The sequence below is a fragment of the Compostimonas suwonensis genome (assembly GCF_002797855.1).
Lineage (GTDB): Bacteria > Actinomycetota > Actinomycetes > Actinomycetales > Microbacteriaceae > Compostimonas > Compostimonas suwonensis.
The window spans coordinates 227,166-340,725 of record NZ_PGFB01000001.1; the positions used below are offsets into that span (position 1 = coordinate 227,166).

The 113,560-nt window shown below is 69.3% G+C and carries 104 protein-coding genes, 1 tRNA gene and 2 CRISPR repeat arrays (1 of these 107 running past the window's edge); of the genes, 46 read left to right on the forward strand and 59 right to left on the reverse strand.

The features are described 5' to 3' along the window. Window positions 1-364 carry the end of a DUF72 domain-containing protein gene (locus CLV54_RS01000; protein WP_100343096.1) on the forward strand. It extends 491 nt beyond the left edge of the window, so 364 of the gene's 855 nt are visible here — the last part of the coding sequence; the start codon falls outside the window, past its left edge; the stop codon is at window positions 362-364. A 172-nt stretch (window positions 365-536) separates the two neighbouring features. On the opposite strand, the gene CLV54_RS01005 is transcribed toward CLV54_RS01000, so the two are convergent. The 9 genes from CLV54_RS01005 to ddaH form a co-directional block, all read right to left on the reverse strand. After that, on the reverse strand, window positions 537-1,763 hold the full coding sequence (locus CLV54_RS01005) for a kynureninase (protein ID WP_100343097.1): 1,227 nt from the start codon (window positions 1,761-1,763) through the stop codon (window positions 537-539). 146 nt (window positions 1,764-1,909) lie between these two features. Beyond that, on the reverse strand, window positions 1,910-2,905 hold the full coding sequence (locus CLV54_RS01010) for an acetylxylan esterase (protein ID WP_100343098.1): 996 nt from the start codon (window positions 2,903-2,905) through the stop codon (window positions 1,910-1,912). Window positions 2,906-2,951: 46 nt separating this feature from the next. Next, window positions 2,952-3,134: a hypothetical protein gene (locus tag CLV54_RS01015; RefSeq protein ID WP_100343099.1), complete on the reverse strand. Its 183-nt coding sequence runs from the start codon at window positions 3,132-3,134 to the stop codon at window positions 2,952-2,954. Window positions 3,135-3,296: 162 nt separating this feature from the next. Beyond that, the gene (locus CLV54_RS01020; protein WP_100343100.1) at window positions 3,297-4,772 is read right to left on the reverse strand and encodes a peptide MFS transporter; all 1,476 of its coding nucleotides are present in this window, start codon (window positions 4,770-4,772) and stop codon (window positions 3,297-3,299) included. Between the two features lie 115 nt (window positions 4,773-4,887). Further along, window positions 4,888-5,598, reverse strand: coding sequence for an alpha/beta fold hydrolase (locus CLV54_RS01025; protein ID WP_211294400.1), 711 nt, complete (start codon window positions 5,596-5,598; stop codon window positions 4,888-4,890). A 221-nt stretch (window positions 5,599-5,819) separates the two neighbouring features. Beyond that, window positions 5,820-7,034, reverse strand: coding sequence for a hypothetical protein (locus tag CLV54_RS01030; RefSeq protein ID WP_100343102.1), 1,215 nt, complete (start codon window positions 7,032-7,034; stop codon window positions 5,820-5,822). A gap of 33 nt (window positions 7,035-7,067) precedes the next feature. Beyond that, a complete protein-coding gene (locus tag CLV54_RS01035) occupies window positions 7,068-7,676 on the reverse strand; it encodes a septum formation family protein (RefSeq protein ID WP_170061934.1) in 609 nt (202 codons plus the stop codon). A 161-nt stretch (window positions 7,677-7,837) separates the two neighbouring features. Next, a complete protein-coding gene (gene rocD, locus CLV54_RS01040) occupies window positions 7,838-9,064 on the reverse strand; it encodes an ornithine--oxo-acid transaminase (protein ID WP_100343606.1) in 1,227 nt (408 codons plus the stop codon). A gap of 26 nt (window positions 9,065-9,090) precedes the next feature. Continuing rightward, the gene (gene ddaH / locus CLV54_RS01045) at window positions 9,091-9,951 is read right to left on the reverse strand and encodes a dimethylargininase (RefSeq protein WP_100343104.1); all 861 of its coding nucleotides are present in this window, start codon (window positions 9,949-9,951) and stop codon (window positions 9,091-9,093) included. Between the two features lie 158 nt (window positions 9,952-10,109). On the opposite strand from ddaH, the gene CLV54_RS01050 reads away from it, so the two are divergent. From CLV54_RS01050 to cas2e, 9 genes are all read left to right on the forward strand, one after another. Then, window positions 10,110-10,547 carry an Lrp/AsnC family transcriptional regulator gene (locus CLV54_RS01050; RefSeq protein ID WP_100343105.1) on the forward strand — a complete coding sequence of 146 codons (438 nt, stop codon included), beginning with the start codon at window positions 10,110-10,112 and terminating at the stop codon, window positions 10,545-10,547. Window positions 10,548-10,746: 199 nt separating this feature from the next. Then, a CRISPR array of direct repeats spans window positions 10,747-12,244; the repeat unit is 29 nt; unit sequence GTGCTCCCCGCCTGCGCGGGGATGATCCG. Window positions 12,245-12,379: 135 nt separating this feature from the next. Beyond that, window positions 12,380-15,490: a CRISPR-associated helicase/endonuclease Cas3 gene (locus tag CLV54_RS01055; protein WP_100343106.1), complete on the forward strand. Its 3,111-nt coding sequence runs from the start codon at window positions 12,380-12,382 to the stop codon at window positions 15,488-15,490. Continuing rightward, window positions 15,483-17,162 carry a type I-E CRISPR-associated protein Cse1/CasA gene (casA, locus tag CLV54_RS01060; protein ID WP_100343107.1) on the forward strand — a complete coding sequence of 560 codons (1,680 nt, stop codon included), beginning with the start codon at window positions 15,483-15,485 and terminating at the stop codon, window positions 17,160-17,162. The genes CLV54_RS01055 and casA overlap by 8 nt, the downstream gene beginning before the upstream one ends. Continuing rightward, window positions 17,159-17,860 (forward strand): type I-E CRISPR-associated protein Cse2/CasB, encoded by a 702-nt coding sequence (casB, locus tag CLV54_RS01065; protein WP_100343108.1) that lies wholly within the window; start codon window positions 17,159-17,161, stop codon window positions 17,858-17,860. Before casA ends, casB begins: the two co-directional genes overlap by 4 nt. Continuing rightward, entirely contained in the window at window positions 17,857-18,984 is a 1,128-nt protein-coding gene (cas7e, locus tag CLV54_RS01070) for a type I-E CRISPR-associated protein Cas7/Cse4/CasC (RefSeq protein ID WP_100343109.1), read from the forward strand. Before casB ends, cas7e begins: the two co-directional genes overlap by 4 nt. Next, entirely contained in the window at window positions 18,981-19,730 is a 750-nt protein-coding gene (gene cas5e / locus CLV54_RS01075; RefSeq protein WP_100343110.1) for a type I-E CRISPR-associated protein Cas5/CasD, read from the forward strand. Before cas7e ends, cas5e begins: the two co-directional genes overlap by 4 nt. After that, a complete protein-coding gene (gene cas6e / locus CLV54_RS01080; protein WP_100343111.1) occupies window positions 19,731-20,384 on the forward strand; it encodes a type I-E CRISPR-associated protein Cas6/Cse3/CasE in 654 nt (217 codons plus the stop codon). It abuts the gene before it with no gap. A gap of 1 nt (window position 20,385) precedes the next feature. Continuing rightward, on the forward strand, window positions 20,386-21,354 hold the full coding sequence (gene cas1e / locus CLV54_RS01085) for a type I-E CRISPR-associated endonuclease Cas1e (RefSeq protein ID WP_100343112.1): 969 nt from the start codon (window positions 20,386-20,388) through the stop codon (window positions 21,352-21,354). After that, window positions 21,348-21,707, forward strand: coding sequence for a type I-E CRISPR-associated endoribonuclease Cas2e (gene cas2e, locus CLV54_RS01090; RefSeq protein WP_100343113.1), 360 nt, complete (start codon window positions 21,348-21,350; stop codon window positions 21,705-21,707). Before cas1e ends, cas2e begins: the two co-directional genes overlap by 7 nt. Window positions 21,708-22,050: 343 nt before the next feature. After that, window positions 22,051-24,158: direct repeats of the CRISPR family, unit length 29 nt; unit sequence CGGATCATCCCCGCGTGGGCGGGGAGCAC. Window positions 24,159-24,470: 312 nt separating this feature from the next. Here cas2e and CLV54_RS01095 read toward each other — a convergent pair. Further along, entirely contained in the window at window positions 24,471-27,059 is a 2,589-nt protein-coding gene (locus CLV54_RS01095; RefSeq protein ID WP_211294401.1) for a CocE/NonD family hydrolase, read from the reverse strand. A 214-nt stretch (window positions 27,060-27,273) separates the two neighbouring features. On the opposite strand from CLV54_RS01095, the gene CLV54_RS01100 reads away from it, so the two are divergent. Both CLV54_RS01100 and CLV54_RS01105 read left to right on the forward strand, forming a co-directional pair. Then, on the forward strand, window positions 27,274-28,716 hold the full coding sequence (locus CLV54_RS01100) for an AAA family ATPase (RefSeq protein ID WP_100343115.1): 1,443 nt from the start codon (window positions 27,274-27,276) through the stop codon (window positions 28,714-28,716). Between the two features lie 321 nt (window positions 28,717-29,037). Beyond that, entirely contained in the window at window positions 29,038-29,403 is a 366-nt protein-coding gene (locus CLV54_RS01105; protein WP_245861206.1) for a GntR family transcriptional regulator, read from the forward strand. Between the two features lie 334 nt (window positions 29,404-29,737). On the opposite strand, the gene CLV54_RS01110 is transcribed toward CLV54_RS01105, so the two are convergent. After that, the gene (locus CLV54_RS01110) at window positions 29,738-33,355 is read right to left on the reverse strand and encodes a bifunctional proline dehydrogenase/L-glutamate gamma-semialdehyde dehydrogenase (RefSeq protein ID WP_100343116.1); all 3,618 of its coding nucleotides are present in this window, start codon (window positions 33,353-33,355) and stop codon (window positions 29,738-29,740) included. A gap of 164 nt (window positions 33,356-33,519) precedes the next feature. Here CLV54_RS01110 and CLV54_RS01115 point away from each other — a divergent pair, with 164 nt between their 5' ends. The 3 genes from CLV54_RS01115 (at window position 33,520) to CLV54_RS01125 (ending at window position 36,920) form a co-directional block, all read left to right on the forward strand. Continuing rightward, window positions 33,520-34,422, forward strand: a complete 903-nt coding sequence (locus CLV54_RS01115) for a LysR substrate-binding domain-containing protein (protein ID WP_100343117.1) — start codon at window positions 33,520-33,522, stop codon at window positions 34,420-34,422. Between the two features lie 201 nt (window positions 34,423-34,623). Beyond that, window positions 34,624-35,241, forward strand: coding sequence for a hypothetical protein (locus CLV54_RS01120; RefSeq protein ID WP_100343118.1), 618 nt, complete (start codon window positions 34,624-34,626; stop codon window positions 35,239-35,241). Then, the gene (locus CLV54_RS01125) at window positions 35,238-36,920 is read left to right on the forward strand and encodes a phytoene desaturase family protein (protein ID WP_100343119.1); all 1,683 of its coding nucleotides are present in this window, start codon (window positions 35,238-35,240) and stop codon (window positions 36,918-36,920) included. The genes CLV54_RS01120 and CLV54_RS01125 overlap by 4 nt, the downstream gene beginning before the upstream one ends. Window positions 36,921-37,074: 154 nt before the next feature. Here CLV54_RS01125 and CLV54_RS17330 read toward each other — a convergent pair whose 3' ends face one another. Next, a complete protein-coding gene (locus CLV54_RS17330) occupies window positions 37,075-37,236 on the reverse strand; it encodes a hypothetical protein (RefSeq protein WP_157802752.1) in 162 nt (53 codons plus the stop codon). On the opposite strand from CLV54_RS17330, the gene CLV54_RS01130 reads away from it, so the two are divergent. The 4 genes from CLV54_RS01130 (at window position 37,231) to CLV54_RS01145 (ending at window position 39,253) form a co-directional block, all read left to right on the forward strand. Continuing rightward, window positions 37,231-37,638 carry an SDR family oxidoreductase gene (locus tag CLV54_RS01130; protein WP_100343120.1) on the forward strand — a complete coding sequence of 136 codons (408 nt, stop codon included), beginning with the start codon at window positions 37,231-37,233 and terminating at the stop codon, window positions 37,636-37,638. The genes CLV54_RS17330 and CLV54_RS01130 overlap by 6 nt on opposite strands. Before the next feature lie 88 nt (window positions 37,639-37,726). Continuing rightward, the gene (locus CLV54_RS01135) at window positions 37,727-38,047 is read left to right on the forward strand and encodes a nuclear transport factor 2 family protein (protein WP_100343121.1); all 321 of its coding nucleotides are present in this window, start codon (window positions 37,727-37,729) and stop codon (window positions 38,045-38,047) included. A gap of 201 nt (window positions 38,048-38,248) precedes the next feature. Then, window positions 38,249-38,620, forward strand: a complete 372-nt coding sequence (locus CLV54_RS01140; protein WP_211294402.1) for an RNA-binding S4 domain-containing protein — start codon at window positions 38,249-38,251, stop codon at window positions 38,618-38,620. Window positions 38,621-38,752: 132 nt separating this feature from the next. Next, window positions 38,753-39,253: an SRPBCC domain-containing protein gene (locus tag CLV54_RS01145; protein WP_100343123.1), complete on the forward strand. Its 501-nt coding sequence runs from the start codon at window positions 38,753-38,755 to the stop codon at window positions 39,251-39,253. A 138-nt stretch (window positions 39,254-39,391) separates the two neighbouring features. Here CLV54_RS01145 and CLV54_RS01150 read toward each other — a convergent pair whose 3' ends face one another. Further along, complete coding sequence (locus CLV54_RS01150) at window positions 39,392-39,760, reverse strand: hypothetical protein (RefSeq protein WP_100343124.1); 369 nt, start codon at window positions 39,758-39,760, stop codon at window positions 39,392-39,394. 91 nt (window positions 39,761-39,851) lie between these two features. Continuing rightward, entirely contained in the window at window positions 39,852-40,799 is a 948-nt protein-coding gene (locus CLV54_RS01155; protein ID WP_100343608.1) for a DNA-3-methyladenine glycosylase family protein, read from the reverse strand. Window positions 40,800-41,070: 271 nt separating this feature from the next. Here CLV54_RS01155 and CLV54_RS01160 point away from each other — a divergent pair, with 271 nt between their 5' ends. Beyond that, window positions 41,071-41,301: a hypothetical protein gene (locus CLV54_RS01160; RefSeq protein WP_157802753.1), complete on the forward strand. Its 231-nt coding sequence runs from the start codon at window positions 41,071-41,073 to the stop codon at window positions 41,299-41,301. Window positions 41,302-41,338: 37 nt separating this feature from the next. On the opposite strand, the gene CLV54_RS01165 is transcribed toward CLV54_RS01160, so the two are convergent. Next, complete coding sequence (locus tag CLV54_RS01165; protein WP_100343126.1) at window positions 41,339-44,023, reverse strand: ATP-dependent DNA ligase; 2,685 nt, start codon at window positions 44,021-44,023, stop codon at window positions 41,339-41,341. Between the two features lie 68 nt (window positions 44,024-44,091). On the opposite strand from CLV54_RS01165, the gene ku reads away from it, so the two are divergent. Beyond that, a complete protein-coding gene (gene ku / locus CLV54_RS01170; protein WP_100343127.1) occupies window positions 44,092-44,931 on the forward strand; it encodes a non-homologous end joining protein Ku in 840 nt (279 codons plus the stop codon). Window positions 44,932-44,973: 42 nt separating this feature from the next. Beyond that, window positions 44,974-46,362, forward strand: a complete 1,389-nt coding sequence (locus CLV54_RS01175) for an FAD-binding oxidoreductase (RefSeq protein WP_100343128.1) — start codon at window positions 44,974-44,976, stop codon at window positions 46,360-46,362. 109 nt (window positions 46,363-46,471) lie between these two features. On the opposite strand, the gene CLV54_RS01180 is transcribed toward CLV54_RS01175, so the two are convergent. The 5 genes from CLV54_RS01180 to CLV54_RS01200 form a co-directional block, all read right to left on the reverse strand. Continuing rightward, window positions 46,472-47,020, reverse strand: coding sequence for an acyl-CoA thioesterase (locus tag CLV54_RS01180; RefSeq protein WP_245861208.1), 549 nt, complete (start codon window positions 47,018-47,020; stop codon window positions 46,472-46,474). Window positions 47,021-47,267: 247 nt separating this feature from the next. Beyond that, window positions 47,268-48,257 (reverse strand): LLM class F420-dependent oxidoreductase, encoded by a 990-nt coding sequence (locus tag CLV54_RS01185; RefSeq protein WP_100343129.1) that lies wholly within the window; start codon window positions 48,255-48,257, stop codon window positions 47,268-47,270. Between the two features lie 221 nt (window positions 48,258-48,478). Then, complete coding sequence (locus CLV54_RS01190; protein ID WP_100343130.1) at window positions 48,479-49,597, reverse strand: bifunctional 2-methylcitrate synthase/citrate synthase; 1,119 nt, start codon at window positions 49,595-49,597, stop codon at window positions 48,479-48,481. Window positions 49,598-49,670: 73 nt separating this feature from the next. Continuing rightward, a complete protein-coding gene (gene prpB / locus CLV54_RS01195) occupies window positions 49,671-50,576 on the reverse strand; it encodes a methylisocitrate lyase (protein ID WP_100343131.1) in 906 nt (301 codons plus the stop codon). Window positions 50,577-50,742: 166 nt separating this feature from the next. Further along, window positions 50,743-52,281, reverse strand: coding sequence for an MmgE/PrpD family protein (locus CLV54_RS01200; RefSeq protein ID WP_100343132.1), 1,539 nt, complete (start codon window positions 52,279-52,281; stop codon window positions 50,743-50,745). 158 nt (window positions 52,282-52,439) lie between these two features. Here CLV54_RS01200 and CLV54_RS01205 point away from each other — a divergent pair, with 158 nt between their 5' ends. Beyond that, window positions 52,440-53,078: a LysE family translocator gene (locus CLV54_RS01205; protein WP_100343133.1), complete on the forward strand. Its 639-nt coding sequence runs from the start codon at window positions 52,440-52,442 to the stop codon at window positions 53,076-53,078. A 147-nt stretch (window positions 53,079-53,225) separates the two neighbouring features. Here CLV54_RS01205 and CLV54_RS01210 read toward each other — a convergent pair whose 3' ends face one another. Continuing rightward, window positions 53,226-53,765 (reverse strand): YbhB/YbcL family Raf kinase inhibitor-like protein, encoded by a 540-nt coding sequence (locus CLV54_RS01210; RefSeq protein ID WP_100343134.1) that lies wholly within the window; start codon window positions 53,763-53,765, stop codon window positions 53,226-53,228. Window positions 53,766-54,080: 315 nt separating this feature from the next. Between CLV54_RS01210 and trhO the strand changes: the two genes are divergently transcribed. Next, the gene (gene trhO / locus CLV54_RS01215) at window positions 54,081-54,980 is read left to right on the forward strand and encodes an oxygen-dependent tRNA uridine(34) hydroxylase TrhO (RefSeq protein WP_100343135.1); all 900 of its coding nucleotides are present in this window, start codon (window positions 54,081-54,083) and stop codon (window positions 54,978-54,980) included. 93 nt (window positions 54,981-55,073) lie between these two features. Here trhO and CLV54_RS01220 read toward each other — a convergent pair whose 3' ends face one another. From CLV54_RS01220 to CLV54_RS01255, 8 genes are all read right to left on the reverse strand, one after another. Next, window positions 55,074-55,958 carry a ribokinase gene (locus tag CLV54_RS01220; protein WP_100343136.1) on the reverse strand — a complete coding sequence of 295 codons (885 nt, stop codon included), beginning with the start codon at window positions 55,956-55,958 and terminating at the stop codon, window positions 55,074-55,076. A gap of 76 nt (window positions 55,959-56,034) precedes the next feature. Then, on the reverse strand, window positions 56,035-56,778 hold the full coding sequence (locus CLV54_RS01225) for a glutamine amidotransferase (protein ID WP_100343610.1): 744 nt from the start codon (window positions 56,776-56,778) through the stop codon (window positions 56,035-56,037). 14 nt (window positions 56,779-56,792) lie between these two features. Beyond that, window positions 56,793-57,617 carry an N-acyl homoserine lactonase family protein gene (locus CLV54_RS01230; RefSeq protein ID WP_100343137.1) on the reverse strand — a complete coding sequence of 275 codons (825 nt, stop codon included), beginning with the start codon at window positions 57,615-57,617 and terminating at the stop codon, window positions 56,793-56,795. A 56-nt stretch (window positions 57,618-57,673) separates the two neighbouring features. Further along, a complete protein-coding gene (locus tag CLV54_RS01235; RefSeq protein ID WP_100343138.1) occupies window positions 57,674-58,786 on the reverse strand; it encodes an ABC transporter substrate-binding protein in 1,113 nt (370 codons plus the stop codon). An 81-nt stretch (window positions 58,787-58,867) separates the two neighbouring features. After that, window positions 58,868-59,665, reverse strand: a complete 798-nt coding sequence (locus CLV54_RS01240; RefSeq protein ID WP_157802754.1) for an ABC transporter permease — start codon at window positions 59,663-59,665, stop codon at window positions 58,868-58,870. A gap of 10 nt (window positions 59,666-59,675) precedes the next feature. Next, window positions 59,676-60,446: an ABC transporter ATP-binding protein gene (locus CLV54_RS01245; protein ID WP_100343140.1), complete on the reverse strand. Its 771-nt coding sequence runs from the start codon at window positions 60,444-60,446 to the stop codon at window positions 59,676-59,678. Beyond that, window positions 60,446-61,474 carry a LacI family DNA-binding transcriptional regulator gene (locus CLV54_RS01250; RefSeq protein ID WP_100343141.1) on the reverse strand — a complete coding sequence of 343 codons (1,029 nt, stop codon included), beginning with the start codon at window positions 61,472-61,474 and terminating at the stop codon, window positions 60,446-60,448. Before CLV54_RS01250 ends, CLV54_RS01245 begins: the two co-directional genes overlap by 1 nt. A gap of 165 nt (window positions 61,475-61,639) precedes the next feature. After that, window positions 61,640-63,064, reverse strand: coding sequence for an LssY C-terminal domain-containing protein (locus CLV54_RS01255; RefSeq protein WP_100343142.1), 1,425 nt, complete (start codon window positions 63,062-63,064; stop codon window positions 61,640-61,642). A 263-nt stretch (window positions 63,065-63,327) separates the two neighbouring features. Between CLV54_RS01255 and panD the strand changes: the two genes are divergently transcribed. The 5 genes from panD to CLV54_RS01280 all read left to right on the forward strand — a co-directional run bounded on the left by panD (window position 63,328) and on the right by CLV54_RS01280 (window position 67,410). After that, window positions 63,328-63,738, forward strand: a complete 411-nt coding sequence (gene panD / locus CLV54_RS01260) for an aspartate 1-decarboxylase (protein ID WP_100343143.1) — start codon at window positions 63,328-63,330, stop codon at window positions 63,736-63,738. 176 nt (window positions 63,739-63,914) lie between these two features. Beyond that, window positions 63,915-64,817, forward strand: a complete 903-nt coding sequence (locus CLV54_RS01265; protein ID WP_100343144.1) for an ABC transporter ATP-binding protein — start codon at window positions 63,915-63,917, stop codon at window positions 64,815-64,817. After that, window positions 64,814-65,617: an ABC transporter permease gene (locus tag CLV54_RS01270; protein ID WP_100343145.1), complete on the forward strand. Its 804-nt coding sequence runs from the start codon at window positions 64,814-64,816 to the stop codon at window positions 65,615-65,617. The genes CLV54_RS01265 and CLV54_RS01270 overlap by 4 nt, the downstream gene beginning before the upstream one ends. Window positions 65,618-65,905: 288 nt before the next feature. Next, the gene (locus tag CLV54_RS01275) at window positions 65,906-66,916 is read left to right on the forward strand and encodes an MDR family oxidoreductase (protein ID WP_100343146.1); all 1,011 of its coding nucleotides are present in this window, start codon (window positions 65,906-65,908) and stop codon (window positions 66,914-66,916) included. Window positions 66,917-67,020: 104 nt separating this feature from the next. Then, entirely contained in the window at window positions 67,021-67,410 is a 390-nt protein-coding gene (locus CLV54_RS01280) for a DUF1304 domain-containing protein (protein ID WP_100343147.1), read from the forward strand. 150 nt (window positions 67,411-67,560) lie between these two features. On the opposite strand, the gene CLV54_RS01285 is transcribed toward CLV54_RS01280, so the two are convergent. The 14 genes from CLV54_RS01285 to hemE form a co-directional block, all read right to left on the reverse strand. After that, window positions 67,561-67,929 carry a DUF4190 domain-containing protein gene (locus CLV54_RS01285; protein ID WP_157802755.1) on the reverse strand — a complete coding sequence of 123 codons (369 nt, stop codon included), beginning with the start codon at window positions 67,927-67,929 and terminating at the stop codon, window positions 67,561-67,563. Between the two features lie 33 nt (window positions 67,930-67,962). Continuing rightward, window positions 67,963-68,337, reverse strand: coding sequence for a hypothetical protein (locus CLV54_RS01290; RefSeq protein WP_100343149.1), 375 nt, complete (start codon window positions 68,335-68,337; stop codon window positions 67,963-67,965). Between the two features lie 73 nt (window positions 68,338-68,410). Next, the gene (gene hemL / locus CLV54_RS01295; RefSeq protein ID WP_100343611.1) at window positions 68,411-69,847 is read right to left on the reverse strand and encodes a glutamate-1-semialdehyde 2,1-aminomutase; all 1,437 of its coding nucleotides are present in this window, start codon (window positions 69,845-69,847) and stop codon (window positions 68,411-68,413) included. Continuing rightward, complete coding sequence (gene hemB / locus CLV54_RS01300; protein ID WP_100343150.1) at window positions 69,844-70,827, reverse strand: porphobilinogen synthase; 984 nt, start codon at window positions 70,825-70,827, stop codon at window positions 69,844-69,846. The genes hemL and hemB overlap by 4 nt, the downstream gene beginning before the upstream one ends. 247 nt (window positions 70,828-71,074) lie before the next feature. Then, complete coding sequence (locus tag CLV54_RS01305) at window positions 71,075-71,476, reverse strand: DUF7144 family membrane protein (RefSeq protein ID WP_100343151.1); 402 nt, start codon at window positions 71,474-71,476, stop codon at window positions 71,075-71,077. A gap of 4 nt (window positions 71,477-71,480) precedes the next feature. Beyond that, the gene (locus CLV54_RS01310; protein WP_100343152.1) at window positions 71,481-72,278 is read right to left on the reverse strand and encodes a uroporphyrinogen-III synthase; all 798 of its coding nucleotides are present in this window, start codon (window positions 72,276-72,278) and stop codon (window positions 71,481-71,483) included. Continuing rightward, window positions 72,275-73,228: a hydroxymethylbilane synthase gene (hemC, locus tag CLV54_RS01315; RefSeq protein WP_100343153.1), complete on the reverse strand. Its 954-nt coding sequence runs from the start codon at window positions 73,226-73,228 to the stop codon at window positions 72,275-72,277. The genes CLV54_RS01310 and hemC overlap by 4 nt, the downstream gene beginning before the upstream one ends. A gap of 22 nt (window positions 73,229-73,250) precedes the next feature. Then, window positions 73,251-74,450: a ferrochelatase gene (locus CLV54_RS01320; RefSeq protein ID WP_100343154.1), complete on the reverse strand. Its 1,200-nt coding sequence runs from the start codon at window positions 74,448-74,450 to the stop codon at window positions 73,251-73,253. After that, entirely contained in the window at window positions 74,447-75,184 is a 738-nt protein-coding gene (hemQ, locus tag CLV54_RS01325) for a hydrogen peroxide-dependent heme synthase (RefSeq protein WP_100343155.1), read from the reverse strand. Before hemQ ends, CLV54_RS01320 begins: the two co-directional genes overlap by 4 nt. Window positions 75,185-75,429: 245 nt before the next feature. Next, window positions 75,430-75,726 carry a DUF3618 domain-containing protein gene (locus CLV54_RS01330; protein WP_100343156.1) on the reverse strand — a complete coding sequence of 99 codons (297 nt, stop codon included), beginning with the start codon at window positions 75,724-75,726 and terminating at the stop codon, window positions 75,430-75,432. After that, complete coding sequence (locus tag CLV54_RS01335) at window positions 75,716-76,132, reverse strand: phage holin family protein (protein WP_100343157.1); 417 nt, start codon at window positions 76,130-76,132, stop codon at window positions 75,716-75,718. The genes CLV54_RS01330 and CLV54_RS01335 overlap by 11 nt, the downstream gene beginning before the upstream one ends. A 29-nt stretch (window positions 76,133-76,161) precedes the next feature. Beyond that, window positions 76,162-76,656, reverse strand: coding sequence for a hypothetical protein (locus tag CLV54_RS17855; protein WP_100343158.1), 495 nt, complete (start codon window positions 76,654-76,656; stop codon window positions 76,162-76,164). Window positions 76,657-76,784: 128 nt separating this feature from the next. Beyond that, window positions 76,785-78,467 (reverse strand): protoporphyrinogen/coproporphyrinogen oxidase, encoded by a 1,683-nt coding sequence (locus CLV54_RS01345; protein ID WP_245861213.1) that lies wholly within the window; start codon window positions 78,465-78,467, stop codon window positions 76,785-76,787. Continuing rightward, complete coding sequence (gene hemE, locus CLV54_RS01350) at window positions 78,464-79,627, reverse strand: uroporphyrinogen decarboxylase (protein WP_100343159.1); 1,164 nt, start codon at window positions 79,625-79,627, stop codon at window positions 78,464-78,466. The genes CLV54_RS01345 and hemE overlap by 4 nt, the downstream gene beginning before the upstream one ends. 245 nt (window positions 79,628-79,872) lie before the next feature. Here hemE and CLV54_RS01355 point away from each other — a divergent pair, with 245 nt between their 5' ends. Then, a complete protein-coding gene (locus tag CLV54_RS01355) occupies window positions 79,873-81,303 on the forward strand; it encodes a glutamyl-tRNA reductase (protein WP_100343160.1) in 1,431 nt (476 codons plus the stop codon). Window position 81,304: 1 nt separating this feature from the next. Further along, a complete protein-coding gene (locus CLV54_RS01360; protein ID WP_100343161.1) occupies window positions 81,305-81,955 on the forward strand; it encodes a GNAT family N-acetyltransferase in 651 nt (216 codons plus the stop codon). Window positions 81,956-82,010: 55 nt separating this feature from the next. Here the strand turns inward: CLV54_RS01360 and CLV54_RS01365 are convergent, their stop codons facing one another. The 5 genes from CLV54_RS01365 to CLV54_RS01385 all read right to left on the reverse strand — a co-directional run bounded on the left by CLV54_RS01365 (window position 82,011) and on the right by CLV54_RS01385 (window position 88,210). Continuing rightward, window positions 82,011-83,399 carry a glycine--tRNA ligase gene (locus CLV54_RS01365; protein WP_100343162.1) on the reverse strand — a complete coding sequence of 463 codons (1,389 nt, stop codon included), beginning with the start codon at window positions 83,397-83,399 and terminating at the stop codon, window positions 82,011-82,013. Between the two features lie 112 nt (window positions 83,400-83,511). Beyond that, window positions 83,512-83,991 carry an aromatic ring-opening dioxygenase LigA gene (locus CLV54_RS01370; RefSeq protein ID WP_245861215.1) on the reverse strand — a complete coding sequence of 160 codons (480 nt, stop codon included), beginning with the start codon at window positions 83,989-83,991 and terminating at the stop codon, window positions 83,512-83,514. A 194-nt stretch (window positions 83,992-84,185) separates the two neighbouring features. Then, window positions 84,186-84,968 carry a pyruvate formate-lyase-activating protein gene (gene pflA / locus CLV54_RS01375; protein WP_245861217.1) on the reverse strand — a complete coding sequence of 261 codons (783 nt, stop codon included), beginning with the start codon at window positions 84,966-84,968 and terminating at the stop codon, window positions 84,186-84,188. Beyond that, window positions 84,961-87,222 (reverse strand): formate C-acetyltransferase, encoded by a 2,262-nt coding sequence (pflB, locus tag CLV54_RS01380; RefSeq protein WP_100343613.1) that lies wholly within the window; start codon window positions 87,220-87,222, stop codon window positions 84,961-84,963. The genes pflA and pflB overlap by 8 nt, the downstream gene beginning before the upstream one ends. A gap of 76 nt (window positions 87,223-87,298) precedes the next feature. After that, complete coding sequence (locus tag CLV54_RS01385) at window positions 87,299-88,210, reverse strand: universal stress protein (protein ID WP_170061936.1); 912 nt, start codon at window positions 88,208-88,210, stop codon at window positions 87,299-87,301. 212 nt (window positions 88,211-88,422) lie between these two features. Here CLV54_RS01385 and CLV54_RS01390 point away from each other — a divergent pair, with 212 nt between their 5' ends. Both CLV54_RS01390 and CLV54_RS01395 read left to right on the forward strand, forming a co-directional pair. Next, window positions 88,423-90,123, forward strand: coding sequence for a sensor histidine kinase (locus tag CLV54_RS01390; protein WP_100343166.1), 1,701 nt, complete (start codon window positions 88,423-88,425; stop codon window positions 90,121-90,123). Continuing rightward, entirely contained in the window at window positions 90,120-90,746 is a 627-nt protein-coding gene (locus tag CLV54_RS01395; protein WP_100343167.1) for a response regulator, read from the forward strand. The genes CLV54_RS01390 and CLV54_RS01395 overlap by 4 nt, the downstream gene beginning before the upstream one ends. A gap of 57 nt (window positions 90,747-90,803) precedes the next feature. On the opposite strand, the gene CLV54_RS01400 is transcribed toward CLV54_RS01395, so the two are convergent. After that, on the reverse strand, window positions 90,804-90,977 hold the full coding sequence (locus tag CLV54_RS01400; RefSeq protein ID WP_157802756.1) for a hypothetical protein: 174 nt from the start codon (window positions 90,975-90,977) through the stop codon (window positions 90,804-90,806). A gap of 211 nt (window positions 90,978-91,188) precedes the next feature. Between CLV54_RS01400 and CLV54_RS18085 the strand changes: the two genes are divergently transcribed. Continuing rightward, entirely contained in the window at window positions 91,189-91,314 is a 126-nt protein-coding gene (locus tag CLV54_RS18085; RefSeq protein ID WP_281258140.1) for a hypothetical protein, read from the forward strand. A 29-nt stretch (window positions 91,315-91,343) separates the two neighbouring features. Here CLV54_RS18085 and CLV54_RS01405 read toward each other — a convergent pair whose 3' ends face one another. Next, entirely contained in the window at window positions 91,344-91,640 is a 297-nt protein-coding gene (locus CLV54_RS01405) for a DUF4190 domain-containing protein (protein WP_100343169.1), read from the reverse strand. Between the two features lie 135 nt (window positions 91,641-91,775). On the opposite strand from CLV54_RS01405, the gene CLV54_RS01410 reads away from it, so the two are divergent. Together CLV54_RS01410 and CLV54_RS01415 are read left to right on the forward strand one after the other, a co-directional pair. After that, window positions 91,776-92,255 (forward strand): NUDIX hydrolase, encoded by a 480-nt coding sequence (locus tag CLV54_RS01410; protein ID WP_245861219.1) that lies wholly within the window; start codon window positions 91,776-91,778, stop codon window positions 92,253-92,255. Window positions 92,256-92,355: 100 nt separating this feature from the next. After that, window positions 92,356-92,967, forward strand: a complete 612-nt coding sequence (locus tag CLV54_RS01415; protein WP_100343170.1) for an SGNH/GDSL hydrolase family protein — start codon at window positions 92,356-92,358, stop codon at window positions 92,965-92,967. 106 nt (window positions 92,968-93,073) lie between these two features. On the opposite strand, the gene CLV54_RS01420 is transcribed toward CLV54_RS01415, so the two are convergent. Both CLV54_RS01420 and CLV54_RS01425 read right to left on the reverse strand, forming a co-directional pair. Beyond that, entirely contained in the window at window positions 93,074-93,982 is a 909-nt protein-coding gene (locus CLV54_RS01420; protein ID WP_100343171.1) for a serine hydrolase, read from the reverse strand. 88 nt (window positions 93,983-94,070) lie between these two features. Then, window positions 94,071-96,062: a M13 family metallopeptidase gene (locus tag CLV54_RS01425; RefSeq protein WP_100343172.1), complete on the reverse strand. Its 1,992-nt coding sequence runs from the start codon at window positions 96,060-96,062 to the stop codon at window positions 94,071-94,073. Between the two features lie 183 nt (window positions 96,063-96,245). Here CLV54_RS01425 and CLV54_RS01430 point away from each other — a divergent pair, with 183 nt between their 5' ends. Next, window positions 96,246-97,604, forward strand: a complete 1,359-nt coding sequence (locus CLV54_RS01430; RefSeq protein WP_100343173.1) for an MATE family efflux transporter — start codon at window positions 96,246-96,248, stop codon at window positions 97,602-97,604. 186 nt (window positions 97,605-97,790) lie between these two features. Here the strand turns inward: CLV54_RS01430 and CLV54_RS01435 are convergent, their stop codons facing one another. Next, the gene (locus tag CLV54_RS01435) at window positions 97,791-98,849 is read right to left on the reverse strand and encodes a LacI family DNA-binding transcriptional regulator (RefSeq protein ID WP_100343174.1); all 1,059 of its coding nucleotides are present in this window, start codon (window positions 98,847-98,849) and stop codon (window positions 97,791-97,793) included. A gap of 249 nt (window positions 98,850-99,098) precedes the next feature. Here CLV54_RS01435 and CLV54_RS01440 point away from each other — a divergent pair, with 249 nt between their 5' ends. From CLV54_RS01440 to CLV54_RS01455, 4 genes are all read left to right on the forward strand, one after another. Continuing rightward, complete coding sequence (locus CLV54_RS01440) at window positions 99,099-100,340, forward strand: MFS transporter (protein ID WP_100343175.1); 1,242 nt, start codon at window positions 99,099-99,101, stop codon at window positions 100,338-100,340. Between the two features lie 65 nt (window positions 100,341-100,405). After that, window positions 100,406-101,101 (forward strand): endonuclease NucS, encoded by a 696-nt coding sequence (nucS, locus tag CLV54_RS01445; RefSeq protein WP_100343176.1) that lies wholly within the window; start codon window positions 100,406-100,408, stop codon window positions 101,099-101,101. A gap of 55 nt (window positions 101,102-101,156) precedes the next feature. Next, a complete protein-coding gene (locus tag CLV54_RS01450) occupies window positions 101,157-101,573 on the forward strand; it encodes an SseB family protein (protein WP_100343177.1) in 417 nt (138 codons plus the stop codon). 68 nt (window positions 101,574-101,641) lie between these two features. Then, window positions 101,642-102,340 (forward strand): HAD hydrolase-like protein, encoded by a 699-nt coding sequence (locus tag CLV54_RS01455; RefSeq protein ID WP_100343178.1) that lies wholly within the window; start codon window positions 101,642-101,644, stop codon window positions 102,338-102,340. A gap of 159 nt (window positions 102,341-102,499) precedes the next feature. Here the strand turns inward: CLV54_RS01455 and CLV54_RS17650 are convergent, their stop codons facing one another. After that, entirely contained in the window at window positions 102,500-102,664 is a 165-nt protein-coding gene (locus tag CLV54_RS17650; RefSeq protein WP_170061938.1) for a hypothetical protein, read from the reverse strand. Window positions 102,665-102,854: 190 nt separating this feature from the next. Here CLV54_RS17650 and CLV54_RS01460 point away from each other — a divergent pair, with 190 nt between their 5' ends. The 3 genes from CLV54_RS01460 to CLV54_RS01470 all read left to right on the forward strand — a co-directional run bounded on the left by CLV54_RS01460 (window position 102,855) and on the right by CLV54_RS01470 (window position 105,742). Further along, a complete protein-coding gene (locus tag CLV54_RS01460) occupies window positions 102,855-104,129 on the forward strand; it encodes a coiled-coil domain-containing protein (protein WP_100343179.1) in 1,275 nt (424 codons plus the stop codon). A 150-nt stretch (window positions 104,130-104,279) separates the two neighbouring features. Continuing rightward, window positions 104,280-105,269: an NAD-dependent epimerase/dehydratase family protein gene (locus CLV54_RS01465; RefSeq protein ID WP_100343180.1), complete on the forward strand. Its 990-nt coding sequence runs from the start codon at window positions 104,280-104,282 to the stop codon at window positions 105,267-105,269. Window positions 105,270-105,331: 62 nt separating this feature from the next. Then, entirely contained in the window at window positions 105,332-105,742 is a 411-nt protein-coding gene (locus CLV54_RS01470; protein ID WP_245861221.1) for a ribosomal maturation YjgA family protein, read from the forward strand. Window positions 105,743-105,767: 25 nt separating this feature from the next. On the opposite strand, the gene CLV54_RS01475 is transcribed toward CLV54_RS01470, so the two are convergent. After that, complete coding sequence (locus CLV54_RS01475; protein ID WP_157802757.1) at window positions 105,768-106,136, reverse strand: hypothetical protein; 369 nt, start codon at window positions 106,134-106,136, stop codon at window positions 105,768-105,770. A gap of 814 nt (window positions 106,137-106,950) precedes the next feature. Between CLV54_RS01475 and CLV54_RS01480 the strand changes: the two genes are divergently transcribed. After that, on the forward strand, window positions 106,951-107,472 hold the full coding sequence (locus CLV54_RS01480) for a hypothetical protein (RefSeq protein WP_157802758.1): 522 nt from the start codon (window positions 106,951-106,953) through the stop codon (window positions 107,470-107,472). A gap of 5 nt (window positions 107,473-107,477) precedes the next feature. Here the strand turns inward: CLV54_RS01480 and CLV54_RS01485 are convergent, their stop codons facing one another. The 3 genes from CLV54_RS01485 to CLV54_RS01495 form a co-directional block, all read right to left on the reverse strand. Then, window positions 107,478-108,773 carry a WxL protein peptidoglycan domain-containing protein gene (locus CLV54_RS01485; RefSeq protein ID WP_211294404.1) on the reverse strand — a complete coding sequence of 432 codons (1,296 nt, stop codon included), beginning with the start codon at window positions 108,771-108,773 and terminating at the stop codon, window positions 107,478-107,480. Window positions 108,774-108,910: 137 nt separating this feature from the next. After that, entirely contained in the window at window positions 108,911-110,746 is a 1,836-nt protein-coding gene (locus CLV54_RS01490; RefSeq protein ID WP_100343184.1) for a fibronectin type III domain-containing protein, read from the reverse strand. 123 nt (window positions 110,747-110,869) lie between these two features. Then, window positions 110,870-112,096: a HupE/UreJ family protein gene (locus CLV54_RS01495; RefSeq protein ID WP_100343185.1), complete on the reverse strand. Its 1,227-nt coding sequence runs from the start codon at window positions 112,094-112,096 to the stop codon at window positions 110,870-110,872. Window positions 112,097-112,415: 319 nt separating this feature from the next. On the opposite strand from CLV54_RS01495, the gene CLV54_RS01500 reads away from it, so the two are divergent. Further along, window positions 112,416-113,171, forward strand: a complete 756-nt coding sequence (locus CLV54_RS01500) for a type 1 periplasmic-binding domain-containing protein (RefSeq protein ID WP_245861223.1) — start codon at window positions 112,416-112,418, stop codon at window positions 113,169-113,171. Window positions 113,172-113,358: 187 nt separating this feature from the next. On the opposite strand, the gene CLV54_RS01505 is transcribed toward CLV54_RS01500, so the two are convergent. After that, window positions 113,359-113,442 (reverse strand) — tRNA-Leu (locus CLV54_RS01505). Between the last annotated feature and the right edge of the window lie 118 nt (window positions 113,443-113,560).

Consider the following 113,560-nt stretch of genomic DNA (forward strand, 5'->3'; position numbering starts at 1 on the left):
CCACGCCCTCGAGGTGCGCAACCTCGGTTTCGACGTGCCGCAGTTCTTCGACATCCTGAGCGAGAACGGTGTGAGCGCCGTGATGGCCGACACGGCGGGACGCTGGCCGTCATTCACGACGACGACCGCCGACTTCGTCTACGTTCGGCTGCACGGCTCGACGGAGCTGTACGCGAGCGGCTACGGCGACGACGAGCTCGACCACTGGGCACGGCGCATCCGGGGCTGGCTCTCGACGGGCAAAGACGTCTACGTGTACTTCGACAACGACATGAAGGTTCGGTCGCCCGTCGACGCGATGGCCCTGCGCGAACGCCTCGGCGCGGCCACCGCGCGCAGCCCCGCACCGGCCGCCGAGTCGTGACGTCGCCCCTTCGATGCGCGCCGTCGCACCTCCCGACTTGCGCCAAATGGCCGTTCTGGGCCCTCGATGCCGGCCATATGGCGCGAGTCGAGAGGCATCTGCCGCAAGTCGGGCCCGCCACGACCGGGTGTCAGGCCCACCGCGACCGGGCCCCGGTCCCACCGCATCCGGCTCAGAGCGCGAGCAGCTCCTCGCGGATCGCCTCGACGCCGAGGCGCAGCTCCGCGAAACTCGTCGAGAGCGGCGACAGGCCCAGGCGGATGCCGCGGGGCGCCCGGAAGTCGGGAACCACCCCGCGCCGCCACAGCCGCTCCACGACCTGCCGGAAGTCCGGGTGGTCGATGGACACGTGTCCGCCGCGCATCCCCACGGTGCGAGGTGAGGCGAGCTCGACCCCGAGCGGCACGAGCAGCTCGTCGGCGAGAGCGACCGCGTGCTCGGTGAGCGCCACCGACTTCTGCCGGATCGACTCCACCCCGACCGTGCCGAGAAGCGCGATCATGTCGCGCATCGCGAGCATCCCGACGATGGGCGGCGTGCCGCTCGTGAAGCGCCGGATGCCGTCGGCCGGCTCGTAGCCCGGGCCCATCTCGAAAGGCTGCCGCGAGCCGAGCCAGCCCTGGATGGGCTGCCGCAGCTCGTCCTGCAGCGACGAGCGCACGTAGGCGAAAGCCGGCGAGCCCGGCCCGCCGTTCAGGTACTTGTAGCTGCACCCGACGGCGAGGTCGACTCCCCAGGCGTCCAGCTCGGTCGGAACGACGCCGACCGAGTGGCAGAGATCCCAGAGCACGAGGGCTCCGGCGCGATGCACGAGCTCGGTCGTGGTCGCGACATCCGCCAGGAAGCCGGAGCGATAGGCGACATTGCTCAGCAGCACGAGCGCCGTGTCGCCGCCCACGGCCGCGGCGACCTGCTGCGCGCTCACGCCGCCCCGCACATCCGACTCGATCCAGCGGATCGTGCAGCCCGTCTCGGCCGCGATCCCCTCGATCACGTAGCGATCGGTGGGGAAGTTGTCGGTGTCGACCACGAGCTCCTGCCGGCCCGGTCGCGCCGTCACCGCCGCCCGGGCGAGCTTGTAGAGCAGAACGGTGGTCGAGTCGCCCACGAAGGTCTGGCCGGATGCCGCGCCCAGGGCCACCCGTGCGAGCTCGTCTCCCACGGCGAACGGCAGCTCGAGCCAGCCCTCGTCCCAGCCGCGGATGAGCCGACCGCCCCACTCCTCGAGTGCGAAGTCGCGCAGCCGGTCGGCGCTCGCGATCAGCGGGCGCCCGAGCGAGTTGCCGTCGAGATACGAGACGACGTCGGCCGAGCGCACGAAGAGCTCGCGATACCCGGCGAGCGCGTCGGTCTCGTCGAGCTGCGCGGTGCGATCGGCCGCGAATCGTGCTTCCACCATGCTTCAGCCTATGGCCGCGGGGCGCTTCCCCGCCCGAGATGCGCCATATGGCCGAACCGGCTCACCGACATCGACCATTTGGCGTATGTGGATGGGCATTTCGCCGGGACTCGAACCCCTCGAACCCCTTCACCGACTCGAACGCCTCAGCCGACGACGGATGCCGCGGCCGCCGGCTGCTCGGCGAAGATCCCGCGCAGCACGGCCAGGCTCTGCTCGTCGGAGTCGATGCCGCCGCCCTCGTGGTCGTTGTACGGCCACACGGTCATCTGCTTCGGGCCGGCGTAGTTGTTGTAGGCGCCGAAGACGGTCGACGGCGGGCAGGTGCTGTCCATGAGCGCCGCCGAGATCCAGGCCGGCGCCACGGCGCGCGCGGCGAAGTTGACGCCGTCGAAGTAGGCGAGCGTGGTGCGCACCGCCGCCGCCTCGGATCGGCGGACGGCCAGGTAGCGGCCGATCTCGCGATACGGGTCGTTGTCGGTGAAGGTCGTCGCGCGCGGGAAGTCGCACAGGAACGGCACGTACGACACGACCGCCGAGAGGTCGGGCACGAGCCCGGCGACCGCGAGCGCGAGCCCGCCGCCCTGGCTCTGGCCGAGTACCGCGACACGGCTCGGGTCGACGAGGTCGAGGGAGCGCGCGGCATCCACCGCCCGCACCGCGTCGGTGATGAGCCGGCGGTAGTAGTAGCTCTCGCGATCGGCGATGCCGCGCGTCATGAAGCCCGGGAACTGCGGCCCGGTGCCCGCCTCATCGGGGGTGTCGCCGACGGACCAGCTCGAGCCCTGGCCGCGGGTGTCCATGTGGAAGTGCGCGAAGCCGGCCGAGGCCCAGATCAGCTTCTCGATGGCGTGGCCGCGGCCTCCGCCGTAGCCGACGAACTCCACGATCGTGGGAAGCGGACCGGTCGCCCCGGCGGGCACGCGCAGCCAGGCCTTGATCGGCTGGCCGCCGAAGCCCGGGAAGGTCACGTCGTAGACGTCGACCGTGACGAGTCCCGTGTCGACGAGGGCGACCGTGACGGGCGCCTCGACGGAGCGGCTCTCGGCGAGGGTGCGAGCCCAGAACTCGTCGAAATCGGCCGGATCGGTCTGAGCGCTGCGGTACTCGCGCAGCTGGTCTTCGGGGAGGTCGACGAACATGCCTTCAGCGTAGTGGCCGGGTCGCGGCATCCACCAACCGTCGGGGTCAGAGCCGGCCGAGCTCGCCGTCGACGGGGTCGAGCCCCACCTCTTCGCCCTCGTCGAACTCGTCGCTCGGGTCTTCGACCAGACGCTCGGCGTCGGGGATGCCCGGGGATTCGTCGTCGCGCCAGTCCGCCGGCTCCTCGGGAAAGTCGTCGTGGATGATCTCGTCGGTGCTTCGGTCCATCGCGCCCGCCCCTTCGCTCACCGCCCGACGCCCTCGAGCGTGCTCCCACGGTAGATCGCGCGCCGGGCACGCGCAACCGCCCGGGGTAGGCATCCGGGCCCAGACGCCGAGCTCGCGACATCCGGCCGACGGATCGGATCGCCCGCCTCGCCCGCCCTCGGCTCAGCGCACCCCGCGCATGAGCCTCAGGACAGGCTTGACGATGAGCAGCAGCAGCACGGCCAGCACGATCGCGATGCCGCCGAGCACACCGAAGTACGCGACCTCGGGCAGCACCGTGTAGAGGCCGGCGAGCCATCCCGAGATCGCCGTGCCGAGCGCGACCGAGAGGAAGAAGAGGGCGACCATCTGGGTGCGGAACATCTCGGGCGCGAGCTTGGTCGACGCCGAGAGGCCCACCGGCGAGATCAGCAGCTCGGCGACCGTGAAGACGAAGAGGATGCCGACGAGCCCGAGCAGGGGCGCGCTGTGGTCCGCGCTTCCGGCCATCAGGATGAACAGCAGGAAGGCGACGCCCATAAAGCCGGTTCCGAGAGCGAACTTGACCGGGGTGGACGGCTGGCGGCTGCCGAGCTTCGTCCAGATCGCCGCGAAGACCCCCGAGAGGATGATGATGAAGATCGGGTTGATCGACTGCACCCAGGTGACGGGCATGTCCCAGCCGAAGAGGCTGAGGTCGAGCCGCTGCTCGGCGTAGAGGGTCACGACCGTGAACTGCTGCTGGTAGAGCGACCAGAAAGCGACGCTCGCGATGAAGAGCGGGATGAAGGCGTAGACCCGCGAGCGCTCGACCCCGGTGACCCGCTTGCTCGAGAGGATGACCACGAAGTAGGCGACGGCCGCGACCACCGTCACGACGATGACGACGAGCGGCAGGGTGTTCTCGGTGATGACCCGCGCGAGCACGAGCACCACGATCACGACGATCGCGACCGACGCGACGACGATCATGAGCATCCTGCGGTTCGCGGGCAGCGGGTTCGGCACGACTCGCGCGCTGGCGGGCAGCGCCTTGCGCCCGATCGCGTACTGCGTGAGCCCGATCGCCATGCCGAGGGCCGCGACCCCGAAGGCGTAGTGGAAGCCGAGGGTCGTCTGCACGAGCCCGGTGAGCAGCGGGCCGAGGAAGGCGCCGAGGTTGATGCCGAGGTAGAAGACCGAGAAGCCGGCGTCGCGTCGCGGATCGCCCTGCTCGTAGAGCTGGCCCACGACCGAGGTCGCGTTGGCTTTGAGCCCGCCGCTGCCGATGGCGACGCAGAGCAGGCCGACGACGACGCCGGCACCACCCGGGATCACCGCGAGGGCGATATGGCCGACCATGATGAGGATGGCGCTGGAGAAGAGCACCCGCTCGGAGCCGAGCAGGCGGTCCGCGATCCAGGCGCCGAGGATCGTGGAGAGGTAGACCGCCCCGCCGTAGGCGCCGACGATGCCGACGGCCGTGGCCTGCGGGATGCCGAGCCCGCCGTCCGCCACCGAGTAGTAGAGGTAGAGCACGAGCGCGGCCTGCATGCCGTAGAAGGAGAAGCGCTCCCACATCTCGACGCCGAAGACCGTGGCGAGCTGCCGCGGCTGCCCGAAGAAGCCTCTGGACTGTTCGACGGGTGGCGGCGGCGTGCTCTCGGCGACATTGCTCACAGCTGCACGATAGCGGATGCCGCGCCGCCGTCGATATGGCCGGTCACGCCTGTCGCGAACCGGCCGCAGCCGACCGGGCGGGCCCGATCGGCTGCGAGAACCTGGTGCGCGCGGGTCAGGACAGCGAGCGCACCGCGCTTACGATGACCTCGGCGACCTCGGCCGAGTGCGACACCGCGATCGAGTGCGAGCCGCCCTCGATCTCTGTCACGGTCGCGCCGAGACGGGCGACGGCCGCGCGCTGCGAGTCGGGGTTGATGGCGTTGTCGGCGCCGGAGAGCACCCACCAGCTGGGCACGCGCTTCCAGGCGGGCTCGACGGCGAGCGGCTCGCCGAAGGCCACGGCCGCGACCGGGCGCTGGTTGACGGCGCCGACGGCCGCCTCCTCGTCGGTCACGTCGGCCGCGAACGCCTCGCGGTACTGCTCCTCGTCGATCGTGAACTCGGGGAGGTCGCTTCCCGGGTAGGCGTGCGGCCGGAGGGCGGCACCGAGCTTGGAGTCGGGGAAGCCGGCCGTCGACTCCTGCACGGTCATGCCCTTGTCGAGCCCGAAGGAGGCCACGTAGACGAGGCCCTTCACGTTCTCGGCCGTGCTTCCCGCATAGGTGATGACGGGGCCGCCATAGCTGTGGCCGACGAGCACGACGTCGCCCTCGGTCTGTGCGACGACGCTCGCGACGTATTCGCCGTCGAAGGTCACGCCGCGCAGCGGGTTGACGACGGTGCGCACGGGGATGCCCGCCGCCTGGAGGTGCGTGATGACCTTGGACCAGCTCGATCCATCGGCGAACGCTCCGTGAACGAGCAGGACTGTGGGAGTAGCCATGATGATCTTTTCCTTTCGGCGCGAGCGCGGCGCCCGCTGTCTAGTGAGGAAGAACGACCGTTCTACTACTTCTATTCCGAAAAAGCTCGGAGTTCACCCGACTGCAGTGTCGCGGCATCCTGTGCGGCCCACTTTATGCCGCCTCCGGCCCGGGTGAAAGGGTGTTCCCGCGTTGTTCATCACGCGCCTCGCAGGAACGAGCTCGGCGGCGAGCGCGGGTGTCAGCCCAGGTCGAAGGTGAGGAGCCCCGGCCGGTGCGAGGTCGCCGCGGCGAGGGTCTCGACGAAGAGCGGATAGGCGGGGAAGACGTCGCCCCGCGCGCCCGGAGCCACGTTGCGGCCGAGCGGCACCCGCGTGCGCGCGCCCGAGCTCTCGACGAGCAGCAGGGCGCGCTGCCCCGTGGTGTAGCTGGGCGGCGTCGCCACCACGCTCGAGAGCTGGTGCACGAGGAACATCCGGCCGTCCACCTGGATCGAGCTGGGCGTCACCGCGATCCGCGACGGCACCCGGCCGCGGCCGCGCTGGGAGAACAGGCCGATGAGGCCCACGATCACGGCGGCCAGCACCAGGGCGCCGACGATCACGAGCACATCGGTCTCCCCGTCCATCAGGGCGAAGACGCCCACGGCGATCGCGATGAGCACACCCACGACGAGCACGATCGACAGCGCCGTTCGCGAACGACGCAGGGGGGTGTGATCGAGCACGAAGTCGCCGGATGCCGCGGGGGCACGCCGGCTCGCGGCATCCACCCGGGACTCGGCCCCAGCCGCACCTGCCGAACCTGTCACGCCCGCAGCGGACGCACCCGGCGCCCACCCCTCGGGCGCGCCCCCGCCGTACGGCGTCGCGCCCACGATCCCCGGTGTGACGGCCGGGCCGACCGGGGCTGCGACACCTGCCAAACCCACCGCACCCACCGCACCCGCCGCACCCGTGACCGGGCTCACATCCGCGAGCAGGGCGTTGAACGTGGCCGGAGAGAACCAGGTGCAGACGATCTCGACGCGCTCCGTCTTGGTCGTCACGATGAGCTTGCGCGTCGAGGCCGTGCGCACACCGTTCGTCGACTCGCGGATGACGAACGACGAGAACCGCGCCTCCGAGCGCGTCCAGCGGTCGCGGCTGCGCCCGGCACGGTAGACGGTGACCTCGGTCGGCGTCGTCACGATGCGCACCGGCCCGGTGACGAACACGCGCACGATCGCCCAGACGACGCCGATCGTGAGGATGGCGAAGCAGATGACGACGAGCGTGCGCTGGTCACGGACGCGGAGGATCTCGCCGATGAAGAACTTCGGGATGACGATCGACAGGATGGCGGTGATCAGCAGGAAGCCCAGCAGGCTGCCCAACCGTCGGCCCACACCGGAGGAGTAGTTGCCCGTAGCCGCAGCCGTGATCGTCATGACCGTTCCCGCTTCATCCGTGCTCATCCTGTTCGATTTCGAGATCCGCTCGACCGCTCGCTAGATCGCGGCGCCCTTGAGGCTGCCCGTGGTCTGCGTGTCCGAGTAGACGATGCAGACGACCTCGCGGTCGCCGTCCTTCCAGCTGCCCTCGGACGGGTAGAGGTAGGAGTACTCGATCGACGAGTCGGCGTAGGCCATGCCGATGAAGTTGGGGAACTCGCCCTCGCAGCCGGCGTCGGCCTGGGTGAGGATCGAGTCCTCACCCGGGTACGTCGCGTCCGGGATGTCGAAGGTGTAGTAGACCTCGTTGTCGTGCGGCTCGGCGCACGGCACAGCGGGAACCTCGGAGACCTCGGTCGCGTCGAGGTTCTCGTCGTTGTAGCAGTCGCCCACGAGGAGGGTGAAGGCGTCGGCCTGGCCGGCCTCGGACACCTCGGCCGTGTCGGAGTCGCGCTGGGCCTGCGCGGGGAAGATCGAGTCGAGCACACTGCACGCAGAGAGCGAGAAGACGACGGCGGCTGCGGCTGCGAGGGAGGCGACGAGCCGAACCCGCGGGTGGGAGATGCGCAGGGACATGGAGGAGGACCTTTCGGGATTTCTCACGACGCCCTTCGGGATGCGGTGATGCGGCGAGCGGGCGTCGTCGACGGCGACAACGATGCGCACTCCGACAGGCCCCTCGGGCGAGGAGCCCGTGCCCCCGAACAGGGCACAGTCACAGTGCGCGATCCGAGCATAGCGGCTCGGCGGTGAACACGGGTTAACAAACGGGCCGACAACCCGGATGTCGCGGCGAATCCGTGCCCGCCTCGTTCCCCGATCCTGGATCAGCGCCCGCGCAACTCCTCCAGCACGCCCTCGAGCTGCTCCACGGCCCAGTCGAGATCCTCGGGCTCCACAACGAGCGGCGGCGCGAGGCGGATCGTCGAGCCATGGGTGTCCTTCGCGAGCACACCGCGCGCCATGAGCAGCTCGCACACCTCGCGTCCGGTGCCGAGGGCCGGGTCGATGTCGATGCCCGCCCAGAGCCCGGCGCCGCGCAGTGCCACGACGCCGCTGCCGACGAGGCCCTCGAGCCGGGAGTGCAGCCGGGCCCCGAGCACACGTGCACGCTCCTGGTATTCGCCGGTGGCGAGCATCCGCACCACTTCGATGCCGACGGCCGCCGCGAGCGGATTGCCGCCGAAGGTCGAGCCGTGCTGGCCAGGGCGCAGCACGCCCAGGATGTCGCTGTCGCCGACGACCGCGGAGACGGGCACGATGCCGCCGCCGAGCGCCTTGCCCAGAAGGTAGAGATCGGGAACCACGTCGACGAGGTCGCACGCGAACGTCGCACCCGTGCGGCCGAGGCCGGACTGGATCTCGTCGGCGATGAACAGCACGTTCTCGCGCGTGCAGATCTCGCGCACCCGCGGCAGGAAGTCGGCGGGCGGGACGACGATGCCGGCCTCGCCCTGGATGGGCTCCACGAGCACGGCCACGGTGTTCTCGTCGATCGCCGCTTCGATGGCCGCCGCATCCCCGTACGGCACGGTGCGAAAGCCCGGCGTGAACGGCCCGAAGTCGTCGCGGGCGTCGGGATCGTCTGAGAAGCTCACGATCGTCGTCGTGCGCCCGTGGAAGTTGCCCGCCATGACGATGATGTTCGCCTGGTCCGCCGCGACGCCCTTGACCCGGTAGCCCCAGGCCCGGGCGACCTTGATTCCCGACTCGACGGCCTCGGCGCCCGTGTTCATGGGCAGCACCATGTCTTTTCCGGCGAGCGCGGCGAGCTCGGTCACAAAGGCGCCGAGCTGGTCGTTGTGGAACGCGCGGCTCGTGAGCGTGATGCGATCGAGCTGGGCTTTCGCCGCCTCGATGAGCACCGGGTTCGAGTGGCCGAAGTTCACGGCGGAGTACGCGGCGAGGCAGTCGAGGTAGCGCCGGCCGTCGACATCCGTCACCCAGGCGCCGTCGCCGGATGTCACGACCACGCGCAGCGGGTGGTAGTTGTGTGCCGCGTGCTCTTCTTCGGCACCGATGTAGGCGTCAGCCTGCGAGATCGTCGTCACCATGCTCTTCTCCTTCTGATCCACGGCCTCTACGACCGCAGCTCGAGCGTGCAGCACTTGACCCCGCCGCCGCCGCGGAGGAGCTCGGACAGGTCCACGCCGATCGGGTTGTAGCCGCGCTCGCGCAGCTGCCGCTCGAAATCGGTGGCGCGGGAGGCGATGACCACGTTGTAGCCGTCGCTGAACGAGTTGAGGCCGAGCACCGCGGCATCCTCTTCTGTGACGATGATCGCGTTCGGGTAGCGCTCGCGCAGGATGCGGAGGCTCGGCTCGTCGAAGGCGCTCGGCAGGTAGGCGATGTTGGCATGGCCGTCGACCGCGACAGGGTCGAGCACCGCGATCGCCGTGTCGAGGTGGTAGAAGCTCGGGTTGACGAGGTTCAGTGTGACGACCTCGCGGCCGACGATCTCGGCCAGCTCGGTGTGGCTCTGCGAGTCGCTGCGGAAGCCGGTGCCGGCGAGGATGACGTCGCCGACCAGGAGGAAGTCGCCTTCGCCCTCGTTGACGTTGGCGGGCTCGACGACGCGGAAGCCGCTCTCGCGGAACCAGTCCATGTAGGCGGGGCCCTCCGGCTGGCGCTCCGGGTACTGGAAGCTCGCGCCGTAGGCGATGCCGTCGAGCACGAAACCGCCGTTGGCCGCGTAGACCATGTCGGGCAGGCCCTCGATGGGGTCGATGAGGCGCACGTCGAAGTCGAGACCGAGGTAGGTGTTGTAGAGCGTCTCCCACTGGGCGACGGCGAGCGCGGTGTCGGTGGGAACCTGCGGGTGCATCCACGGGTTGATGCGGTAGCTGACCGTGAAATGGTCGGGGCGGCACATCAGCACGGTGCGGTGCACGGGGGTGCGCCGGGTGGGAACCGCGGCGGGTTCGAGGATCGTCGTCGACATAGGGTGGGGCTCCTGAATCCTTGAGTGACGGGATGGGCGGACCAGGTCGACGCCATCTCCAGTGTCGCACGCAGCTATCCGGTAATACCCTCCATGTGACGCGAAATTCGTGCGTACTTCATTGGTTGAACGCAATAAACGAGCGTACACTCAACGGCATGGACAATCTCGACCGCAGTATCCTCGACGAGCTCCGCCGCAACTCCCGGGCAGGCTACGGCGACATCGGCCAGATCATCGGCCTGTCGGCCTCCGCCGTCAAACGCCGCGTCGACCGCCTCGTGGCCGACGGCGTCATCCGGGCTTTCACGATCCAGGTCGACCCGACCGTCGACGGCATGAACACGGAGGCCTACGTCGAGCTCTTCTGCCGGGGAACCGTAGCGCCCGAAGAGCTGCTGCGCATCCTCTCGGCCGTGCCCGAAGTGGTGGATGCCGGCACCGTGACGGGCAGCGCCGACGCCATCGTGCACATGCGCTCCCGCGACATCCCCAGCCTCGAAGCCGCCCTCGAACGTGTGCGCATCGCCCCCAACGTCGACCACACCCGCTCGGCCATCGTGCTGTCGCGCCTCATCCACCGCTCGAACGACTGAGGCCTGGGCGGGCCGGCTGGCTGGTTGAGCGGTCTGAGCGGCCGTGGAACAGGACGGATGTCGCGGCACACCGCCATCGGGCGTCACTGCGGTGGCGTGGCGCGACATCCATCCTGTTTTCGAGACGCGGTTCCCCGGCGAATGCGACAAAGTGACTCGATTCCCGAGGTTCGGTGACATAAAGTCCTGATTAGCAAGTGTGCTCCCCGCCTGCGCGGGGATGATCCGAACAGCAGCACGGCGGTGAGGTTCGTGAGAGCGTGCTCCCCGCCTGCGCGGGGATGATCCGTCCACTGATTCCCTGCCACGAGCACGCGCCCGGTGCTCCCCGCCTGCGCGGGGATGATCCGGGCACGAATATGTCGATCGAGAGGTCTTGCGTGTGCTCCCCGCCTGCGCGGGGATGATCCGTTCGCGGCCTCGATCGTCAAGCTGATCACCGTGTGCTCCCCGCCTGCGCGGGGATGATCCGGCGGGAGCGCCCTGTGAGCCCTTCTCCCGAGAGTGCTCCCCGCCTGCGCGGGGATGATCCTCAGGTTCCTCTAAGACGTTGCTGTCCAGGTATGTGCTCCCCGCCTGCGCGGGGATGATCCCGGCCCTGCGTCGGAACTGCCTTGAGGTCGAGCGTGCTCCCCGCCTGCGCGGGGATGATCCGCCCCGGAGTGACCGGGGCTTGAATGGTGTGCGGGTGCTCCCCGCCTGCGCGGGGATGATCCGTGCATGAACACGGATTTGTACCCGTTTGGTAGCGTGCTCCCCGCCTGCGCGGGGATGATCCGCCGCTAACCAAGGCGCAGATCGCAGACGGCGTGTGCTCCCCGCCTGCGCGGGGATGATCCGACGCGCCGGGTCATCAGTGTCGATCCGGGCTCGTGCTCCCCGCCTGCGCGGGGATGATCCGCCAGAACTCGTGATCATGGGCAGCAGCTTGCGGTGCTCCCCGCCTGCGCGGGGATGATCCGACTCACAACAAACTGCCAGTGGCTGAATCTGGTGTGCTCCCCGCCTGCGCGGGGATGATCCGCGATCGGCAACAAGCCGCCGTCGGTCTCGAATGTGCTCCCCGCCTGCGCGGGGATGATCCGAAGGGCGGGATGCTCGCCAACCTCAAGCCACAGGTGCTCCCCGCCTGCGCGGGGATGATCCGACTTACCACAAACTGTCAGTGGCTGAATCTGGGTGCTCCCCGCCTGCGCGGGGATGATCCGGCAGGCGGCACCGTGAGTACGGCCGATCACATGTGCTCCCCGCCTGCGCGGGGATGATCCGTCGAGATCATCCACGGTCATTCGAGGTAGTCCGTGCTCCCCGCCTGCGCGGGGATGATCCGTTGAAGACTTCATTGACTATCACGGAGTCACGGTGCTCCCCGCCTGCGCGGGGATGATCCGGATGGCGACTACACGGAGATGGGCGCCGCGATGTGCTCCCCGCCTGCGCGGGGATGATCCGCCGACCGGGCGAGAAGAGCGAACCACGGTGCGAGTGCTCCCCGCCTGCGCGGGGATGATCCGTCCTCCACAACACGATCCATGCGGATCGGACCGTGCTCCCCGCCTGCGCGGGGATGATCCGCCGCAGGATAGCTCCCATAACGCGGTGTGGCGGTGCTCCCCGCCTGCGCGGGGATGATCCGCTGCGGGTGCCGCGTGAATGAGTGGGCGTGGAGTGCTCCCCGCCTGCGCGGGGATGATCCGTAGTCCTGTGCAGGCGTCGGGAAGCCTGCCTGATTACTCCCCGGCCTCGCCGGGGCACTAGGCCAAAAACAATTTTTCTTGCCCGTCACGGCAAGGTGATCTCGGGGAACACGTGCTCCTGGCTATTACCGGGACATGCAGGGAATACACAAACGGAAGGGCGAATTTCAGAGAGACCTGAAAGGGGGGTACCTGATTTTTAGCACAGTGCATACGCTTGCATCAGATCTGCGGTCGACGCGTCACGCCCACCACTCCAATTGCCGGAGCCGAACAACACATACTTTCCTCGGGCCCCGGCAGCAAAGCAAGACACAGATTCGGGGGGTAACGATCGTGGCGTTGAGCACAGTCGCTCGCACCCCCTGGGCGAAATCGAGCGAGGATGAGACATCCTGGCTCCCTCTGCACGTGCACATGGCGGACTCAGCGGCGGTCGCCGACATCCTGTGGGACGAGTGGATCCCACGTAGCGTACGAGAACTCCTCTCGCGCGATCTCAACGACGATCTCGAATTCACCCGCCGGGTTTTCGTTTTCCTCGCCGCGCAGCATGACTGTGGCAAGTGCACACCCGCGTTCGCAGTGCAGGTGGAATCCCTCACAGGCAGGATGCGAGATGCAGGGCTTCGATTCAGGATCGGGGCGAACTCCACTGAACGCAGCCGACTGCCTCACTCGGCTGCGAGCTTCCACCTGCTCACTCACTGGCTCACGGAGAACCAGCATTGGTCGAAGCCGGTCGCACAGAGTTACGCGGCCGTAGTGGGCAGTCATCACGGTGTCACACCAACATCCGAACAGGCGCGCGTGGTCGGTCAATTACCCGAGCTGGTCGGAGAAGGCGAACTCTGGAAGAACACGCAGCACGAGTTGATCGACTACGCAGCCCGACTCGCTCTCCACGATGGCGATCTGGGCGCCATGGCCAACAGGCCGCTTTCGCCCCGCTCTCAAGTTCTCCTTACAGGGCTCGTCATCGTAGCCGACTGGATCGCAAGCGACGAGACACGCTTCTCCTACGATTTCACAGGGCTGAACTCGACTGAGCGAGCGCGTCGAGCCCTTGGCGATCTCAGGCTGACCCCTCCATGGCAGCCAGGAGAAACACGCGATGACGTCGAAGGGACTTTCCGCGAACGATTCGGCCTCGGGAACAAAGCGACTCTCCGGCCAGTGCAGAGGGCAGCATCCGAACTCGCACGCACACTGCCTCACCCGGGTCTCATGATCATCGAAAGCGAAATGGGCAGCGGCAAGACCGAGGCTGCCCTTCTCGCCACCGAGATCCTGGCGACCCGTTTCGGGCAGGGCGGATGCTTCGTCGCTCTGCCCACCATGGCGACGAGCGACGCGATGTTCTCCCGAGTGCGTCGTTGGGTCGAACATCTGCCCGTCGATCCGGACGCCATCGATGTGCGGAGGAGCATGTATCTCGCTCACGGGAAGGCCTCCCTAAACGAGGAGACGCTGGACCTGCTCGCAAACTTCCGAGCGGTCGGAGACCACCAGGGCAAGGGGGAATCTGCCGAGGAATGGCTGATCATCCACGAGTGGCTGAACGGCCGCAAGAAGGGGCCTCTCGCGAACTTCGTGGTCGGCACGATCGATCAGGTGCTCTTCGCCGGCCTCAAAAGCAGACACCTCATGCTGCGACACCTCGCACTCGCGAACAAAGTGGTCGTCATCGACGAGGTCCACTCCTACGACGCCTATATGAACGTCTATCTCGAACGGGTTCTCGAGTGGCTCGGGCACTACGAAGTACCCGTCATCATGCTCTCAGCGACGTTGCCGACGGGAGTGCGGAAAAAGCTCCTGCGCGCATACGCGGGTGAGCGTCGGCCTTCCGCCCACCCGAAACCTGACAACGAGACATCGGAGGAGAAGGCCGAACGAAAGCAACGCCTCCGCGCAGCGTTCAAGGCCGGCGTCGTGGAGGAAACAGATCCTTTCGCTGCTCTCGACGACATTCGAAGTTACCCTCTCATCACCGCTGTCTCCGACGGAGAGCTGTTCATCACCCCTGTCGAAGCCCCCGGCGAGAGCCGCCAGGTCGAGCTCATCCGTGCAGCGGATGACGATGAAACCCTTCTTCGCATCCTCGATGAGTCGCTCGCCGATGGGGGCTGCGCGGTCATTGTGCGGAACACCGTCGCACGGGCACAGGACACCATGCGGCTGGTGAAGGAGCATCTGGGCTCCGATACCATCGTCAAACTCGCTCATTCGCGTTTTGCCGCGAACGATCGCGTGGAGATAGACACCTGGCTGCGAACCACCTTCGGGTCTCCGGACAGCCCCGGACGACCGCCGAAAGCGATAGTCGTGGGCACCCAGGTTCTCGAACAATCCCTCGATATCGACTTCGACGTCATGGTTACAGACCTCGCCCCCACCGACCTCCTGCTCCAACGCATTGGGCGGCTCCATCGCCATGAACGCGGTGGCCGACCATCGGCGGTGGCCGAAGCCCGGTGCCACATCGTCGGAGTGGAGGACTGGTCGACGACCCCACCGACGATCGGTTCCAGTACAAGCACCATCTATAGCGACTACCCGCTCCTGCGCACTCTCATGGCCCTGGATTCGATAGTGGGATCGAACCGCTTGAGTCTCCCCCGCGACATCCCTGCCCTGGTTCGCGCTACATACGACGTAGTCCGGGATGCTCCACCGGGGTGGGACGAACCGTTGGAGATCGCACGGAGAACATGGGACGCGGAGATCGAAAGCAAACATCTCCGAGCTCAGACCTTCCTCCTCGGCTCACCGGGTAGGGATGGCTCATCGCTCGTGGGGTGGATCGATCGAGGTGTCGGAGAAGTCGATGGCGATTCCCCCGAAGGCCAGGCACAAGTACGGGACACCGAGGACACGCTCGAGGTTCTGCTCGTGCAACGGGTGGGTTCCGATATCCGCACTCTTCCGACCCTCGCGCATGGCGGCGGTCTTGTCATCAAGACGATGTGGCCGCCGGATGACTCTCGAGTCGAGCGCACCGTAGCCAATTCGAGCGTCAGGCTGCCTCCGTCGCTAACTGCGCCCTGGCGCTTCAATCGGGTGCTCGGCGCCCTGGAAGAGAACGCCTTCGAGGGATGGCAGAAATCGTATTGGCTACGCGGTCAATTGGCACTCGTGCTCGACGAGAACATGCACGCCGAGCTCGCGGGCGCCGACGTGAGATACGACAAGGAGTTGGGGTTGATCGTGACCATCATCAAGAAAGGTGACAGCAATGGATGACGAACGACCATCCTTTTCGCTCATCGACGATCCGTGGATCCTCGCGGAGTTTCGCGACAGCCACGTCGAGGAAGTCTCGATCGCACGACTCTTCCGTGAGGCCGGTGACCTTCGGGGGATCGTCGGCGAGGTTCCCACGCAGACCTTCGCGATCACCCGGTTGCTCATCGCGATTCTGCACGGTTCTCTCCGACCCCTTGATGACGACCCCGTCGAGGAATGGCGTGAGCTCTGGAACTCGGAGGGCTCGCTCCTCGACATCGTCACGTTGTCGAAATATCTCGACGAAGTACACGACCGTTTCGAGCTGTTCCATGGCGCCGAACCGTTCTACCAGGTGGCCTCGCTCATGACGACGAGCGGCGACGTCTCGTCCCTCGACAAACTCATCGCAGACGTGCCCAACGGCGCTCCCTTCTTCACGACACGACTGAAACGCGGCACGGCCTCCATCTCCTACGCGGAAGCCGCCCGCTGGCTCATTCACTGTCAGGCTTTCGACCCCTCCGGAATCAAGTCGGGAGCAGTCGACGACCCGCGGGTCAAAGGAGGAAAAGGCTACCCGATCGGCGCCGCCTGGGCGGGCTCGCTCGGAGGAATCGTTCTGGAGGGGCGAAATCTCCGCGAGACTCTGCTGCTCAACCTCGTCCTCGGCGACGGCGACGGCCAGCCCTTCGCGACCGACGACTGGCCCACCTGGGAACGAGAGCAGCTCACGGCCCGGGAGGAGGTCGCGGGAGGCCGGCAGCCCCGTGGGCCCGTCGACCTGCTCACGTGGCAGAGCCGGCGCATCCGTCTCGTCCCATCCGGCGGTGCCGTCACGGGAGTCATCATTGCCAACGGCGACCCGCTCAAACCGCAAACCGCACCCAACGTGCACAATCTCGAGACGATGACGGCGTGGCGTCGCAGTGAGACCCAGGAGAAAGCCCTCCGTCAGCCGCGGGTATACATGCCGAACGAGCACAGACCCGAGCGAGCGCTCTGGCGAGGTCTCGGCGGGATACTTCCGCAGAGCATCAGAGAAGAACAGTACAAGGAAGGATCTCGATTCCTCCCGCCACCATCGCTCGAATGGTTCCGCAAGCTCCAAGACACGGGAGTTCTGAGCGAGGACTTCACGATCCGAACCCATGCCATCGGCATGGAGTACGGCAGTCAAAGCGCAACCGTCGCCGAGATCATCGACGACGTCGTGAGTTTCGACAGTGTTTTGATTTCGGAACGCGGCGCTTCTCTCACAACTCGCGCCCTCCTCGCCATCGAGCAGACCGACAAGGCGGTCTTCCATCTCGGCATCCTGGCTCGCAACCTCGCGATCGCGGCTGGCGGCCCACCGGACGGACCCGGCGATCGCATTCGCGAGGAGGCCTACTTCCTCCTGGACACCCCGTTCCGACAGTGGCTGCGGGAACTCGATGCTTCCTCCGACCCCCGAAGTGCGGGGATCGCGTGGAACGCTCAAGCGGGCGCCATCCTCCGCCGAATCGCACGCGAGGCCGTGGATGCCGCAGGCAATGCCGCATGGGTCGGACGCACGAACCCCCGCACCGACCGGCACGTTAGCTCTCCGGAGGCCTTCTCGTTCTACCTGAGCGAACTCCGGAAGGTTCTTCCCGACGGCGATGACGTCGAACCCGACCCGAAAACACTCTTGGAGGTGGCGCAATGACGATCGAAACGCCCGGCAATGCCGAGGAAGATCTCGACGATGAAAGGCTCAGGCGCCGATATGGGCATTACGCGCCGCTCTACTCTTTCATCGACGCTCGTGTTCGCAAACTGCAATCCGGCTACCTGCGCAAGGACTCCGGCGATGTGGCCTCCCTTGCCAAGCTCCGACGGGTAGCCGGGGCCGACCCGGGCTCCGAGCCCGCCGTATGGGAAGTCATGAAAGGGATGCCAGCGAGCCTCATCGGTTCGGGGGACGCGCCGTCGAAGTCGGAGACCGCAGCTCATCACGCACTCACTCTCTATGCACTGCACCAGCAGTCGAAGGGGGGTGCGATGCATCGCCGAGGGCGGGGCATCGGGCTCGCGGCACGCCGTCTGGGCCGGGAACGCGCAGTGAGCGAGGAGGCGACCCGCCGCCGATTCCAAGCTCTGGGAACGGCTTCCAGCCTCGCCGAGGCTGTGCATCATGCGCGTGGCCTCATCTCACAGTTCCGCGCAGCGGATGTCCCGCTCGATTATGCGGCCTTCGCCGTCGATCTCGCAAGATGGCAGGATCCCCTGCTGATCAAGGCGGTACGCCTCGCCTGGGGTCGCGACTATTACCGAGCATTTGCAATAGATGACGAGACCGACTCGGCAGCGTCCGGCATCGACGACGACAGTTCAGACGACAAATCACTGGGAGAAGAACAATGAGTAAAACGATCATCGATATCCACGTCCTCCAAACCGTGCCGCCGAGCAACATCAACCGTGACGACACCGGGAGCCCCAAACAGGCGCAATATGGTGGAGTGGCGAGATCGCGTGTCTCCAGTCAGGCGTGGAAGCGCGCGACGAGGAAGGCCTTCGAAGAGACCCTCGACCCAGCCGAGCTGGGTGTTCGCACGAAGAGAATCGTGGAACTGATCGCTGGGAAGATCACACGACAGCGCGTAGATCTGGCTGACGACTCCTTGACCATCGCCGAGAAAGCGCTCAAGAAGGGTGGCTTCGTGGTCGAGAAGCCCAGACCGGCGAAAGGCTCGACAACCGAGCCCGTGGCCGAGAGCAAGTTCCTTCTGTTCCTCAGCGACCAGCAGATCTCGAACATCGCCTCTCTCGCAATCGAGGGAAACGATGGAGGCGAGTTCGACGGTTCGGCGATCAAAAAAGCCGCCGACCAGGCCCACAGCGTAGACCTCGCTCTTTTCGGGCGGATGGTCGCCGACGCCGTCGACCTCAACGTGGACGCCGCGGCCCAGGTCGCTCATGCGATCAGCGTGCATGCCGTCGAGAACGAGTTCGACTACTTCACAGCCGTCGACGACAAGAAGCCGGATGATGCATCCGGCGCCGGGATGATCGGCACCGTCGAGTTCAACTCGTCGACGCTGTACCGCTATGCGACGGTGAACGTGAACGGACTTCTCTCAAACCTCGGAAGCGTCGATGCGACATCCAGGGCGGTCGGCGCATTCGTTCACGCCTTCATTACGAGCATGCCCACCGGTAAGCAGAACACCTTCGCGAACCGCACCCTCCCGGAGGGCGTTGTGGTCGTCGTGAGGGACTCGCAGTCGGTGAACCTCGTCGGCGCATTCGAGGACGCAGTCGCTGCCGGCGAAGGCGAATCGCGAGTGCAGATCGCAAGCGAAAAGCTTGCCGACTACGCCACCGAGATCGAACGCAACTACGGGGTCGGCTCCGTGGCGAGCTACGTGCTGCAGGTCGGTCCGTACACGCGAGGTCTCATCGCCCTGGGAACGCCGACTTCCCTTTCCGACATGGTCACCGCACTCGAGTCGCTGACCTCGGAGCGCCTTCAGGAACCCGCATGACGGTGCTTCTCATCAGGCTCGCCGCGCCTCTCCAATCATGGGGTGATTCGAGCAGATTCGTACAACGGACGACTCGACGCGAACCGACCAAAAGCGGGATCATCGGGTTGATCGCGGCAGCTCAAGGCCGCCGCCGCACGGACGAGATCGAAGATCTGGTACAGCTCAGCTATGGGGTGCGCACCGAACAGCCGGGTGAGCTCTTACGAGACTTCCAGACCGCTCAGCGCTGGCAGTCACCGAAGCGCGACGGCAGTGTGGACTCGATGCCGTTGTCGTATCGCTACTATCTCTCCGACGCTGTGTTCCTCGTGGGGCTCCACGCCGACGCGTCCCTCTTGGAAGGGATCGAGGACGCGCTCCGAAACCCGGTGTTCCCCCTCTACCTCGGGCGACGCTCCTGCCCCCCGGATGGCATACTGCCGATCGGTCGGCGCGAGGGAACCCTCGTCGAAGCGATGCGGAAAGAACGAACCTGGCACGCCTCAGCACATGTCAAACGAAAGGAGCGGAACCGCAGGGTGCTTCTCCCGTTTGCCCGGGATGTCGTTGATGAGAATGAGCGTGGGGAGACCGTGCGCGATATTCCGTTGAGCTTCGATCCCGAACGCAGAGAATACGGCTGGCGCACGGTCGTGACAGGAGAACGTATCGAGGTCGACAATCCGGACGGAACGGTGGAACCTACGGCGCATGACGGTAAGGCTGGCGGACATGACGCGTTCGATCTGGCGAAGGAGTTCTAGATGTTCTTGACGCGGATGTTCCTCAACCCCGCCAGACGAGGCACTAGGCTGCTCGTCTCGTCACCGCAAGCGATGCATGCGGCCGTGCTCGCCGGGTTCGCTCCCGACACGGCGGACAGCACGGCAAGCGGACGAACCCTCTGGCGACTCGACCACGAAGCGCATCAGCTGATGCTTCTCGTGGCCAGCCCGACCGCGCCCGATTTCACTCACCTCATCGAACAAGCCGGGTGGCCGACATCCAGCACCTGGGACACCATCGACTATACGGGCTTCCTCTCCCAGATCACGCGAGGACAGCACTATGCCTTCCGGATCTTCGCGAATCCAGTGCGTACTCCGCGTGACCCCGAGCTGGAAGGCAAGATCGTCGGCCACGTCACTGCCCGGCAGCAAGCGAGCTGGCTGATCGATCGGACGACCGCGAATGGCTTCCAGGTGATGAGTAACGACGACGGCGAACCGCAACTGCTCGTCAGCAATCGAGAGAAGAAGAGCTTTCGCCGTGGCTCCGCCACCGTGACCCTGGCAACGGCGCAGTTCGACGGCAGGCTCGAGGTGACAGATGTCGATGCGCTCAGGAGGGCGTTGACATTCGGCATCGGACGCGCGAAAGGCTACGGCTGCGGACTTCTCACCCTGGCTCGGCTGTGACATGGCGAAACGTCCGGGTACGCCACCGCCAGAGCTGCCGGAGCTCGTACGCGCCGACGAGCGGATCTCCTTCATCTATGTCGAACGCGCCGTAGTCCACCGCGACCAGAACGCGATCACCGCAACGGATGAACGTGGCACCGTGCACATCCCCGCCGCATCCTTGGGCGCGCTCCTCCTGGGGCCGGGAACCCGGGTGACTCATCAGGCCATGCTGCTGCTCGCGGAAAGCGGTTCGACAGCAGTGTGGGTGGGCGAACGAGGTGTCCGGTACTACGCCCACGGCAGAACTCTCGCACGCTCGACGAGACTGCTCGAAGCCCAGGCCCGAGCATTCGCCAACCAGTCATCGCGGTTGCGGGTCGCACGCGAGATGTACGGCATGAGATTTCCGGGCGAGGATGTCGGCGAGCTCACGATGCAGCAACTTCGGGGGCGTGAAGGTGCTCGAGTGCGCCGGATCTATCGCGAAGAATCGAAACGGACCGGTGTTCCCTGGACGAAACGGGACTACGACCGCGAAGATTTCGAGAACTCCGACCTCATCAACATGGCCCTGTCCTCGGCGCACACCTGCCTCTACGGAATTATGCACGCAGTGATCGTCGCAATTGGATGCTCACCGGGTCTCGGCTTTGTGCACACCGGACACGAGCGATCCTTCGTCTACGACATCGCCGACCTCTACAAGGCCGAGCTCACGATCCCGATTGCTTTCGACGTTGCGGCGACGAACCCTGTCGACGTGGAATCGGACACCCGCCACGCGGTGAGGGATGCGGTATACGACGGTTCGGTGCTGACACGGTGCGCCCGCGACATCCGCAAGCTCCTCCTCCCCGACGATGACGGTGAAGGGCTCGAGATCTACAACATCAACGTCGTCAAGCTCTGGGACCGCGGGGATCGCGTCGTATCGGGAGGGACGTCGTACGCCGAACTCGAGACGATAGGAGACGGCGAATGGTAGTTCTCGTTCTCACAGCATGCCCGTCCGGCCTTCGTGGTCATCTCACACGATGGCTACTGGAGATCAGCTCAGGCGTTTTCGTCGGCCATGTAAGCGCACGTGTACGAGACCTCATGTGGGAACGGGTCGTCGAGTTGGCCAAAGACGGTCGCGCGATCATGATCTACTCCGCGAGAAACGAGCAGAAACTCGCCTTCAAAGTGCATCGACACGATTGGAAGCCCGTCGACTTCGACGGCATCCAGCTCATGCTTCGACCCAGCGAAGACCAAACCGAGAAGACTCCCCCGCTTCGACCCGGCTGGAGCAACGCGAGCAAATATCGAATGGCAGCCCGGCGCCGAAAGTCTTGAGCGTGACGCTCGGATGAATCAGACCCTGGCCATGAGGAGGCTCGACGAGCTCGGCTCAATCTCTCCCGTCGACCACACCACACCGTTGAGAGTTGCAGTTCGGGTCATCCCCGCGTGGGCGGGGAGCACGGACCACCGACGGCAGCCTCTCGCAATACCTCCGGATCATCCCCGCGTGAGCGGGGAACACCCTTCGAGCCACGCAGGCACTCCTCGGGCATGCGGATCATCCCCGCGTGGGCGGGGAACACGCGACGCCGAGGAGCCATCCGAATTACGAGAACGGATCATCCCCGCGTGGCGGGGAACACGAATCTGAACAGTCACTTCTCTCTCCCTCTCACGGATCATCCCCGCGTGGGCGGGGAACACAGCGGGTGGGAAGAGGGTAAGAACCCTAGAAACGGATCATCCCCGCGTGGGCGGGGAACACCAACTCGCGCAGTTCGTCGTCGGGCGGCGCATCGGATCATCCCCGCGTGGGCGGGGAACACGACCGACCGGCAGATCCCCGCATCCTGATCGACGGATCATCCCCGCGTGGGCGGGGAACGCCAAGGGCCCTAACAAGACGGCGTAGCCGTCACCGGATCATCCCCGCGTGGGCGGGGAGCACATCGTGAAAACCGTGATGTGGCATGTAACGAGCGGATCATCCCCGCGTGGGCGGGGAGCACCCGCGTGAGGCGGGCGTTTAGGGTGCGTTTGCCGGATCATCCCCGCGTGGGCGGGGAGCACCCTTTACCATCCAACAACGACGCGTAGTTGCTCGGATCATCCCCGCGTGGGCGGGGAGCACGTCACGGCAGGGCTCACCGGCCCAGCCGGAATCGGATCATCCCCGCGTGGGCGGGGAGCACCGTCCTCTGGTCCCTCGACGAGGGGCGCATACCGGATCATCCCCGCGTGGGCGGGGAGCACTGGCACACTTTCGTCGACGGCCTCAGTGCTGACCGGATCATCCCCGCGTGGGCGGGGAGCACAATCTCGACAGTTCGTTCTCTGTGATTGCCAGCGGATCATCCCCGCGTGGGCGGGGAGCACTCTGATCCAAGAACGATAGGTCTGATCGACAACGGATCATCCCCGCGTGGGCGGGGAGCACTCGACGCGTCCGCACTCGACGCAGCGCAGGGGCGGATCATCCCCGCGTGGGCGGGGAGCACGCTTGCTTGGTGATCGGGCGGATCGAGACGTCCGGATCATCCCCGCGTGGGCGGGGAGCACGCCCACGAGCGCTACCGGTAAGTGCGGCCGCACGGATCATCCCCGCGTGGGCGGGGAGCACTGCACACCCGAATCACTCTTCGGCGCACTCTACGGATCATCCCCGCGTGGACGGGGAGCACCGAGACGGTCTGATCGCCCGCCGCACGTTCGCCGGATCATCCCCGCGTGGGCGGGGAGCACTCATCGTCGGCTCCTGCTGCGGCGTAGCAGCTCGGATCATCCCCGCGTGGGCGGGGAGCACGCCGGCCACAAGGCCGAGGACATCGCCCCCTTCGGATCATCCCCGCGTGGGCGGGGAGCACAGCCCCTCGGCTTCAACGATGTCGAACTCGAACGGATCATCCCCGCGTGGGCGGGGAGCACGTTGACCCTGGCTTCCTCGATTAGGCGGTGCAGCGGATCATCCCCGCGTGGGCGGGGAGCACGAAGGCGATCAACGCCGACAGGGTTCCGTCGTAGGATCATCCCCGCGTGGGCGGGGAGCACCCTGACCTGACCCCCGTCCCACTACTTCTCGTCGGATCATCCCCGCGTGGGCGGGGAGCACGCCGGACAACGGGCCGGATGCGGCGGAGCGCGCCGGATCATCCCCGCGTGGGCGGGGAGCACTCATTGCAACTAGTCGTCGTAGAAGCTTTCTCCGGATCATCCCCGCGTGGGCGGGGAGCACTCGCGGAAGTTCGCCGCGTGCGTGTCGATGGCCGGATCATCCCCGCGTGGGCGGGGAGCACGTCGACCGCGGACAGGTCGATGATGACGCCACCGGATCATCCCCGCGTGGGCGGGGAGCACCTGGCTCGGAGCAAACCTTCACAGCTGCCTCGCGGATCATCCCCGCGTGGGCGGGGAGCACTTCTCCCAGCACGACCAGCAGAGCATGCCGACCGGATCATCCCCGCGTGGGCGGGGAGCACCGACGAACGCTGATCTCGTCGATGTTCTCCAACGGATCATCCCCGCGTGGGCGGGGAGCACGCTGCGGCTGATGCGTTCCGTGATGGCAACAACCGGATCATCCCCGCGTGGGCGGGGAGCACCAACAGTCCAGCTTCTTTGGTCTGCCGGGCGACGGATCATCCCCGCGTGGGCGGGGAGCACGGAGGAGATGCAGAAAGCACTGCAGAACCGCAGCGGATCATCCCCGCGTGGGCGGGGAGCACGGCAGTTCGGCATCGTCGTTCTCGTAGACGAGCGGATCATCCCCGCGTGGGCGGGGAGCACACTACTTGACCAGGAAGTTTAGCTTGTGGGTCTAGCGAATAGATTCACTTTCGCTCAAGGCTGCACAACCCTGCGTCGCAGCAGCTCAAAAGGCAATATCGAGCCGAGGACAACCGCGACCGGGCACGTGGAACAGGCCGGACGGGCGCCACACCGCACTCAGGTACCGCCGCGACGGCATGGCGCCCATCTCATCCTGCGTGGCGGGCTTCACCCCGCCGGGGCTCTGGGTTGTCACTCGCTCACCGACGACGAAGGCCAGGTGCCCACGACAGGGGTCGTGGGCACCTGGCCGCTGAGGGGTGAAGCTGCCTAGTCGGTCGGGTCCTCCGAGGCCGTACGACGGCGGCGCACCATGATGAAGACGGCGCCCGCAGCCACGAGCAGCGCGGCGAGCAGCGTCAGCGGGGTCGCCAGCGTGACGCCGGTCTGCGCGAGCTCGCCCTGCGAACCGGAGCTCGGCTGGCTCACGCTCGACCCGGGCTCGTCATCCGAACCGCCCGAACCACCCGAACCGCCCGAGCCGGGCTCCTCGACGTCCGGATCCTCACCCGAGCCGGGCTCCTCGACGTCGGGCGCGGGCTCGACCCAGATGCTGAGGGTCTCGCTCGCGCCGCCGAGGGTCGCAGTGATGAGGTGCGGGCTGGCGTGCACGAAGGTGATCGTGTCGCCCTCGATGACGTCGCTCTCGACCGAGCTCGTGAGCGTGACCTCGTCCGTCACGTCGCCGAGCGGGCTGCCGGCGGCGTCGAAGGCGGTCACGGCGACCGTGATCGAGTCGCCCTGGTCGACGCTCGTCTCGCTGGCCTCGATCTCGAGCGAGGCGGCCAGCTCGGCGGCCGTCGCCCACGACGCGTAGGCCGTGGCGTTCGCGGTGAGCGGGGCGGTGAAGTCGAACGCGACGGTGTGCTCCGCATCCGCGAACCAACCCTGGAAGAACAGCTCGTCGGCCGTCGGCGCGGACGGCTCGACCGCGGTCTCGCCGTATGCGACCGTCTGCTCGGGGATCGCCTCGCCGTGACCGCCGAGGTCGAAGCCCAGGGTCACGGGCGCCGGAACGCCGAGGCCCGCCGAGTCGGCGGCCGCCTGCAGACCGCCCACGACAGGCAGCACGATCTTGCTCACCGTCGTGTCGACGGTGAGCGTCGTCGCCGGGGTTCCCGCGACGAAGCCGCGCAGGTTCGTCGCGACGACCACACCGATGCGGTGGCCGGCCGGGAACACCTGGTCGTACGGCTCGAGCGGCCAGCTGAAGCCGTACTTCTGACCGGGCACGACCGGGGTCGCCTGCCCGTCGATGAGCGACTCGCGGTTCGACGAGTCGAGCACCCCGCGCGTCACCCGCCAGAAGGATGTCTCGGCCGAACGCCGCTCGACCTCGAGGTAGCACGCGTCGTCGTTCTCGCTCGCCTCGCCCCAGCAGCTGCTCTGCTCGGTGTTGACGACGCCGTCGCCCGGACTGCGCGGAGTGCGGACGGTCGTTCCGTAGTCGACGAGGATCGCCGAGAGGTTCGACTGCGGCTGATCGAGCGCGGCGCTCAGCTGCACGGTGGGCGTGCCCGAGATCCGCAGATCGGATTCGAGCGGCTCCGAGAGGAAGACGAGACGGCTCGCCTGCGAGCCCTCGGGGTCGTCGATGAGCGTGTTCTCGTTCGGGTTCGCAGCGCCCGTGAACGACAGCGAGTCGAGCCCGCCGCCGGCCTGGAGCTCGAGCGCGCCCGCGGCACCCGCCTCGGTTCCGGAGAGGAACACGTCGACCGGCTCGGTGCCGGGGACGGGCCAGCTGGCGTAGTCCTCGTATTCGCCGGGGTCTGTCTCGACGGTCGCCTGCGGCTCGGTCATGATGCCGTTCTGCACTCCTTGCAACCAGTAGTCGAACCAGCGGTGCAGCGTGTCGACCCACTCGTCACGACGGTAGTCGAAGGGATCGACGTGACCCAGCTTCGAGAGCCAGATCTTGCGGGGCACGTCGCGCTCTGACAGGGCGCTCCAGTAGTCGCCGAGCTGGCTCATCCGCACGTTGTCGTCGTTGAGGCCGTGGACGGCGAACACCGAGGCCTTGATCTTGCCGACGTCTTTGAGGTAGCCGCGGTCGGCCCAGAACTGGTTGATGTCGCCGGTCTCGTCGCCGTCGATGGCGCTCATCGTCTCGCGGGTCGGTGCGCACAGGGCACGTCGGTCGGGGTTGGTGACCGTGTTGGAGAGGCTCGCGGGGTAGTCGGTGTTGTGCCGGATGCCGCCCGTGCGCGAGTAGCGGTACCACTCGGTGATCGCGGAGATCGGCACGATCGTCGTGAGGCCCTCGACACCCGTCGCGGCGACGCCGTTGGCGAGCGTACCGTCGTAGGACTTCCCGGTCATACCGGCCTTCCCGTTGTGCCAGGTCGCCGTCACCGGATTGCCATCGGCGTCGAAACCGGGTACCCGCCCCTGCAGCCAGTCGATCACGACCTTCATGCTCGCGATGTCACCCGGGCCGCCCTGCATGGGGCAGCCCGTGGAGGCTGCGGTGCCGTCCATGTGGGCGAGCAGCACGGCGTAGCCGCGGGGCACGAAGTAGTTGTCGAGGAAGAGCGGCCACACGTCGTTGATGCCGTCACCGTCGACATCCTCGATGTGCTCGGACTCGTTGCCGCGGCCGAGGGTCGTGTAGTACGGGCTCGCGTCGATGATCGCCGGCACCTTGAGCGCGCCATCGGACTCCCGGGGGCGGATGACGTCGAGGGCCGTGACATCCGTGACACCGTCGAGGTCCTGATCGACGCCCGCGACCGGGATGAAGATGCGCTCCCGGATCGCGTCGGCGTAGTCGAAGACGGGCGCGGTCTTCCCGTCGACGACGCTGATCGCGTCGGCGGGAGCGGCGAAGGCGGCAGCCGGGGCCAGCGTCGCCCCAAGCACCGCCGATGCGACCGCGATCGTGGGGATGGCAAGCCAGCGACGACGCCGTCGGTGATGGTGCCCTGAACTATGCGATGGAAGTGATTTGTTGTCCATTCCTTATACTTACCCCCCATTTGCAGTACATTCACAGACCCTACAGTGATATGTCACATAAAATTAACATGTAGACCTTATCTGGCGAGTCGTCGACCCACCCGCCTAGGCTCGGACGATGGATGATCGTGACCAGGGCTTCGTCGACACCTTCCGCCGCTTCCTCGAGGAGGTCATCCGCAAGCAGCCGGTGCGGGAGTCGGAGCTCACCCCGCTCGGCGAACTCGTGCAACGACACCTCGGCACGGATGTCGCGACGCTCCCCGTCGTGAGCGAGATGATCGCCCAGCATCGCCTCGTCGACGCCGACATCGCGCTCGAGCTGCTCGGCGGGGAGGATGCGCAACTGGTCGGGGTGACCGGTGGCCAGCAACGGTTCCAGGAGGACCTGCCGCAACTGCTCTCCCACGCCTTCGTGCGCTTCGCCCCCGGCCCGGTCGACTACACCCAGGCCGACACCGGCCCCGACAGCAGCCGCCAGGTCGTCTCGCTGGGCGTGCGGCTCTTCCACGTCGATGGAGCGCCCGTCGTCGTGCTGCAGCGCTCCGCCCAGCCGCGTGTAGGCCGCAACACGGCCTCACTCGAGGTGCTCGCGGCCGACACGGCGACGAGCGGCGCCGTGCTCGCCGACATCCGCCGTCTCATGCTCGAGCACAGTGTGCTGCGCGGCCAGGTGCTGTCGTTCACGGCCGACCAGTTCGGCCACGGGGCGGCGGGGGCGACCTTCCTGCAGCGGCCGCACGTCGACGCCCATACCGTCGTGCTCTCGCCCGGGGTTCTCGAGCGCGTGACCGACCACGTCATCGAGATCGGCCTGCAGCGCGAGAAGCTGCGCGCTGCCGGACAGCACCTCAAACGCGGCATCCTGCTCTACGGCCCTCCCGGAACCGGCAAGACCCTCACCGTTCGGCACCTGCTCAGCCGCACCGAGGGGGTCACCTCGATCCTGCTCGCGGGCAGCAGCATCCGGTTCATCACCGAGGCGACCGAGCTGGCCCGCGCGATGCAGCCGGCGATCGTGGTGCTCGAAGACGTCGATCTCGTCGCGAGCGAGCGCGGTATGCACAACGGCCCGCAGCCGCTGCTGTTCGCGGTGCTCGACGCACTCGACGGCCTCGACGGCGATGCGGATGTCGCGTTCGTGCTCACGACGAACCGCGTCGACTCGCTCGAACCGGCCCTCGCCGCCCGCCCCGGTCGCGTCGACCTCGCGCTCGAGATCCCGCTGCCCGACGCCGAGGCGCGCCGGCGCCTGTTCGCCCTCTACTCCGCCGGGCTCCCGCTGAGCGACGAGGCCGTGGCGGCGGCGGCCGATCGTTCGAATGGCGTCACCGGCTCGTTCGCGAAGGAGCTCATGCGCCGCACGGTGCTGCGCGCCGCGCTCGACGACCGCGAGGTGGTCGACAGCGACCTCTCCGAGTCGCTCGACGCCCTGCTCGCCGGCGGGGAGCAGCTCACCCGCAGCCTCCTCGGCGTGGCCGGCGACACGCCCCCGCCCGCCCCGGGCGGCGGCACGAACTTCGGCGGGGTCGCGGGCATCGGCTGGATGTCATACGACTGAGGTGGTCGAACCGCGGCGCCGCCCGGATCGGGACACGGGTCGGAGCATCGGTCGGGACATAGGCCGGAGCACGGGTCAGGACGTCGGCCGGAGCACGGGTCGAGCCACCGGTTGGCGCACGAGTCGAGGCACCGGTTGGCGCACGGGCCGGGGCACGGGTTGGTGCACGGGCCGGGGCACCGGTCGCCGCGCACCCGGCAGGTCGAGCGCATCGGCCCGTCGGACGCGCGGAAAGATACCAGAGACACATCACCCACGGGTGGAGCACAATGGTCCAATGGCCGGGGGCTGCACGCGTCGATTCGGTCGAGAGGATGCCGCATGATGTCGTTCCGCATCGACCCCGAGTCGCCCGTGCCGCCCTATGAGCAGCTGCGCATCCAGATCCGGGACGCGGCCAGGAACGGCACCCTCGTCGCCGGTGCGAAGCTGCCCACGGTGAGAGGACTCGCCGAGCAGCTCGGCCTCGCCGCCAACACCGTCGCCCGCAGCTATCGGGCGCTCGAACACGACGAGGTCATCGAGACCCGCGGGCGGCTGGGGTCGTTCGTCGCGGCGCAGGGCGACCCGGTTCAGCGGCAGGGCCAGCTCGCGGCATCCGCCTTCGCGGAGCGCGCCGTGGAGCTCGGGCTCACCGCCGACGAGGCGCTCGCGCTCGTGCGCGCCGCCCTCGCCGCGAAGCACTAGAGCCGCCCCTCTCCCTTTTCCTCCTTTTTCCTCCTTCCCCTGCCGTGCCCGGCTCGACTTGCGCCATATGGCCGTTCTGGGGTGCCGAAAACGGCCATTCGGCCGAAATGGATGGTCGTTTCGGCGCAAGTCAATCAGCGCCTCGCGTACACCGGTAGGCGACACCCACACACGCACACACGCACACACGCACACACGCACACGCACGCACACCCACACCCCGCGGCACCCACACCCCGCGGCACCCGCCCACGGCACCCGCAGACAGAGGAGGGCCCACGCCCTCGGGGATGGTGAGGAGCGTGGGCCCGGTGTCGCGTCAGGAGGGACGCGCCTAGATGACACCCTCGGAGAGATGCTCCGGGTTGCCAAACCTGTGTGCCGTGATGGAGATCGCCTGCTCGTGGAGGAACGGGAGCAGCTCGACGCGGCCGGCCGGCGTGACCGCGCCCGAGTAGATCGCGACATCCGGGTTGCCGCCCACGGCCGTGGAGAGCGCCGTGGCCGCCGCGGAGGCGCCGTGCACGCTGTCGCCGCCGATGAGCCGCACCCGGTCGGTCGTGAGACCGCCGGCTGCCGCACGCGCGAGCCACGCGGCATCCGTCTCGGTCGTGAACGGAACGCCGTTGTCGCTCAGGATGCTGCGCACCGCCTTCGGCAGAGCCTCAGCGCTGCTCACGACGAACCGCGACTTGACGAGGATGCCGGCCGCGACGACGCGCAGGAGGTCGGCGAGCTTGCCGTCCTCGCCCAGGCGCACCGTCACCGGAACCGTGCGGTAGCGGAACAGGTTGCGCTCGGCGCTGACCCCCGAGACGTCCTTGACCGCGTTGAACTCGTTCGCCCAGGCGAGGGCGTCGCTCAGAGCCGAGCGCCGCAGCACGTCGAATGCGTTGTAGTCGATCGACGGCTGCGAGGCTTCGATGAGGTCGGTCACACGCTGCTGCAACCCGCGCAGGTGCAGGGTCGAGCTGGCCGGGGTGGATGCCGGAACCCACGAGCCGAGGCCGTAGAGGTAGTTCGGGCCGCCGGCCTTCGTGCCCGCGCCGACCGAGGAGCGCTTCCAGCCGCCGAAGGGCTGGCGTTCGACGATCGCACCGGTGATGCCGCGGTTGACGTAGAGGTTGCCGGCTTCGACCGTGTCGAGCCAGAGGGCGAGGTCGCGGCTGTCGAGCGTGTGCAGCCCGGCGGTGAGGCCGTAGTCGACCGCGTTCTGGAAGCGGATCGCCTCCTCGAGGTCGCGGGCGTGCATCACGCCGAGCACCGGCCCGAAGAACTCGGTCAGGTGGAAGTAGGAGCCGGGGGCGACGTTGTCGCGGATGCCCGGCGACCACAGCTTGCCGCTGTCGTCGAGCTGGCGCGGTTCGACGAGCCACCGCTCTCCGGCGCCGAGGGTCGTGAGCGCGTGCTGCAGCTTGCCGGCCGCCGGCTCGATGAGCGGGCCCATCTGGGTGACGGGGTTCTGCGGGTAGCCGACGCGCAGGGAGGTCGCGGCATCCACGAGCTGGTTCGTGAAGCGCTCGGAGGAGGCGACCGACCCGACGAGGATGACGAGGCTCGCGGCCGAGCACTTCTGGCCGGCGTGGCCGAAGGCGCTCTTGACGACGTCGGACGCCGCGAGGTCGAGGTCGGCGCTCGGCGTGACGATGATCGCGTTCTTGCCGCTCGTCTCGGCGAGCAGCGGCAGCTCGGGGCGCCAGGAGCGGAACAGCTTCGCGGTCTCCCAGGCACCGGTGAGGATGACGCGGTCGACGGCCGCGTGCGAGATGAGCGCCTGGCCCAGCTCGCCTTCCTCGATGTCGACGAGGGCGAGCAGCTCACGGGGCACCCCGGCCTCCCACAGCGCCTCGACCATGATGGCGGCCGATCGCTTGGCCTGCGGGGCCGGCTTGATGATGACACCGCTTCCCGCGGCGAGCGCGGAGAGCACGGAGCCGGCCGGGATCGCGACGGGGAAGTTCCAGGGCGGGGTGACGACGGTCAGACGCGAGGGAACGAAGATCGCGCCCTGCACGAGGTCGAGCTCGCGGGCCCGGGTGGCGTAGTAGTGGGCGAAGTCGATCGCCTCGCTCACCTCGGGGTCGGCTTCGCCGATCGTCTTGCCGGTCTCGCTGGCCATGACCTCGATGAGCCGGTCGCGGTTGGCGGCGAGAGCGAGACCCGCGCGGTCGAGCACGGCCGCGCGGTCGGCTCCGGGGCGGTTGCCCCACTCGGCGCCGGTCGCCTGCACGGTCGCGATGATGCGCTCGAGCAGCTCCGGGTCGGTCACCCGGGCGGCCTCGATCGTGTCGACGCCGAGCTGCGAGGATGCGACGCGGGAGAGGATCTTGCGCCCCCAGGCCCGGTTGGCCGGCAACGCGGGGTCGGTGTCGGGCTCGTTGCGGAACGGCGAACGCTGCTCGCCCGCCGACGGCTCGTACTCGGGCTCCGAGAACGGCGACGAGCTCGAGCCGCGCTTGAGGCCGAGAACGGCGCTCGTGAGGCCGGCGTCGGCCGCGTCATCCGTCTCGGGGATCACGGGCCTCGTCCAGGGGGCGGTGTCGCCCGTCCACTCGGTCTCGCGGTTCTGCGTGCGGTTGGGGCCGGGCACGGTCTCGTCGAGGGCGGCGAGCGAGGCGAGGAAGCGCTGTTTCTCGCGCTCGAACATGGCCGGCTCGTCGACGAGCTCGAAGACGGCGGACATGAAGTTGTCCTGGCTCGCGTTCTCTTCGAGGCGGCGGATCAGGTACGAGATCGCGACGTCGAACTCGGCCGGGTTGACGACCGGTGTGTAGAGCAGCAGCCCGCCGACGGTCTTCTTGACGGCGGCGGCCTGACCGGTGGCCATGCCGAGGAGCATCTCGAACTCGATGCGGTCTTCGACGCCGCGCTCCGTGGCGAGCAGCCAGGCGAAGGCCACGTCGAAGAGGTTGTGGCCGGCGACGCCGATCTTGACGGCGTGGGCGTGCTCGGGGGTGAGCGCCCAGTTGAGCACGCGCTTGTAGTTGGTGTCGCTGTCCTGTTTGCTCGGGTAGGTCGCGAGCGGCCAGTCGTGGATCGACGAGTCGACGTGCTCCATGGCGAGGTTGGCGCCTTTGACGACGCGCACCTTGATGGCCGCGCCGCCGCGCGCGCGCCGCGCGGTCGCCCACTCGGTGAGGCCCTGCAGCGCGCCGAGCGCGTCGGGCAGATAGGCCTGCAGCACGATCCCCGCTTCGAGGGACTGCAGCTGCGGCTTGTCGAGGATGCCCTCGAAGACCGCGATGGTCAGGTCGAGGTCGCGGTACTCCTCCATGTCGAGGTTGATGAACTTGGGGGTCGCGGATGCCGCGGCCAGCTCGTACAGCGGAGTCAGACGCTCGACGACCCGCTCGACCGTCTCGTCGAACGACCACATCGACAGCTGGCTCGCGATCGCGGAGACCTTGATCGACACGTAGTCGACGTCGTCGCGGGCGAGCAGCGCGCGGGTGCCTTCGAGACGGCGGGCCGCCTCCTTCTCGCCGAGCACGGCCTCGCCGAGCAGGTTGAGGTTGAGCCGGCTGCCGTTGCCGCGCAGCGAGGCGATCGCGCGGCCGAGCTTGTCGGGGGTCGCGTCGACGACGAGGTGGCCGACCATCGAGCGCAGCACCCGGCGGGCGATGGGGATGACGAGCCACGGCAGAACCGGGCCGAAGACGCCGCCGAGCCAGATGGCGAAGCGCATGTACCAGGGCAGGAAGGCGGGGGCCTTGGAGGAGATGCGCTGCAGGTTCTCGCCCGCGACGCGGAGGTCTTCGGGGCGCGCGACGCCGTCGACGAAGCCGACCGTGAAGTCGAGCCCGTTGGGGTCTTTGAGCACACCGGCGAGACGTTCGGCGGAGGGGTCGGGCGCGGCATCCTTGCTCTGGGCGAGCCAGCTGCGCACGAGGTTTATGGCGTCGTCTGAGAGTCCGGCCACTCCGGTTGCCCGATCATCGGTCTGGTTCGGCATGCTCACGACTGTATTCCTCTCAGTGCGGATGATCTCCAGCGGCGGCGCTGTGCCCGAATGTCACTCGAAATCGTCTACAGCATTAGTGTGACCATCACAGTCCATTCGGTAAAGCGAATGAATCCGAAGATTATTATTAAGCATTACCGATCGATTGGATCACGATGCTCGAACTGCGCCGATTGCGCCTCCTGCGCGAGCTCAAGGTGCGCGGAACACTCTCGGGTGTCGCCGACGCCCTCTCGTACAGCCCCTCCTCGGTATCGCAGCAGCTCGCCCTGCTCGAACAGGAGGCCGGGGTGACGCTCTTCATCAAATCGGGCCGCAAGGTGCAGCTGACCCCGCAAGCCGAACTGCTCGTCGAGCACACGACGCATCTGCTCGAGCGGATGGAGCTCGCCGAGACCGAGCTGCGCGCCTCCCTCACCGAGGTCACCGGAACGGTTCGCGTGGCCGTCTTCCAATCGGCGGCCCACGCCGTCATCCCCCGGGCCCTCACCATCCTCGCCAGCGACTACCCGGAGGTGCGCGTCGAGATCGTCGAACGCGAGCCCGAGGCCGGGCTCTACGCCGTGTGGGCGCGCGACTTCGACCTCGTGATCGCCGAGCAGTACCCGGGCCACGCGGCCGCCCACCTGCCCGACCTCGACCGGGTCGACCTGTGCACCGACGAGCTGCGCCTGGCCGTGCCGCCCACGCGCACCGACTGGAACGCGATCACGGATGCCCGCGACATGCCCTGGGTGCTCGAGCCGCGGGGCACGGCATCCCGGCACTGGGCCGAGCAGAACTGCCGCCAGGCCGGATTCGAGCCCGACGTGCGGTTCGAGACCGCCGACCTCGTGGCGCACATCCGCCTCATCGAGTCGGGCAACGCCGTCGGCATGCTGCCCGAGCTCGTCTGGGCCGGCGAGCCCGCGCCCGTGCACCTCGTGACCCTGCAGAACGACCCGCGCCGCACCGTCTTCACGGCGGCGCGCCGTTCGAGCAGCTCGCGCCCCGCCGTGCTCGCCTGCCGCGACGCCCTCGCCCGCGCCGTCGAGTTCGTCGGGGTCACGCGCGGCTGACCTCCCTCCCCCCTCTTCCCTACTCAAAACGACGGAGATTTCGCGCGAAACGGGGCATTTCTCGGCCAAACGACCCGTTTCGCGCGAAATCTCCGTCGTTTTGAGTAGCGAAGGGAGTGGACAGTGGGAGGCGAGGCGGCAGGGGTTCGCCTCTCGGCCCGGAAACTGATGGGATAGACGCTGACCACGGAAGAGGGCAGGATGCCGGCAGCCAAGAACACAGCGCTCGTCTACACGGTGCTCCTCGGGGTGCCCGTGCTCGGCGTCGCCGGCGGTGTCGTGCTCGCCCTGCTCTTCGCGGAGGGCGATGCGCTGGGCGTCACGCAGTGGCTGCTGCTCGGGCTGGCCCTCGGGCTGCTCGCCGACACCGCGCTGATGTTCTGGCTCTTCCCGCAGACCCGCGCGAGCGGAGACACCTACCTGCCCGTCTGGGGCTCGAGCCGTACCGTGATCAAACGGGCCGTGCACGCGGGGCGCCCGCAGGAGGTCCCGGCCATCGATCTGCCCGTCGCCCGCGACTACGCGAGCCACCTCGTGCGATCGCTGCCCGCCGCCATCCCTCAGCGCGTGCTGCTGCTCGTCGCCCTCGCGATCGGCTACGTCGGCCAGACCCTCGCCGTCGAGTCCGCCGCGCGCTACGCCTATCTCGGCATCCCGGCGCTGCTGCTCGCCCTCGGCGTCGCTGTCGCCGTCGTGCAGCGCCGCTGGCTGCAGAACGCCCGCGGAGTGCTCGCCGCGACGTCGTCCGAGAACACCGGGACGCCGGGTGCTGACGCGGACGAGACCCCGCGCCCGACCGAGACGAGGGATGCCGGATGAGCGACCCCGCGTCCGCGAGCCCGCCCGGCGACGCACCCGTCACCGCGCCCGACAGCCCGGACACCCCGGGCGCCCACGCCCACGCCCCCACCCACGCCCCCGCCCACGACGTCGTCATCGTCGGCGGAGGCCACAACGGGCTCGTCGCAGCCGCCTACCTCGCTCAGGCCGGCCGCAGCGTGCTCGTGCTCGAACGGGCCGAGGAGCTGGGCGGCGCGGCGGTCTCCGCCCAGGCGTTCGAGGGCGTCGACGCCCGGCTCTCCCGCTACTCCTACCTCGTGAGCCTGCTGCCGCAGCGCATCGTCGACGAGCTCGGCCTGCGCATCGCCTTCGCCCGGCGCCGCTACGGCTCCTACACCCCCGACCCGGATGACCCGAGCCGCGGCCTGCTCGTCGACACCTCCGACGCGCGCACGACGGCGCTCTCCTTCGCCCGGATCGGCGCGGAGCACGACGCCGAGGCCTGGGCGGCGTTCTACGCCCAGACCACCCGTCTCGCACAGGCCGTGTTCCCGACGATGCTCGAACCGCTCATGACCCGCGACGAGATGCGGGCGACGGTGGACGACGAGGAGATGTGGAACAGCGTCGTCGAGCAGCCGCTCGGTCGTGTCATCCGCGATCGTTTCGACAGCGACCTCGTGCGCGGGGTCGTGCTCACCGACGGCCTCATCGGCACCTTCGCGAGCGCCGACGACGCCTCGCTCGACGCCAACCGCTGTTTTCTGTACCACGTGATCGGCAACGGCACGGGCGAGTGGAACGTGCCGATCGGGGGCATGGGCGCGGTCTCCGGGGAGCTCGCGCGGGTGGCGCGCGAGGCCGGCGCCGAGCTCGTCACGGGCGCGGAGGTCACGGCGATCACCCCTGACGGCGAGGTGCGGTTCCGGCAGCGGAAGCACCGCGGTGGGCGACGGCGCGAGCGAGTGGTGCAGGCGGGCACGGTTCTCGCGAACGTCGCGCCGGCCGTGCTCGACGGGCTGCTCGGCGAGAACGGCGACGGCGACCTCACCGCTCGGCCCGCCCCCGAGGGCGCGCAGGTCAAGGTCAACCTCCTGCTCTCGCGACTGCCGCGACTGCGCGACGAGACGGTGACGCCCGAGCAGGCCTTCGGCGGGACCTTCCACGTCAACGAGACCTTCGAGCAGCTCGAGTCGGTGCACGCCGGTGCCGCCCGCGGGGTCATGCCCGAGCGCCTGCCCTGCGAGATCTACTGCCACTCGCTCGCCGACCCGAGCATCCTGAGCCCCGAGCTCGCGGCGAGCGGCGCCCACACCCTCACCGTCTTCGGCCTGCACACCCCGCACCGCTGGCTCACGGCCGAGAACAACGACGCCACCCGCGAGCGCCTCACGCGAGCCGTGCTCGCCTCCCTCGACTCCGTGCTCGCCGAGCCGATCGAAGACCTCATACTGCGGGATGCCACGGGCCGGCCCTGCATCGAGACGAAGACGACGCTCGACCTCGAGAACACCCTCGCCCTGCCCGGCGGCAACATCTTCCACGGTCCGCTCTCCTGGCCGTGGGCGTGCGACGAGCCCCTCATCACGGCGGCGCAGCGCTGGGGCGTCGCCACGCGGCATCCGCGCATCCTGCTGTGCGGCTCGGGGGCGCGCCGCGGAGGGGCCGTGAGCGGGATCGGCGGCCACAACGCCGCGATGGCGGTGCTCGAAGGCTAAGGGCCGCGCCGGCCGCTGCTCGCCCACCGCGGGTTTGCTCCCCACCGCGGGTTTCTCGCCCGCCGCGGATTTGTCCCCCACCGCGGGTTTGTCCCCCACCGCTGTCCCTCGGCGGTCGTCGCCCGCGAACAAACCCGCGGTCGCGTGCCCGCGATCAGCCCTCGCGTGCGATGCGGTCGAGCCAGAGCCGCAGGAGGGCGAGCTCTTCGGGGCGCAGCAGCCCCGCGGCATCCTCGCCCAGGGCGGCGCGCAGCGCGATGGCGGCGACCGACGCCGGCCACTCGCCCCTGTCCTCGACGCCTTCGACAGGATGCACCGCACCAACGTGCGCGGAACCTTCGTCGTCGCGCAGCAGGCCGCCCGCCGTGTGCGCACCGGCGGGGCCATCGTCACCTTCTCCACCTCGGTCACCCGGGCCGCGCTGCCCGGCCACGCCGCCTACGCCGCCACGAAGGGCGCCGTCGAGGCCGTGACGCTCATCCTCGCGAAGGAGCTGCGCGGGCGCGACGTGACCGTCAACGCCGTCGGCCCCGGCCCCACCGCCACCGACCTCTTCCTCGATGGGAAGGATGACGCGACCATCGACCGGCTCGCGAAGCTCAACCCCATGGAACGCCTCGGAACCCCCGGCGACATCGCGGAGGTCGTCTCCTTCCTGGCCGGGCCCGCGCGCTGGATCAATGGACAGATCGTGTACGTCAACGGTGGAATGAACTGAGCACGCCGTCACGACCACGCACGACCGCGCGTCCGCAATCAACCCGGACGCCGACACCGACACCGACACCGACGAGAGGACACACACCATGACCGAGCAGATCCCCGCAGCCATCCAGAGCTTCGTCGACGCGACCAACGCGGCCGACACCGAGGCCTTCCTGGCCTGCTTCACCGACGACGCCTACCTCAACGACTGGGGTCGCGAGTTCCACGGGCACTCCGGCGTCGCGAGCTGGAACCAGAGCGACAACATCGGCAAGCAGTCGCATTTCGAGGTCGTGAGCGTCGCCGAGCGCGGCGACGAGGTCGTCGTGACCATGGAGGTCAGCGGCAACGGGTACAACGGCACCGGGCCGCTCGCCTTCACGCTCGACGGCGAGCTCATCAAGCGCCTCGTCATCAGCTGACCTCCCCCCTTCTCCGTCTCCTCCTCCCCCTCCTCTTCCTTTCTCAAAACGACGGAGATTCTGGCCAAATGAGGCCGAAACGGGGGCAAAAGCTCCATTTTGGGCAGAATGTCCGTCGTTTTGAGAGAGGTGGGAGAGGAGAGGGGTGAGAGAGGGAGAGGAGGGGATGAGGGGATGCCGCGCACGTCGTAGAGTCGGATGATGGACTCCCCGGCCAGCGTTCGCGTCGACAGCTGGATCTGGGCCGTGCGTCTCGCGAAGACCCGCTCGGCCGCGGCCGCAGCGTGCCGCGCCGGTCACGTGAGCGTCAACGGCGAGAAGGCGAAACCGGCTCAGCCCGTGCGGATCGGCGACGAGGTGCGCGTGCGCTTCGCCGACGTGGAGCACATCGTCGAGGCCAAGCGCCTCATCGTCAAGCGAGTGGGCGCCGCCGTCGCCGCCGAATGCATCCTCGACAAGACCCCGCCTCCCCCGCCGCGGGAGGAGATCGCCGTCAGCGCCCTGCGCGACCGCGGGGCCGGGCGGCCGACGAAGCGCGAGCGCCGCGAGCTCGACCGGCTTCGCGGCCGCTGAGTCGTGCGCCGGGCCGGCCGGGGCGTCACCGCACCCCTGGCACTCGGACATCCGCGGGATTACGCTGTGAGCCACAGGAGCACCACACCGACACAACGCGTCGAGCTTCGTCGAGCGTTCGGAGGAGTCGCCATGGCACCACGTGCGAGCGGCACGATCGTTCAGATCGGGGGCAGCCGCACCCTCGTCTACGAGCGGCGGTTCGCGGTCGACGCACAAGTCCTCTGGGCGTGGACGACCGAGTCGCAGAAGCTCGGCCGTTGGATCGGCACGTGGTCGGGCGACCCGGCGAGCGGGAGCGTGAGCTTCCTGATGACCGCGGAGGGCGCGACCGATCCGGAGCCCGTCGCGGTGCTCGTGTGCGAGCCGCCCACACGCCTCACCGTCGAGTTCGCTCAGCCGGGCGGGGGCGTCTGGCACCTCGAGCTCGCGATCGGCGCGACCACGGAGGCGGGGAGCATCCTGACCTTCACGCATGTGCTCCAGCCGGCGGATGACGCGGGCGACATCGGCCCCGGATGGGACTACTACCTCGACCGCCTCTACGCCGCCACCGCCGGGGTCGAGCCCGAGCCCTGGGAGGCCTACTACCCGGCGCTCGCGAGCGCCTACCGCGAGGCATCCCTCGACTGATCCCGAGCGGATCGTCGACGAGCTCGGAGCCCGCCGCGCGGCGGATCGCGGTCGGAGGGTCGGAGGGCCCGGCGGCGAGAAGACGCCGGGCCGAGACGACGCCGCGCTGAGACGGCACTGCGCCGAGAAGACGTGCGCTTAGAAGACGTAGAGCCGGCCGAGCACGACGATCACGACGACGAAGAGCGCGATGATGCCGGCGGCGATGCCGAGGCCCTTGCCGCGCAGGCTCGCGATGCCGAAGCCGACGAGGAACGGGAGTGCGAGAAGCAGGATCGTCACGGCCCACCAGAAGAGCGAGTAGCCCAGCTGGGTGTCGTCGGCCAGACGGCCCGCGAACAGCTGCTGCGTGTTGGGGTTCGTCGCGAAAGCGAAGGCCGCGGAGAGCGGCACCGACACGATGGTGAGGGTGATGACACCCGCGAAGACACCCCACCACCCCGAACCGGCGTGCGGGATGTGTTCGACCTCTTCGCGGTGCGGACCTTGTCTGCTCTTCGTGCTCATGGTCACGACCTTAGTGGAAACAGGAGGCGCGTCGGTGGCACCCCGTGACGCCCGTCGGGGTGACGAGAAACGACGGCCCTGTGGAGGGCGGTTAGTGGCCCCGGTGGTCTTGGATCGTCGCCCGGGGGCCGCGACGCGGCGCGGTGAACCCGCCCGCATAGATGAGACGGATGACGCGCTGCCGCTGCCCCTGCCACGGGGCGAGCAGCTCGAGCATCCCGTCGTCGTCGACCGCACTGCCGATGAGGGCGTGGCCGACATCCGCGGCGAGGTGGTAGTCGCCCACACTCACCGAGTCGGGGTCGCCGAGTGCGCGCTGCAGGGCCTCGGCGGCCGTCCACGCTCCGACGCCCGGAACGCTCGTGAGCCTGGTCGCCGCCTCGCGCAGGCCCTCCGCATCGCTCGGCAGGGCGCACACCCGCTCGAGCGAGTGCCCGACGAGCGCGGCCGTCAGCACGGCCTGCGAGCGGCGGGGGTCGACCCCCGCACGGTGCCACTCCCACGAGGGGATGCGCCGCCATGCCTCGACGGAGGGGAACACCCGCATGCCCGACGGCGCGGGGCCCGGGGCGGCCGTGCCGTGCTTGGCCACGAGCCGTCGCCACGAGCGGTAGGCCTCGATGCTCGTGACCTTCTGCTCGATGATCGCGGGGGCGAGCGACTCGAACACCCGATCGGTGCGAGCGAGCCGCAGGCCCGCCGAACGATGCAGGGCGTCGCGCAGAAGAGGATGAGCCGAGACGTCGAGCGAGCTCCAGTCGTCGTCGGAGCCGAGAAGACGCGGCACGGCGTCGAGCATCCACTCGGCGCCGTCGCCCCAGGCGCGCGCGGCGATCGCCCCGTCGCTCAGGGTGCGCAGGTGCAACGTCGCCGCACCGATCGGCGTGAGCGCCGTGCGCCAGAATCCGGTGTCGTTCCACACCGTGGTCGGGTCGTAGGGCCCGCGGCCGAGCGACCGCAGGGTGAGCCGCAGCGACACCGGATGCCGCGGACGGTACACGCTCTCACGAGCGGCCGCCTCGTGCGGTCTGGCTCTCAACGCGACATCCATGCCGGGAAGACTACGTGACCGCGCCGACATCCCTTCTCCTCCCACTTAAAACGACGGAACAATTGCCGAATTCTCACCGTTTCGGCTGCCGGATGCCCCGTTTTCGGCCGAAAATCCGTCGTTGTGAGAGGAGGCATGAGAGGACGTGTCAGAGCACGGGCGAGGGAGCCGGGCAAGCTGGGCACGCGGTGGGAGTTCGAGCCGCTCGGCCGCCGGAAGCGTAGCGTCGAAGACACGCATGGCCGAAGGGAGAGCGACGATGAGCGCTGGAGACCAGACCGAACCCGTGCAAGACGGAAGCGGGGATGCGACGCAGATGGAACGGATCCGCGGGCTGCTCGTGCAGGTGACCGCCGACATGGCGGGGCACAGCGACGAACAGTTTCTCGACGAGCTCCGGCGCCGCCTCGACGACACGGGCATCGAGGTGAGCGACCAGACGCTCGGCGTGCTGCTGGAGGCCGCCCGCGGCAGCTCAAGCGCCCCCTAGGCCCCTCCGCAGAGACGAGATGGCAGGATGCCGCAGCTCAGGCACCCTGCGTCCACGCCGTCTCGGCGCGTACCTCGTCGGGGGTCTTGTCGGGGCGCCAGCCGCGCCAGGAGGGCTGGCGGAGGCGGCGGGTGTCCGTCCACTCGGCGAACTCGACCTCCCCGACGAGCTTCGGGGTCACCCAATGCGCGTCGGCCGCGTCGAGAGCGGGCACGTCGTCGAAGGGCGAGGTCTTGCGCGCGAGCGAGGCCAGGCGCTCGGTGATCCTCTGCACCTCGCGATCGCTGAAGCCCGTGCCCACGCGCCCGACATAGCGCAGCGAGCCGTTCTCCGGCAGGCCGAGCAGCAGCGAGCCCACCTGCCCTCCACGACGGCCCTTGCCCGGCCGCCATCCACCGATCACGACCTCCTGGGTGCGGTGGTGCTTGATCTTGATCCATGCTCGTGAGCGTCGACCGACCGAGTAGCCGCTGTCGCGCCGCTTGGCCATGACGCCCTCGAGCCCGAGCGCCCTGCTGCTCTCGATCGCGTCGGCGAGGTCGCCCGTGAACGAAGGAGGAAAATGCACAACGCCGCCCGACAGTCCCGCCATGATCTCGCCGAGCACGGCCCGCCGCTCCTCGTACTCGCGCGACACGAGCGACTCGCCGTCGCGGCTCAGCACGTCGAAGACCATGTACGAGACGGGCGTCTTCGCGCGTGCCGCCTCGATGTCGCGGGCCTTCACGAGGCCCATCCGCGGCTGCAGCAGACCGAACCGCGGCCGGCCACGACGATCGAGCGCCACGATCTCGCCGTCGAGCAGCAGCTTGCCTGCGTCGGAGCCCGCGTCCGCGCCCGCGCCCGCGCTTCCGCTCGCGGCGAGCGCCTCGACGACCTCGGGGTAGGCCCCCGAGACGTCGTTCGCGTTGCGCGTGAAGAGGCGCACGCGGTTCCCGTCGACCTCCGCGAGCGCCCGGATGCCGTCCCACTTCATCTCGAAGGCGTAGTCGTGCTCGTCGTCGATGTCGTCCTCGCTCCCGAGCGTCGCGAGCATGGGCTTGGGGCGGGGCACCGAGCGGGTGCGCGTGAGGCGCCCCGAGACGAGCTCGGATGCCGCGGCAGCACCCGTCCCGCCCTCCGCCCCCTTCGCGACCCGCCCGCCTCCCGCGCCGGCGCTCCTCCCCCTGCCCTTGGCCGTGCCGGCGCCCGTCGACACCTCACCCGGCTGCTCCTGCATGAGGTGGATGAGCCACTGCTTGCCGTCATCGCCTTTGCCCGTGTGGATGAGGGCGAACTTCCGCGGCTCCCCGCCGAGGCCGCCCGAGGGCTGGCCGTGGAGGGTCGCGATGACCTCCTTGCCCTCGCGCCACTTCTCGAGGTCGAACGTTCCCGTGTCCCAGATCTCCACCGTGCCGGCGCCGTACTCTCCGCGCGGGATCGTGCCCTCGAAGCCTCCGTAGTCGAGCGGGTGGTCCTCGGTCTGCACGGCGAGGTGGTTCTTCGCGGGGTCGTCGGGCGGCCCCTTGGGCAGAGCCCACGACACGAGCACCCCGTCGCGCTCGAGCCGGAAGTCGTAGTGCAGAGCGCGGGCGTCGTGCCGCTGGATCACGAACGAGCTGCCGTGCGACGCCCGGGGCGAGCCATCCGGAACCGAGCCGCTCGCCGGGGCCTCGGGAACCGGCTCGGGCGTCTTCGAGGCGTCGCGCTTCGAGCGGTAGACCGCGAGCCGGTCGTGCCCCGCCGATCCCGCGCTCCCCGACTCGGCGCCGCCATGCCCGCCCTCCGAGTCGCGGCCGCCTCCGCGAGCCGTGCGGCCGTGGTCGCCGATGCCGCTCTCGTCGGCGACACCAGACTCCGCCTCGGCGAGCGGGTCCGCCCTCTTCTTCATCCGCTCGAGCACCTCGTCGAGCTCGAGCTGCCGCAGGCTCGTCGACGAGAGCTCCCGCCAGGTGCGCGGCACCGCGACCGTCGGGCGCGCCCGCCCCCGCAGCGAGTACGGGCACACGGTCGTCTTCGCGGCGCTGTTCTGGCTCCAGTCGACGAGCACCTTGCCGCTGCGCAGGGACTTCTTCATGTCGCTCACGGCGAGATCGGGGTGGTCGGCCTCGATCGCGCGCGCCAGCTCGTGCGCGACCTCGGAGACCTCGTCGGAGGTCTGCGTGCCGTCGAGCACCGCGTAGAGGTGGATGCCCTTGCTGCCGCTCGTCACGGGCACCGGATCGAGCCCCATGTCGCGAAGGATCTCGCGGGCGAGCTTGGCGACCTCCACACAGTGGGCGAGACCGGCGCCCTCCCCCGGGTCGAGGTCGATCACCAGTCGGTCGGGGTTCTTCGGGCGGCCCTGCGCGTCGACCCTCCACTGCGGAACGTGCACCTCGAGGGCGGCGATCTGCGCGAGCCAGACGAGCGTCGCCTCGTTGTTGACGAGCGGATAGTCGTTGCTGTGATCGCTGTGCTGGATCGTGACCCGGTTGACCCACTCCGGCGTCGAGTCGTCGAGGTTCTTCTGGAAGAAGACCTGCCCCGGATCATCCGCTGTGCCGACCCCGTGCACCCAGCGTTTGCGGGTGGCCGGCCGATTGCGGGCGTGCGGGATGAGGAAGGGGGCGATCGCCGAGTAGTAGGCGATGACCTCGGCCTTCGTCGTGCCGGTCTCCGGGTAGAGCACCTTGTCGAGATTGGTCAGCGTGAGCCTGTGGCCGCCGATCGTGACGGCCTGGCCTTTTCCCGTGTCAGCCATGGCTACATCCAACCCGGCTCCTCGCACAATGGCTACCCCTTGCGCGAGCGCGGGTGTGTAATGTTCCCATGAGAGCCATCTGGAAGGGCGACATCACCTTCGGTCTCGTCAACGTGCCGGTCAAGGTGTACAGCGCCACGGAGGACCACGACATCAGCCTGCACCAGGTGCACGACAAAGACGGCGGGCGCATCCGCTATCAACGGCGCTGCGAGGTGTGCGGCAAGGTCATCGAGTACGAGCACATCGCCAAGGCCTATGACGACGGCGACCGCACGGTCGTGCTCACCGACGAGGATCTCGCCTCGCTGCCCGAGGAGCGCAGCCGCGAGATCGAGGTCGTCGAGTTCGTGCCCAGCGACCAGCTCGACCCCATCATGTTCGATCGCAGCTACTTCCTCGAGCCGGACTCGACGTCGCCGAAGGCCTACGTGCTGCTGCGGCGCACCCTCGAGCAGAGCGACCGCACCGCCATCGTGCACTTCGCCCTGCGCCAGAAGACCCGGCTCGGAGCCCTGCGGGTGCGCGGCGACGTGCTCATGCTCCAATCGCTCCTGTGGGACGACGAGGTGCGCGAAGCCGACTTCCCCGCGCTCGACGTGGCCGTGCGGATCGCCGCGAACGAGCTCGAGATGGCCTCTTCGCTCGTCGACTCCTTCGCCACCGACTTCTCTCCGCAGAAGTTCACCGACAACTACCAGGAGGAGCTGCGCACCCTCATCGAGGCGAAGCTCGAACAGGGCGACGCCCTCGACACCGAGGCGACCTTCGGCAAGGCCGACGACGAGGAGAGGAGCGGCGAGGTCATCGACCTCATGGAGGCCCTGCGGCGCAGCGTCGAGAAGAGCCGGGCGAAGCCGAAGGGAAAGAGCGCGGCGTCCGCGAGCTCGAAGAAGAAGACCTCGTAGAGCGTCTTCCGTGATGTCGGTGCGTCACGATACCCTCGGCGCATGACCGACTTCGCCGACGCCTCCCGCTCGATCGACACCATCGAAGAACTCCAGAACGCCGTCGACGGCGTCGTCTACCTCCGCGGAGAAGACGGCATCGTCGAGGAGGTCGCTGGATTCAACACGGCCATCGTCAACGACCCGTCCATCGTGGTGGGCGCGGCATCCGAGGCCGACGTGCAGGCTGCGGTGCAGTACGCCGCCGTGAACTCGCTGCCCGTGCGCATCCTCTCGACAGGGCACGGCACCGAGACGCCCATCGTCAACGGCCTCCTCATCACGACGAAGCGGCTCGACACCGTGACGATCGACCCCGCCGCCCGTCTCGCGACGATCGGCGCCGGGGCCCAGTGGGGGGCGGTCGTCGCGGCCGCCGCCGAACACGGCCTCGCCCCGCTCACCGGGGCCGCGAGCACGGTCGGCGTCGCCGGCTACACCCTCGGCGGAGGCATCGGCCCGCTCTCGCGCACCTTCGGCTTCACGGCCGACTGGGTGCGCGGATTCCGCCTGGTCACCGCGTCGGGCACGGTCGCCCGCATCTCCGCCGACGAGAGCCCCGAGCTGTTCTGGGCCCTGCGCGGCGGCAAGGGCGGTTTCGGCGTCGTCACCGAGATCACGCTCGAGCTCATCCCGCTCGAGACGATCTACGGCGGCAGCCTCTTCTTCGCGGTCGACGACATCGAGACGGTTCTGCGCTCATGGCTCGACTGGACGCAGACCATCCCCGACTCGATCACGACCTCCGCCGCCATCATGCGGATGCCGCCGCTCGACGTCGTTCCCGAGCCCCTCCGGGGCCGCACGCTCCTCACCGTGCGCTACGCCTTCGTCGGCGACGCGGAGGAGGGCGCCCGCCTGCTCGAGCCGATCCGCTCGGCCGCGCCCGTCTACCTCGACTTCGTCGCAGAGATGCCGGCAGCCGCGATCGCCACGATCCACAACGATCCCGGTGCACCCGGCCCCGGCTGGACCCGTGGCTACACCCTCGGCGAGATCGATCAGGATTTCCTCTCGACCCTGCTCGCGATCGGGGGCCCGGCCGCCGACATCCCCATCATCATGGTCGAGCTGCGCAAACTCGGCGGCGCGATGGCGCGCGAGCCGCAGAACGGCGGGGCCGTCGCCGGTCGCACGGCCGGCTTCACGCTCTTCGTCGTCGGCGTGCCCGACCCGGGTCTCTTCGAGACCGTGCTGCCCGCCGTCGCCGGCGGCATCGCGGAGGCCGTCGCCGGCTGGATGTCGGCGGATCCGATCACCAACTTCGCCGGGAGCATCACGAGCGAGCAGCAGCTCGACTCCCTGTGGCCGGCGGAGATGTCGGAGCGGCTCGCGGCCGATCGGCGCGCCTCCGATCCCGCGGGCATGTTCACGCTCATCGCGAGCGCCTGAGCTCAGCAGGGCAGGGTCGGCCTCCCGCGACAGGAATCGCTCCGCCCGGCGATGCCACGCCCGTCGATGCCGGGGCCGTCGATGCCACGGCGGACGGCGACTACGGCGACTACGACCAGACGCTCGGGGCGGCCGCGCGCGTCGGGGGCAGAGCGGCATCCTTGCCCCACTGCAGAAGCCACTCGGGAACGGTGACCGAGGCCGGCACGGGCCCCACGGCGCCGAGCAGCTCCTCGAGCGTGACGACGCCACCCGAACGCTTCAGGAAGCGCCCGCGGATGTAGGCCTGCGCGTAGATCTCACCGTTGCGCACACAACGCTGCTCGACGTAGACGGCCTTGTCGTCGAAGCCGAGGATGCGCGACTCGACGGTGAACCTCTGCCAGAGCGTGAGCGACTTGCGGAAGCTGATCGTCTCCGACACGACGACCGGATACCAGCCGCGCTTCTGGAAGATCGCCCAGGTGCCGTTGCGGCGCAGCATGTCGAACCGCCCGATGTCGAGGATCGACAGGTAGACGCCGTTGTTCATGTGCCGGAAGATGTCCTGATCGGTCGGCAGCACCCGGAAGCTCGTGCGTGCGACGTCGTAGTGGCCGAGGCGCGGGCCCCGAGCGGAGAGCGCGACGTGGAGCATGGTTCGGAAGAAGAAATGCACGCGGCAATGCTAGCCACGGCACCATCCGGTCGCACGGCGCCTGTGCACCCCCGCACATCCGCCCGCCGCCGTGCCGCCCCGAATGCAGGAGAAACTACAGATTTCGCCCGACCCGACCCGCAGGTACACCCGCTGACGCAGCGGCATCCTGCACGTGGGATGGCTGGATGGCGACGCCCGACCCGGATGCCGCGGCTCCACACCGCCGGCTCAGCCAAGCCCGCTCAGCCAAGCCCGCTCAGTCGCCTCAGCGGAGCGCCGGGATGACCTCGCGCTCGAAGAGCTCGATACCTGAGCGGTCGTAGGCCGCCTCGGGGAAGTAGAAGATGCCGTAGCCGAGGCCACGTTCCTTCATTGCGCTCAAGCGCTCGACGATCTGCTCGGGTGTGCCGACGGCGAGGGCCGTGTCCTTGCGATACTCCCCCACGAATTCGTCGGTCTCGGCGCCGAGATAGGGGCGCACGCGATCCTCGAGCACACGCAGGCGATCCTCGACCTCGGCCTCCGTCGCGCCGATGGTGACGTTGTAGCTGGCCGAGCGCACGATCGCCGAGAAGTCAGTTCCGAGGCGGTCGCAGTGCGCGCGCAGCATCTCGCTCTTGTGGGTGAAGCCCTCGGGCGATCCGTCGAAGTTCGTGTAGTCCGCGTACTGCGCGGCGATCCGCAGCGTGACCTTCTCTCCGCCGCCGGCGACCCAGAGCGGGATGCCGCCCTCCTGCAGCGGCAGCGGGCGCACGATCGCACCGTCTACCTGGTAGTGCTCGCCGTCGAGGGTCGCGGTGCCCGTCGTCCAGGCCTGCTTCATGATCTGCACGCCCTCGTCGAGGCGGGCGAGCCGCTCGCCGATGGGCGGGAAGCCGTAGCCGTAAGCGCGCCACTCGTGCTCGTACCAGCCGCCGCCGATGCCCATCTGCGCACGGCCGCCCGAGATGACGTCGACCGTCGCGGCGACCTTCGCGAGGTAGGCGGGGTTGCGGTAGCTCATGCACGTGCACATCTGGCCGAGGCGCACCCGGCTCGTGGATGCCGCGAAGGCCGCCATGAGCGTCCACGCCTCGTGCGTGGCCTCCTCGCTCGGGATCGGCCGGGTGTGGAAGTGGTCGTAGACCCAGATCGACTCCCACTCGCCGGCATCCGCGTGGGCGGCGATGCCGTGCATCGTGGCCCACTGCTCGGCCGGGTCGATCCCGACCAGATCGTGACGCCAGCCTTGGGGAATGAAGAGTCCGAATCGCATGCACTCAGCCTATTGGCCGCCGACGGAACGCATCCAGTCCCGTCGTTCGGCGCCAATCGCCCGGCACTAAATCGCCCGGCACTAAATCGCTCGGTGCCAAATGCAGGAATCCCGGGGTCAGCGCCGGAAAACACAGGCGGATCCGGCCTCCACACCCACGATCTCCTGCATGTCGGAAGAAGCATTTGAGGAGGAGAAAGACACCGACCCGGATGCCGCGACTACAGGTGGCGCTCGGCGGGCCCGTCGTACAGCGACAGCGGCCGGATGAGCGAGTTGGATGCGAGCTGCTCCATCACGTGCGCCGTCCACCCGGTGACGCGCGCCGCAGCGAACAGCGGCGTGAAGGTCTCGGTCGCGAAGCCCATGAGGCTGTAAGCGGGGCCGGAGGGGTAGTCGAGGTTGGGCTTGATGTTCTTGCGCTCCCCCATCGCGTTCTCGAGGGTCGTGTAGAGCTCGAGGAGGTCGGCGCGGTCGTAGTGCTCGACGAGGGCGTCGAGGGCGGCCTTCATGGTGGGCACCCGGGAGTCGCCGTTCTTGTACACGCGGTGGCCGAAGCCCATGATCTTGCGCTTCTCGGCGAGCGCGGCATCCAGCCACTCCTCGGCGCGGTCGGCGGTGCCGATCTCGTCGAAGACGTGCATAACGGCCTCGTTGGCACCGCCGTGCAGGGGCCCCTTGAGGGCGCCGACGGCGCCGACCACGGCCGAGTACAGATCGCTGAGGGTGGAGGCGATGACCCGGGCCGTGAAGGTGGAGGCGTTGAAGGAATGCTCCGCGTAGAGGATGAGCGACACCCGGAAGGCGTCGACGACGACCGGATCGGGCACCTCGCCGAAGGTCATGTAGAGGAAGTTCTCGGCGTAGTCGAGCTCCTCGTGCGGCTCGACGAGCTCGAGGCCCTGCCTGCGACGCTGGTCGTAGGCCACGACGGAGGGCAGCTGGGCGAAGAGCCGCACCGACTTGCCGAGGTTCGACTCGGGGGTCGAGACCTCCGCATCCGGGTCGTCGGCGCCGATGACGCTCACGGCCGTGCGTACGACGTCCATGGGGTGCGCCGTGAGGGGGAGGTCGTCGATGACCCGCTTCACGGTGGGGTCGAGGGGACGGTTCTCGCGCTCGGTCGCCTCGAACACGAGGAGCGCGTCATCCGTCGGCAGTTCGCCGTGCCAGAGCAGGTAGGCCACCTCCTCGAAGCTGCAGTCGGCGGCCAGCTCCTGCACGGGGTAGCCGCGGTACAGCAGGGAGTTGGTCTCGGGGTTGACGCTCGAGATCGCCGTCGTGTCGACGACGACCCCGGCGAGTCCCTTGTGGATGGCGGGTTGTTCCTGCTCGCTCATCGTGCTCCTTTCGGTTGCGCCTTCGTATCCGAAAGATCCGGCGCGGCGCGGCGCGCCGGGGCGGGTCCGGATGCTAGGGCGCCTGGGGGATCTGGAAGTTGAAGACCGACGAGTCGAAGGTGTTGTACGACTCGTAGTCGAGGAGGTCGTAGAGCTCGGCGCGGGTCTGCATCTCGCCGAGCGCCGAGGTGAGGCTGCCCTCGGTGCGGATCGTGTCGAGCCCGCGCCCGGCGGCGCCCATCGCGAGGCGCAGGAGCGAGACGGGGTAGATGACGATGTTGATGCCGACGTCGGCGAGCTGCTGGGTCGTGAAGAGCTCGCTCTTGCCGAACTCGGTCATGTTCGCGAGCACGGGCACGTCGACGGCGTCGCGGATGGCGGCGAACTCGGAGAGGTCGGCCATCGCCTCGGGGAAGATCGCGTCGGCCCCCGCGTCGACGAGCGCCTTGACGCGGTCGACCGCGGCGCCGAGGCCCTCGATGGCCCGCACGTCTGTGCGCGCCATGATGAGCAGATTGGGGTCGCGGCGCGCGTCGGCCGCAGCGCGGATGCGCTTGAGCGCGGTGTCGAGGTCGACGACGCTCTTGCCGTCGAGGTGGCCGCAGCGCTTGGGGTTCACCTGGTCTTCGATGTGCAGGCCTGCGATCCCGGCATCTTCGAGGGTCTGCACGGTGCGCGCCACGTTCATGGGCTCGCCGAAACCGGTGTCGGCGTCGACGAGGGCGGGCAGCTCCGTCATCCGCGCGATCTGCTGGGCGCGGCCGGCGACCTCGGTGAGGGTCGTGAGGCCGATGTCGGGCAGACCCAGATCGGCGGCGATCACGGCGCCCGAGACGTAGACCCCGTCGAAGCCCTTGCGCTCGATGAGCCGGCCCGAGAGGGGGTTGAATGCGCCGGGAAACTGCAGCAGCTCGCCACTGGCGAGGCGTTCGCGCAGTCGTGCCCGTTTGTCGGCCGGAGTGGAACTCGCGTAGAGCATGGCGTCCTTTCGATCCTCGCTGCCGGCCGGAGGCCTTTGTGGGGAGCCCGAATGCAGGAGAGTGGTGCGAATCTCATCCAGTCTGCCGCTTAATCGGGGCTCTGAGCGACCGAACTCCTGCATTCGGGGCGCACCCGAGGATTCGGCGGCGGCGCCGGGGGCGAGCTCAGAAGAGACCGGTGGGCGCGTGCGCCGAGGCGAGGATGCCGGGACCCGCCGCCGTGATCGTGAGCCCCCCGAGCTCGGCCGAGGTGAGCTCCGGAAGTCTCTGCGCGAGGGCCAGGAACCGCTCGATCTCCGCCGGATCGAGCACTCCGTGCGCGAGGGCGCGGAACTTGCCCACGTAGTCCGCGCGCTCGAAGGGATGCGCCCCCAGAGGATGCGCGTCGGCGACGGCGATCTCGTCGACGATCGTCGTGCCGTCGGCGAGCTCGATCTCCACGCGGCCGCCGAAGGCCTTCTCGTTCACGTCGAGGGAGTGGTACCGGCGGGTCCACTCCGGGTCTTCGACCGTGCTGATCTTGTGCCAGAGCTCGACGGTGTCGGGGCGGGCGGCGCGCGACGGCGCGTAGGAGTCGACGTGGTGCCACGCGCCATCCTGCAGGGAGACGGCGAAGATGTACGGAACCGAGTGGTCGAGCGTCTCGCGCGACGCCGCCGGGTCGTATTTCTGCGGATCCCCCGCGCCCGAGCCGATGACGTAGTGGGTGTGGTGAGAGGTGTGCAGCACGATGCTCACGACGTTGGCGGGATCGGCGAGCTGCGGGTACCGGCCGTGCAGCCGGCGGCCGAGGTCGATCCACGCCTGAGCCTGGTACTCGGCCGAGTGCTCCTTCGTGTAGCTGTCGAGGATCGCGCGCTTCGGCTCGCCGGGCTCGGGCAGCGGCACCTCGTAGGAGGCGTTCGGGCCGTCGAGCAGCCACGCGATCACGCCGTCTTCGCCTTCGTAGATCGGGGTCGGCGAGGTCTCGCCGCGCATCGCGCGGTCGACGGCCTCGACGGCCATCTTGCCCGCGAAGGCCGGGGCGTGCGCCTTCCAGGTGGAGATCTCGCCCTTGCGGGACTGCCGGGTGGCCGTCGTCGTGTGCAGGGCCTGCCCGACGGCGTGGAAGATCGTGAGCGGGTCGAGGCCGAGCAGCGTGCCGATGCCGGCCGCCGCGCTCGGCCCGAGGTGGGCGACGTGGTCGATCTTGTGGGCGTGCAGGCTGATCGCCTTCGCGAGGTCGATCTGGATCTCGTAGCCGGTGGCGATGCCGCGCACGAGGTCGGAGCCGGCGAGCCCCCGCGACGCGGCGAGGTGCTGGGCCACGGCTGTGATCGGCGGGATGTTGTCGCCCGGGTGCGAGTACTCGGCGGCGAGGAAGGTGTCGTGGTAGTCGAGCTCGCGCACGGCGACCCCGTTCGCCCAGGCGGCCCACTCCGGCGAGACGCGGGTCTGGGCATCCGGCCCGAAGACGGTCGCGCCGTCGCCGCCCGTCGACACCGGGTGCGCGAGGGCCTGCGAGCGCGCCGAGACGACGGGGCGACGGGTGAGGGATGCCGCAGCCACCGCGGCGTTGTCGATCACCCTGTTGATCACCATCTCGGTGACCTCGGGTGTCACGGGCACGGGGTCGACGGCGACCTCCGCGATCGCCCAGGCCAGCTGGCCGTCGCGGGGCAGGTTCTCGTCGCTCTTGTGGGTTCGTACGCTGTGCAGCTTCACACGGCTACGGTACAGGGCGGCCACGACGGGCGCAGGCACGGCCGGGAACGGTGGAGGAACACCGCCACGGCCGGGGATGTGCAGGGCGGTCGGCCGGACGCGATCGCTGCGTTCGGAGGCCCGGTCGGCGGGGCAGCGCCGGCTGCTACGCTCTGGCTATGGTGCCGGCATCCAACCTTCTCGCGTTCGGGATCGCAGCCCTGCTCCTCGTGCTCCTGCCCGGCCCGAGCGTGCTCTTCGTCATCGGGCGCTCGCTCGCACTCGGCCGCACGGGCGGGCTGCTGAGCGTGCTCGGCAACGAGCTCGGAGTCGTGCCTCAGATCGCGGCCGTAGCCCTCGGCGTCGGTGTCGTGGTCGCCCAGTCGGTCGTGCTCTTCACGATCGTCAAGATCGCCGGCGCCGCCTATCTCGCCTACCTCGGCATCAAGGCCGTGCTGCACAGCCGCGGCACCGGGCAGAAGGCTGCCGCCGCAACGGTCCGCCGCTCCCCGATGCGCCTCCTCGCCGAGGGTTTCATCGTCGGGGTCACCAACCCGAAGTCGATCATCTTCTTCGTGGCCGTGCTGCCGCAGTTCGTCGACTACGGTGCGAGGGCCATCCCCCTCCAGCTCGCGACGCTCGGCCTGATCTACCTCGTGATCGCACTCGTGTGCGACAGCGTCTGGGCGCTCGTGGCCGGCACCGCGCGCGACTGGTTCGCCCGTTCGCCGAAGCGGATGGCGCGACTCGAGGCCACCGGCGGTGCGATGATGATCGGCCTCGGCGGCGTGCTCGTCTTCACGGGCTCGAAGAGCTGAGCCGGGCCCGTCCCCGGTCCCGTTCCGCCCGCCCTGCCGCGCCGCGCCCTGCCCCGCCCCGCCCCGCCCCGAGTGAGTCGCGCCAAACCGTCGTAAACAGCTCGTTTTCGAGCGGTTCGGCGCGACTCGCGCTTCAGTCGGCCCGGCTCAGGCGGCGGTGCCGCCGAACTCGCCCGTCGGCACGATGATCGCGCGCGCGAGCGAGGTGAAGTTCAGGTTGAAGCCGAGGATCGCGGGCGTCGACTCCGAGTCGATGTCGAGCGAGGCGACGCCGACCGCGTGCACGACCGTGAAGTAGCGGTGCACCCCGGTGCCCTCAGGCGGGGCGGCGCCGTCGAAGCGGGCGAGACGCAGCTCGTTGGGCAGGGTCACGGCGCCCGCCGGCAGCAGGCCGCTGTCGGGCGCGCCGGCGCCGGTCGCCAGCGAGGTCACGTCGACGGGGATGTTGAAGACCGCCCAGTGCCAGAAGCCCGAGCCGGTGGGGGCGTCGGGGTCGTAGACGGTCACGGCGAAGCTCTTCGTGTCGGCCGGGAAGCCGCTCCAGGAGAGCTGCGGCGAGACATTGGATCCGCCGGCGCTCGTGCCGAACTGTGCGGCGGGCAGCGGCTGGCCGTCGGCGACATCCGTGCTCGTGAGGGTGAAGGAGGGCATCGCGGCGAGACGCGCGTAGGGGTTGTAGTCGTCCATGGGCGCCACTCTACGCCCGGGCCGTGAACGGGAGGCGACGGGTTCTCACCGAGCGCGGTGCTGCTCGTCGGCACGCGGTTGTCCGCCGCGGGGTTGCTCGCGAGCGCGGGTGTGCGCACCGAGCCCGGGGTTGCTCGCCGAGCGCGGGGTTGCTCGCCGAGCGCTGGGTTGTTCGCGAGCGACGACCCTCGAGCGGGCGCGCTCGCGAACAAACCCGCGCTCGGCGATCCCGAGACGACGCGGAGGCCATCGCCAAAGCCACCGCCGCCACCACCACCGTGGAAGCGCCCACGGAGCGGTATCTACACTTGTCTGGTGTCCATCCCGAAGATCCTGCTGTTCTACGTCTTCACACCGCTGCCCGATCCGGAGGCCGTCCGCCTGTGGCAGCGCGACCTCTGCGAGGGCCTCGGGCTGCGCGGCCGCATCCTCATCTCGGTCGACGGCATCAACGCGACCGTCGGCGGCGACCTGCCGGCCGTGAAGCGCTACGTGCGCAAGCTGCGCGACTTCGCCCCCTTCGCGAACGTCGACGTCAAGTGGAGCGAGGGCACGGGCCTCGACGAGCAGGGGCTCAGTCTCGACTTCCCGCGCCTGAGCGTCAAGGTGCGCGACGAGATCGTGAGCTTCGGGGCACCGGGAGAGCTGCGAGTGGACGCCGCGGGCGTCGTCGGCGGAGGCACGACGCTCGCCCCCGCACAGCTGCACGAGCTCGTCGCCGAGCGTGGCGACGACGTCGTGTTCTTCGACGGCCGCAATGCGTTCGAGGCGCAGATCGGCCGCTTCCGCGGCGCGGTGGTTCCGGATGTCGCGACCACCCGCGAGTTCGTCGCCGAGCTCGACAGCGGCAAGTACGACCATCTCAAGGGCAAGCCCGTCGTGACCTACTGCACGGGCGGCATCCGCTGCGAGGTGCTCTCCTCGCTCATGACGAGCCGTGGCTTCGGCGAGGTGTACCAGCTCGAGGGCGGGATCGTGCGCTACGGCGAGACGTTCGGCGACGAAGGGCTCTGGGAGGGCTCGCTCTACGTCTTCGACAAGCGGATGAGCCTCGACTTCGGCCCGCAGCCCCGGGTGATCGGCCGCTGCGCCGAGTGCGGCACGGCGACGAAACGCATGGAGAACTGCAGCGACCCGTCCTGCCGCGAACAGCTCGTCGTGTGCGAGGAGTGCGCGCCGGTGCTCTGCGAGGGGCACGCGGCGACCGCTCCCTGAGCCGCACCTCGTTCCCGAAGTTCGTCGACGAGCCCACGATTCGCGGCGCCCGTCGACGAGCTCGGGGAACGAACGCGGGCGCTCAGCCGGCCGTCAGCGCAGCTCGCGCGGGGTGGCCACCGCCAGCGCAGCCTGCTCATTCGCAAGCCTCGCGGCCTCGACCACCGTGCTGCCACTGGCAAGGTGGGCGGCGAGCGCACCCGCGAACTCGTCCCCGGCCCCCGTGGTGTCGACGGGCGCGACGGGAAGACCCGAGATGGACTCCACGACGCCACCCTCGGCCACACAGGCCCCGCGGCTGCCTGCCGTGACCACTGCGGAGACGCAGTGACGGCCGAGCAAGGCCGCGAGCTCGGCCGTCGTTCCGGGCACGGCTGTGCCCGACAGCTCCGACAGCTCCGACAGCACCGCCGCCGCCTCGCTCTCGTTGACGATGAGAGGGTCGCAGAGCGCGAGCAGCCTGCGCGGCAGAGCGCGCACCGGGCTCGGGTTGAGTACGAACCGAGCCCCGGTCCCTGCTGCCCAGTCCGCGGCGACGATCACGACGTCGAGGGGGACCTCGAGTTGAGCCAGCACCACGGCGGGCACGTCGCCGCTGAGGGCGTCGTGCACGCGGGCGGCTCCGAGAGTTGAATTGGCGAGAGCCATCACGACGATGCTGTTCTCGCCGTCAGGAGTGACCTCGATGAAGGCACGGCCGCTCGGAACGGAGCTGCGGGTGATCCGATGGACCTCGACCCCGCGTGCACGCAGCGTGGAGAGGAGCATCGTGCCCGCGTCGTCCTTCCCTAGCTGCGCGACGAGGATCGCCCGGCCGTGCCTTGCGGCGGCGATCGCCTGGTTCGCCCCCTTGCCGCCGCACACCTCGGAGTACGAGGAGCCCAAAACGGTCTCCCCCGGCCTCGGCCTGCGCTCGAGCGACAGCACGATGTCGAGATTCGCCGAGCCGACGACGGCCACGCTGCCCGTTCTCCGCATGGTCACACGACCCCTCTCACCGACGACAACGGGTGGCCGGCCGCGCCGAGGCGACGACCGGCCACCCTCCTCCCGCTCAGCCGGCGACCCAGGTCGACAGCCCGCGCCACAATGGTGCGTAGCCCGCCCACTCCATGAACGGCGGAGGAGCCCAGTGCGGGGACATGTCGGAGGTGAAGACCCCCGTGCGCCCCCTGCCGTACTCGCGGACGGCGATCAGGGGATCGCCGTTCACCTCGGCGAGGAGGATCGCCCCCTCGCGCGGCTTCGTGCGGTTGTAGCCGAGAAGCTGCGGCCACTCGTCGCCGACCCCGCCGAGCGCCGCGTGCGCGGCATCCCGTACGACGATCACCGCGCCCTCCGGATGCTCGGAACGATCGTCGGTGAGCAGGGTCTCCACCGGCAGGATGTCGTTCAGCGGGCTGTTCGCGTAGTTCGCCTTCGCATCGACCCCTGAGAACGAGAGGTAGCCGCCCACCATCAGCAGGCCTCCGCCCCTCTCGACGTACTCACGGATGAGCTCCAGCCGATTGGGCTCGGAGGCCGAACGGCCGAAGACGGCCCGGGTGAGCAGGAAGGTGTTCGCGCCGACGTCGCTGATGACCACGAGGTCGTACTCCAGCAGCGCCGTGAGGTCGGCGGGGAAGCGGCTCTCGATCGTGTGGGAGGGAAGGTGGGTGACCTCCCAGCCGTCGCTCTCGAGGGCGGCGCGGAACTCCTGGCCTCCCTCGACGTACTCCGTCGTGGTGAAGCTGTCGAAACCCTTCTGATGGATCATGTGAGTCATCCAGGACTCACCGAGCAGCAGTGCCTTTTTCACGTGTTTCTCGCCCTTCAACCGATCGTGCCGGTGGGATACAGCTCGCGGAATTTCCAGTCGTGCTCCGGAATGATGATGTCCGCCTCGCGGTGCAGCCGGTCGTAGCCCCTCATAAGATCGGGAAGATCCCAGAAGGAGCCCATCGGCCAGTTCAGTTCGAGGTTCTTGTAGTTGTACATGACGTCACTCGTGAGGCAGACGGTTCCGGCATCCGTCTTCACCATGACGACCATGCAGCCGGGCGTATGACCGCCGATCTTCACCAGACGCACAACCTCGTCGATCTCGTGGTCACCGTCGATGACCTGCAGGCGATCGGCGACCGCGTCGATCTTGTACGAGTACTCGGGGTAGTAGAACATGCAGAAGTTCGGGGGTTCGATCGCCTGCGGGAGCTCGTCCTTCTGTACGATGAAGGTCGCGTTGGGGAAGAGCTCGTTGTTGCCCACATGGTCGAAGTGCAGATGGGTGAGCACGACGATGTCGACATCCTCCGGTTTCACGCCATGAGCGGCAAGACCTGCCACCAGATCCTGGTCGGCACTCCGCGATGCCACGAAGTCGACGCCGTACCGGCTCTGCATCTCCGACACCTCATCGATGTCGCCGAGGCCCGTGTCGATGAGTATCGTCTTCTCCGTCCCCTCGATGAGCCACACGGGCACGGGAACCATGACCCCTTCGGTCACCGTCCCATCCCTGCGCGCGATGTCGTCGCGGAACCCGAAGGGCAGCCGGTGTTCGTGCGGGACATCGGGATGGGCACCCGAGTTCAGCAGCGACACCGCGAGCGAGCTCTCGAGCTCTCCCGTGACGATGTGATGGATCTTGACGCTCATGGCGTTCTCCCTCTTTTTTCCTGTTCGTTCTCAGCCGCCATCGATCCTGCGGCGGATCAGTAGTCCGTCTCGTCGGCGCCGTACTCGGCCACGTACGCGTCCCACACCGACTGCATGAGGAAGTTGTCGGCTGCGGGAACCTCCGCCGGGATGGCGTCGGTGTCGACGAGATAGCTGTTGTCGCTATCCCACGTGGTCTTCCAGAAGGCGACACCGTCGTCGGCGAGGATCATGTCGCTCGCCTGCTGGGCGTTGCCGGCGTAGAGCTCGATGTTCTGCCAGTAGCTCTTGAAGCCGTCGAGGGTGAGGCCCGCGGCCGTCTCCTCGTTCAGACGATCGGTGATCGTGGTTCCGCAGGCATCCGTCTCCGCGTCGCAGTAACGGATGATGCGATGCATTACGTTGATGAACGCGAGCAGGGCATCCTGGTCGTCCTCCACGAACGCGCGCTTCGTGACGATGCCGTTGATGGGCGGTGCAGCGAGGTCGGGTCCGGACAGACCGACGAGCATGCCCTCCTCGAGCGCCTTCGCGCGCTGCGGTACGCCGCCGAGGTAGGCATCACCGGTTCCGGAGAGGAACGCGGCAAGGCCGGCATCCGGGTCCATGTCGACGAAGGTGACGTCGGACTCGCTCATGCCCACCGAGGCGAGGGCGTCGTTGATCTGCTTGCCCATGTCCGTCGACAGCGTCGTGACGATGGTCTTGCCCGCGAGCGCCTCGATGGCCTGGGTTCGGGCCTCCTCATGGTCGGCCGCCGTCTTGTCGAGCTCGTCGACCGTCTCGAGTCCGCCGTCGGGCCGGATCATCAGCGCCGAGCCCTCCGTGAACGGATTCAGGCCGTAGGCGTAGACGACGTCCGGGTCGGCGTTGGCGACGCCGACGACGCCCGTGGTGTTGTTGATGGCGAGATCGACGTCGCCGGAGATCACCGCAGGCATCACGGAGTTCCAGGCCAGCGACTTGAGTTCGACGTCGAGACCGGCTTCTTCGAACCAGCCCTTCTCCTCGCCGATGATCGGCAGGTAGGTGTCCTGGAACGGTGAGATACCGACGGTGAGCGTGGTGAGGCCGTCCGAGTTCTCGCCCGAGGCTCCGCCGGTGCTGCAGCCGGTCAGGACGGCGAGCAGGGCGGCCGCGGGGATGACCGCGTATTTCGCGTGCTTCATGGTGTTCCTTTCACATCCGAATGTCGGGCCGTCCACCGGTGCGGGAGGACGGGTGCTGCGTTTGGAGTGGGTATCTGGGCGTCATCTGTTGCTCGACCATCGGGTCACGTAGGCGCTGAGGCGCGAGATGAGCAGATCGAGGAGCACGGCCATGACGGCGATGACGACGGTGCCGAGCAGCACGACGCTCGTGTTCAGGGTGCGGCTCGCCTGCATGATGAGCCGCCCGATACCGGCGTCTGCACCTTGGAACTCGGCTGCGACGACCACGGCGAAGGCGAGGGCGGATCCGATGCGGAAGCCCGAGAGGATCTCGGGGACGATCGCCGGGAAGACCACGGAGCGATAGATCGCGCCACTGCCTGCGCCGAGCGAGCGAGCGGCCTGCACGTAGACGGGTGGGACGTTCGTCACGGCCACCGTCGTGTTGACGACCATGACCATAAAGCACGCAAGCGCGCCGAGGAAGATCTTGCCGCTGTCGCCGATGCCGAACCAGAGAATGACGAAGGGGATGAGGGCGACGGGCGGCACGGGGCGCACGGCCTCGATGATCGGCGTGAGCGCGTACATGAGCCATCTGCTGCGCGCCATCAGGAGACCGACGAGCACACCCAGCGCGGAGCCGACGATCCACGAGACGAGCACGCGCACGAGCGTCGCGCCGGCGTCCTGCAGCAGACGGACATTGAGCGTCGTCACCCCTTGCCACAGGGATTCGGGGGAGGGAAAGAACAGCTGCTTGATCGTCTCCGTGCCGGTCGTGAGCACCCACCAGAGCACGAGCAGCACGACGATGACGCCGACGCTCACCGCAGGACCCCAGTTCGTCGTGCGGCGACGGGGCGCGGCGGCGTCACGGGCGGCCGATACCGGCACGGAACGGATACTAGGCTGCGTCATTGTGCACCTCCCGGAGCGAGTGGGCGATCTCCATACGGAGCTTCTGGAAGGCCGGGTCGGCCCGCAGATCGAGGCTGCGATCCCTTCCGAACGGCACCTCGACGACGCTGTGGACGCGTGCAGGACGCGGCGTCATCACGATCACCCGATCACCGAGGAAAAGCGCCTCCTCGATGTCGTGGGTGACGAAGATGATCGTCTTCGGCTCGGCGTCGGCGACCTTCTTGAGGGCGAGCCACATGGTCTCCTTGGTGAAGAGGTCGAGAGCTCCGAACGGCTCGTCGAGCAAGAGCACGTCGGGGTCGCTCGCGTAGGCCCTCGCGAGATCGACGCGTTTGCGCATACCCCCCGAGAGCTCCTTCGGATAGGCCGACGCGAACTCGGCGAGACCGACGAGGTCGAGGAAGCGCTCGACCCGCTCGACGCGGACGCGCGACGGCCTGCCTTGGACCTTGGGCCCGAACGCGACGTTGTCGCGCACGCTCAGCCAGGGGAAGACGGCATCCGACTGGAAGACGACCGCGCGCTGTGCGGACGGTCCCGTCACGCTTTCGCCGTCGACCTCGATCCGTCCCGAGCTCGGAAGCATAAAGCCCGCGATGAGGTTGAGGAGGGTCGTCTTGCCGCAGCCGCTGGGACCCACGACGCAGACGGTCTCCTTGTCGGCGATCGCGAGGTCGGTGTCGTTGAGTGCGACCGTGGTCTTCCTGGAGGTCTCGAATCTCTTGGAGACCTGCGAGACGGTGATCTGTCCCATCAGTTTCCTGCTCTCTCGATGTCGGGGCGGAGAGGGCCGCTCGATTGGCGGGTGACGAGGGCGACCGGCAGCACCTCGCGGCTTCCCGTGAGCACACCGGAGGACTCCAGTCCACGGATGAGGATCTCAGTCGCCGTCGCCCCGAGGGTGAGAACGTCCTGCCGCACCGTGGTGAGCGCCGGGTAGCTGTGACGCGCCGCCGCGATGTCGTCGAAGCCCACGACGGAGACGTCGCCGGGAACGGCGATGTCATGCGCGCGCAACTGATTGACGACGCCGAGGGCCATCATGTCGTTGACGGCGAACACGGCCGTCAGCTCGCCGCTGCGAAGGCGATCGATGAAGGGCAGGATCGCCTCGCGGCCGCCCTCTTCGGTGAATCCGCCGCTGGTGACGACGGGACCGTCCCCTCCGCCGTCGCTCCACGCGGCACCGAACCCCTCGACTCGAAGGCCGCTGCTGACGAGTTCGTCGTTGGCGCCGAGCACAAGCGCCTTGCTGTGGCCAAGGCCCAGGAGGTGCTCGGCCGCCAGGCGTCCGCCTGCGGCGTTATCGGAGACGACGGCCGCGGCCTGGGAGCCTGGGATGTCTTCGTCGACAAGCACCAGCGGCATGTCGCCGAGCAGGCTCGCGAGCTCGGAGTTGCTGGGGGGCGAGCCCGCCGCATAGATGATGCCGTCGGCGGCGCGTGATCGGATCATCTCGAGGTAGAGCACCTCACGGGCGTGGTCGAAGCCGGTTGTGCAGAGGATGACGTTGTAGCCGTGTTCGATCGCGGTCTGCTCGACGCCTTTGGCGAGGTCGGCGAAGAACCCGTTGCCGATGTCGGGGACGATGAGGGCGACGATGCGCGTTGTGCCGAGGGCCAGGTTCTGAGCGGATCGGCTGGGCGCGTATCCAAGGCTGCGCATAGCCTCCTCGACGCGTTCGCGCAACCGCGGGCTCACCTTCCGCTTGCCGCTGAGTGTGTGCGAAACGGTGGTCGGGCTCACTCCGGCGTGAGCAGCCACATCGGCGATGGAGACCATACGACCTTCTTCCTGTCAGGCGGCGCTCGCCGGCTGAGTATTTCCAAAGCGCTTTGGCAAAGCGCTTTGGAAACAATTTAGGCATCCAGGGGCTGCAACGCAATTTGCGGGCGGTACCCGAAATCAGAAGTTAACAAACGGATGTCGCGAGATCACCCTCCGCGCTCACGGCACGCGGTCGCGAGGGGGCTGCGTGCGGCGGGCGTACCGCCGTGCCATGGTGCTCGAGAGCGCGAGCACCACGAGGATCTCGAGGGCGACGCCGATGAGGTTGGTGCGCAGGCTGATCTGCGGGCCGCCGTCGGCGAAGTCGATCCAGGCGACGATGATGTCGATCGAGCTCAGCACCATCGCGGCGATGCGCGCCCAGTTCTGGCCGAGGAACACGAGGAACACGAGCACCGCGTAGAGCAGCACGCCGAGCCCGAAGACGGCCACGACGATCCACAGCACGAGATTGGCGACGGTCGGCTCGCTGCCGATCGACTGCCCGTCGACGTCGACGAGAACCGAGGTCGCGTGGGCGTCCCAGTTGAGGAACACGAGCGCGAGCGTCACGACCCCGTAGAGCACACGCAGGCTCATGAGCACGACGCCGAGGGTCGTCTGCACCGGGCGCTTCATACGGGCGTCGGGGGTCAGGATGTCGCGCGCCACCGTCTCCTGCGCGAGCACCCGTACGGGTGCGCCGCCCGCACCTGCCGCGTCGGCCTCGGGGGTCGGCTCGATCGCCCGCAGATCGACGATCGGCAGGTCGCCGTCGGTCTGGATCGTGTCGCCCCCGCCGTTGCGGGCGTGGTAGCCGGCGGAGAAGTCCTCGATGACGCTCACGGAGGTCGCGGCATCCGCCTTCTCGAGCGTCTCGAGGATGTGGTCGCGCTCGACGTCGGTGTCGGCGTCGATCTTGTGCGTGATCTGCAGGGTGAACAGCGAGAAGCCGACGGCACGGTCGTAGGTGCCCGCCGCGAGCCAGTCGACCGCGACGCCGCCGGGCAGCTTCCAGCCCTCCGGGCATTTCCAGAAGCGCACGTGGTGGCGTTTGGCGGGGTTGCCGAGCACCTCCTGCTGGTAGGCGAAGCTCTGCTTCTGGTTGAAGAGGTAGAGCGGGCTCACGGGCGCCTCGTCGTAGCTGCGGCGCAGGATCGTGGAGGTGATGATGCGCCAGCTGCTTCCGAGGGTCACGTCGTCGGCGCGCACCCAGCCGGCCGCGGCCATCGCGGTGTGCAGCTGCTGCTCGCTGCCGTTGAGCGCGATGTTGACGGGGTCGCCGAGCAGCCCGTCGCTCGTGCGCGTGCGCCCCATGAAGTAGTCGGGCACGTAAAGGGTCGTCAGGATGCGGTGCAGGCGCGGCAGCACGAGGTAGGCGAGCACGACCCAGAAGATGACGACGAGCCAGACCTGGTTCCAGCCGAGGCTGAAGCTGTCGCCGAGCAGCAGCACGGCGAGCCAGATGGCTGCGACCCCGCCGAAGACGAAGAAGACGTTGTCGAGGATGGCGTTGACCGAGAACCGGCGCCGGGGCAGGGGCGGCTTCACCTTGCCGCGTCGCCGCCGGGGCACGCGCGGGACCTCCGTGACCCTCCAGGACATGGGCCCATGCTAGCGGCGCGGCCGCACGCGCGTCGGTACCGGGCTGCGCTCGCACCGGATGAAATCCTCCCGCCATCGGCCGAGCCCGCTCACAACGACGGAGATCCACTCACAACAACGACGGAGATATCGTCGAAACCGGGCCCATAAGGCCGGTTTGCGGCCTCCTCGGCGTGAATCTCCGTCGTTGCGAGTCGGAGCAGCGGCTTGGCAAGACCTGGGCTACGCCGCCTCGAGGCACCGGGCGGAGTTACAGTGGCAGGATGCTGCGAACGCTCCTCTCCGCGAAGATCCACCGTGCCACCGTCACCCACGCCGACCTGAACTACGTGGGCTCGGTCACGATCGACCGCGAGCTGCTCGACGCCGCCGACATCCTGCCCGGGGAGAAGGTCTCGATCGTCGACGTCACGAACGGCGCCCGGCTCGAGACCTACACGATCGCCGGCGAGGGCGGCAGCGGGGTCATCGGCATCAACGGCGCCGCAGCGCACCTCGTGCACGTGGGCGACATCGTGATCGTGATGGCCTACGGCCTGCTCGACACGCTCGAGGCCGACGAGTTCGTACCGCGGATCGTGCACGTCGACGCGGGCAACCGGGTGATCGCGCTCGGGCACGACGCCGCAGAACCGCCGTCGGAGGGGCTCTCGCGGCCCGCATTCGCCGAGTAGAGGCGCGGGGCAGGAGGCGCGGGCAGCTGCGAGTTCATCGTCCGGCGTCGGATGCCTGCCGTCCGTCTCGCATCATCCGGCCGCTTTTCTCTGCATCTCGCCACTCGCCGCAAGAAACCTGGAGTTCACCTGGGTACTGACCCTAGGCTGGGGGTGCTGCTACCGAGAGGACACTGATGCCCACCGGTGTGACCATCGAGGTCTCCGACCTCACCAAGACCTTCGGCCATGTCGACGCGGTCTCCGAGCTGAGCTTCACGGTCGAGCCCGGCCGCGTGACCGGCTTCCTCGGCCCGAACGGCGCCGGCAAGACCACCACGCTGCGCATGCTGCTCGGCCTCGTGCGCCCGAGCTCGGGCACCGCGACCTTCGCCGGCACGCCCTACGCCCGGCTCGAGTCGCCCCTGCAGACGGTGGGAGCGGCGCTCGAGGCCGCGAGCTTCCACCCCGGCCGCTCCGCCCGCGACCACCTCCGCGTCTACGCCCTGGCCGCCGGCATCGACGGCGCGCGGGTTCCCACGGTGTTGCAGACCGTCGGGCTCAGCCCCTACGCCGACCGGCGGGTGGGCGGTTACTCGCTCGGCATGCGCCAGCGGCTCGGCCTCGCCTTCGCCCTCCTCGGCGATCCCGGCGTGCTCGTGCTCGACGAGCCCATCAACGGCCTCGACCCCGAGGGCATCAAGTGGATCCGCACCTTCCTGCGGCAGCTGGCCGACGAGGGCCGCACGGTGCTCGTGAGCTCCCACCTCCTCTCCGAGGTGCAGCAGAGCGTCGACGAGGTCATCATCATCGCGAAGGGCTCGCTCGTGCACCGTGGCGACCTCGCGAGCCTCGACACGAGCGACACTCAGAGGGTCGTCGTCGACTCCCCCGACCGGCCGGCCCTCGCGGCGGCGCTCGAGGCGGGCGGGCTCGTCTTCGAGACGGTGCGCAGCGGCCTGCTCGTGCGCTCGGCCGAACCGGCGGAGATCGGCCACGTGGCCTTCCTCGCGGGTGTGGAGCTGAGCGCCCTGCACCGGCAGAAATCAGGACTCGAAGAGTCGTTCCTCGCGCTCGTGAGCGGAGGTGACTCGCTGTGAACGCCTTCGCACGCGCCGTCGGCGCCGAGTTCCTCAAGATCTTCTCCACCCGGCTCTGGTGGGTGCTCGGGCTCATCCTGTTCGGCTACGTGGGCCTGTGTGCGGCGGGCGCAGCGGCGCTCTTCGGCACGATCCCCGCGAACGGCGAGGCCGCGGGCGTCTTCGGCTCGCTGCCGCCCCTCGTCTACAGCTTCGCGACCTCGATCGGCTACGTCTTCCCCGTGCTCTTCGGCGCGCTCGCGACGACGGGCGAGTTCCGCCACCAGACACTCACCCCCACCTTCCTCGCGAGCCCGCTCCGCGGGCAGGTGCTCGCCGCCAAATGCGTCTCGGTGGCCGCCGTCGGCGCGGTCTACGCGATCGTCGCGCTCGTGGCGTCCGTGGGTCTCGGAGCGCTCGTGCTCGGCCTCACGGGCATCGACCCGCAGCTCGGCGACCCCGCCATCTGGGCGCAGCTCGGCCGCTCGGTGCTCGCGATGCTGCTCTGGGCCTTCATCGGCGTGGGCCTCGGCGCCCTCATCCCCAGCCAGGTCGGCGCGATCGTCGTGGTGCTCGCCTTCACGCAGTTCGTCGAGCCGCTGCTGCGCCTCGCCTCGGGCATCGCCGACTGGACGGCCCAGGTCGGCAAGTTCCTGCCCGGCGCGGCGAGCGACGCCCTCGTCGGCGCGAGCTTCTTCACGGTGGCCTCCCCGGCATCCGCCCTGCTCGAGTGGTGGCAGGGGGCGCTCGTGCTCTTCGCGATCGGGCTCGTCGCGACCGTCATCGGCTTCTTCACGAGCTGGCGCCGCGACGTCAGCTGAGCTCCTGCCGCCTCCCCTCCCCTGCACACCCGCACTCACCGCCTGTTGCACTCACCGCCTGTTGCACTCAAAACGACGGAGATTCAGCCGGAATTGAGCACTTTGGGCCGCAAAACCGCCGAATAGGGCCAAAACTCCGTCGTTTTGAGTCGAGCTCCGTCGTTTGAGTCGAGCTGCGTCGTTTTGAGTAGGGCTGCGGGGATGTGTGGGCTGCACGGGGCGGGCTGCGGGCTGCGGGCTGCGGGCTGCGGGAAGGATCGGCCGGGCGTGCGCGCGTAGGGTGGGACGATGACCCGTGCCATCGTGATCGAGAGAAGATCCGAGCGAGCGGATGCCGCGACATCCGTCGAGCCCATCGCGAAGCTGCTCGACGTCGACGACGAGTTCCTGGGCGCCGGCCCCGTGCGGGTCGCCGTCGAGTTCTCGAGCGTCAACTACAAAGACGCCCTCGCGATCATGGGCCGCCCCGGGGTCGCCCGCACCTGGCCGCTCATCGCGGGGATCGACCTCGTCGGCACGGTCGAGTCCTCGTCCGACGAGCGCTGGACGCCCGGTGACCGGGTCGTGCTCAACGGAGCGGGCCTCGGGGAGTCCCGACACGGCGGGCTCGCCGAGCGGGCTCACGTCGACGGCGGCTCCCTCGTCGCGATCCCGGGCGAGCTGAGCTCCGAACGGGCGGCCGCGATCGGCACGGCCGGTTTCACGGCCATGCTCTCGGTGCTCGCCCTCGAGCGCCAGGGCGTGCTGCCGGGCAGCGGCGAGGTGCTCGTGACGGGCGCGGCGGGCGGGGTGGGCTCGGTCGCGATCGCGCTCCTGGCGAAACTGGGTTACACGGTTACCGCATCGACCGGCCGCGTCGAGCAGCAGTCCGGCTATCTGCTCGGCCTCGGAGCCGCCCACATTCTCGACCGCCACGAGCTGAGCGAGCCCGGCAAGCCCCTGCAGAGCCAGCGCTGGGCGGGCGCGATCGACGCCGTCGGCAGCCACACCCTCGCGAACGTGCTCGCACAGACGAACTACGGCGGCACGGTCACCGCCTGCGGGCTCGCGCAGGGCGCCGACCTCCCCGCGAGCATGGCGCCGTTCATCCTGCGCGGGGTGACGCTCGCCGGTGTCAACTCCGTCGAGGCGTCGCTCGAGCTGCGGCAGCGGGCCTGGAGCCGGCTCGCCGACGACCTCGACCCGGCCCTGCTCGACGGCATGACGAGCGTCATCCCCCTCGAGGGCGTCTTCGACCGGGCGCGCGAGGTGCTCGACGGCTCCGTTCGCGGGCGCACGGTCGTCTCGCTGCGCGCCTGAGAAGAGGCACCGGCGGAGGATCCCGCCCATCGACACGGAGGCGCCGGCATCCGAGTCGCGCGCGTTTGCACCGATTCGGGCGGCTGCGGCAATAGGCTGACCGCATGATCATCCTCGCGACCGTCGTGGTCACACTCGCAGCCGTCATCCACGTGGCCATCTTCGCCATGGAGAGCATCTCGTGGGCGAAGCCGTCGGTCTGGAAGCGCTTCGGCGTGAAGAGCCAGGCGCAGGCCGACACCGTGCGCCCCATGGCCTACAACCAGGGCTTCTACAACCTCTTCCTCGCCATCGGGGCCTTCATCGGCGTCATCCTCGTGGGCGCCGGCGCGCACGAGGCGGGCGGCGCGCTCGTGATCTTCACGGTCGGCAGCATGCTCGCGGCATCCATCGTGCTCATCACGAGCGGCAGGGGCTACATCCGGGCCGCGCTCATCCAGGGCACCGTGCCGCTCATCGCCCTCGTGCTGTTCATCATCAGCCTCGTCTCGTAACGAGGCGTGACGGCGCGACGCCTCAGCGCGCGACGTCGCGCGAGACCCCGCGACGGGCCCGCCGGGCGAGACATCGTGCGGGGCCCCACCAGAGCGGGGCCCCGCACGAGCATCAGGCGAGCGGATGCCGCGGCTGCGGCATCCGGGTCCCTACATGTTGCAGGTGATCATCACTCCGTTGACGAGGTGCTCGCCGTTGCCGAGCTCGGCGCACTGCGAGAGCACCGCGCCCGCGGCGACGGCCACGACGATGATCACGATGATCGTGACGATCAGCGCGAGCGACGAGATGATGATGCCGGCGAGGGCGAAGCCGTTCGACTGGCCCGCCTTGCGCGACTGCACCATCGCGATGATGCTCAAGACGAGCCCGACGATCGAGACGAAGAACGAGAGGATGAACCCCACGATGCCGAGCGTCTTGCCCGGGTTCTGCGGTGCCGCCGGCGCATAGTTGGGCGGTGGCACGGGTGCCCCCGCGGGTGGAACCTGACCTGGTGTGCCGTTGTAGTCACTCATGGCACAACCTTAGCGTTAGCTGAAAGCGTGGGGCTAGAGGTTGACGCGAGTGGCGTCGGGTCCGTCCATCTTCAGCGAGGTCGCGAGCTGGCTCGCGTGCGAGGTCGTGACGATGAGGCGGTCGAACGCCTCGCCCTCGAGATCGATGACGACACCCTGGCGCTTGCCCTTGATCACGAGGAAGTCCTTGCCGCCGTGGAATTTCCAGGTGCCGACCGCGAGCGTGAGCGGGATGGCGGCGCCGGGCGCGCGGATGCCGCGAATCCAGATCCACGGATCATCGGTGATGGTGACCGAGCGGATCGAGTCGCGGCGCACCACGACGTCTTCGCGGCGCAGCGCCAGCGTCTTCTCCGCACGGGTCAGCTGGATCTCGAGCCTGTCCGGGTGAACGCGTAGGGAAGCCATACGACTAGTCTGCCTGCCGCAACTGCGGAAACCGCCTGTGGCTACCTCACAATGCCGTAACGGCTCGTTGTCGCTACGGGCGAGCGGATGCCGCGGCCCGCGCCGCGGCGGGCGCGGCCTCCACGATCCGCCCGATCGCCGCATCGTCGTGGGCCGCCGTCACGAACCAGGCCTCGAAGACGGAGGGCGGCAGCGAGACCCCGGCGTCGAGCATCGCGTGGAAGAACGGCGGGTAGCGGTAGGCCTCCTGGCGCTGCACCTCGGCGTAGTCGAGCGGAGCCGTGGCCGCGGCATCCTGCCCGAAGACGAAGCTGAAGAGGCTGCCCGCGCGCTGCACCCGGTGGGCGACGCCCTCTGCGTCGAGGGCGTCCGAGACCGCGGCCGAGACGGTCTCCGCCGCCTGGTCGAGTCGCGCGTAGACGGCGGCGTCGGCGGTGCGCAGGGTCGCGAGGCCCGCGGCGACGGCGACCGGATTGCCCGAGAGCGTGCCCGCCTGGTACACGGGGCCGAGCGGTGCGAGCAGGTCCATGATCGCGGCGCGGCCGCCGATCGCGGCGACGGGCATCCCGCCGCCGATGACCTTGCCGAAGGTGAAGAGGTCGGGCGCGGGGTCGCTCGCCTCGAGCCCCCACCAGCCGGCCGGGCCGACGCGGAAGCCCGTGAGCACCTCGTCGAGGATCAGCAGCGCGCCGTGCTCGTGGGCGATGCGCGCGAGCTCGGCGTTGAAACCGGGCAGCGGGGCGAGCACACCCATGTTCGCGGCGGCCGCCTCGGCGATGACCGCGGCGATGTTCCCGCCGTGCTCGGCGAAGGCCGCGCGCACCGCGTCGAGGTCGTTGTAGGGCAGCACGAGGGTCTGCGCGGCGGTCGCGACGGTCACGCCCGACGACGCGGGCATCGCGAGCGTCGCGAGCCCCGAGCCGGCCTCGGCCAGGAGCCCGTCGGAGTGGCCGTGGTAGTGGCCGGCGAACTTCACGATGAGCTCACGGCCGGTGGCCCCGCGCGCCAGGCGGATCGCCGTCATGGTCGCCTCCGTGCCCGTCGAGACGAGACGCAGGCGTTCGACCGGGCTCCGGCCGCCCGCCGTCACGCGCGCCGTCACGAGCTCGGCGAGCTCGGTCTCGGCCGGGGTGGACGCGCCGAACGAGAGACCGCGTGCCGCGGCATCCTGCACCGCCTGCACGACCTGGGGGTGGGCGTGACCGAGGATGGCCGGGCCCCAGGAGGCGACGAGGTCGACGTACTCGACGCCGTCCGCGTCCGTCACATACGGCCCGCGGGCGGAGACGAGGAAGCGCGGGGTGCCGCCTACAGAGCGGAAGGCCCGCACGGGAGAGTTGACCCCGCCCGGGATGACCCGGCGGGCGCGGTCGAAGAGATCGTCGCTGGCGTGCCCTGCGTCGCCGGCGCGCCCTGCGTGGCCGGTATGACCTGCACGGCCTGCGTGACCGCCGCCCGGGCCCGCGCTCTGAGCAGCGGATGCCGCGCCCGTCGTCTGCGGATCGCTCATCGTGCGCCCCACCACCCGGCCAGCTCGACGGCCCAGTAGCTCAGGATCGCGTCGGCCCCCGCGCGGCGGATGCTCAGCACCGACTCCTCCACGGCCCGGCGCCGGTCGATCCAGCCGTGCGCGGCGGCGGCCTCGATCATGGCGTACTCGCCCGAGACCTGGTACGCCCAGACCGGCACCTCGCTCACCTCGGCGACCTTCGCGAGCACATCGAGGTAGCTCATGGCCGGCTTGACCATCACGACGTCGGCGCCCTCGGCGATGTCGAGAAGCGCCTCGCGCACGCCCTCCCGCGCGTTGCCGGGGTCGAGCTGGTAGCTGCGGCGGTCGCCCTCGAGCTGCGACTCGACGGCCTCGCGGAACGGGCCGTAGAAGCTCGAGGCGTACTTCGCCGAGTAGGCGAGGATGCTCGTGTCGAGGAAGCCGTGGCCGTCGAGCGCCTCGCGCACGGCGGCGACCTGGCCGTCCATCATGCCGCTGAGGCCGAGCATGTGCGCGCCGGCCGCGGCCTGGGCGATCGCCATCTCCTGGTAGCGCACGAGGGTCGCGTCGTTGTCGACCCGGCCGAGCGGGTCGAGCACACCGCAGTGGCCGTGGTCGGTGAACTCGTCGAGGCACAGGTCGGTCTGCACGACGAGCGCGTCGCCGACCTCCTCGGCCACGGCGGTGGTCGCGACGTTGAGGATGCCGTTCGGGTCGCTCGCCGCCGAGCCGATCGCATCCCGTGTCTCCGGGATGCCGAAGAGCATGATGCCGCCCACGCCGGCCTCCGCCGCCCCGGCCGCCGCGCGCTTGAGGCTGTCGATCGAGTGGTGCACGACGCCGGGCATCGAGAGGATGGGCGTCGGGGCGAGGTTGCCTTCGCGCACGAACGCCGGCAGCACGAGCTGCGAGGCGCTCACGTGCGACTCGGCGGTCAGGCGGCGCATGGCGGCGTTCGTTCGAAGACGACGCGGGCGGATGGCGGGGCCGGAAGTCATGGCCTCCAGCCTACGCTCGCGCCGGCGCCGCGCCATCCGCTCGCCTGCCGTGCCCCGTCCTCCTCACTGCCCTCCTCAAACTGCCTTACTCAGACTGCCTTACTCAAACTGCCCTACTCAAAACGACGGAGATTCGGGCAAAAACGCACGTTTTCCGGCCGAAAAGGGCATCTGAGCCCACAATCTCCGTCGTTTTGAGTAGGGCAGTTTGAGGAAGGCAGTGAGGACGAGGGGCGAGAGGAGCGGCTCAGCGGCGGAAGAAGGCGTTCGCGCGAGCCGTGTACAGCAGGATGATGATCAGCAGCGCCAGGAGGCCGGTCACGAGCGACGACACGAACTGACCGGGGGCGAAGAGGATGCCGAGCACGGCGCCGGCGAGCGCGAGCGCCTGCACGATCGTCACGAGCACCCGGGCGACCTGGCTGCCGCCCAGCAGACCGCGGGCGACGAGCACGATGACGAGGCCGAGCACGATGCTGACGATACCGGCCGTGATGACCCCGGTCGTGCCGCCGAACTGCGCGAGGAGCTCGACGTTCGACTGCTGGAAGAGCATCACGACGCCGATGACGATGTTGAGGGCCCCGGAGATCCAGGTCAGTACGGCGACGAGGGTGACCCCGCCGGGGCGGGCGGCTGCAGCGTTCACGGAACTACTCCTCGCTCGACGCGCGACCACCGTTGATCGCGACCAGGACGACCGACTCGATGAGGGCATCGGCCGAACGTTCCGCTGCGATCGTATCGACGCGCAGGCCCGCGGCACGCGCATCCTTCGCCGTCTGCGGCCCGATGCACGCGACGAGCGTCGTCTCCGGCACGGGGCCGAGCTGCAGCTGCACCTGCTGCGCCACGCTTCCCGAGGTCACGAGGATCGCGTGCACCCTGCCCTCGGCCACGTCGGAGACGACGCGCTCATCGACGGCGACGCCGACCGTGCGGTAGGCGACGACCGAGTGCACGTCGTGCCCGATCCGGCGCAGGCCCTCGGTGAGGAGGGGCTTGGCGATCTCCGAACGGAGGGTGAGGACCCGCAGCGGGATGACGCCCTTCGTCGCGTCGGTCCACTCCTCGAGCAGACCGCGGGCCGAGTTCTCCTCGGAGGGCACGAGGTCGACGGGGTAGCCGGCCGCCGCGAGGGCCGCGGCCGTGGTCTCGCCGACGGCGGCGACGCGGGTGGTGGGCGGGATGACGGCGTTCTGAGACGAGAGCACGTCGACGGTCGTCGCGCTCGTGAGCGTGACCCAGTCGAAGGCGCCGGCCGCGAGCTGGGTGAGGGCGGCGTCGAGGGCGGGCGCGTCATCCGTGGGGGCGAAGTTGATCATGGGGGCGACGATCGGCGATGCGCCTTTCGCGCGCAGAGCCGCGGCCACCCTGTCGCCCCAGGGCCCGCCGCGTGGCACGAGCACCTTCCAGCCGGTCAGGGGCTTCGACTCGGATGCAACGGTCACGTCGTCCCTCCCAATGGTGCGAGTCCGGCGGCCCCCGCGGCCAGCAGCTCCGCGACGACACGACGGGACGTGTCACCGGCGGCCTCCGCCAGATGAGCAATCGACTTCGATTCGAGATGAGCTGCATGAGAGCTCGTGAGCGACTCCGTGCCATCGGGCCGGAACACCGTCGCTGTGAGAAAGAATAGTTCGTCTTCGACGAGCGCGCTTGCCGCAACGGGCGCCGCACAGCCGGCTTCCAGCCCCGCGAGCACCAGCCGCTCGGCCGTGGCCGTGGCGTGGGATGTCGCGTGGTCGACGGCCTGCAGAGCGCGGGTGACGAGACCGGGGGTTCCGCTGCTGCGCACCTCGAGGGCGAGCGCGCCCTGCCCCGGCGCCGTCGGCCAGTCGCCGATGGGGAAGAACTCGGTGACGGCATCCTCCAGGCCGAGGCGGCTGAGGCCGGCGGCCGCGAGCACCACGGCGTCGAGTGCGCCCTCCGCGACCATCCGCAGGCGCGTGTCGACGTTGCCGCGCACCTCGCGCACCGACAGGTCGGGGCGGCGGGCCAGCAGCTGCGCGACCCGGCGCGGCGACCCCGTGCCCACCGTCGCCCCCTCCGGCAGGGTGTCGAGGGTCAGGCCGTCGCGCGCGCAGAGTGCGTCGCGCGCGTCCGCCCGCTTCGGGATCGCGGCCACGGTGAGCCCCTCGTAGGGCGCCGTCGGCAGGTCTTTGAGGGAGTGCACAACGAGGTCGCAGCGGCCGTCGCGCAACGCCTCGCGCAGGGCGCCCGCGAAGACGCCGGTTCCGCCGAGGCTCGCGAGCGACTCCGTCGAGGTGTCGCCGTGGGTCGTGATCGTGACGAGCTCGACGGGAACACGCGCGGACGCGGCCAGACGATCCGCGATCGCCTGGGTCTGGGCCACGGCGAGGGCGCTGCCCCGCGTGCCGATCCGCAGCGTGTCAGTCATACGAGCCTTTCCGTCACTCCGGTCACGGCGCGATCCCCGCGAGTGCGGGCTTGAAGCCGAGACGCACGTTCTCACAGCAGCCCGGGCGGCACACGTCGTACCAGGGCCCGAGGGAGGTCACCGCCGGGCGCTCGTCGACGGGAACGCCGTCGCGACGCTCCAGCACGAGGTCGACGAGCCCCGCGACATAGGCCTTGTGCACCCCGGGGGTCGGAACGCGGATGGCGAGGATGTCGTTCTCCCCGGCCGTCTCCATCGCCTCGTTGTCGAGATCCCACTTCACCTCCATGTGGTCGCTCACGAAGCCGAGGGGAACGATCACGACCGCGCGGACGCCGCGCGACGGCAGCTCGCCGATCACGTCGTTGATGTCGGGCTCCAGCCACGGCATGCTGGGCGGCCCGCTGCGGGACTGGTAGACGAGCTCCCACGGGATGCCGCCGGTCTCCTTCGGCACGGCGCCGCCGAGCTCCTGGGATGCCTCGTGCATGACCACCTCGGCGACCGCGAGGTGCTGGGCGGCGTAGGCCCCGCCCTCGCCGAAGCCGCGTTCGGCCGGGCCCGACTTCGCGGCATCCGTCGACGGGATGGAGTGCGTCGTGAAGAGCACCTGCACCTCGGTCGTGAGGTCGATGCCGGGCAGCTGCGACTGCACCTCGACGAGCCCGTCGCGCACGCCCTCGATGAAGGGCTGCACGAAGCCGGGGTGATCGAAGAACTGGCGCACCTTGTCGATCGCGATCTCGCCCTCGAGACCGGTCTCCTCGAGCGCGATCGCGAAGTCCTCGCGGTACTGGCGGCAGCTCGAGTACGAGGAGTACGCGCTCGTGGCGATCGCGATGAGCTTCGTGTAGCCCGCCTCGTGGGCCTCGGTGAGCGCGTCGCGCAGGTACGGATCCCAGTTGCGGTTGCCCCACAGCACGGGCAGGTCGATGCCGCGGGCGGCGATCTCGGCCTCGAGCGCGGCCTTGAGCTCGCGGTTCTGGTCGTTGATGGGGCTCACGCCGCCGAAGGCCCGGTAGTGGTGGGCGACCTCCTCGAGACGCTCCTCGGGGATGCCGCGTCCGCGCGTGACGTTGCGCAGGAACGGGATGACGTCGTCCTGCCCCTCCGGGCCGCCGAAGCTCGCGAGCAGGATCGCGTCGTAGGCGACCGGCTCGGTGACGAAGGGGGCGCCGGATGCCGCGGCATCCGTTGCTCCGGGCACGATCCGCGCGCTCACTGAAGCACCTCCGGCAGCTCGGCCGGTTCGATCCGTCTGCCCGTGAAGAACGGGACCTCCTCGCGCACGTGCCGGCGGGCCTCGGTCACCCGCAGCTCGCGCATGAGGTCGACGAGGTCGACGAGCTCATCGGATTCGAGCGGCAGGATCCACTCGTAGTCGCCGAGCGCGAACGAGGCGACGGTGTTCGCGATGACCGAGCGGAACGCTGCGCCCTTGCGGCCGTGGTCGGCGAGCATCGCGCTGCGCTCGGCCTCGGGCAGCAGGTACCACTCGTACGACCGCACGAAGGGGTAGACCGTGAGCCAGGCGCGCGGTTCGACGCCACGCAGGAAGCCGGGCACGTGGCTCTTGTTGAACTCGGCGTCGCGGTGCACGCCCATCGCGTTCCAGGTCGGCAGCAGCCACTGCAGCAGCATGGTGCGGCGCAGCTGGCGCAGCGCGAACTGCAGGGTCTCGGCGACCGGGCCGTGCAGCCAGATCATGAGGTCGGCGTCGGCCCGCAGGCCCGAGACGTCGTAGAAGCCGCGCACGGTCACGCCCTCGGCCTCGATCGACGCGACGGTCTCGGCGAGCTGGTCGACGACCTGGGGAACCTCGCGATTGTCGAGCCGTAGCGGCCGAGCCGGGTCACGGCGCAGAACGGCCCACAGGGTGAAACCCGCGGGCTGTGGTGCTTCGGATGGGGTGTCGCTTGCGTTGGCCACTGCCTCACCGGCAGTCGGGTAAGTCATATCAACCATGCTAGACCGCTATGCAAATCGAGCTGCCTGCGGCCCCATCCCCGCCTGCCCGCCCGCATACCTGCCTGCCTGCCCGCCCGCCCGCCCGCTCAAATCTCCTGCCCGGCTACTCAAAACGACGGACATTTCGGGCTCACGTGCTGTTTCCTGGCGAAAAACGCGTGTTTTCGCCTGAATCTCCGTCGTTTTGAGTACCGGGACGGGGAGGGAGAGGGAAGGGGAGGTGAGGGGCGACGCTACTTGCGGATGGTGCGGATGCCGAGGAAGACCCCGGCGCCGAGACCCGCCACGACGACCGCGGCGACGCCGACGAGAGCCGCGGGGTTCTCGTCGCGCAGCTTCCGCAGCCGCGACTTCAGCCGGCGGCCGGCCCGCTTGGCCTGTTTGGGCAGGTTGAGCTTGTACTCGATGGCGTCGAGGGTCTCGGCGAGCTGCTGCCGGGCCGACTCGATGTCGGCCTTGAGCTCGGCGGGTGTGCGGGTTCGTGGGCGGTCCGCGGCATCCGCGGGGGTGTACCCGGTCTCAGTGGTCATACTTTCCCACTCCCTTGAGCGCGTGGACGTCGGCCTTGATGCTGTCGATCGACTCGTTCGGGATCGGCACGCCCTTCTTGAGCCAGCGCACGCCGAGCGCGACGAGGATGCCGGCGAGCACGAGCAGCGCGGCCGCGACGATGAGCGCGGCGAGCCACGGCGGAAGCGCCACCGCGATGCCGAGCACCGCGGCGGCCACGAGGGTCGCGAGCGCGAAGAAGGCGAGCAGCGCCGCGACGAGCAGCATGCCTATGCCGATTCCGGCATGTGCGAGCTTGCGGGTCATCTCGGCCTTGAGCTGCTCGAGCTCGGCCTTGACCAGGGTGACGAGCAGAGCCGGGATCTCACCGATGAGGGTGAAGATCGACTTCTTGTTCTTGGGGGTGAAACCTTCGTCGTAGCTCACGGGAGCCTCCGTCCTCGACGTCGTCTGCGTCAGTTGTCTGAGGTCTCGCCGGTCGTCGCCGAGCCCGTGTCGGACGCGGCCGCCGGCTTCTTCGCGGTCGACGCCTTCGTGCTCGACGCCTTCGCCCCGGTGGTCTTGGGCGCGGGCTTGCTCGCAGCGGGCTTGGCGGCCGTGGTCTTCGTGGCACCAGCCGGGCTCGAGGAACCCGCCCTCGACGTCGACGCCGAGGGCTTGATGGGCGCCTTGGGCGGGGTCGTGCGCCTGGCGGGAGCCGAGGTCTCGCCCGGTCGCCCGGTCAGCACCTGGGCGAAAGCCTTCTTGGTGCCGTCGAGCAGAGCCGCGGGCAACTCGCTCACGCGGTCGAGCGCGAAGTCCTGAGCCTGCTTGACACCCCTCTGCACGGGAGGCGCATTCCAGACCTTGGATGCCGCGGCGGCGATCTGCTCGTAACGCTTGCGCCCGGCGCGCGCACCGAGCACGTAGCCCACCGCCGCTCCCGCGACGAAGAGAAGCTTGCCCTTCATGGGAACCCCATTTCCATTGCCGACCGTCTTCGTCCTCCAGCGTAGTCCTCGGGCACCGTGCTCAGGGAAGACGTGCACGATATCCACGGCCAGGGCCGCGATTCCGGCCACCGAGGCTCGGATACCGCTCAAATACCCAGATCGCGACGGCGAATCCGGGCGGCGGCGGCACGGGCGTGGGGGATCACGGAGGCCAGGCCGGTCCCGGCGAGCCAGGCGCCGGTCGCATCCATGCCGTGCCGTGCATGCACCGCCTCCAGGAGCATGCCCACCCGGTGCGCTTCGCCGAGCGCCGCGAGCGGGGCCGCGTTGCGCAGACGCACATGGGCGAGGTCGACGAGCGCGGCGGGCGGGATCCGCAGGCCGAGCAGAGCCGAGGCGTCGTCGAGGGCCTGCCGTTCTCGCTGCTCGGGCGAGGTGAAGGGGGCGGGGCTCTCATCGCCCGACCGGCCGTAGGAGAGCCGCACGACATGGCGGCCGCCCGCGAGCTCGGCGAGCCACGGCCACTTCGCCGTCGAGTGGGTGAGGGCCTTGGCGCTCACACCCGGCACCCCCTCGGCCACGAGCACGCCCGAGCCGCGAGGCGCGGCGTCGAGGCGCGGCTCGTCGAGCACGAGGGTCACGAGCTCGACCTCGGTGCCGTCCGGCCACGGCGAGCTCTGCACGTGCGCGCGCAGTTCGTCGTCGACCGTCGCGAGCAGCTCGAGCGCCTGCGCAGACGGGGTCGCGACGACGACGGCACGGGCGGTGAGGGTGAGAGGGGCGCCGCCGTGGGTGGCGGTGATGCGCCAGAGGGAGGGCGGCGGGGCATCCGCCCTATCGGAGGAGACGGGTTCGGGGTCGCTCGCGGAGACGGCCCCGCCCCCGTCGACGCCCTCGAGCACGAGCGCGTCGACGGGGGTCTCGAGCAGCACGCGCCCGTCGAAGCGCTCGATGTCGGCGACGAGCGCGCCGACCAGTCGGTGCACGCCGCCGGAGACGCCTTCGACCTGGGAGCCGGGTCTCGCCTTCGCGCGCAGCGAGGCGACGCCGCCCGAGAGCGAGCCCGTGACGGTCATGGCGCCGTTGAGCCCCGGAGCGACCGCGTCGACCCCCAGCTGGTCGGGGTCCATCGAGTAGACGCCGGTCGTGACGGGGGCGACGAGCCGTTCGAGCACCCGGCGGCCCATGCGCTGGCGCACCAACCGGCCGAGGTTCTTCTCCCGGCCGATCTTCAGCAGGGGCATCAGGCGGTCGAGGTACGCGCGCAGGGCTCCGCCCCAGCCGATCGCGCGGATGACGTCGTTCGCGAGCGGGCTGCTCGGGATGCCCAGGATGCCGCCGGCCGGCACCGGCACGGAGCGATCCGGCAGACTCAGCCAGGCCCCCGCCGCCGAGGGCTCGACGATCTCGTCTGCCAGGCCCAGCTCGGTGAGCAGCTCGGCGACGACCCCGCCGCGCTTGGCGAAGCTCTCCGCGCCGCGGTCGAGCAGGATGCCGCCGACCGTATGCCCCCCGACGGACCCGCCGAGCTCGGGGCCGGCCTCCACGAGCGTCACCGAGAAGCCGCGCCGCGCGAGGTCGCGCGCGGTCACGAGCCCCGCGACGCCGCCGCCCACGACGACGACGTCGTTGACGCGCGCGGGGTCGAGGGTCTCGAGCGGCTCGGCGGCGAGCGCATCGAGATCGACGGGGCCGAGGTCGAAGGCGCCGTGGTCGACGGGGCCGTGGTCGAAGGCGCCGTGATCGAAGGCGCCGTGGTCGTCGGCAGGCTCGCCGTCGCCGCGGTCGGCGCCACCGCGATCTGCGGGCGCGGCGGGCTCGGCGCTCACAGCGCGTGCACGAAGGCCACCAGGCGGGTGAGCACCTCGGGGTCGGTGTCCGGCGGAACCCCGTGGCCCAGGTTGAGCACGTGGGCGGGGGCGCTCGCGCCGCGGGCGATCACGTCGAGCACGTGCGCCTCGAGCACGGGCCACGGCGCGGCGAGCAGGGCCGGGTCGATGTTTCCCTGAACGGGAACGAGGCCCCCGAGGCGGCGGCTCGCCTCGTCGAGCGGGATCCGGTAGTCGACGCCCACGACGTCGGCGCCGGCGTCGTGCATCGCGGCGAGCAGCTCCCCCGTGCCGACGCCGAAGTGCACGAGGGGAACGTTGCGGGTCGTCGTGCGGGTCGGCGGCGGGCCGTCCGCGGCGGGGGTCGCGGCATCCGGGGCCTCGACCTCGTAGACGAGGCCGCGCACGTGCGAGAGGGCGCGGGCCGAGGAGGGCGCGACGCGGCGGGCGTAGTCCTCGAGCGAGAGGGCGCCGGCCCAGGAGTCGAACAGCTGGCCCGCGCTCGCGCCGGCCTCGAGCTGGGCGCGCAGGAAGCGGCCGGAGAGGTCGGCGGCCCAGTCGAGCAGCGCCGACCAGGCCTGCGGGTCGGAGTGCATGAGCGTGCGGGCGCGCACGTGGTCTTTCGACGGCCCGCCCTCCACGAGGTAGGCGGCGAGGGTGAACGGGGCGCCCGCGAAGCCGATGAGCGGGGTCTCGCCCAGCTCGGCGACCGTGCGGCCGACCGCCTCGGCGATGGGGGCGAGCCGCTCGGCGTCGAGCGCCTGCGGGTCGATGGAGGTGAGCTCGGCGACATCCGCCGCCGTTCGCACGGGCTTCGCGATCACGGGGCCCGTGCCGGGGACGATCTCGACCCCCACGCCCGCGAGCCGCAGCGGGATGACGATGTCGCTGAAGAAGATGCCCGCGTCGACCCCGTGGCGGCGCACCGGCTGCAGTGTGATCTCGCTCGCCATCGCCGGGTCGAGGCACGCGTCGAGCATGCTCGTGCCGACGCGCAGCTCACGGTACTCGGGCAGCGAGCGGCCGGCCTGCCGCATGAACCACACGGGGGTGACCGCCTGCCGCTCGCCCTGGTAGGCCCGCACGATGCGGGAGTTCGCGGTGAGCCCCGAGGCGAGTGGATGCCGCGCGTCGAGGGTGTGGCCGGGTTCTGAGTTCACCGTCCCATCCTCCCCCCTCCCCACCCCCACTCAAAACGACGGAGATTTCGGCCCTAGAGGCGGGGATGGGGCGGAAACGGGCCGTATTCGGCGAAATCTCCGTCGTTTTGAGTGAGGAGGCCAGGCGGGGGCAGACGGGGAGGTCAGGCGGGAGGCACGACTCGGCAGGGTCCCGCAGGGGAAGGCGAACACGCCTATGAGAAGACTGAATTGGCCAGCGCGTGCGGCACGCCTAGAGTGGAGGCGTGCTCATCTGCTTGACTGCGAGTCACAAAAACGCCTCCTTCGACCTCCTCGAGAAACTCAGCGTCGAAAGCGCGTCCGTGCCCGGAATCCTCCTCCAGGGCAACGACTTCCTGAGCGGAGCCGTCGTGGTCGCCACCTGCAACCGCTTCGAGGCCTACCTCGACGTCGACGAGCCCCTGACCGCAGCCGTCGCCGTGGCCGTCGAGGCCACGACCGCCGCCGTCAGCCATGCCACGGGTGTCGCCGAGTCCGAGCTGCACGGCCGCTTCGAGGTGCTGTGCGGCACGAAGGCCGCCGAGCACCTCTTCTCCGTCACGAGCGGGCTCGAGTCGGTCGTCGTCGGCGAGGGCGAGATCGCCGGCCAGGTGCGCCGCTCCCTCGAGAGCGCCCGCGCCCGTGGAACCACGAGCTCAGAGCTCGAGCGCCTCTTCCAGCGGGCCTCGCAGACCTCCCGCGGCGTCAAGAACCGCACGGGCCTGGGCGGCGCCGGGCGCTCGCTCGTGCGCCTCGCCCTCGACCTCGCCGAGAGCAGGGTCACCGACTGGCAGCGCGCCCGTGTGCTGCTCGTCGGAACCGGCCGCTACGCCGGGGCCTCCCTCGCGGCCCTGCGCGACCGCGGGGTCACCGAGGTGAGCGTCTACTCGCCGTCGGGCCGCGCGCCCCGCTTCGCCGCCTCGCACGGCATCGAGAGCGTGGATGCCGGCGAGCTCGCCGTCGCCGCGGCATCCGCCGACCTCGTGGTGACGTGCACGACCGCCACCGGCTTCGTCGTCGACGCGGAGCTGCTCGACGCCGGCCGCGCCACCCTCGCACAGCACGGGGAACGGCGCCAGCTCGTCATCGACCTCGGGCTGCCCCGCAACGTGAACCCCGATGTCGCCGCGGTCGCCGGCGTCGAGCTGCTCGACCTCGAGACGATCAGCATCCACGCGCCGCTCGACGAGCTGCAGGCGAGCGACGACGCCCGCGCGCTCGTCGACAAGGCCGTGCGCAAGTTCGCGCAGGTCGCCGACGAGCAGAGCCTCACCCCGGCCGTCGTCGCGCTGCGATCGCACGTCTTCGACGCCCTCGACGCCGAGATCGAGCGCGCCCGCTCGCGTGGAGACGCCGACGGGCAGACCGAGGCGGCCCTGCGCCACCTCGCCGGGGTGCTGCTGCACACGCCCATGGTGCGCGCCCGCGAGCTCGCCCGAGCCGGAGAGCAGCAGAAGTACGTCGAGGCGCTCGACACGCTCTTCGGCCTCGACGTCACGGGGGCCGACATCATGTCCGGTGCGCGCCCGGCCGCAGGCTCCGGCAGCGCTGCCGGAAGCCCTCACGCCGTCAGCGCCCACCCCGGCGGCGCCCCGCAGCTGCACGGTGTCGACACGAGCATCGACCGCGCGAACATCGACCGCGCGAGCATCGACGACACGGAAGCCGCCTCCTGAGATGACCGCCAGCGCATCCGCCTCCGCCGAGCTGCCGCGGCTGCGTGTGCCGTTCACGCTTCCCGCCCTCTCGACCGAGCGGCTGCGGCTGCGGCCGCTCACCGAAGACGACGTGGCGGATGTCGCGGCCTACCAGACCCGCGACGACGTCGTGCGCTACCTGCCCTGGCCGCTGCGCGATCGCGCGGCATCGGCCCAGCACACCCGGGAACGGGCCACCCTCACCTCGATCGCGAAGACGGGCGACCGCGCCATCCTGGCGATCTCCAAGCCGGCCGGCGACGGGCGCTCACGGGTGATCGGCGACCTCACACTGATCGCCGCGAGCGTGCCCGACGCCCAGCTCGAGATCGGCTGGGTGCTGCACCCCGACTTCCAGGGCGCCGGCTACGCGAGCGAGGCGGCCGGAGCGCTCCTGCGCCTGTGCTTCGAGCAGTTCGGCGCGCACCGGGTGAGCGCCCGGCTCGACCCGCGCAACGGGGCATCCGCTGCTCTGTGCGAGCGGCTCGGGATGCGGCGCGAGGCCCTGTTCCGCCACGACATCTTCTTCAAGGGCGAGTGGGGCGACACGGCGATCTACGCGATCCTCGCCGAGGAGTGGGCCGCGCGCGACCCGCAAGCCCCACGCGATTCGCGCCGAATCGTTCCATAAACGCGCTGGAGGAACGATTCGACGCGACTCACGACTCGCGACGCGGAGGAGGCGCTCAGGCGCCGCGCAGGCGCTCGGCGAGGTAGGCGTGCAGCCCCTCGAGGGGGATGCGCTCCTGCTTCATGGTGTCGCGCTCGCGCACGGTCACGGCACGGTCGTCGAGCGAGTCGAAGTCGACCGTGACGCAGAATGGCGTGCCGATCTCGTCCTGGCGGCGGTAGCGGCGTCCGATCGCGCCGGAGTCGTCGAAGTCGACGTTCCAGTCGCGGCGCAGGTCTTCGGCCACCTCGCGCGCGATGGGCGAGAGGGCCTCGTTGCGCGAGAGCGGCAGCACGGCCGCCTTGACGGGCGCGAGCCGCGGGTCGAGGCGCAGAACCGTGCGCTTGTCGACGCCGCCCTTGGCGTTGGGCACCTCTTCTTCGTCGTAGGCGTCGACGAGGAACGCCATGAGCGCCCGGGTGAGGCCGAAGGAGGGCTCGATCACATACGGGATGTAGCGCTCGTTCTTGTTCTGGTCGAAGAAGCTCAGGTCTTTTCCGGATGCCTCGGCGTGCGTCTTGAGGTCGAAGTCGGTGCGGTTCGCCACGCCCATGAGCTCGCCGAACTCGCCGCCCGCGAAGCCGAAGCGGTACTCGATGTCGACCGTGCGCTTGGAGTAGTGCGAGAGCTTCTCGGCCGGGTGCTCGAAGCGGCGGATGTTCTGCGGATCGATGCCGAGGTCGATGAACCACTGCCAGGAGATGTCCATCCACGTCTCCATCCACTCGTCGTCGGTGCCCGGCTCGACGAAGAACTCGAGCTCCATCTGCTCGAACTCGCGGGTGCGGAAGATGAAGTTTCCGGGCGTGATCTCGTTGCGGAAGGCCTTTCCGATCTGGCCGATGCCGAACGGCGGCTTCTTGCGGGCCGTCTGCAGCACGTTGGCGAAGTTCGTGAAGATGCCCTGGGCCGTCTCGGGGCGCAGGTAGTGCAGACCGGTCTGGTCGTCGACGACGCCCAGGTAGGTCTTCATGAGCCCCGAGAAGGCCTTGATCTCGGTCCACTGGCCGACCTTGTCGGGGTGCTCGGGGTCGGGGATGTCGGCGAGGCCGTTGACCGGCGGGTGGCCGTGCTTCTCCTCGTAGGCCTCGAAGAGGTGGTCGGCGCGGTAGCGCTTGTGCGTGATGAGCGACTCGGTGAGCGGGTCGGAGAAGACCTTGACGTGGCCGGAGGCCTCCCACACCGGGGTCGGCAGGATGATCGCCGAGTCGAGGCCGACGACGTCGCCGCGACCCATGACGAAGGTCTTCCACCACTGCCGCTTGATGTTCTCCTTGAGCTCCACACCGAGGGGCCCGTAGTCCCAAGCCGAGCGCGTGCCCCCGTAGATGTCGCCGGCAGGGAAGACGAAGCCTCGGTGCTGAGCGAGAGTGGTCACGGCGTCGAGTCGCGACTGTTCTGCCACGGGGTCCTCCAAGATCGTGGGCCCAGAGTGAAGCGGATAGGGACGCAAAAGGGGGCCCGGTTGCTAGAGCAATCCTAGCGACCGGGCCCCGGGTGCTCCGCCGGGCGGAGGGTCAGACGGCGTCAGCTCTCGACGGCCGGGGCGTGATCGCGATCAGCGCCCACCCCATGAGCCCGAGCAGCAGGCCCGTTCCGATCGCGAAGACCGCGACGCCGAAGGAGACCACCGAGGTGAAGAGGGATGCCCGCAGGAACGACGCGTTCATCATCGTCGCCCGCACGGGGTCGTCCTGGTCGAGCTCGGCGTAGGTCTTCCCCCCGCTGGCCTCGAGGGCGTGGTGGTTGATGATGTCGGCCTGAGCGAAGGCCGAGAACGGACCGGCCACCGGGGATCCGCCGAGGAACGCGGCATCCTCGGCCACGGTGATCCTCTCGTCGGAGAGCTGGCCGCTCACCATGCCCCAGACGACGCCGCCCGCGACGATCATCACGAGTCCGCCGAGGATGCCGAGGAATCCGATCCAGCGCACGATGCGCGCCTTCGTGGGGCTCACGGCCACGGCCGAGGTGCTCACACTGCTTGTGCTGGTCACTGTTGTGCCTTTCGTCGGGAAGACCATCTGTCGGAGGTGTGGCTTCGTGTCTTCAGCTTCGCGGTCGCGGCGGCCCGGCCACAGGGCACAAAGTCCCCTCCTGGGGCTCGTGGCGCACGTTCTCCGTCGCGGCGCACCCGAGAACGTGCGCCGCGACGAAGAAGTTATGCCGCGACATCCGCGCGACTACGCGACTAGAAGACGCGGAGGCCGCGGGAGGCGAACTGGGCGCGCACCCGATCCTGCAGCGCGTCGTCCGGCGGCTTCACCCCGTGCAGCAGGTAGGGCTCCCCCAGCCGCTGCCACTTGCTCTCCCCCATCTGGTGGAAGGGCAGCACCTCGACCCGCTCGACGTTGGGCCAGCGCGCCACGATGTCGGCCGCGGCGTCCACGTTGTCGACGGCGTCGGTGAGCCCGGGCACGAGCACGAAGCGCACCCAGGCGGGCGTGGAGCGCTCGGCGAGGCGGTCGCCGAACGCGATCGTCGGTGCGAGCTCGCGGCCGGTCACCGTGCGGTACGTGTCGGGCAGCCCCGACTTGACGTCGAGCAGCACGAGATCGAGGTCGTCGAGCACGGCGTCGGCGACCCGGCGACCCAGGAAGCCCGAGGTGTCGAGAGCGGTGCGGATGCCCAGGCGGCGGCACTCGCCGACGATCCGCTCCACGAACGCCGGCTGCATGAGCGGCTCGCCGCCCGAGAGCGTGAGGCCGCCGCCCGTCGCGTCGAACACCGGACGGTAGCGCTCCACCCGCTCGAGGATCTCGTCGATGGAGGTGAGCGACCCCTCGCGCATCTTCCAGGTGTCGGGATTCTGGCAGTACCGGCAGCGCAATGGGCAACCGGCCAGGAACAGCGTCATCCGCGTTCCCGGCCCGTCGACCGCCGTCACGAGCTCCCAGGAGTGCACCCGGGCCACCGACCCCGAGCGGACCGCGTCGAGCTCGAGGTGGTGGAGGTCGAGCCGGGTGTCAGACACCCGCGTGGAAGGTGCGGCTGAGCACGTCGAGCTGCTGCTCACGTGTGAGTCGCACGAAGTTGACCGCATAGCCCGAGACCCGGATGGTCAGCTGCGGGTACTCCTCCGGGTGCGCCATGGCGTCGAGAAGGGTCTCGCGGTTGAGCACGTTGATGTTCACGTGGTAGCCGTGCGAGACCGTGAAGGCGTCGAGCAGCCCCACGAGGTTCTGCACCTGCTCCCCGCGCGTGCGACCGAGGCCGCTCGGCACGACCGTGTTGGTGAGCGAGATGCCGTCCTGGGCCTCGGAGTAGGGCAGCTTCGCCACGCTCAGTGCCGAGGCGAGCATGCCGTGGGTGTCGCGCCCGTTCATGGGGTTGGCGCCCGGGGCGAACGGCGTCCCGCCCTCGCGTCCGTCGGGGGTCGGCCCCGTCTTGGTGCCGTAGACGACGTTGGAGGTGATCGTGAGCACCGACTGGGTGTGCACGGCGTCGCGGTACGTCGGGTGCTTGCGCAGCATCGCCATAAAGCGCTCGACGATCTCCACGGCGATCGCGTCGACCCGGTCGTCGTCGTTGCCGAACGCCGGGTACTCGCCCTCGACCGTGTAGTCGACGACGAGTCCCGTCTCGTCGCGCACCGGCCGCACGGTCGCGTAGCGGATGGCGGAGAGGGAGTCGGCAGCGACGCTCAGCCCCGCGATCCCGCAGGCCATCGTGCGGAGGACGGATCCGTCGTGCAGCGCCATCTCGAGCCGCTCGTAGGCGTACTTGTCGTGCATGTAGTGGATGCAGTTGAGGGCGTCGACGTAGGTCTCGGCGAGCCACTCCAGGGTGGCGAGGTAGGCCTGCCAGACGGCGTCGTAGTCGAGAACCTCACCCGCGAGCGGCGGGGTCGGCGGTGCGATCTGCTCGCCGCTGAGCTCGTCCCTTCCGCCGTTGATCGCGTAGAGCAGCGACTTCGCGACGTTGACGCGGGCTCCGAAGAACTGCATCTGCTTGCCGACGCGCATGGGCGAGACGCAGCAGGCGATGGCCGCGTCATCCCCCCAGGCCTCGCGGATGAGCTCGTCGGACTCGTACTGGATCGCGGAGGTGTCGATCGACACCTGGGCGCAGAAGCGCTTGAAGCCCTCCGGCAGCGCCTCGCTCCACAGCACGGTGAGGTTGGGCTCGGGCGCCGGCCCCAGGTTGTAGAGGGTCTGCAGGAAGCGGAAGGCCGTGCGGGTCACGAGCGGACGCCCGTCCTCGCCGATGCCGCCGATCGACTCGGTCACCCAGGTCGGGTCGCCGGAGAAGAGCTGGTCGTACTCGGGCGTGCGCAGGAAGCGCACGATCCGCAGCTTGATCACGAGGTCGTCGACGAGCTCCTGCGCCTCGCGCTCGGTGAGCGTGCCGGCGCGCAGCTCGCGTTCGAGATAGATGTCGAGGAAGGCCGTGTTGCGCCCGAAGGACATCGCGGCGCCGTTCTGCTCCTTGACCGCGCCGAGGTAGGCGAAGTACAGCCACTGCACGGCCTCGCGGGCGGTGCGGGCGGGCCGGGAGACGTCGAAGCCGTAGGAGGCCGCCATCGCGGCGAGCTCGCGCAGGGCCCTGATCTGCTCGGCGTTCTCCTCGCGGTCGCGGATGACCGCCTCGGTGGAGAAGTCCATGTCGAGCGCGGCCCGCTCGAGCCTCTTGGCGGCGATGAGCCCGTCGACCCCGTAGAGCGCGACCCTGCGGTAGTCGCCGATGATCCGGCCACGGCCGTAGGCGTCGGGCAGCCCCGTGATGAGATGGCTGTGGCGGGCGCGTTTGACGGCGGGCGGGTAGACGTCGAAGACGCCGTCGTTGTGGGTCTTGCGATACCGGGTGAAGATCGTCTCGAGCTCGGGCGAGACGGGGTAGCCGTACGTCTCGAGCGCGCCCGCGACCATCCGCCAGCCGCCGAAGGGCATGATGGCGCGCTTGAGCGGGGCGTCGGTCTGAAGGCCGACGATGATCTCGTTCTGCCGGTCGATGTAGCCGGGGGCATGGGCCGTGATGGTCGACGGAGTGATCGCGTCGACGTCGTAGACGCCCTTCTCACGCTCCTCGGGGAACAGCGCGACGAGCTTCTGCCAGACGCCGCTCGTGCGCTCGGTGGGGCCCTCGAGGAATCCCGCGTCACCTTCGTAGGGCGTGTAGTTGCGCTGGATGAAGTCGCGCACGTCGATCGAGTCCTGCCAGGGGCCCGGGCGGAAGCCCTCCCAGCCGGCTGTCGTCTCCTGCCGTTCGCTTCGAGTGCCATCGGTCATGGTCATCGAGATCATCTCTCCTTGTCTGATTCGTTCCCCGTGCCCGGATCCGTTCCCCGAGCCCGCCGAAGGGCGCTCACCCCGCGGAGCGGCCCCCCGCGGCCTGTGTCATCCGCTCGCCCGGCGCGGCCCCGGCGAGCGCGATCTCCGTCGCCGCGTCGAATCCCGTGCGCACGACGATCGTCGGCGCCACGAGGTTGAAGAGCGTGTCGTGCACAACGGGGCCGAGCGCGCCCAGCTGCGCTCCCTCGCCGGAGGCGCCGACCACGAGCAGGGCGCAACGCCCGGATGCCTCGACGAGTGCCTCCGCGGTGGCCCGCTGGAGGATGCGCCGGCGGATCGTGAGCCCGGGATGACTGCCGCGCAACCGCTCGGCGGCGGCGTCGAGCAGCCGCTCCGCACGGGCGAGAGCGCCCTCCGCCCCACTCGCCGGCGCGAACTCGTGCGCGGGGGCGACGCCCTTCCAGGCCCGCACGAGCGTGAGCTCCGCCCTCGAGCGCTCGGCCTCCGAGGCCGCGAACGCCAGGGCTGCGCGGCCGTAGGAGGAGTCGTCCACTCCCACGACGATCCCCTCCCGCTCGAGCGACGAGGAGTCGGGCACGAATGCCACGTCGCTGTGGGCCAGCGCGGGAAGCTGGAGGAAGCGCGATCCGAAGACCCTGCCCTGCACGAACCCGGTCTTGTGGGTGCCCACGACCACGAGCGAGGCGTCGAGCGAGGCCTCCACGAGCGCGGGCAGCGGCCGGCCGAAGACCAGCCTCGTCTCGATGTCGAGCCGATGCCCCTGGCAGACGAACTCGGTGCGCAGGATCTCCCGCGCACGCCTCAGCGCGCCTCCCGCTTCCGCCGACTGCGAGACGGCCTCCGGACCCGAGACGTGCAGGATCCTGATCCGCTGCCCCGTCGCGACGGCACGGCGGGCCGCCCAACGCAGCGCTGCCAGACTCGGTGAGGAATCGTCCACACCCACCACGATCGTGTGCGCCATCATCGGCCCCTCTCGCATCCGGACACGGTCCGCATCCCTCCGACCGCATCCGCCGCCGGTCCCCTCAGTCTGATCGCGGGCGAACCGCACGGCAGGGTCTTTGGTCCCGCGCTTCCGAGATGGGGCGGGACCCGAAACCTGCCGGCGCTAGAATCGCGATGCGGCGGCGCGGTCACGCGTCCGCCTCCCCACCACGTCGAAGCAGGGGTGAGATGCGCCACGACGATCTGTCCTTTCCCGATCAACCGCGCGGGGAACTGGATCGCGCCCTCGACGAGCTCGTGGGCCGCGCGCAGCAGGTGCGCGCGACCCAGGGCCGGCTCCGGGCGCTGCTCACGGCCAATCAGGCCGTCGTCGGGAACCTCGAGCTGAGCGCCGTGCTGCGGCAGATCGTCGAGTCGGCCGTCGACCTCGTCGGAGCGGAGTACGGCGCGCTGGGCGTCATCTCACCGCACGGAGGGCTGGAGCAGTTCATCCACGTCGGCATCCCCGACGCCGAGGCCGCGCGGCTGGGGCATCTGCCCGAGGGGCGCGGGCTGCTCGGCGCGCTCATCGACGACCCCCGCCCCATCCGCCTCGAGCATCTCTCCTCCGACCCGCGATCCGCGGGATTCCCCCCGGGTCACCCGCCGATGGACAGCTTCCTCGGGGTTCCGGTGCGCGTGAGAGACGAGGTCTTCGGCAACCTCTACCTCAGCAACCGCTTGACGGGGAGCTTCACCGAGGAAGACGAGCAGCTGGCCACAGCGCTTGCGGCGACGGCGGGGATCGCGATCGACAACGCCCGGCTCTTCGCCGAGACGCGCAGACGACAGGCCTGGTCGGCCGCGTCGGCCGAGATCACCTCGAGCCTCCTCACCGCCGACGCGCGGGACTCGATCCCGATGCTCGCGCAGCGCGTGCGACAGCTCGCGGAGGCGGATCTCGTATGCGTCGTGCTGCCCGCGGCCGACGACCCCGCCGTTCTCGTCGTCGACGCCGCCCACGGCCTGGGCGACGCGGATGTCGCGGGGCGCCGCTTCCCCGCGGAGGCCACGGTGCTCGGGGCCGTGCTCGAAGGCAAGCAGCCCAAGCTGCTCGACGACGGCGCCGACAGCGGCCTCCACTCCGACGGGCTGCCGCGGTTCGGCCCCATGATGGCGGTTCCCCTCGGCGGACGCGCCCGAGGGGTTCTGCTCGTCGCCCGGCGGCCCGGCGCCGCCCGGTTCACCCCCTCCGATCTGGAGCTCGCGGCGGACTTCGCGGGGCAGGCCAGCGTCGCGATGGAGCTGGGACTCGCCCGCACCGATCGCGAGCAGCTGGCCCTCCTGGAGGAGCGCGGCCGGATCGCCCGCGATCTGCACGACCACGTCATCCAGCAGCTCTTCGGAACCGGGCTCGAGCTGCAGAGCCTCGCGAGCCTCGTTCCCCCCGGGGTGACGGCCGAGCGTCTCCTGAGCGCAGTCGACGGCGTCGACGCCGCGATCGCGCAGATCCGCACCGTCATCTTCGCCCTCTCGGTTCGCGGTGCCGATCCCCGGCACTCGGTGCGCCACCGCATCCTCGACCTCGTCAACGAGGTCGCCCCCGGCCTGGCCCATCCGTCGAGTGTGAGCTTCTCGGGGCCGGTCGACCTCGTCGTCACCGGCGCCCTCGCCGACGACGTCGTGGCGGTCTGCCGCGAAGCGCTCGTCAACGTGGTGAAGCACGCGAAGGCTCAGAACACCGGGCTCGTGCTCACGGCGAGTGGCGCCGACGTCGAGCTCGTGGTCTCCGACGACGGGGTCGGCATCGCCGGCACGGGCCGCCGCAGCGGTCTCGCGAACCTGGAGCAGCGCGCCACGGCACGCGGCGGCTCCCTGCTCGTGGACTCGGGACCGGACGGCACGCGGCTCGTGTGGAGAACCCCGCTCACGATGGGAGGCGGCGAATGATCAGGGTCTTCGTGCTCGACGACCACGAGGTGGTGCGCGCCGGGATCGTCGCGCTCCTGGAGGCGCAGGACGACATCGAGGTCGTCGGGGAGGCGGGCACCGCCGCGCAGGCCCGCGCCCGCATCTCCGCGACCCGCCCGGATGTCGCGCTGCTCGACGTGCGCCTGCCCGACGGAAGCGGCATCGACGTGTGCCGCGGCATCCGCTCGTCGCTTCCGGAGGTGCACTGCCTCATCCTCACCGCCTACGACGACGACGACGCGATGTACGCGGCCGTCATCGCCGACGCGGCCGGCTACGTGCTCAAAGACGTGCGCGGGAGCAAGCTCATCGAGTCGGTGCGGCAGGTCGCCGCCGGCCGGAGCCTCATGAACCCGAACCTCACCCACCGGGTGGTCGAGAACATGACCACGAACGCGCACTCCGACCCCCGGCTCGACTCCCTGAGCCTGCGCGAACGGCAGATCCTCGCCCTCATCGCCGACGGGCTGACCAACCGCGAGATCGGCGAACGGCTGTCTCTGGCGGAGAAGACCGTCAAGAACTACGTCTCGAACCTGCTGCGCAAGCTGGGGCTGCAACGACGCACCCAGGCGGCGATCCTGCAGCTCGAGAACCGCTGAGCGGCTCGAGAACGCAGCGGCTCGAGAACCGCGCACGCGACCGCCGCCGGCAGCGGCTCAGCCCTCCTCGTCGTCGACCGGGCCTCCGACTGCACCCGCTGCGTGCCGGGACGCCGCCGCCTTCCGCGCTGCCTGCAGCTGGATGCGCGCGACCATCTCGTACTTGAGCGCCGCCCACCGCTCGTTCGAGACGTGATGAACGCCTCTGCGTCCCTCCGCAGGGTTGCTCACGATGCCCTCCTTCTCGGTATCCACGTGTCCGGACGGCATCGTCCATGACCGAGCCTAGAAAGGCGGTGAGACGCGACTAGGGTCCAAAGGCCCTCACGCCCTCCCCACAACGGCTGTTCTCCAAACGACGGACATTCTGCAGATATGGGGCAGTTTCTGCCGTTAAGAGCCCTTTTATCCCAGAATCTCCGTCGTTTGGAGAACCTGTGCGGTGGGGCGTGAGGCCGTGCGGGTGGACATCGCGGTCGACGGCGTCGGGCTGCCGGGCGCACAGCTCCTAATCGGAGGAGCCGTGTTCGGAACGGGCGCCGCTCGGGCCGGCTGCATCCAGCCGTGACCGAGCCGTCGCTCTCGTGCCCGCGTCGCCTAGTACGTCGTGAGGTTGCCCGTGCTGACCGCCGCCGCGGCGATGATGCCGAAGATGATGAAGAAGAGGATCCCGAGGGCGATCGAGACGAATCCGATGATGATGGCGGCGAGCGCGAGGCCGCGGCCGCGCTCCCCGGTGCGCTTGATCTGGCTGAGGGCGATGAAGCCCAGGATGACAGCGACGACGTTGAACGCCAGGAGGGAGAGCACGAAGCCCACGACGGCGAGCACGTTGTAGCCCGGCTGCGCAGCGGGTGCCTGATACGGGGAGGGGGCGGGAGACTCGGTTGACATGGGCTGCTCCGATCGAAGGCGCCCCCGCGAAGGTGCGGGGCCGGACTGGTCGATGCAATCGTGGCAGCGCGATGCGAGGGGTGTCAATGGCCGCATGCGGGAGCTCGCGCGCCGCCGCTGGCGTAGCGTTGAGGGGTGAGCCCTCCCGAGCAGCAGCGCGACCCGGTCTCGGGCCTCGGCACGGCTCGCACGACAGCTCCCGCGAGCGGCTCCGCCCTGCCGGAGATCGTCGTCTCGGCCGTCGCCCTCGTACGCGACCGCCGGGTTCTTATGGTGACGGCACGGGGCAGGGACGTGCTCTACATGCCCGGCGGCAAGGTCGACCCCGGCGAGAGCGCGGCCGAGGCGGCGAGCCGCGAGGCCCGCGAGGAGATCGACCTCGAGCTGGCCCCGGAGGGGCTGCGAGAGCTCTTCACCGTGCGGGTGCAGGCCCACGGCGAGCCGCAGGGCCGGCTCGTGCGCATGGCGGTGTTCGAGGCATCCAGCCCGGCGGAGCCCCGCGCCTCGGCCGAGGTGAGCGAGCTGCACTGGGTGACGACGGCGGATGCCGCGCGCTGCCCTCCCGCCGGACGCGAGACCCTGCTGCGCCTCGAGGCGCTCGGGCTCATCGACTGAGACCCGGGGCGAGCGTGCGGACAACGTTGTCTTCTGGAATACTGGACGCCGCTCCCCTTTCCCACGACGCGACGACGCCCCTCGAGACAAGGCAGAAACCATGAACAGCCCCGCGACCGTCTACGTCTTCATCGGCGACAGCGTGACCGACAGCAACCGCACCACGAGCCCCGGCTCCGAGACCGGCCTCGGCGACGGCTACGTGCGCGCCCTCGCCGGCTCGGAGCAGCTGGCCGGCCAGACCGTCGTCAACCGCGGCGTCAACGGCAACCGCGCCACCGACCTGCTGGCGCGCTGGCAGCAGGACGTGCTCGACCACGACCCCGACATCGTGAGCATCCTCATCGGCGTCAACGACATGTGGCGCCGCTACGACAGCGACGACCCCGTGACCGTCGCGGACTTCGCGGCCACCTACCGCGCGCTCCTCGACGCGACCGTCGCGCCCGGGCGCCGGGTGATCCTCGTCGAGCCCTTCCTGCTGCCCGTGCGCGACGAGCAGAAGACCTGGCGCGAAGACCTCGACCCCAAGATCGAGGCCGTGCGAGCGCTCGCGCAGGAGTACGGCCTCACCCTGGTGCCCGCCGACCGCCACCTCACGGCTCTCGCCGAGACGGCCGGCCCCGAGGCGATCGCGGATGACGGGATCCACCCGACTCCGCGCGGTCACGAGGCCCTCGCCGCGCTCTGGCTGGAGCACGCCGCCCGCTGAGCGCGGATCCCTCCCCGAGCGCGGATCTCTCCCCGAGCGCGCCCTGCCGAGGCTCGTCGCCCGCGAACAAACCCGCGCTCGGCAGGGTGATCGCGCGCCGGCAGCCTCAGTGCACGTACTCCAGCAGGTCGAAGCCGATCGTGCGCATCGCGTCGAGCACCTCGAGCCGGGTCGAGTGCTGGGAGTCGTCGAAGTACGTGGAGACGGCATAGCTCACCCCGGCCCGCGGGCCCCTCAGCACTCCCACCTCGCTGCGCACACCGGCATCCGTGCCCGTCTTGTTGACGAGCAGCAGGCCGTGGTCGGCCGAGCGGTGGGCGAGCGGGTCGAGGCCGAACGCGCCCGCGACCATCGACAGGTCGCTGTTGAGCGACAGCCAGGAGATGACCCGCTGGCTCGTGACGGCGTCGACGATCTCGCCGCGGGCGAGCGAGGAGAACAGCCAGGTCAGCTCGTTGGCCGATCCCACCGAGAGCTGGGGCGCGTCATCCGGGCCGCGATGATCGCGCACGAGGTCGAGCAGGCCCGAGCGTTTGAGGCCGAGCGACTCGGTGCGGATGCGCACGGCCTCGAGCCCGATGCGGCGCAGCAGCACGTTGGTCGCCAGGTTGTCGCTCGTCGCGCCGATGAGGGCGGCCAGATCGGCGACCGGCAGCGAAGGCGCCTGGAGGTGCTGCCAGATGCCCGAGTCGCCCACGGCATCCTGCACCTCGCGATCGAGGATGCGGTACCCGCCGAACTCGGGGTCGCCGAGCCGCGCCGCGACCTCGACGAGCAGCAGCACCTTGCCGATGCTCGCCGTGGGCATGACAACGTGGTCGTCGACCGAGAACAGCACGGTTCCGCTCGCGAGATCCGTGGCGCGGGCCGAGACCTGCACCCCGTGCAGCGCCACCTGGCCGAGTGCCTCGAAGCCCTTCGCGAAGCTGTCGTTGCTGACGGGGTTGCGGTGCCTGGCGCGCCGCACCGAGGTGTGCCGCGCGCGCCTTTCGGAATCCTTCGCTGAAATCAGCACGGGGGGTTCGCGCTCCTTAGCTCTGTCACGCCTACCCCCACGGCGGCCCTGCATACGCTCGTGCCGCGGTCCCCCACCGCGGCACTCGTCACCAAATGGTGACGCGCGCCTCTGGTTCGAGCCAGAGGGCGTCACCCTCCGACACACCAAATGTCTCATAGAAGACGCCGATATTCCTGACTATTTGGTTACAGCGGAACTCGTTCGGCGAGTGCGGGTCGATCGCGAGCAGGCGGATGACCTCCTCGTCGCGGCCCTTCTGCTGCCAGGCCTGGGCCCAGGAGAGGAAGAAGCGCTCGGCCCCCGTGAGGCCGTCGATCACCGGCGGCTGCTCACCGCGCAGCGAGAGCAGGTACGCCTTCCAGGCGATGCCGAGACCGCCCAGGTCGCCGATGTTCTCGCCGATCGTGAGCGCTCCGTTGACGTGGTGGTCGGGCACCTGCGCCGGGGCGAGCGCGTTGTACTGCTCGATGAGCGAGGCGGTGAGCTTCTCGAACGCCTCGCGGTCGCTCTCGGTCCACCAGTCGACGAGCCGGCCGTCGCCGTCGTACTTCGAGCCCTGGTCGTCGAAGCCGTGCCCGATCTCGTGACCGATGACCGCGCCGATCGCGCCGTAGTTGGCGGCGGCGTCACGGGCGGCGTCGAAGAAGGGGTACTGCAGGATGGCGGCCGGGAAGACGATCTCGTTGAAGCCCGGGTTGTAATACGCGTTGATGGTCTGCGGCGTCATGAACCACTCGTCGCGGTCGAGCGGCTTGCCGATCTTGCCGAGCTCCCGCTGGAACTCGAACTCGCTCGTCGCCCGCACGTTGCCCACGAGGTCGGCCGGGTCGATCTCGAGCGCCGAGTAGTCGCGCCACTTCGCCGGGAAGCCGATCTTGGGCGTGAACTTCTCGAGCTTCTCGATCGCCCGCTTGCGGGTCTCGTGGCCCATCCAGCTCAGGCCCTCGATCGACTGCCGGTAGGCCTCGATGAGGTGGCCGACGAGCTCGTCCATGCTCTGCTTCGCCTCGGGCGGGAAGAAGCGGTCGACGTAGATCTTGCCGACGGCCTCGCCCATGGCGCCCTCGACGAGCGAGACGCCGCGCTTCCAGCGGGCGCGCATCTCGGGGGTGCCCGTGAGCGTGCGGCCGTAGAAGTCGAAGTTCGCCTCGACGAGATCGGATGTCAGATAGGCGGCCGAGCCGCGCACGACCTGCCAGGCGAGCCAGTCCGTCCAGGCCTCGAGGCGGTCCTCGGTGAGCAGCGAGGCGAGCCCCTCGGTGAAGCTCGGCTGGCGCAGCACGAGCTCGTCGAGAGCACCGGCGGGCGCATCGAGGGCGGTGCGCCACAGCTCGAGGTCGACGCCCGTGGCGAGAGCCGCGGCATCCTGCCAGCCGTAGAGGTTGTAGGTCTTCTCGCTGTCGCGGGAGCGCACGTTGTCCCAGTGGTGGCTCGCGATCGCGGTCTCGAGGTCGAAGACCCGTTGCGCGCGGGCGGGGGCGTCGTCGAGCCCCACGAGCTCGAACATCCGCTGCAGGTGCGCGGCGTAGGCCGTGCGGATGTCGGCGAAGCCCTCCTCGCGGTAGTAGCTCTCGTCGGGCAGTCCGAGGCCGCCCTGCTCCACGAAGACGAGGTAGCGCTCGGGGTCGCCCGGATCGTTGTCGACGAAGAGCTGGTAGAAGCCGGGCAGGCCCTGGCGCTCCAGCCGCGCGACGGTCTGCAGCAGCTCGGGGATCGACTGCGCGTTGCCGGCGAGCGCGAGCTGAGCCTCGATGGGGGTGATGCCGAGCTTCTCGATGCGATCCTCGTCGATGAAGCTCGCGTAGAGGTCGCCGAACTTACGCTCCTCGCTGCCCTCGGCCGAGCCCTGCGCTTCGACGATGATGTCGCGCACGGCCTTCTCGGCCTCCTCGGCGAGGATGTGGAAGGAGCCGTAGCGGGCCTTGTCGCCGGGGATCTCGGTGCGATCGATCCACTTGCCGTTGACGTGGCGGTAGAGGTCGTCCTGCGGCCTCACGTTCGCGTCGAGTTCTTCCAGTTCGATTCCACCGGCCGCGGAGGGCTCGGGTGCCTGACCTGCGAGGGTTTCTGCGCTCATGCTCCCAGCCTATTCGCACGGTCCGACGTGTTGCCCGAACGCCCGCCGGAAACGGGCCCCATTCGTCGACATCCCGCCCGGACGCCGAGCCGGGGTCGCGAACCGATCCTGTCCTGCGGCCCGGGGCGTCGGGTCGGGCGCGGTGCCGGCGCGGTGTCGGCACCGGGCGCGAGAATGGTCGGGATGCCACCACCACGCCCCGCACGACCGCGGCTCTTCGCGCGCCAGGCCGTCGATCGCGACATCCTGCGCCTGGCGGTGCCTGCTCTCGGCGCGCTCGTCGCCGAACCGCTCTTCCTGCTCGCCGACTCGGCCATGGTGGGGCATCTGGGCGAGATCCCGCTCGCGGGGCTCGGCATCGCGAGCGCGATCCTGCAGACCATCATCGGGCTCATGGTCTTCCTCGCCTACAGCACGACGCCGGCCGTGGCCCGCCGTCTCGGCTCGGGCGACCCCCGCGGAGCGGTCGCGGTGGGCATCGACGGCGCCTGGCTCGCCCTCGGCATCGGCGCGGTGCTCGCGGTCGCCGGCTGGTTCGCCTCACCCTGGCTCGTGGCCGCCTTCGGCGCGCAGGCGGATGTCGCGGCCGCCGCCACGAGCTACCTCGAGATCTCGATGCTCGGCCTGCCCGCCATGCTGCTCGTCTTCGCGACGACCGGGCTGCTGCGCGGTCTGCAAGACACCCGCACGCCTCTGCTCGTCGCGGCGATCGGCTTCGCCGCGAACATCGTCTTCAACGCCGTGCTCATCTACGGCTTCGGTCTCGGCGTCGTCGGCTCGGCGATCGGCACGGTCGTGGCGCAGTGGGGCATGGCCCTCGTCTACCTCGTGGTCGTCACGCGTCATGCCCGGCGGGTGGGCGCGACCCTCCTGCCGCGCCGCACGGGCATCGGCAGCTCGGCGCGCTCCGGCGGCTGGCTCTTCGTGCGCACGGCGAGCCTGCGCGCCGCGATGCTGCTGGCGGTCGCGACGGCCACGAGCCTCGGAACCTCGGAGCTCGCGGCCTTCCAGATCGTGCTCACGCTCTTCTCGACGCTCGCCTTCTCGCTCGACGCCCTCGCGATCGCGGCACAGGCGCTCATCGGCAAGGGCCTCGGCGGCCATGACCTCGACACCGTGCGGGCCGTGCTGCGGCGGTGCCTGCAGTGGGGGCTCGGCTCCGGTGCCGTGCTCGGGCTCGTGGTTCTGCTGCTGAGCCCCGTGCTCGGCGGGCTCTTCACGGCAACGGCGGCGGTCGCCGGCATCCTGCCCCTCTCGCTCGCCGTGCTGGCGGTCTCGACGCCGCTCGCGGGCTACGTCTTCGTGCTCGACGGGGTGCTCATCGGCGCGGGCGACGCACGCTATCTCGCGCTCACGGGAGTCGTGAACCTCGCGGTCTTCGTGCCGCTCGCGCTCGGGGCCGCCGCGGTGCCCGCGTCACCGGCCGTGAGCCTCGCGCTGCTCACGGCGTCGTTCGCGATCGGCTATCTCGGAGCCCGAGCGGTGACCCTCGGGCTGCGCGCCCACGGCACCCGCTGGATGGTGCCCGGCGCGGTGCGCTGACAGCTCCCCCTCGCCCCTGTGCTCTCACACCGACCTCGTGTTTCTCACACCGACCTCGTGCGCTCACAAACGACCTCGTGCGCTCAAAACGACGGAGATTCTGCCCATAAGTGCCCCGAAAGCTCGGTTGAAGCCCGAAATCGGCAGAATCTCCGTCGTTTTGAGAAGGGAAGGAGGAGGGGAGGGTCAGCGGGCGGCGGGCGGGGCCGTCGTGTTGCCGAGGTGCAGCACGCTCTCGAAGGCGACTGAGGGAGCATCGGCGCCCGTGAGCAGAGCGACGACCGCGGCACCGGCGGCACGGCCTTTCGGCACGGCCGGCTGCACGAGGGTCGTGAGGTCGTAGGGGGCGATGCCGTCGACGCGCACGCCGTCGAAGCCGAGCACGCTCAGCTGCTGCGGAACGGCGATGCCGAGCTCTTCCGCCGCGCGCACGACGCCGGCGGCGAGGAGGTCGCTCTGCGCGATCACGGCCGTCGGACGGTCCTCCGGCCGGGCCAGCAGCTGCAGCCCGGCGAGCCGGCCCTCCTCCATAAAACTGCCCGCCGTGACGACCCCGGGCGCATCCGGGTAGACATCGCGGGCACCGAGGATCCGCTCGCGGGCCACGTGCGAGGTGCCCGCCCGCTCGGCCTCGGCGGTGAGCGGCGAGCGCGAGCGGTCGGCCGAGAGCGGCAGCACGACGAGGGCCACCATGGTGTGGCCGAGCGACCTCAGGTGCTCGGCGCCGCGCCGTGTCGCCTGACGGTTGTCGAGCGAGACGCCCACGTCGCCGAGACCCGGGTCGGCCTCGATGGCGACGGTCGGGATGCCGCGGCGGCTCAGGATGGCGAGAGACTCGGCCAGGCGCGGGGTGCAGCCGATGAGCACGGCCGCGTCCATGGGGGCGGTCCCGACATCCGCGGGGCCTTCGCCGGTGTCGGGGATCAGCAGGAGGCTCGCGCCGATCGAGCCGATCTCCTCGCTCAGGCCGTCGAGCATCTGCACGGTCACGGGGTCGCGGAAGGCGTCGCGGATACGGTCTTCGATGACGACGCCGACGATGCCGGAGCGGCCGCGACGCAGCGACTGGGCGCGGGGATCGGGGCCGGCGTAACCGAGGGTCTCGGCGGCGGCGAGCACACGCTCGCGCGTGGCATCCGAGACCGGCCCGGAGCCGGAGAAGGCGAGCGACGCCGTCGAGGGCGAGACGCCGGCGAGCCGGGCGACGCCCGCGAGGGTCGGGCGCGGGGAGCGGGGGGTGCTCATGGGTTCCGGCCTCCTCGAGTGCGCGGTGTCGTGAGTCGTGCTGGTGGTGCGACGATGGGCGCGTTGTTCGCGCGCCGGTGTGGGCAGTCGCACTTGACCGTATCGTTCGTTCATCGCTAGCCTAGTCGAATCGATTCGATCGAATCGATTCGACTGCTTCGGCACCCGGTTCGGCACCGACCCGGCGCCCTCGGCACGTCTCCCCCACTCCACCGCCCGCAGGCTCTCCCGAAAACAGGATCGTCACCGATGACCGATGCAACACCCGTAGCCCCCGCCCTCCGCGGCCGCCGAGAGCTCATCGCCTGGCGCAACGCCGTCTTCGTGATCTTCGCGCTGAGCGGCATGAGCATCGCGAGCTGGGTGGCGCGCATCCCCGCCATCCGCGACGAGCTCGGGGCCACGACGGGCGCGATCGGCCTCCTCATCCTCGGGCTCTCCGTCGGCTCGGTCGTCGGCCTCATCGCCTCCGCCCCGCTGCTCGCGCGGCTCGGGGCACGCAATGGCATGGTTCTCGCCCTCCTGCTCGTCGGCCTCGGTCTCGCCCTCGTCGGCGTCGGGTCGGCCATTCCGGGCGCTCCCGTGCTGCTGGCCATCGGCCTCGTCGTGCTCGGCTTCGGCAACGGCTCGCTCGACGTCATGATGAACGTCGAGGGCGCCGCCGCCGAGAAGGAGCTCGGCAAGACGGTCATGCCGCTTATGCACGCCTTCTTCAGCTTCGGCACGGTCGTGGGCGCCGGTCTGGGCGCGCTCGCCTCCCTGCTGGATGTCGCGGTGGTCTGGCACCTGCTCGTGATGGCGCTCCTCATCGCCGCCACCGCCCTCGTCGCCGTTCGCTCCGTGCCGCACCGCGACGAGCTCGACGACCCGGACACCGCACCCGGGCAGGCCCGCCCGAGCTGGGTCGAGCGCCTGCGCGAGGACCTCGCCGTCTGGGCCGACCTGCGGCTCATCCTCATCGGCGTGGTCATGCTCGGCATGGCCTTCGCGGAGGGCTCGGCGAACGACTGGCTGGCCCTCGCCGTGGTCGACGGGCACCTCGAGACGAACACGATGGGCGCCGTCGTCTTCGGCGTCTTCGTCGCGGCCATGACGCTCGGCCGGGTGCTCGGCGGCCCCGTGCTCGACCGTTTCGGGCGGGTGCCGGTGCTGCGCGTCTCCGCGGCCCTCGCGATCGCGGGCCTCCTGCTCTTCATCTTCGTCGACGTCGACTGGATCTACATCGCGGGGGTCATCCTCTGGGGCATCGGCTGCTCGCTGGGCTTCCCGGTCGGCATGTCGGCCGCAGCCGACGACCCGAAGAAGGCGGCCGCCCGGGTGAGCGCCGTTGCCATGATCGGCTACTGCGCCTTCCTCGTCGGCCCGCCCATCATCGGCTTCCTCGGGCAGACCTTCGGCATCCTGAGCGCCCTGCTCCTCGTGCTGGTGCTCGTCGTGCTCTCCGGTCTGGCCGCCCCCGCCACCCGCGAACGGGCCCGCGAGACGCCCTGAACCCAGGGCGTCGGGGCGCCCCGACCCTGAACCCGTGTCGGCTCGCGGGAGGTTAGGCTCGTCGGGTGCGCCTTGTGATTGCCCGTTGCTCCGTCGACTACGCCGGGCGGCTCAGCGCCCACCTGCCGATCGCGACCCGTCTGCTCATGCTCAAAGCCGACGGCAGCCTGCTCGTGCACTCCGACGGCGGCTCCTACAAACCGCTCAACTGGATGAGCCCGCCGTGCACCCTCAGCACGGTCGAGCCCGACGCCGAGCAGCTGGATGCCGGCATCACCGAGATCTGGCGGGTGACGCAGGCGAAGACCGCCGACATGCTCGTCGTGTCGATCTACGAGGTGCTGCACGACTCCGCGCACGAGCTCGGCATCGACCCCGGTCTGCAGAAAGACGGGGTCGAGGCGCACCTGCAGAAGCTCCTCGCCGAGCAGATCCACCTCCTCGGCGACGGCCACACCCTCGTGCGCCGCGAGTACATGACGGCGATCGGCCCCGTCGACATCCTGGCCCGGGATGCCGCGGGCGCGGCCGTCGCGGTCGAGCTCAAGCGCCGCGGCGACATCGACGGCGTCGAGCAGCTCACCCGCTACCTCGAGCTCATGAACCGCGACCCGCATCTCGCGCCCGTGACCGGGGTCTTCGCGGCCCAGGAGATCAAACCCCAGGCTCGAACGCTGGCGGAGGACCGCGGCATCCGCTGCCTCGTTCTCGACTACGACGCCATGCGCGGCCTCGACGACGGCGAGTCCCGCCTCTTCTAGCCGGCTCCTCGGGGCCGGCTCCAGCCCGAACGGACGGCCCCGCTAGCCTGGAAGCATGGCTCTGACGCGCTTCCCCGCCAGTTACACGAACACCCCCGTCGAGAAGGCCCTCGCCGACCTCGCCGCGGCCCCCAGCATGGAGGCGCTCGGCGAGCTGCTCGCGGCGAGCATGAAGGGCGGGCTGGTCCTGGATGTCACGGGCTCGACCCCCGAGTCGGGAACCCGTCTGCGCACCGTCCACACCCCCGACGGACAGGCGGTGCTGCCGCTCTTCACCTCGGTGGAGGAGGTGCGCCGCGCGGTGCCCGAGGAGCAGCTGCCGCAGGTGCAGGTCACGATCGTTCCGGGCAAGGATGCGCTCGCCCTCATTCGCACGGCGGAATTCGTGGCCGTACAATACAACCCGGGCAGCGCGGCCCAGGTGATCGCGCGTACACACATCGACGCCGCTCTCGACGAGGCACAGCACTGACCCGGCCAGCACCGGATCCGCATGTCGTGAGCGGACTCCCGCTGCATCCACAGACCAAGTAGGACACCATGACAACCACCACCCCTGCACTCGACACGCCCAGCTCCCCCTCCCGCACCTGGACGTGTATCCTCTTCGACCTCGACGGCACCATCACCGACTCGGCGCCCGGCATCATCGAGCGCTACGCGGCGACCCTCACCGACATGGGGCTTCCCGTCCCGACCCCCGAGTCGCTGCTCACCTGGATCGGCCCGCCGATCATGGACTCCTTCCGCTACACGGCGGGCATGAGCGAGGAGGAGGCCCAGCGCGCGCTCGAGATCTATCGCGGGCACGCCGCCCGCTACGGCCCCTCGGACGGCAGCGCGGTGTACCCCGGGGTGGCCGGGCTCATCCGCAAGATCCACGAGGCCGGCATCCCGCTCGGCCTCGCGACCTCGAAGTCCGAGTCGCAGGCGAACACCGTGCTCGACCACTTCGGGCTCTCGCAGTACTTCGAGGTCATCTGCGGCGCATCCGAAGACGAGGTCCGCAGCACCAAGGCGGATGTCATCGCCGAAGCGCTCCGTCGCCTCACCGAGCGCGGGGTCGACCTGAGCCAGCCGGTGCTCGTCGGCGACCGGGAGCACGACGTGGTCGGGGCGACCGAGCACGGCATCCCCGTGATCATGGTCGAGTGGGGCTACGGCTCACCGGCCGAGTCGGAGGGCACGATCGCCGTCGTGCACTCGACCGACCAGCTCGCGACCCTGCTGCTCGGCTGAGCCCGCCGTCCGAGACGATCGCCCGAGCATCGCCTGACCCGGCCCCGACCGCCCGACGGATCACCTGTGGCCCCGGGCAGCGCTCCCGGGCAGGGGAAAGGGGACGGGACCTGCACCTGTCCCGCCCCCTTCGGAGGAAAAGCTCTCGTTATCCTCGGGTCAGACGTTTCTCCTGCCCGTGATGACCCGCAGAAGCCACACGATGAGCGCGATGACGGCGAGCGCCAACCCCACCCACAGGAGGAAGTTCAACGACTGGACGAATCCGCCGGTGATGAGCAGCACGATGGCTACGACGGCAATGATGATCAGAAGAATGTTCATGAGTATTGCCTCCTTGATAGTCGGCCTCGATGAGGTCGAGATCCCACGGTAGCCCCCGAGCTGGGGGTGAGCACAGGGGATTGCGTCCGGCCGCGCGCATGGGGTAGGGCGGATGTCCGGCATCCGGTGGTGCGGTCCCGGCATCCGCTCACACGGCAGACCGTCAGCCGCCTCCCCTACAATTGCGGCCATGGCGAACGGGCTCTGGTGGCTTCCATCCCTCGTCGTGTTCGGTGTCACGGCCGCGATCGTCGCCGTCATCGTGCTGGCCGTCCGTGCCCGGCGTCGCCGCGGCATCGGCTCCGGCGCACGCGAGCCCGACCGCCTCGACCGCCAGGCCAACCTCATGCTCGTGCGGGCCGATGACGCGGTCACGGCCGGCGAGGAGGAGCTCGGTTTCGCCCTCGCCCAGTTCGGCGAGCAGACGACCGCCGATTTCACCGTGAAGCTGCGCGAGGCCCGCAGCGAGCTGACGGAGGCCTTCCGCCTCAAGCAGAGCCTCGAAGACGCCGTCCCCGACAGCGATCGCGAACGCCGGGAGCGCACGAAGCGCATCATCGCGCTGAGCGAGTCGGCGAGCGCACGCCTCGACGAGCAGCAGCGCCGCTTCGACGGCATGCGCACCCGCGAACGCCATGCCCCCGAGGCCCTGGCCCGGCTCCGTGCCGCGATCTCAGGGGTGCGCTCACGGCTGCCCGACGCCTCCGCGGCCGTCGAGGCACTGCGTCGTCGTTACGCCGCCGGGGCTCTGAACTCGATCGACCAGAACATCGACCGCGCGACCCGCTTCGTTCAGGATGCCGCGAGCAACGCCGATGCGGCAGCCGGGCGGGCCACGGCGACCGCACCGCCCTCCGCGGGCGACCTCGTGGGCGTGGGTGAGGAGCGCCTGCGCAGCGCCGTGAGCCTGCTCGATGCGATCGTGCGCCTCGAGGAGTCGCTCGCGGCCACCGCCCGCACGCTCGACGAGCTCGTCGCCGAGACCCGCCGCGAGCTCGCCGAGGCGAGGGCTCTGCGCGACCGCCACGAGGTGCCCGAGGCCGGCACCGAGCTCAACGCCGCCATCGCGCACGCGGAGACGACCCTCGCCGCCGTCACCGCGAGCACCCGGATGCCCGATCCCGTGGCCGACGTGGAGCGGCTGCGCGAGGCGAACGCGGCCCTCGACACGGCTTTCGCCGAGGCCCGCAGCGGCCAGCAGCGCATCGAGAACGCCCGCGCGGCCCTCGACGGGGCCATGCGCATCGCACGCAGCCAGATCCAGGTGGCCCGCGACGTGATCGGCGGCAACCGCGGGCGTGTGGGCGCCGACGCCCGTACCCGGCTCGCCGAGGCCGAACGCCAGCTGATGCTCGCCGAGGCGACGGCCGACCCGGTCGAGGCCCTCGACACCGCCCGGCGGGCGACGCGGCACGCGAACGACGCCGAGGCCCTCGCGCACTACGACGCCGGAGCGCGCTTCTGAGCTCGCCGGTCGCGGCGCACGATGCTCGTCGCGGCGCACGTTCCACAGTGCGCCCCGACGAAGAACGTGCGCCGCGAGACCATGGCCTGGACCGGCAAGCGCGGCGCATGGATAGAGTCGTGGTGTCGTATCGAGACGAGGAGCAGGTAAATGACGCGAGGGCGAGTTCTCTTCCTGGGTGGCACCGGAACCATCAGCACCGAGTCGGTGCGCGCGGCGCAGGCACGCGGCTTCGAGGTGACCGTGCTCAACCGCGGGCACAGCACCTCGCGCGAGGTTCCGCCGGGGGTGGAGGTTCTACGGGGTGACGTGCGGGACGCGGCATCCGTCGCCCGGGCCGTCGACGGCCGCGACTTCGACTCCGTCGTCGACTTCATGGCCTTCACGCCCGACCACGTCGCGCAGGCCGTCGAGCTCTTCGAGGGGCGCACGGGGCAGTACGTGTTCATCTCCTCGGCGTCGGTGTACCGGAAGCCCGTGCCGCGCCTGCCGATCACCGAGTCGTCCCCGGTCGGCAACCCGTTCTCGCAGTACGCGCGCGACAAGATCGCCTGCGAGCAGCTCCTGCTGTCGGCCTACCGCGACCGCGGCTTCCCGGTCACGATCGTGCGGCCCTCGCACACCTACGACCGCCAGACCGTCCCCCTCTTCGGCGGCTGGACGGCGATCGAGCGGATGCGCCGGGGCGAGCCGACCATCCTGCACGGCGACGGCACCTCGCTCTGGGTCATGACCCATTCGCGCGACTTCGCCGTCGCCTTCACGGGGCTCATCGGCAACCCGCGCAGCCACGGCGAGGTGTTCCAGATCACGAGCGACGAGATGCTCACCTGGAACCAGATCGCCGAGCAGCTCGCGACGGCCGCGGGCGTCGAGCCGAACGTCGTGCACGTGACCTCGGCGGCCCTCGTGGCGGAGGCGCCCGAGGAGGCCGCCTCCCACCTGGGCGACCGCACGCACTCGGTGATCTTCGACAACGCCAAGGTGAAGTCGCTCGTTCCCGAGTACACCGCGACCACGCCGTTCTGGGCGGGTGCTCGCGAGATCGTCGAGTGGCACGACGCGGATCCCGCGCGCCGGGCCGCCGACGAGCGCATCGAGCAGCTCTTCGACCGACTCGTGGCGGGCGCGAGCCGCTGAGCGAGCGGGCGGGCGAGCCGGCAGGCGGAGCACCGGGCCGGTCGGAGGAGGCCGGGGCGCGCGTGCTGCCGCGGCATCCGTCATCCGCAACTCGGCGTCTCGCGCTCGGCGGCGCGGCGGTGGTTGTGGTCGCCGCGGGCCTCGGAGTGCATCTCGCGGTGCCCGGGGTCGTCGGCGATGCCCTCGCCGATGCGCTCTACGCCGTGCTCGTCTACCTGATCGTCGCTCTCATCGCACCCCGGCTGCGCACCGTCGTCACCGCCGCGATCGCGTTCGCCCTCTGCGCGGCGGTCGAGCTGCTGCAGCTCACGGGCCTCCCCGAGGCGCTCACCGGGCTCTGGGCGCCGTTCCGGCTGCTGCTCGGCACCACGTTCTCTGCGGCCGATCTGCTCGCCTACGCGGGCGGGGTGGTCGTCGTTGCCCTGGTGGATGCCGGTGCCCGGCGTCGGGCGCGACGAACCGCCGCCCGCTGAGGAGCCGAGCCGGCCGGCGTGAACGCTACTCGGTGACCTGAACCGTGAAGGTGACCGTCGTGTCGCTCGTCGAGTTGGTGAGCACGACCTCGGTCTCTCCGACCTCGAGCGGGGTCAGGCCGGGGTTGAACTGCGCGCTGCCGTCGTCTTTTCCGGGCGTGAACTCGACGATCGCCGAGTCGTCGATGTCGGCCGTCCAGGCGGTGACGTCTTCGTCGTCGCCCGTCACGAGGTCGACCACGTTGTCGAGCGGAACGATGACCGTGGTGCCGTCGGCGTCGGCGAGGTCGACGATCACGGGCGCGACGATGCCCGTCGAGGAGGAGTCACTCGAACCCGAGTCCCCGCTGCCGGAAGAACAGGCCGTCGCCCCGAGGGTCAACGTGACAGCCAAGACCGCAAACGAGGCAAAACGGGCGATTCGAGCCATAGGAGTTCCTTTCGAAGGAGGTGATGGCCCAAGTTAGCACTCAGCGCTTGCCCACAGGAATAGGGGCACGATCCCCCGAACGGGTTCCTTACGGGAACGGCGATCTCAGGCTCTCGGAACGGCGTTCTCCGGCACGTCCACAGCTTTATCCACAGCCGTTGTCCACAGCCCGCGCGCGCTTCCCTGCGTTCGCGAGGTGCGACTCCGACCATCGGTCAGAACGTCCTGTCGGTTCTCGGAGCTCAGTTGAGCACGTTCGATTTCGCCGGGCTCACCGTGCGCCCGTCATCCCGGCGCGCATGGCCTCGGATACGGCGCGACCTCAGCCAACGAATCACCGGACTCGACCTCCGCAGCCAACGCAACCGGCATCGCACTCACCACCGACCCGGTAATCGCGATAATCGCGGCCGCCCCCCACATATCGAAACCAATGCCGCGGTCTGATAACGGACTTCTGTCCCATGCTTTCCCCCCATTGGAAACACAGCGCGAACGCGCCGAAGTTCCACTAACGATATTCACCGGTTCTTTTCACCGGAAGACGTTAGTTCTGAGGACATACAAAAACCATCGCTGACTCATAAACTGACTCAGATATGGCATCAACGACCACCAACCCAGGCAACTTGTGAAGGCCCGTAAGGTCCGACAGCCGTGGTCCACCCGCGCTCTGGCGATGGTCCTCGGAGCGCTCTGCGCCCTGTCGCTCTCAGCATGCGCAACCGGCCACTACGACCCCTACGCGCAAGAACTGGACGCCCCACGCGTCCGCGGAATGCAGTTCGTGACGAGCTACGAACATCTGACCTCTCAAGGTCAGATACGTGAGATCGCGCGCACGACCAACGACTGGTGCGACGACGCAATGAGTGCGCCACCATGGCGCTTCTACGACCAGGGGCTCCGATGCGTCGCAGAGTTCGAAGTGATTTTCGTCATCGATGATGAAATCGACCCCGTCGCCGCCTCGCAGGCAATCGACAATTTTCTCAGAACCCAGAACCTGAGCTTCTCTCCTCTGTCAGCGTACGTTCGGGATGATCCCGGCGTTGTTGAGACCAGAGGCAGATTTGTGGAAACCGGTGCTCAATTCGACTACGGGTCGGTTGAAGTGACCTTCGGACGCACGGACAGCAAACTCCTGGCCACGCAGATCGGCCAACGATTTCACGCGCAACCGCTCTCCAACGAGGGAACGATGACTGACGAGACCAGTGCAGACGTCCGCCGCTCCGGAGCGAAATTCTTCATGTCGCTCGACGCCTCGGTGGAGTACTACAACACAGAGAGGGGATAGGAGCCCTAGCCGACGGGCGTCGTCTCGGGCTTCCCCTGCGACTCCTCCGGCTCGCTGTCGGAGTCATCGGTCGCGTCGGAGTCATCGGTGTCCTCCGCGGCATCCGTCGCCTCAGACATCTCGGCCTTCTCAGGGGAGTCCGACTCCGAGGCATCCACTGTCTCGGGCACGTCCGCCTTCTCCTGCGTCTCGCTCTTCTCAAGAGCGTCCGCCTTCTCAGAGACGTCGGCCTTCGCCGAGCTGTCGGCCTTCTCGGCGGCCTTGCCTGTGACCGAGGCCACAGCTGCCGCCACGGCGGCATCGTCCGGTGTGCCGCGCGTCTGGAGCGCCTTCTCGACGGCAGCGGCCACGCGGGCGTCCTCGCCCTTCTTGCGGCGCTTGCGCAGGAGCACCAGCAGCACGATGAGTCCGGCGACGAGCACGATCACGACGAGCAGCGACCACGGAACAGCCCACGTCGTCGCCTCGGCCTGCGTGGCCGCGATCGTGGAGGGGCCTTCGACGCCGTCCGGGAGCGCGGGAGTGAGTGCGGCGTTCGCGCTGAGGAGGAAGGCCGGGAACACGTCGGGAACGGGCACGGACACCTGCCAGGTCTCCCCCGGCAGCAGCTCGGGCACGGCGGCGACACCGCTCGCCGTGATGGGCAGCAAGCCGAACGGGCCCGAGAGGGTGACGAGCTGGGTGGCGGTCAGCCGCACGTTCCCGGTGTTGCGCACGGTGTAGGCGACGGTGGCGGTGCCGGTTCCGAAGGGGTTGAAGGTTCCGGAGTAGTCGACGCGCATGTCATCGACGGCGAGGCTCGGAGCGAGCTCTCCGCCGACGCGCATGTGGATCCGGATGCCCAGGCGCCGGTCGACGCTGATGCCCTGGTCTTGCTGGGGCTGGCCGAGAGAGGTGACGATGCCGCCCGCGTAGTCGCCGGGTGTCGCATCCGCCGGCACGACGACCGTGAACGGGGCCTCGACGGAGCCGCCCGGCGGGATCTGCACGTGGTCGGAGGCGAGGGTGACCCAGGCGCCGAGGGCGACCGACTTGGTGTCGCGGGTGACGACGTCGAGCTGTCCGCTCGAGGTCGTGAAGCCGTCGGCCGCGTAGATGTCGAGGTCGAGGGGCTCGGTGTCGTGGTTGGTGATGACGAGCGCGTCGCTCACCTGCCCACCGGGGTCGACCGAGTACTCGAAGTTCTGCCGATCGGTGCCCTGGTCGTTGGATGCCGTTCGAACTCCCCAGGTGACGTCCACTCCGTCTGTCTCCGCCGCCAAGGCCGTGCCGGCGGTGAGCGGACTGACTGCGACGAGCATCGTCACGAACGCTGCAGTGATGAGTGATCTGGTGCGGGGTGCTCGGGCGGACATCTGGTGTTCCTCAGCTGATCGGGGATAGGGAGTGGTCGGGGCGGAAGTCTCGCGACTGCCGCCCCGACCGGTGGTGAAACTGTTTAGCTCAGTGCGGTGAGCGTGAGCGTCGCCTGGTACGTTCCGTCCGTGACCTCGACGGGGATGTCGAGCTCGAGTCCTGCGCCGAGCTTGGCCGAGCCACGGGCGTGACCGGTCGCGGCCGAACCGAGGGTCGACGAGGCCGAGAGGCCGTCGCCCGAGACGAAGCCGGACTCGACCTTGTCACCGGCGACGGCGTCGCCGCCGGCCTCGACGACGGACGGGGTCCATCCGAGGTACTTGCCCGAGAACGACTCGTCACCCGAGGTGAAGTCGCTGACCTGAGCCGAGATCGACCACTCCGGGCCCGAGAGACGGGTGTCCGTCACGCGGATCGGGTTGATCGAGCCCTCGGCCGAGTAGTGGTCGCCCGACTCGACGGCGGTACCGAGGTCGACGAGACCGTTGGTTCCATCGACGGCCCAGACGAACTCGCCCGGCGTGGCCTCAGGCACGGTGACCTGGAGCTGCTGGGTGTCGACGTCCGGGGTCTCGGCACGGTTCAGGGTGACCTGGTCGACCACGCTGTTCACCGGCTTGTCGGTGCCGTTTGCCTGGCTGCGGAGGGTCTTGACGGTGATGGTGTCGTCGGTGACCTCGACGGCGCTGTAGTTGCGCACCTTCTCCTGGTTGGCGACCGAGAGCCACCAGAAGCCCTGCGACTGGAGGTCGTAGTACTTCGAGCCCGATGCCGAGTTCGCCGTGATGTAGAGCACGCCGCCGGGGCCGGCGGTGACGGTGTCCGCACCGGCGGCCTCGTCGGGGTTGGCCTTCTCACCGTTGCGGATGAGGTAGCTGCGCGCGTAGCTGTGGTCGTGACCCTGGAGGACCAGGTCGAAGCCCAGCTCGGAGAAGAGCGAGGGGAGGACGTTGCGGCGGTCTTCAACGTCGCTGTCGGTCGCGTGCGGGCCACCCGAGTAGATCGAGTGGTGGAACGCGATCATCTTCCACTTGGCTTCGTCACCGTGCTCGGCTACGACGTCGCGGATCCACTGGATGTGCGAGGTGTAGTCGCGGCTGTTCGAGTTGATGTCGAGGAAGAGGACGCCCTTGTGGATGAACCAGTAGTCGCCACCAGCACTGCTGCCCGAGCCGGGGCCTGCTGCGCGGTCCGTGTTCGGGGTGTTGAAGTGCTGCTCGTACGCCTTCGAGCCCACGTCGTGGTTTCCGTTGGTCGCCACGAACGGGATCTCGCGCAGCTGCTCCGGCTGCAGGAAGGCCGTGTACTGGCCCTCGTTGTTCGCCGACTCGACCTGGTCGCCGGCCGAGAAGAGCAGCTCGGCGTCCGGGTACGCGGTCGTGGAGACGTTGACCGTGTCGATCCAGCCGGCCGCGTCGCTCGCGACGTTTCCGGACGATCCGATCTGCGGGTCGCCGAAGAACAGGAAGTTGAAGTCGCCCTCGAAGTCCTGCGTACGGAAGGTGTAGGTGTCCGACCAGTCGCCCTCGCTACCGACGCGGTACACGTAGGAGGTGTTCTCCTGCAGGTCCGTGAAGGTCGCGAAGTGGTTGAACTCGCCGCTGGTGGTCGCGCCACCGGTGGAGGTGACGGTCCTCGACGATACGGGGAACGCGCCGTCGACGACGCCCGAGGCGAGGCCGATCTGCGCGACCTGGGTCGTGTTGGCCGGCGAGTACCAGGCGAGGTTGCGCTGGGTCTCATTGGCGCCGACGCCGAGGATGATGTCGGAGACGTTGACGGTGGCCGCATTGGCCGCGGTCGCCCCGAGAGCCGAGCCACCCGCGACGACGGCGAGGCTCACCAGAGCAGCCGCGATGCGCAGGGAGGCGCGGTGGTGCACAGACGGCGTCGCCTGTGTCGTGTCTTTGATAGACATGTGTCTTCCAGTGCCTTTCAGATGAGGAATGCGCAGATCGCGCATACTCACGCTCTTCCCGCTTGATGAATTACATATGAATAGAGTGCTGTCGAGTGGTTGACCGGCGTTAACAAGCACACGTCATTCCAGCCCGAAGATGCGTTGCACGAACCAGAACAGACCGATGACGGTCACGACGGCCGCGACGAGGGCGCCGGCCCAGAGCCCCACCCGCGGAGAGCGGCGCCGCAGGAGCGTCAGCAGCGGGAAGATCACGATGATGATGCCGAGCTGCACGGCCTCGATGCCCACGTTGAAGACGAGCAGCGACCACAGCAGCGTCCACGACCACGGCTCGTCGATGCCGAGCGCTCCCGCGAAGCCCAGGCCGTGCACGAGGCCGAAGCAGAAGACGACCGCGAGGCGTGTCCAGTCGGCCCGATCCAGGCCCAGCCAGCCGGACGGCTGCGGCGCCGTCGGGTCGTAGGCCGCGGTGCGGGACGGATGACGCCACAGCCCCCACAGGTACCAGGCGGCGACGACGGCGATCGAGAAGGCGATGATCGGCTCGACGATGAACGCCGGGACCTGCACGAAGCCGAGCGCCGCGATCAGGAAGGTGATCGAGTGGGCGATCGTGAAGGTGGTCGCCGCGAGCACCACGTCGCGCAGACGACGCGAGCCGACGATGAGGGCGAGCAGGAAGAGGATGTGGTCGAGACCGCCCAGCAGGTGCTCGGCCCCGAGCAGGAAGAACTCGCTGAACCGGTCGGTCCAGGCCTGCTCGGTCGAGAAGGTGGGGTTCGCGGCATCCAGCGCGGCGCTTCCGTCTTGGCCGTCGAGGTCGTAGGTGACGATCGTCTTGGTGTCGCGAACGTAGCCCTCGTCGTCGGGGAACAGGCCGCTCGTGATCTCGTGGGACTCGGATCCCTCGGCGCAGTCCTGGTCGAGCACGAGCACCGCGTACGGCACGCCGTCGCGTTCCTCGACGGTGAAGTCGCCCACCTGCGTGGCCTCGCACGGCGCGCCGCCCGCGGCGACGGTGAAGCGGTCGTTGACGTAGTCGACGACCGCCTTCTTGTGCTTGTTGAGCGCGATGGCCTCGTCGCCCGTCTCGAACAGGTCCATGCCCTCGTCGAAGAAGCTGGGGTCGTCGTAGTTCTCGGCGGCGGAGACGACGAGGAGGTCGTACTCGAGGCCGAGCTCGGTCTGCACGCTCCCGTCGTCGGGAGCGGTGACGTCGACGTAGACGACGGAGCTGAAGCCGTGGGCGAGGGCGGGAGTCGCGGAGAGCACGGCACCCGCCGCTGCACCGAGCGCGATGATCGTGGCCGCGATCGTGAGGGCGGGACGGAGACGACGAGACATGGGGGGAAGATCCTTCGGTAGACCCGCATAACCTGCCCCATTCAGGTGAACGCGATACGGCTTGGAGGCGAACCCCCGGATAACGCACCGATGCCGGCAGGCCCCCGTTCCGCCGGAGCGGGCGGCGTCATAGTAAAGGAGGGCGAGCGCTCCCGGTTCTCACGATCGTTTCCTCGGTGTTCACCTTTCTGACGCCATGCTGACATCCCTCGGCTGCGGGCGCCTGCCACTGTCGACCGTCGGCGGTACGCAGCCCCGGAGCCCGGCGACGGGCAGGCCGGGTTGCCCGCAACCCGCGACTCCTCGGAGGATGAGTTCTTTGACCAGCACACCAGCGACACCCCGCGAGTCGCGACGCCGACCCCGTCGAGCCGCCCTGCTCCTCGCGACGGCCGCAGCGGTCTCGGCCGTCGCGCTCCTCACCGGATGCGCGGCCTCCGCACCGCAGGTCGGTCCCAACACGACCACGGCCCCGGATGCCGCGGCGGATGTCCCGCGGGATGCCGCCCCCCAGGGCCTCAAGCCCCTGGGCCCCGGCTTCCTCGGCAGCGTCACGACGCCCTCCCCCGAGGCGACCATCACGCCCGAGGTCGGCTCCTGGGACGGCGTCACGCCACCGCCCGGGTATCGCGTCATCCTGCTCTCGGCCGGCGACGACGCCGCGACCGCGACCCTCGTCACCGCCGTGACGAACTGGGCTCGGAGCACGGGCGTCGACCTGCAGGCCATGACCGCGTCGAACGACGACGGCATCGAGGCCGACATCGAGAAGGCCGTCGAGCTGGAACCCGACCTGGTGGTGAGCGCGGGTGACAAGATGATCGACGTGCTCATGCTGCTCAGCTCGCAGCACCTGAACCAGCAGTTCCTCGTCGTTGGCTCCGAGCTCCCCGAGCCCACCGGCAACGTCACCTCGGTCACCTGGCCGGGCGCGACCTTCCGCGGCACCGGCCTCGGTGCCGCCGACCAGCCGGACCCCGCCGCCATCACCCCGGAGCGCGCCGCCGCGGCCGTGCCCGCGGGCGTCGCGAGCGTGCTGCACGGCCTGACCGGCATAGTCGTCCGCCTCGAGTAGACGAGGCCGCCCGCCTCGCAGCGCCTCACCGGCCGCGAGTCGCGGCAAACCGTTCATTCCGAGCTCGGTGAGAACGGTATGACGCGACTGGCGCGACCTGTCTGAGACAGCGAAAGCCCCCGATCTCTCGGGGGCTTTCTTCGTTCGCAAGACCTTCTGCACAACAGCTGTTGCGAGAAGCTCTTCGTGCGCGAGGGGGGACTTGAACCCCCACGCCCTTTCGAGCACTGGCACCTGAAGCCAGCGCGTCTGCCAATTCCGCCACTCGCGCGAACTTAGAGAGATTAGCATTTTGCTCGCGCGCGCGCCATTTGAGATCGACTCCGATCCGTCGGCTCGCGGGCGTTTCTCGGTCCGTCCTCGGTCCGTCCTCGTCGTCGGCACGCGAA

Excerpts from the sequence above, each read along its gene's own strand:
- cas5e (WP_100343110.1), top strand. The coding sequence starts at position 18,981 with ATGACGGTGCTTCTCATCAGGCTCGCCGCGCCTCTCCAATCATGGGGT.
- cas1e (WP_100343112.1), top strand. The coding sequence starts at position 20,386 with ATGGCGAAACGTCCGGGTACGCCACCGCCAGAGCTGCCGGAGCTCGTA.
- CLV54_RS01025 (WP_211294400.1), bottom strand. The coding sequence starts at position 5,598 with ATGGCTACTCCCACAGTCCTGCTCGTTCACGGAGCGTTCGCCGATGGA.
- CLV54_RS01205 (WP_100343133.1), top strand. The coding sequence starts at position 52,440 with ATGGTGCCGGCATCCAACCTTCTCGCGTTCGGGATCGCAGCCCTGCTC.
- CLV54_RS01360 (WP_100343161.1), top strand. The coding sequence starts at position 81,305 with ATGACCGCCAGCGCATCCGCCTCCGCCGAGCTGCCGCGGCTGCGTGTG.
- CLV54_RS01160 (WP_157802753.1), top strand. The coding sequence starts at position 41,071 with ATGAGCGCTGGAGACCAGACCGAACCCGTGCAAGACGGAAGCGGGGAT.
- casB (WP_100343108.1), top strand. The coding sequence starts at position 17,159 with ATGACGATCGAAACGCCCGGCAATGCCGAGGAAGATCTCGACGATGAA.
- CLV54_RS01055 (WP_100343106.1), top strand. The coding sequence starts at position 12,380 with ATGCAGGGAATACACAAACGGAAGGGCGAATTTCAGAGAGACCTGAAA.
- CLV54_RS01050 (WP_100343105.1), top strand. The coding sequence starts at position 10,110 with ATGGACAATCTCGACCGCAGTATCCTCGACGAGCTCCGCCGCAACTCC.
- CLV54_RS01430 (WP_100343173.1), top strand. The coding sequence starts at position 96,246 with ATGCCACCACCACGCCCCGCACGACCGCGGCTCTTCGCGCGCCAGGCC.
- CLV54_RS01175 (WP_100343128.1), top strand. The coding sequence starts at position 44,974 with ATGACCGACTTCGCCGACGCCTCCCGCTCGATCGACACCATCGAAGAA.
- CLV54_RS01030 (WP_100343102.1), bottom strand. The coding sequence starts at position 7,034 with ATGAGCACGGATGAAGCGGGAACGGTCATGACGATCACGGCTGCGGCT.
- CLV54_RS01005 (WP_100343097.1), bottom strand. The coding sequence starts at position 1,763 with ATGGTGGAAGCACGATTCGCGGCCGATCGCACCGCGCAGCTCGACGAG.
- panD (WP_100343143.1), top strand. The coding sequence starts at position 63,328 with ATGCTGCGAACGCTCCTCTCCGCGAAGATCCACCGTGCCACCGTCACC.
- CLV54_RS01245 (WP_100343140.1), bottom strand. The coding sequence starts at position 60,446 with ATGGGACAGATCACCGTCTCGCAGGTCTCCAAGAGATTCGAGACCTCC.
- CLV54_RS01390 (WP_100343166.1), top strand. The coding sequence starts at position 88,423 with ATGCGCCACGACGATCTGTCCTTTCCCGATCAACCGCGCGGGGAACTG.
- CLV54_RS17855 (WP_100343158.1), bottom strand. The coding sequence starts at position 76,656 with ATGAAGGGCAAGCTTCTCTTCGTCGCGGGAGCGGCGGTGGGCTACGTG.
- pflB (WP_100343613.1), bottom strand. The coding sequence starts at position 87,222 with ATGACCGATGGCACTCGAAGCGAACGGCAGGAGACGACAGCCGGCTGG.
- CLV54_RS01440 (WP_100343175.1), top strand. The coding sequence starts at position 99,099 with ATGACCGATGCAACACCCGTAGCCCCCGCCCTCCGCGGCCGCCGAGAG.
- CLV54_RS01210 (WP_100343134.1), bottom strand. The coding sequence starts at position 53,765 with ATGGACGACTACAACCCCTACGCGCGTCTCGCCGCGATGCCCTCCTTC.
- CLV54_RS01455 (WP_100343178.1), top strand. The coding sequence starts at position 101,642 with ATGACAACCACCACCCCTGCACTCGACACGCCCAGCTCCCCCTCCCGC.
- CLV54_RS01280 (WP_100343147.1), top strand. The coding sequence starts at position 67,021 with ATGATCATCCTCGCGACCGTCGTGGTCACACTCGCAGCCGTCATCCAC.
- CLV54_RS01105 (WP_245861206.1), top strand. The coding sequence starts at position 29,038 with ATGATGTCGTTCCGCATCGACCCCGAGTCGCCCGTGCCGCCCTATGAG.
- hemQ (WP_100343155.1), bottom strand. The coding sequence starts at position 75,184 with ATGACTTACCCGACTGCCGGTGAGGCAGTGGCCAACGCAAGCGACACC.
- CLV54_RS01120 (WP_100343118.1), top strand. The coding sequence starts at position 34,624 with ATGCCGGCAGCCAAGAACACAGCGCTCGTCTACACGGTGCTCCTCGGG.
- CLV54_RS01125 (WP_100343119.1), top strand. The coding sequence starts at position 35,238 with ATGAGCGACCCCGCGTCCGCGAGCCCGCCCGGCGACGCACCCGTCACC.
- hemC (WP_100343153.1), bottom strand. The coding sequence starts at position 73,228 with ATGACTGACACGCTGCGGATCGGCACGCGGGGCAGCGCCCTCGCCGTG.
- CLV54_RS01425 (WP_100343172.1), bottom strand. The coding sequence starts at position 96,062 with ATGAGCGCAGAAACCCTCGCAGGTCAGGCACCCGAGCCCTCCGCGGCC.
- CLV54_RS01460 (WP_100343179.1), top strand. The coding sequence starts at position 102,855 with ATGGCGAACGGGCTCTGGTGGCTTCCATCCCTCGTCGTGTTCGGTGTC.
- CLV54_RS01385 (WP_170061936.1), bottom strand. The coding sequence starts at position 88,210 with ATGGCGCACACGATCGTGGTGGGTGTGGACGATTCCTCACCGAGTCTG.
- CLV54_RS01135 (WP_100343121.1), top strand. The coding sequence starts at position 37,727 with ATGACCGAGCAGATCCCCGCAGCCATCCAGAGCTTCGTCGACGCGACC.
- hemL (WP_100343611.1), bottom strand. The coding sequence starts at position 69,847 with ATGAGCGATCCGCAGACGACGGGCGCGGCATCCGCTGCTCAGAGCGCG.
- CLV54_RS01010 (WP_100343098.1), bottom strand. The coding sequence starts at position 2,905 with ATGTTCGTCGACCTCCCCGAAGACCAGCTGCGCGAGTACCGCAGCGCT.
- prpB (WP_100343131.1), bottom strand. The coding sequence starts at position 50,576 with ATGCTCTACGCGAGTTCCACTCCGGCCGACAAACGGGCACGACTGCGC.
- CLV54_RS01250 (WP_100343141.1), bottom strand. The coding sequence starts at position 61,474 with ATGGTCTCCATCGCCGATGTGGCTGCTCACGCCGGAGTGAGCCCGACC.
- ddaH (WP_100343104.1), bottom strand. The coding sequence starts at position 9,951 with ATGTCGACGACGATCCTCGAACCCGCCGCGGTTCCCACCCGGCGCACC.
- CLV54_RS01265 (WP_100343144.1), top strand. The coding sequence starts at position 63,915 with ATGCCCACCGGTGTGACCATCGAGGTCTCCGACCTCACCAAGACCTTC.
- CLV54_RS01140 (WP_211294402.1), top strand. The coding sequence starts at position 38,249 with ATGGACTCCCCGGCCAGCGTTCGCGTCGACAGCTGGATCTGGGCCGTG.
- CLV54_RS01405 (WP_100343169.1), bottom strand. The coding sequence starts at position 91,640 with ATGTCAACCGAGTCTCCCGCCCCCTCCCCGTATCAGGCACCCGCTGCG.
- CLV54_RS01165 (WP_100343126.1), bottom strand. The coding sequence starts at position 44,023 with ATGGCTGACACGGGAAAAGGCCAGGCCGTCACGATCGGCGGCCACAGG.
- CLV54_RS01115 (WP_100343117.1), top strand. The coding sequence starts at position 33,520 with ATGCTCGAACTGCGCCGATTGCGCCTCCTGCGCGAGCTCAAGGTGCGC.
- CLV54_RS01100 (WP_100343115.1), top strand. The coding sequence starts at position 27,274 with ATGGATGATCGTGACCAGGGCTTCGTCGACACCTTCCGCCGCTTCCTC.
- CLV54_RS01145 (WP_100343123.1), top strand. The coding sequence starts at position 38,753 with ATGGCACCACGTGCGAGCGGCACGATCGTTCAGATCGGGGGCAGCCGC.
- cas2e (WP_100343113.1), top strand. The coding sequence starts at position 21,348 with ATGGTAGTTCTCGTTCTCACAGCATGCCCGTCCGGCCTTCGTGGTCAT.
- CLV54_RS01110 (WP_100343116.1), bottom strand. The coding sequence starts at position 33,355 with ATGCCGAACCAGACCGATGATCGGGCAACCGGAGTGGCCGGACTCTCA.
- CLV54_RS01490 (WP_100343184.1), bottom strand. The coding sequence starts at position 110,746 with ATGTCTATCAAAGACACGACACAGGCGACGCCGTCTGTGCACCACCGC.
- CLV54_RS01255 (WP_100343142.1), bottom strand. The coding sequence starts at position 63,064 with ATGTCCTGGAGGGTCACGGAGGTCCCGCGCGTGCCCCGGCGGCGACGC.
- ku (WP_100343127.1), top strand. The coding sequence starts at position 44,092 with ATGAGAGCCATCTGGAAGGGCGACATCACCTTCGGTCTCGTCAACGTG.
- CLV54_RS01190 (WP_100343130.1), bottom strand. The coding sequence starts at position 49,597 with ATGAGCGAGCAGGAACAACCCGCCATCCACAAGGGACTCGCCGGGGTC.
- CLV54_RS01495 (WP_100343185.1), bottom strand. The coding sequence starts at position 112,096 with ATGTCTCGTCGTCTCCGTCCCGCCCTCACGATCGCGGCCACGATCATC.
- CLV54_RS01285 (WP_157802755.1), bottom strand. The coding sequence starts at position 67,929 with ATGAGTGACTACAACGGCACACCAGGTCAGGTTCCACCCGCGGGGGCA.
- casA (WP_100343107.1), top strand. The coding sequence starts at position 15,483 with ATGGATGACGAACGACCATCCTTTTCGCTCATCGACGATCCGTGGATC.
- CLV54_RS01330 (WP_100343156.1), bottom strand. The coding sequence starts at position 75,726 with ATGACCACTGAGACCGGGTACACCCCCGCGGATGCCGCGGACCGCCCA.
- CLV54_RS01015 (WP_100343099.1), bottom strand. The coding sequence starts at position 3,134 with ATGGACCGAAGCACCGACGAGATCATCCACGACGACTTTCCCGAGGAG.
- CLV54_RS01465 (WP_100343180.1), top strand. The coding sequence starts at position 104,280 with ATGACGCGAGGGCGAGTTCTCTTCCTGGGTGGCACCGGAACCATCAGC.
- cas7e (WP_100343109.1), top strand. The coding sequence starts at position 17,857 with ATGAGTAAAACGATCATCGATATCCACGTCCTCCAAACCGTGCCGCCG.
- CLV54_RS01415 (WP_100343170.1), top strand. The coding sequence starts at position 92,356 with ATGAACAGCCCCGCGACCGTCTACGTCTTCATCGGCGACAGCGTGACC.
- CLV54_RS01230 (WP_100343137.1), bottom strand. The coding sequence starts at position 57,617 with ATGAGCGTCAAGATCCATCACATCGTCACGGGAGAGCTCGAGAGCTCG.
- rocD (WP_100343606.1), bottom strand. The coding sequence starts at position 9,064 with ATGGTGACGACGATCTCGCAGGCTGACGCCTACATCGGTGCCGAAGAA.
- CLV54_RS01150 (WP_100343124.1), bottom strand. The coding sequence starts at position 39,760 with ATGAGCACGAAGAGCAGACAAGGTCCGCACCGCGAAGAGGTCGAACAC.
- CLV54_RS01220 (WP_100343136.1), bottom strand. The coding sequence starts at position 55,958 with ATGCGGAGAACGGGCAGCGTGGCCGTCGTCGGCTCGGCGAATCTCGAC.
- CLV54_RS01395 (WP_100343167.1), top strand. The coding sequence starts at position 90,120 with ATGATCAGGGTCTTCGTGCTCGACGACCACGAGGTGGTGCGCGCCGGG.
- CLV54_RS01435 (WP_100343174.1), bottom strand. The coding sequence starts at position 98,849 with ATGAGCACCCCCCGCTCCCCGCGCCCGACCCTCGCGGGCGTCGCCCGG.
- CLV54_RS01450 (WP_100343177.1), top strand. The coding sequence starts at position 101,157 with ATGGCTCTGACGCGCTTCCCCGCCAGTTACACGAACACCCCCGTCGAG.
- cas6e (WP_100343111.1), top strand. The coding sequence starts at position 19,731 with ATGTTCTTGACGCGGATGTTCCTCAACCCCGCCAGACGAGGCACTAGG.
- CLV54_RS01290 (WP_100343149.1), bottom strand. The coding sequence starts at position 68,337 with ATGGCTTCCCTACGCGTTCACCCGGACAGGCTCGAGATCCAGCTGACC.
- CLV54_RS01485 (WP_211294404.1), bottom strand. The coding sequence starts at position 108,773 with ATGCTCGTCGCAGTCAGTCCGCTCACCGCCGGCACGGCCTTGGCGGCG.
- CLV54_RS01185 (WP_100343129.1), bottom strand. The coding sequence starts at position 48,257 with ATGCGATTCGGACTCTTCATTCCCCAAGGCTGGCGTCACGATCTGGTC.
- CLV54_RS01235 (WP_100343138.1), bottom strand. The coding sequence starts at position 58,786 with ATGAAGCACGCGAAATACGCGGTCATCCCCGCGGCCGCCCTGCTCGCC.
- CLV54_RS17650 (WP_170061938.1), bottom strand. The coding sequence starts at position 102,664 with ATGAACATTCTTCTGATCATCATTGCCGTCGTAGCCATCGTGCTGCTC.
- CLV54_RS01480 (WP_157802758.1), top strand. The coding sequence starts at position 106,951 with ATGCAGTTCGTGACGAGCTACGAACATCTGACCTCTCAAGGTCAGATA.
- hemB (WP_100343150.1), bottom strand. The coding sequence starts at position 70,827 with ATGACTTCCGGCCCCGCCATCCGCCCGCGTCGTCTTCGAACGAACGCC.
- CLV54_RS01130 (WP_100343120.1), top strand. The coding sequence starts at position 37,231 with ATGCACCGCACCAACGTGCGCGGAACCTTCGTCGTCGCGCAGCAGGCC.
- CLV54_RS01275 (WP_100343146.1), top strand. The coding sequence starts at position 65,906 with ATGACCCGTGCCATCGTGATCGAGAGAAGATCCGAGCGAGCGGATGCC.